Below are 111,651 nucleotides of genomic sequence, written 5' to 3'. Positions count from 1 at the left end.
AAGACTGCCGCCGCAGCGCGCAAGCAGGCGCCGGTGGTAGCCAACAATGTGCTGGTGGCGCTGGGCCGCCTGCCTACGCTGGCCCGATACGACGGCTATGGCTCCTGCCCACTGACTGTCGAGCGCGGCAAGATCGTCCTGGCCGAGTTCACCTATGGCGGCAAGGTTGCGCCGAGCTTCCCCCGCTGGTTGCTCGATGGGCGCCAGCCGACGCGCGTGGCCTGGTTGCTCAAGGCACGGGTGCTGCCGCCGCTGTACTGGCAGGGCATGCTCAAAGGTCGTGAGTGGCTGGCGCGCCCGCAACCGCTGGATGCCGAGGCCGCACAGTGATCGAGCATCAACTGCTGGGCGCTGGCCTCGGCGCGATCATAGGTGCGGTGCTGGCGCTGACCGGCGCCGGTGGAGGCATCCTGGCAGTGCCGCTGCTGGTGTTCGGGCTTGGCCTGTCGATGGTCGAAGCGGCGCCCATCGGCCTGCTCGCCGTGGGGCTTGCGGCGGCGGTGGGCGCGGTGCTCGGTTTGCGCGAAGGGCTGGTGCGTTATCGCGCGGCCCTGTTCATCGCACTGATTGGCATCGCAGCGGCCCCGTTCGGCCTGATGCTGGCGCACCGCTTGCCCAACACACCCCTGGCGCTGGTGTTCGCTGCCGTACTGACCTACGCCTGCCTGCGTATCTGGCGCAAGGCGGCCAAAGCGCTGCGCGGCGAAGGCAGCGAAGCCCATCGCTACATCGAACCCTGCGTGCTGAACCCGTTGCAGGGGCGCTTGCGCTGGACGTTACCCTGCGCACGCGCCTTGGCGTTTACCGGGGCGATGTCAGGCCTGCTCTCCGGCCTGTTGGGGGTGGGCGGCGGCTTTGTGATCATCCCCGCCTTGAACCGCTACACCAACCTGCGCATGAAGAGCATCGTCTCGACATCCCTGGCCGTCATCGCGCTGGTTTCCACGGGGAGCGTGGTCAGCGCCAGCCTGGCCGGCGTGATGCACTGGCGGATCGGCGCACCGTTCGCCATCGGTGCGGTGATCGGCCTGCTGCTGGCCAGGCCATTAGCCACCCGGATCGCCGGCCCACGCCTGCAGCAGCTGTTTGCCGTGGCCGGTTGGCTGGCGGCGCTGCTGCTGGCTGGCAAGGCACTACTCAGCTAGCAGCTCATCCTGTTCCGCCGCGCACAGCGCCAGCAGGTAGTCCCACACCACCCGCAGGCGCACCGACTTGTGCAACTCGCGGCGGGTACAGATCCAGTAGCTGCGCTGGATGGTCTCGCTAGGCAGCACGCGCACCAGTGTCGGGTCATGGCGGGCCATGTAGTTGGGCAGCACGGCGATACCCAGGCCGGCGCGGGCGGCGGTCTGCTGGGCGATCACGCTGGTGCTGCGGAAGGCCACGTTCGGTGCGCGGCAGAAACTGTTGAGAAACAGCAGCTCCTGGCTGAACAGCAGGTCATCGACGTAGCCGATCCAGCTGTGCCGGGCCAGGTCCTCGCGGTTGCGCAGGGGCGGCGCCCGGTCCAGGTAATCCTGGCTGGCATAGAGCGCCAGGCGGTAGTCGGTGAGCTTGCGGGTGATCAGCAGGTCGGCGTTGGGCCGCTCCAGGTGAATGCTGATTTCTGCCTCGCGGTTAAGGATGCTGACGAAGCGCGGTACGGCCACCAGCTCTACCTCCAGACCCGGGTAGCGGGCGAACAGCTCGCTCATGCGCGGGGTGAAGAACATGATGCCGATGCCTTCGGTAACCCCCAGGCGAATCTTGCCCAGTGGGGTGATGGCCTGGGTGATTTCTTCCTGCGCCAGCAGGGCAACGTTCTCCATGGCTTCGGCATGCTTGAGCAGCGCCTGGCCCGATGGGGTCAGTTCATAGCCCTGGGCATGCTGCACGAACAGTGGCGTGCCCAGGCTCTTCTCGATGCTTTCGATGTGCCGGGCCACTGTGCTGTGGGTGGTATTGAGGCGCTTGGCCGCACTGAGCAGGCGGCCACTGCGCTGCAACTCGAGGAAAAACCGCAGATCGTTCCAGTCGAACATGCTGATCCTTGTGGCTGTTCTCACCGGCCTTTTCGCGGGCAAGCCCGCTCCCACAGGGATAGCATTGCCTTCCTTACCTGTGGGAGCGGGCTTGCCCGCGAAAAGGCCGGTACAGACTTACCGCTGTGCTAAAACGCACAGCGGCTGCGTGAAATCTCGTGTTTCCTTGACGAAATTACTCACTAAGATGGATCGGGACAAGAATAATAATCAGGCGCGAGGTTGCACATGCCATCAGCCGATTCTGTCTTCGACTACGTGGTCGTAGGCGCTGGCCCCGCCGGCTGCCTGCTGGCCAATCGTTTGTCCGCCGACCCTTCCTGCCGCGTCCTGCTGCTCGAAGCCGGTGGCCGCGACAACTATCCGTGGATTCACATCCCCGTCGGTTACCTCTACTGCATCGGCAACCCGCGCACCGACTGGTGCTTCAAGACCGAAGCACAGCCCGGTTTGGGCGGCCGTGCGCTGGGCTATCCACGGGGCAAGGTGCTCGGCGGCTGTTCTTCGATCAACGGCATGATCTACATGCGCGGCCAGGCTGCCGATTACGACCACTGGGCCGCACAAGGCAACGAAGGCTGGGCCTGGAACGATGTGCTGCCGTTGTTCAAGGCCAGTGAGAACCACTTTGCCGGTGCCAGCGAGCACCATGGCGCTGCGGGTGAATGGCGGGTCGAGCGCCAGCGCTACAGCTGGCCGATCCTCGACGCGTTCCGCGACGCCGCCGAGCAAAGTGGCATTGGCAAGGTCGATGACTTCAATACCGGCGACAACCAGGGCTGTGGATACTTTCAGGTCAATCAGCGCAGTGGGGTGCGCTGGAACGCTTCCAAAGCCTTTCTGCGGCCGATCAAGGACCGCCCCAACCTCACCGTGCTGACCGGCGTGCAGGTAGACCAGGTGCTGTTGAACAACACCCGTGCCCGTGCGGTTAAAGCCCTGTGGCAAGGCGCCTGGCATGAATTTGCTGCACGCCGCGAGATCATCCTTTGCGCCGGTGCCGTGGGGTCGCCCGGCATTCTCCAGCGTTCCGGCATCGGCCCGCGCAAGCTGCTCGAAAGCCTGGGCATCGGTGTGCGCCACGACATGCCAGGCGTCGGCGGCAACCTGCAGGATCACCTGCAACTGCGGCTGATCTACCAGATCCGCAACACCCGCACCCTCAACCAGATGGCCAACAGCCTGTGGGGCAAGCTGGGCATGGGCCTGCGCTATCTCTACGACCGCAGTGGCCCGCTGGCCATGGCGCCGAGCCAGTTGGGCGCCTTCGTGCGCTCGAGCCCTGAGCAGGCCACACCGAACCTGCAGTATCACGTGCAGCCGTTGTCACTGGAGCGCTTCGGCGAGCCGCTGCATCTGTTTCCGGCCTTCACCGCCTCGGTGTGCAACCTGCGCCCTGCCAGCCGCGGGCGCATCGATATCCGCAGCGCGGACATGAACAGCACGCCGCAGATCGACCCCAATTACTTGAGCGACCCTCAGGACCTGCGCGTCGCCGCAGCCGCCATCCGCCTGACCCGGCGCATCGTCCAGGCCCCTGCCCTCGCCGCTTTCGATCCCAAGGAATATTTGCCAGGCCCGTCCCTGCAAACCGAGGAGGAATTGTTCGAGGCGGCCGGCAAGATCGGCACCACCATCTTCCACCCGGTCGGCACCTGCCGTATGGGTAACGGCGACCTGGATGTTGTCGATAACCAGCTTCGCGTGCATGGCGTCCCCGGCCTGCGTGTGGCCGATGCCTCGATCATGCCGCAGATCACCTCCGGCAATACCTGTTCCCCCACCCTGATGATCGCCGAAAAGGCGGCGCAACTGATCCTCAAAGGAGCCGCAACCCAGACCTACCTGAACGAAGACGCGGTACCGACCCCCTGACCCGGGAGCGCGCAACAGCGGCAGCTCGCGGTCACAAGCTGCCGACAGTGGAACAACAAGAATAATCACTGTGGCCTGCGGGCCGAGGACAGCAACGATGTCGGATTACATCCAAGAGCAGGGTGCCACGGCGAGTACCTCCAGCCGTCGTGAAGAGCGCAAGATCATTTTCGCGTCATCCCTCGGGACGGTGTTCGAGTGGTATGACTTTTTTCTCTATGGGGCCTTGGCCGCTGTCATCAGCAAGCAGTTCTTCGCCGGGGTGAACGACACCACCGCCTTCATCTTCGCCCTCATGGCCTTTGCCGCCGGGTTCCTGGTGCGGCCGTTCGGCGCGCTGGTATTCGGCCGCCTGGGCGACATGATCGGGCGCAAGTACACCTTCCTGGTGACCATCGTGCTGATGGGCCTGTCGACCTTTGCCGTCGGCCTGCTGCCGACCTACGCCAGCATCGGCATCGCGGCACCGATCATCCTGGTGATCCTGCGCATGCTCCAGGGGCTGGCGCTGGGTGGTGAATACGGCGGTGCCGCCACCTACGTGGCCGAGCACGCGCCACCCGGCAAGCGCGGCTTCCACACCGGTTTCATCCAGTCCACCGCTACCCTGGGCCTGCTGCTGTCATTGCTGGTGGTTCTGGGCAGCCGCTACATCAGTGGCGACCAGTTCGAAACCTGGGGCTGGCGCCTGCCGTTCCTGCTGTCGATCTTCCTGCTGGCGATCTCCACCTGGATCCGCATGAGCATGCACGAGTCGCCGGCGTTCGTGAAAATGAAGGCCCAGGGCAAGGTCAGCAAGTCGCCGATCCGCGAGTCGTTCACCTCCTGGCCCAACCTGAAGGTCGTGCTCACGGCGCTGTTCAGCATCAACGCCGGGCAGGCCGTGACGTTCTATACCGCACAGTTCTACGTGCTGTTCTTCATGACCCAGATGCTCAAGATGGACCCTGCCCAGGCCAATACCCTGCTGATCATCAGCGTGGTGATCGGTGCTCCGTTCTTCGTGTTCTTCGGCTGGCTGTCCGACCGCATCGGGCGCAAGCCGATCCTGATGCTCGGCCTGCTGCTGGCCACCGTGCTGTATTTCCCGATGTTCAAGGCCCTGAGCCACTATGCCAACCCGCAGATCGACGCAGCCAGCCGCCAGGCGCCCATCGTGGTCACGGCTGATCCGCAGGGCTGCACCTTCCAGTTCGACCCGGTCGGCAAGGCACGCTTCGACAGCCCGTGCGACAAGGTCAAGACCTTCCTGGTCAAGCAGGGCCTGCCATACAGCTCGGTGAGCGTGGCCGGCAGCGATGTGGTGGTGAACATTGGCGACAAGACCATCAACGGCTTCGACGAAGCGGCCATGCGCACGGCAGTGGAACAAGCGGGCTACCCGGCCAAGGCTGACCCAGGGCAGGTCAATCAGGTGATGGTGGTGGTGCTGATCGTGGCGATGATCCTGATTGCGACCATGACCTACGGCCCGCTGGCAGCGGTGATGGTCGAGCTGTTCCCGACCCGCATCCGCTACACCTCGATGTCGCTGCCCTACCACATCGGCAACGGCTGGTTCGGCGGCTTCCTGCCAACCGTGTCGTTCGCGCTGGTGGTGTATACCGGGGATATCTTCTATGGCTTGTGGTACCCGGTGCTGGTGACCGGCATCAGCCTGGTGGTGGGGATCTTCTGCCTGAAAGAAACCAAGGACGTGGATATCGACAAGGTCTGAAGGATCTGAGCCGGCCCCTTCGCGGGCAAGCCCGCTCCCACAGGGATCGCGGCAGATTCCAGAAAGTGAGCAAGACACTTGCTCCCGCAGGGCTAACCGCTAACTTTGTGGGAGCGGGCATGCCCGCGAAGAGACCAACACCAGTTACCACGGTTCACGCATAAAAAAACCGGCTGTAAAAGCCGGTTTTCTTATGCCCCGAAAAAACTTATGCACGTTTTTCAGAAAAACGTCATACACAGAAATAAACAGCTAATTCATACACTTAGAGTCGATTCCAGGTATTTCAAGAACAAACTGTTCACAAGTTATCCACAGATGGTCAGGCTATCTGTTCCTGCGGTTTTTCATCCACTGGCGGCAGCGAGCCCATGGCCCGCTGGGTCGCTTCGTTCCACGCTGCAGCACGGTCATTGAGCTCGGCAATAGCCCGTGGCCCGGTACCCTCGGCGTACATCGGCTTGCCGATAACCACCTCGATGGTGCCCGAGCGCTTGCCCCAGCCCGTCTTGGGCCAGAACTTGCCAGCGTTGTGGGCAATCGGCAGCACCGGCAACCCGGCATTCACGGCCAGCGCGGTACCGCCTCGGGAGAATTTGCCCACAGTGCCGAACGGCACCCGGGTACCTTCCGGGAAGATCAGCACCCAGGTTTTCTGCTTGAGCAATTCGTCACCCTTGCTGGCCACCTGGCGCAGGGCTTCCTTGGGGTTGTCGCGGTTGATCGCGATCGGCCGCAGCATGGCCATGGCCCAACCAAAGAACGGCACATACAGCAGCTCGCGCTTGAGCACCTGGCTCAGCGGCGAGAAGTACTGGGAAAGGAAGAAGGTTTCCCAGGTGCTCTGGTGGTTGGACAGGATCACGCAGGGTTCGTCCGGCACGTTCTCGGCACCGGTGACCTTGTAGTTGATGCCAAGGATGGTGCGCACCAGGAACAGGGCGCAACGGCACCAGTACACGTTGATGAACGTGTAGCGCTTGGGGAACGACAAGAACGGCGCGACGAAGAAGCTCAGCGAGCACCACAGCAGCGAACTGGTGCCCAGCAGCAGGTAAAAAAGAAAGATTCTGATCGCCTGCAGGATCGACATAGTGGCAAGTACCGTTGCGGGGCGTGCCCGCCTGGGAAAAATGCGCCCGAGGGCGCATTGTTGTTTAAATAATTTCTCTGGCGATAGCTGCCAGATCGTCGAAAATCAGTGTAGTTTCCGGGACGCCTTTTTCCAGGGTCCGCTCGCCCTTGCCGGTTTTCACCAACACGGGTTGTGCACCGACGGCCAGGGCGGCCTCCAGGTCACCTTTGCTGTCGCCAACGAACCAGACGCCTTCAAGGCCTACCTGGTAATGCTCGGCGATCGCCCGCAGCATGCCAGGCTTGGGCTTGCGGCAATCGCAGCCTTCATCCGGCCCGTGCGGGCAATACACGATGTGGCCCACCTCGCCGCCCTGCTCGGCCACCAGCGCGCGCAGGCGCGCGTGCATGGCCTCGAGGGTTGCCAGCGGGTAGTAGCCACGGGCGATGCCGGACTGGTTGGTGGCCACGGCCACCGTCCAGCCCGCCTTGCTCAACTGCGCGATGGCCTCGACCGAGCCAGGGATCGGGATCCACTCTTCCAGCGTCTTGATGTAGGCGTCGGAGTCGTAGTTGATCACCCCGTCACGATCGAGAATCAGCAGTTTCAAGGCTTACCCCAGCAGCGAAATGTCAGCCACACCCAGGAACAGGCCGCGCAGGCGGCTGAGCAGGGCATAACGGTTGGCACGTACCTTGGCGTCTTCGGCGTTGACCATCACCGCCTCGAAGAAGGCATCGACCGGGTCACGCAGGGCCGCCAGGCGGGCCAGCGATTCGCTGTACTGGCGAGCAGCTGCCATCGGTTGCACGGCCTGGTCGGCCTGCTGGATGGCCGAGTACAGGGAGAACTCGTTGGCGTTGTCGAAGTACTTCGGCTCGACCTGTTCGGCGATGGCGCCTTCGGCCTTGCTCAGCAGGTTCGACACACGCTTGTTCACCGCTGCCAGGGCTTCGGCTTCCGGCAGCTTGCGGAAGGCCTGAACAGCTTGTACGCGCTGGTCGAAGTCCAGGGCAGAAGCCGGCTTCAGGGCACGTACCGACAGGTAGGTGGCAACGTCGATGCCTTCGTCTTCGTAGCGTGCACGCAGGCGATCGAAGATGAACTCCAGCACCTGCTCGGCCAGGCCAGCGGCCTTGACCTTGGCACCGAACTGCTTGACCGCGAACTCGACCGCAGCGCTCAGGTCCAGGTCCAGCTGTTTCTCGATCAGGATGCGCAGCACGCCCAGGGCGGCACGGCGCAGGGCGTACGGGTCCTTGCTGCCGGTAGGCAGCATGCCGATGCCGAAGATGCCCACCAGGGTGTCGAGCTTGTCGGCGATGGCCACGGCAGCACCGGTGAGGGTCTGCGGCAGCTCGGCGCCAGCACCGCGCGGCATGTACTGCTCGTTCAGGGCCAGGGCGACGTCTTCCGGCTCACCGTCGTTGAGCGCGTAGTAGTAACCGGCAACACCCTGCATTTCAGGGAACTCGCCGACCATCTCGGTGGCCAGGTCGCACTTCGACAGCAGGCCGGCACGGCCAGCGCGCTGGGCGTCGCCGCCGATCAGCGGGGCGATGAACGCAGCCAGCCTGGAAACGCGCTCGGCCTTGTCGTAGACAGTGCCCAGCTGAGCCTGGAACACCACGTTCTTCAGGCGCTCGTTGAAGGTTTCCAGTGGCTGCTTCTTGTCCTGCTTGAAGAAGAACTCGGCGTCGGTCAGGCGCGGGCGCACGACCTTCTCGTTACCCAGCACGATCTGCTTGGGGTCACGGCTCTCGACGTTGGCCACGGTGATGAAGCGCGGCAGCAGCTTGCCTTCGCTGTCCAGCAGGCAGAAGTACTTCTGGTTGTCCTGCATGGTGGTGATCAGGGCTTCCTGCGGCACTTCGAGGAAACGCTCCTCGAACGAGCACACCAGCGGCACCGGCCACTCGACCAGGGCAGTCACTTCGTCCAGCAGGGCCGGCGGCACGATGGCGCTGCCTTCCTGCTGCATGGCCAGCTCGGCGGTACGCTTGCTGATCAGTTCGCGGCGCTCGGCGAAGTCGGCCAGCACGTAGGCTTTGCGCAGGTCTTCGACGTAGTTGGCCGGGGTGGTGATGACCACGTTTTCCGGGTGGTGGAAGCGGTGGCCACGGGATTCACGGCCGGCCTTCTGCGACAGGATGGTGCAGTCGACCACCTGGTCGCCGAGCAGCATCACCAGCCACTGGGTCGGGCGCACGAACTCTTCACGGCTGGCGGCCCAGCGCATGCGCTTGGGGATCGGCAGGTCGTTGAGCGAATCCTCGACGATGGTCGGCAGCAGGCTGGCAGTGGCCTTGCCCGGGATGTGCTGGGAGAAGCGCAGCTTGGCGCCGCTCTGGTCGATTTCCGACAGCTCCACACCGCATTTCTTGGCAAAGCCCAGGGCAGCCTGGGTCGGCTCGCCGTCTTTGAAAGCAGCCTGCATGGGCGGGCCGTCGATGTTGATGCTGCGGTCAGGCTGCTGCACGTCCAGTTGGCGGATCAGCACGGCCAGGCGACGCGGCGCGGCGTAAACCTGCTTGCCGGTGTAGTTCAGGCCAGCGGCCTGCAGGCCTTTCTCGATGCCGGCCAGGAAGGCGTCGCCGAGACTTGCCAGGGCTTTCGGTGGCAGCTCTTCGGTGCCCAGTTCTACCAGGAAATCTTGAGCACTCATTGTGCAGCCTCCAGCTTCGCCAACACTTCGTCACGCAGTTCAGGGGTGGCCATCGGGAAGCCCAGGCGTGCGCGGGCTTGCAGATAGCTTTGCGCCACGTCCCGGGCCAGGGTACGTACGCGCAGGATGTAACGCTGGCGCTCGGTTACCGAGATGGCGCGGCGGGCGTCCAGCAGGTTGAAGGTGTGCGAGGCCTTCAGGACCATTTCATAGGTCGGCAGCGGCAGCTCCAGCTTGATCAGGCGGTTGGCTTCGCTTTCATAGAAGTCGAACAGTTCGAACAGCTTCTCGACGTTGGCGTGTTCGAAGTTGTAGGTCGACTGCTCCACCTCGTTCTGGTGGAACACGTCGCCGTAGGTGACCTTGCCGAACGGGCCGTCGGCCCACACCAGGTCGTAGACCGAGTCGACGCCCTGGATGTACATGGCCAGGCGCTCCAGGCCGTAGGTGATTTCACCGGTGACCGGGTAGCACTCGATGCCACCTACCTGCTGGAAGTAGGTGAACTGGGTGACTTCCATGCCGTTCAGCCAGATTTCCCAGCCCAGGCCCCAGGCGCCGAGGGTCGGCGATTCCCAGTTGTCTTCGACGAAGCGGATGTCGTGGACCAGCGGGTCCAGGCCAATGGCTTTCAGCGAGCCGAGGTACAGCTCCTGGAAGTTGGCCGGGTTCGGCTTCAGGACCACCTGGAACTGGTAGTAGTGCTGCAGGCGGTTGGGGTTTTCGCCATACCGCCCGTCGGCAGGGCGACGGCTAGGCTGCACATAGGCGGCGTTCCAGGTTTCTGGACCCACGGCGCGCAGGAATGTAGCGGTGTGGAAAGTGCCGGCGCCTACTTCCATATCGTAGGGCTGAAGCACCACACAACCTTGAGCTGCCCAGTAGTTTTGCAGGGCGAGGATCAGGTCTTGGAAGGTACGCACGGCTGGCGTAGGCTGGCTCACGAAATTCACCTGTATCTGGGGATGCGGATGTAAAGAGCGGGAGTATAACCTGATTCGCCTCGCCCTCTACTCATTGGAGCCTTATGCCACGCTGCTTTTGGTGTACCGACGATCCGTTGTACCAGGCCTACCACGACCGGGAATGGGGAACGCCACAGCGTGACCCGGCGTTGCTGTTCGAGATGCTTTTGCTCGAAGGGTTCCAGGCGGGGCTTTCATGGATCACCGTCTTGCGCAAACGCGAGCGTTATCGCGAGGTGATGCACGGCTTCGATCCGGTGAAACTGGCCGCCATGAGTGACGAACGCATCGAAGAACTCATGATGGATGCCGGCATCATCCGCAACCGCCTCAAGCTCAAGGCTGCCCGGCGCAACGCACAGGCCTGGCTGGCTGTGGATAACCCTGCCGAGTGGTTGTGGTCGTTCGTGGGTGGTGAGCCGAAGATCAACCACTTCCAGGCCCGCGGTGACGTGCCAGCGGTCACCGACGAAGCCAAGGCCATGAGCAAGGCCCTGCAGAAAGCCGGTTTCACCTTCGTCGGCCCGACCATCTGCTACGCCTTCATGCAGGCCACCGGCATGGTCATGGACCACACCACCGATTGCGATCGCTACGCCGCCTTGTTGCGCTGAGGGGTTACAATGCGCGCCTTGCTGAAATAAGGAATTGCCTGTGGAAAAGTTCAAGGGCGCCCTGATGGTCGGGGTGCTGCGTCTGTTTGCCAAGCTGCCCTGGGGCGCTGTGCAGCGCGTCGGCGCCGGTATCGGCTGGCTGATGTGGAAAGTCCCCAATGGCTCGCGCAATGTCGTGCGCATCAACCTGGCCAAGTGCTTCCCGGAGATGGATCCGGTCGAGCGTGAGCAACTGGTCGGCCGTGCATTGAAGGATATCGGCAAATCTTTTGTCGAAAGTGCCTGTGCCTGGATCTGGCCACCGCAGCGTTCGCTGGAGCTGGTCAAGGAAGTGCACGGCCTGGAAGTGCTGGAGCAGGCCCTGGCCTCGGGCAAGGGCGTGGTCGGCATCACCAGCCACCTGGGCAACTGGGAAGTGCTCAACCACTTCTACTGCAACCAGTGCAAACCGATCATCTTCTACCGCCCGCCGAAGCTCAAGGCAGTGGATGACCTGCTGCGCGAGCAACGTGTGCAGATGGGCAACCGCGTGGCGCCTTCGACCAAGGAAGGCATCCTCAGCGTGATCAAGGAAGTGCGGCGCGGTGGTCAGGTGGGTATTCCTGCCGACCCGGAGCCGGCGGAGTCGGCAGGTGTCTTCGTGCCATTTCTCGGCACCCAGGCGCTGACCAGCAAGTTCGTGCCGAACATGCTGGCCGGTGGCAAGGCGGTGGGGGTGTTCCTGCATGCGCTGCGGCTGCCGGACGGCTCGGGCTTCAAGGTGTTCCTGGAAGCGGCGCCGGAAGAGATGTACAGCACCGACGTGAACGTGTCGGCGGCGGCCATGAGCAAGGTGGTCGAGCGTTATGTGCGCGAGTACCCGAGCCAGTACATGTGGAGCATGAAGCGCTTCAAGAAGCGCCCGGCCGGCGAGCCGCGCTGGTACTGAGTTATCCACTGCTCTACTGCAGACATGAATACATGTCTGTCAGATTTAGCAGGGGCCCTGTGGGAGCGGGCTTGCCCGCGTAGAAGACACCGCGGTGCATGGCACCGGCTTCGCCGGTGTTCGCGGGCAAGCCCGCTCCCACAGGGGATCGCGTCAACTTGAGGTTTTGTTGAGCTTCTTCAGGAACACGGTCATCTCTTTCTCGGCCTGTTTGTCGCCGTGGGCCTGGGCCGCAACAATCCCGTCCTCCCAGGCCTTGCGCGCTGCCGCCAGGTCACCGACCAGCTGATACGCCTTGCCCAGCAGTTTCCACGCCGCCGAATACTTCGGATCCTGCTCCACACACCGTGCCAGGTGCACAGCCGCCTGCGCACCATTGCCCTCGTCCAGCCAGGCTTTACCCAGGCCAAACCGCAGCAGCGGGTTATCCACACCCTTGGCCAGCATCTTCTCCAGCGATTCGCGCATGCCCTCTTCTCCTAGAAGAAACTCAAGCCGACGTGGAACAGCTTTTCCACGTCGCGAATGTGCTTTTTATCCACAACGAACAGGATCACGTGGTCGCCCGACTCGATCACCGTGTCGTCGTGGGCGATCAGCACCTCCTCGTCGCGGATGATCGCGCCGATGGTGGTGCCCGGTGGCAAGGCAATGTGCTCGATGGCCTTGCCGACCACCTTGCTCGACTTCGAATCGCCGTGCGCCACCGCCTCGATGGCCTCGGCCGCGCCGCGGCGCAGCGAGTGCACGCTGACGATATCGCCGCGCCGCACGTGCGCCAGCAAGGTACCGATGGTGGCCAGCTGCGGGCTGATGGCGATGTCGATGTCGCCGCCCTGCACCAGGTCGACATAGGCCGGGTTGTTGATGATGGTCATGACCTTGCCCGCGCCAAGGCGCTTGGCCAGCAGCGACGACATGATGTTGGCCTCGTCGTCGTTGGTCAGGGCCAGGAAGATGTCGGCGTCCGCGATGTTCTCTTCGAGCATCAGGTCCTTGTCCGAGGCACTGCCCTGCAGCACCACCGTGCTTTCCAGGGTATCGGAAAGGTGCCTGCAGCGTGCCGGGCTCATCTCGATGATCTTCACCTGGTAGCGGCTCTCGATGGCTTCGGCCAGACGCTCGCCGATCTGCCCGCCCCCGGCGATGACAATGCGCTTGTTGGTCTCGTCGATGCGGCGCAGCTCGCCCATCACGGCGCGGATGTCCTTCTTGGCGGCGATGAAGAACACTTCGTCATCGGCTTCGATCACCGTGTCGCCCCGCGGGGTGATAGGCCGGTCGCGACGGAAGATCGCCGCCACGCGGGTATCGACGTTGGGCATGTGCGCGCGTATCTGGCGCAACTGCTGGCCCACCAGCGGGCCGCCGTAATAGGCCTTCACCGCCACCAGCTGGGCCTTGCCCTCGGCGAAGTCGATCACCTGCAGCGAGCCCGGGTGTTCGATCAGGCGCTTGATGTAGTTGGTCACCACCTGCTCGGGGCTGATCAGCACGTCGACCGGGATGTGGTCGTTGTCGAACAGCTCTTCGCGGGTCAGGTAGGCCGACTCGCGCACCCGGGCGATCTTGGTCGGGGTGTGGAACAGCGAATAGGCCACCTGGCAGGCGACCATGTTGGTTTCGTCACTGTTGGTGACCGCCACCAGCATGTCGGCGTCGTCGGCACCGGCCTGGCGCAGCACCGTCGGCAGCGAGCCGCGGCCTTGCACGGTGCGGATGTCCAGGCGGTCGCCGAGGTCGCGCAGGCGGTCGCCATCGGTGTCGACCACGGTGATGTCGTTGGCTTCGCTGGCCAGGTGTTCCGCCAGCGTACCGCCTACCTGCCCTGCGCCGAGGATGATGATCTTCATCCGCTACTCCCTACCCGTTGTGCTTATCCGCGCGAGGCGGCGATCTTGATCAGCTTGGCATAGTAGAACCCGTCGTGGCCGCCTTCCTGGGCCAGCAACTGGCGGCCGTGGGGCTGGCGCAGGCCGGCTTCGGTGGCCAGGTCCAGCTCACGGGCGCCCGGGGTGCGGGCGAGGAAGGCGTCGATCACTTCGGTGTTCTCGGTCGGCAGACTGGAACAGGTGGCGTACAGCAGCATGCCGCCCACTTCCAGGGTCGGCCACAGGGCATCGAGCAGCTCGCCTTGCAGCGTGGCCAGGGCCGGGATGTCCTCGGCCTGACGGGTCAGCTTGATGTCCGGGTGGCGGCGGATCACGCCGGTGGCCGAGCACGGTGCGTCGAGCAGGATGCGCTGGAACGGCTTGCCGTCCCACCAGCTGGCAGTGTCGCGGGCATCGCAGGCGATCAGCTCGGCGTCCAGTTGCAGGCGGTCGAGGTTCTCGCGCACGCGGGTCAGGCGCTTGGCTTCGAGGTCGATGGCCACGACATGGCCCAGGTCGGCTTGCGCTTCGAGCAGGTGGCAGGTCTTGCCGCCCGGGGCGCAGCAGGCGTCGAGCACGCGCTGGCCGGGGGCCAGTTCCAGCAGGTCGGCGGACAGCTGCGCGGCTTCGTCCTGCACGCTTACCCAGCCTTCGGCGAAGCCTGGCAGGCCGCGCACGTCGCAGGCTTCGGCCAGCACGATACCGTCACGGCTGTACGGGCAGGCGCTGGCGGCAACGCCCGCCTCGGCCAGCAGCGCCAGGTAGGCGTCACGGCTATGGTGGCGGCGGTTGACCCGCAAGATCATCGGCGGGTGGGCGTTGTTGGCTGCGCAGATGGCTTCCCACTGCTCTGGCCAGAAGGCTTTCAGCGACTTCTGCAGCCAGCGCGGGTGAGCGGTGCGCACCACCGGGTCGCGCTCCATGCCGGCCAGCAGTTCCTCGCCCTCACGCTGGGCGCGGCGCAACACGGCATTGAGCAGGCCCTTGGCCCAAGGCTTCTTCAGCTTGTCGGCACAGCCAACGGTCTCGCCGATGGCGGCGTGGGCCGGGATGCGGGTGTAGAACAGCTGGTACAGGCCGACCAGCAGCAGGGCCTGCACATCGGCATCGGCGGCCTTGAATGGCTTCTGCAGCAGCTGAGCGGCCAGCAGGTCGAGGCGTGGCTGCCAGCGGGCGGTGCCGAATGCCAGGTCCTGGGTCAGGCCACGGTCGCGTTCTTCGACCTTGTCCAGCTGCGCTGGCAGCGAGCTGTTCAGCGAGGCCTTGCCGCTGAGAACAGCGGCAAGGGCACGGGCGGCGGCGAGGCGTGGGTTCATTGGCCCAGCACCTTGCCGGCGGCGAATTTCTCGCGGCGGCTGTTGAACAGGTCGCTGAAGTTGAGCGCCTTGCCACCGGGCAGCTGCAGGCGGGTCAGGCTCAGGGCCTGGTCACCACAGGCGACTACCAGGCCGTCCTTGCTGGCGGACAGGATTTCGCCCGGCGCGCCTTTGCCTGTGGACAAGTTGGCGGCCAGTACCTTGACGCTCTCCCCGTCTAGCGTGCTGTGGCACACCGGCCAAGGGTTGAAGGCGCGGATCAGGCGTTCCAGCTCGATGGCCGGGCGGCTCCAGTCGATGCGGGCTTCGTCCTTGTTCAGCTTGTGCGCGTAGGTGGCCAGGGCATCGTCCTGAACCTCGCCTTGCAGCGAACCGTCCGCCAGGCCAGCGATGGCCTGGACTACAGCCGGCGGGCCCATTTCGGCGAGGCGGTCGTGCAGGCTGCCGCCAGTGTCGTCGGCGCTGATCGGGGTGACCACCTTGAGCAGCATCGGCCCGGTATCCAGGCCGGCTTCCATGCGCATCACGGTCACGCCGCTCTCGGCATCGCCCGCTTCCACGGCGCGCTGGATCGGCGCCGCACCGCGCCAGCGTGGCAGCAGCGAGGCGTGGCTGTTGATGCAGCCCAGGCGCGGGATGTCGAGCACGACTTGCGGCAGGATCAGGCCGTAGGCGACCACCACCATCAGGTCTGGCTTGAGCGCGGCCAGTTCAGCCTGTGCCTCGGCATTGCGCAGGGTCGGTGGCTGCAACACCGGGATGTCATGGGCCACGGCCAGTGCCTTCACTGCGCTGGGCATGAGCTTCTGGCCACGACCGGCAGGGCGGTCGGGCTGGGTGTAGACGGCCACGATCTCGTACGGGCTGTCGAGCAGGGCCTTGAGGTGTTCGGCGGCAAACTCTGGAGTGCCTGCAAAGACGATGCGCATGGAGTTCTCGCTTCAAAAAAGAAAAAGGCTTGCCGGAGCAAGCCTTCTGGAAGGTGGGGATCAGGCTTGCTGGCGGTGCTGCTTTTCCAGCTTCTTCTTGATCCGGTCGCGCTTGAGCTGCGACAGGTAGTCGACGAACAGCTTGCCGTTGAGGTGATCGAACTCGTGCTGCACGCACACCGCCAGCAGGCCTTCGCATTCCAGCTCGTACGGCTTGCCGTCGCGGTCCTGGGCCTTGACCCGCACGCGCAGCGGGCGGTCGACATTCTCGTAGAAGCCCGGGACCGACAGGCAGCCTTCCTGGTACTGACCCATGTCGTGGGTCAGTTCTTCGACCGTCGGGTTGATGAAGACGCGCGGTTCGCTACGGTCTTCGCTGAGGTCCATGACCACCACCTGCAGGTGCACATTGACCTGGGTGGCGGCCAGGCCGATGCCGGGGGCTTCGTACATGGTTTCAAACATGTCGTCGATCAGCTGACGCAGGGCGTCGTCGAACACCGTCACCGGTTTGGCGATGGTGCGCAGGCGCGGGTCCGGGAATTCGAGAATGTTCAAGATGGCCATAAGGTCAGGCAGTCACTGTGCGGTCGGTTGAAAAGTCGGGTGGGAGCCGGCCATTACTGGCCAGCTCCCCCCTAAGAACCGTACGTGCGCCTTTCAGCGCATACGGCTCAAGCCTTCACCAAGCTTCCAATGGAAGCCGGTTTGCTCACGTGCAGACCACGCGTGTGGAGCTGGTTGTGACAATTAGGATGCAAGAGTACCCGATTGGCCAAAGCGTCACCACCGTCTACGGCCCGGTGGATGATGTGGTGGTCGTGCCACCCTGTTTCCTTGGTGATCGGTTGTTTGCAAAGCAGGCACAGGCCGTTCTGGCTGGCGAATAAATTTCCGATTTGTTTCCGGTACTTCAGCTTATTCAGCATCCGGTCCATCCGGAGTTTCTCGCCCATGGCCTCCATGGCTGGATCGTAGGGGTTATATTCCCCACTCACCTTTCTGTGCCGCTCGATCGGAGTACTCGCAAGCGAGTACAACTCGAACTCCCGTTTCGTCCCATTTTCCTCCAATACTGTGGTCGCGAACACCCATTTCCTGTCCCCTGAGGCCCGAAAATACTTCTTCCTGACCCAGTCGAGGGACTTGTTTGGGTGCCGCCTCTTTGCCCATCGCCAGAGTTTGATAAACACTCTGTTGTCCATACGGCTGTACGCTTGTTTGGCAACTACTGGCTGGTGGTACAGAGCCCACCCTCTCAGCATCGGGTTTAGCATTCGGATCAAGTCGCCCTGCCTCACCGTCTTGTGAGAGTCGATCACCTCTCGAACCTTGCTATAGAACGCCTTAACGTTCTTCTTGCTCGGCTTGATCAGTAACGTTCCTTCGTATTTCCGGAAACTCCAGCCAAGGAAGTCGAAGCCTTCGTCGATGTGAGCAACACGCGTTTTCTTGAGTGACAACCGCAGCCCTCGCGTCGCGAGGAACTGTTCTACCCAAGGTTTTACTTCGTTCTCAAGCACCTCCGAAGAGGTGCCAGTAATCACGAAGTCATCTGCGTATCGCACCACATTCACCTTCAGTTTCTTCGCCCTTGCCACTCCTAGGTATTGCTTGAGGAGTGTTTCCAGACCATCCAGTGCCAGATTTGCCAACACCGGGGAGATAATTCCCCCTTGTGGCGTGCCTGCGTCCGTTGCGTGCAACTGCCCCTTGTGGATGACTCCAGCCTTTAACCACTGCTGAAGCATCCGGGTATCCGTAGGGGCATTCCTTAGCAGCCATTCGTGGTTGATGTTGTCGAAGAACCCTTCGATGTCTGCGTCCAAAACCCAACAGGCGGAAGCCTGTTTGGAAAGACACAGGAAGAGCTGCGCCATCGCATCCGCCGTACAACGTTCGATCCTGAAGCCGTAGCTATTAGGATCGCCATGGGTTTCGGCGATGGGAGACAGGGCCAGCATATACAGCGCTTGCATAGCCCTATCCGTCATGGTCGGTATGCCCAATGGGCGTTCCCGTCCATCCGACTTCGGGATGTAGACTCGCCGTAGTGGCCGAGCCCGGTAACCCCGCGTCTTCAACTGACCAACCGCGTTCCATTTCGCGATGGGTGTGTCCCAGAGTTGCCTATCGACTCCCGCCGTACGGCTTCCCTGATTTTCCGTGACTCTCCGTACAGCCAAGTATCTGGCCGACTTCGAGCGAGTAAGCATTCGTTGCAGGGATTTAACCCTGCGCCATTTGCCTTCCCGACAAGCCTTCGCAATTCGCACCTGCATTTCCCGGACATTCCGTTGAACCCGACGCCAATCGACGTCGTGCCATTGTTGCGGAGTGCCGGAAAGCGCAGGCTCACCTTGCTGGCTGAGCTCTTTCATGCTGCTTTCCTCTCAAAGTGATACCACCCGAGCGGAATGCGCACGTACCCCTGAGGGGCGTATGCACCCCGTCAGGGTTGGAAGATCAAGGGCCAATGAAGCCAGCCCTGAAGTTGATGAGACGGTCTCAGTCAGAGTCATTGCGGCAGAAGACCACGCAGAAGTCTGCCCGGTTTCCCGTGGGGTGATGTTCCAACCCCTATCCAAGCCATTACAACCTGGCGTTCGCTTTCTCTGCGATCCCATACCCGCACCGCCAACAGTGTTCCTTACGGTTCACCTGCCCAAAGGGCAGCGATACGGGCTTACCACGTTCCCTGTCTGTCACACGACTGGGTTAGGACCTACCTTTTTCACCGGTGATCTCGGAAGACGACGTATCCCCAGCTCAGACGGGAATAACCGATCACGTACCTTTTGGTTCAAGCCTGTCAGCAGCTTTGGCTTGGCTATGTTTACGGTGTTTATCAGTAGTTCACATATGTTGCCCATACCAGTCAGCCTAGCGCCTTAACCCGGCACTGCTCCGAGTCTCTGCACCCCTCCTCGCGGAGAGAATGCACCCGAGATGGGGGCTACATTGTCAGACGGGCTTCACACACCACCGTTGCCAGTAGTGCATGCCGTCGTAGGCTACCGTTGGTCGTACAACGAGTCCGCTACTGCTCCGTGCGGGCGGCAGTTGGACAATGACAGACAGAGCTTCCGCTCATGTCTCCTGAGGAAAAGCCGAGCCAAGACGGTAATGACCGTTGGTCGGTTAGTTGTTACCTCCTGCAATGAAAACGAGCAGGAGGTGACCCCTGCGGGGATCTACACTCCCGCGTGGGTTAAGTCTAAGAGGCTCTCCAAAACCGGGAGTACCGGTTCTGCGGTCGTGCTACCGAGAGCTGAACGACCTTGGGGTTTGCCATCCGCCGCAGCGGTAAGCCCTTGAAGGCAGTGGACTTCTGGGTTGGTTTTGTTTCTTGGGGATGGATACCCAAGTATTCGATTTCCTTGCAGAAATCCCATCAAGCTGGCCATACAGCTTGGTGGAGGAGACACGCTACGCGTGTCGCACCTGAGCACACATAATAAAGGGAAACGGGGATTTCGGCACCTGGCAAGCTCGTCTAGGGTGTCTATGGGCTTGATAGCCCCCAAGCAATGGACAGCTTTTCAAAGTATTACTCACAGAGTTATCCACAGGTTGTGCCACGTAGATGGCCCTGTTTCGATCAAGGATGATCCCCATGCCCAGTGACCATTCGTCGTCTTGTCCGCCTGCCGAACTGGAAGCGCGATTACGCCTGCACCGCTTGCCCGAGACGGGACTGCGACGTTTTCGTACCTTGTTGGAGGCCTTTGGCAGTGCTTCTTCCGCGCTCAGTGCGCCGGGCTCGGCCTGGCGTGCGTTGGGTATCGGGCAGGCCAGCATCGATGCCCGGCGCAGCGCCGAAGTGCGCGACGGCGCACTGGCCGCAATGGCCTGGCTAGAGCGCCCGGGCCAGCATTTGCTGATGTGGGACGGCCCTGACTACCCGGCACTGCTGGGGGAAATCGACGATGCTCCACCGTTGCTTTTCGTTGCTGGCAATCCAGCACTGCTGGACCGACCTCAACTGGCGATTGTGGGCAGCAGGCGTGCCACACCTCCGGCACTCGACACGGCCAGGGCATTTTCCCGCTACCTGGCGCAGGCCGGTTTCACCATCACCAGCGGGCTTGCCCTGGGCATCGATGGTGCCGCTCATCGGGCGGCGCTGGAGGTCGGAGGGGGTACGATAGGCGTGCTCGGCACAGGCTTGCAAAAACTTTATCCACAGCGCCACCGCGACCTTGCGCGGATGATGATCGACCGGGGTGGCGCGCTGGTGTCCGAGTATCCGCTCGATGCCGGGCCGCTGCCGGGCAACTTCCCGCGGCGAAATCGCATCATCAGTGGCCTGTCGCTTGGTGTGCTGGTGGTCGAGGCCGGCCTTGCCAGCGGCTCGTTGATTACCGCCCGCCTGGCGGCTGAGCAGGGCCGCGAGGTGTACGCAGTTCCCGGTTCGATCCATCACCCGGCGGCCAAGGGCTGCCATCAGCTGATCCGCGATGGTGCACTGCTGGTGGAAAGCGTCGAGCAGATCCTGGAAAGCCTGCGTGGTTGGCAGAACCTGCCGCCTGCGGTTGTGGAAAAACCAGCGCATCCGCTGCTTGCCCTGCTGCATGCCGCGCCACAGACTAGCGAAAACCTGGCCCACTTCAGCGACCGGCCGCTGGCCGAGGTGCTGGTGCAGCTGACGGAACTGGAGCTGGAAGGCCGGGTCAGCAATGTCGCCGGGCGTTGGTTTGCCCGCGCCGGCTAAGTACACTGCGCGCAGGCAAGGTTAAATGGCGGAGAGACGCAAATGGTGAGCAGTTTTCGTGTGCAACAAGCCGCACGTGAGATCCGGGCGGGCGCAGTGATCGCCTACCCGACGGAAGCGGTCTGGGGCCTGGGCTGCGACCCATGGAACGAGGATGCGGTGTATCGCCTGCTGGCGCTGAAGTCGCGGCCTGTGGATAAAGGCCTGATCCTGGTGGCCGACAACATCCACCAGTTCGACTTTCTGTTCGAGGATTTTCCCGAGGACTGGATCGACCGCATGAGCGCCACCTGGCCGGGCCCCAACACCTGGCTGGTGCCGCACCAGGACCTGCTGCCCGAGTGGGTGACCGGGCAGCATGACACCGTGGCGCTGCGCGTGAGCGATCACCCGCAGGTGCGCGAGCTGTGCGCGCTGGTGGGGCCGCTGATTTCCACCTCGTGCAACCCCGGCGGGCGCCCGGCGGCGAAGACCCGGTTGCGGGTGGAACAGTACTTTCACGGCCAGCTGGACCTGGTGCTCGGTGGGGCGCTGGGGGGGCGGAAGAATCCGAGTGTGATTCGCAATCTGGCGACCGGCGAAGTCGTTCGTCCAGGCTGATGTCGCCGGCCATTGGGCCGCAAAGCGGCCCCAGAACGGTAACGATTTTTCTGAATTTGTCTCGAATGGCTGTCCGGATTGAGGATTGGGAAATATCCTACGACCCGCGTCCCCTGCCATCACCTTCTCAGTGGGAATCTCTGCCTCTAGGCTTCATCCGTCGCCGAATAACTCGGTGATCGGGTGTGGTAGCCCGGATGCATTTTTTCCATGACAGTCGAAGGCCGCGGCATGTTCTGGTCGAACCTGCATGCGATTGAAATGGCTGAGGGTGATTGAGGCGATTCTCGATGGTATCGAGACGACGCCATCATCGGCGAACCGGCCCTCGCAGGGTTAGCGCCCTATTCGAGGCCGATACGGTACCTGTGGGAGCGGGCTTGCCCGCGAACACCGGCGGAGCCGGTGCCATCCATCGCGGTGGCTGCTTCGCGGGCACGCCCGCTCCCACAGGGGGTATCTACTGGCTTGAGAGCGGTGTTAGCTCAAGGCAGCAGAACGGTAGAGCCGACAGTTCTGCGCGCCGACAACTCCGCCTGCGCTTTCGCCGCCTCACTCAATGGATACCGCTGCTGGATATCCACAACCAGCTTGCCACTACCAATCATCGCAAACAGGTCATCGGCCATGGCCTGGGTGTTCTCGGCATTGTTGGCATAGGTCGCAAGGGTTGGCCGGGTCACATACAGCGAGCCCTTTTGCGACAGGATCCCCAGGTTCACCCCGCTCACCGCCCCCGAGGCATTGCCGAAGCTCACCATCAACCCACGCGGGCGCAGACAATCGAGCGAGGTCAGCCAGGTATCGGCACCGACGCCGTCATACACCACCGGGCACTTCTTGCCATCGGTCAGTTCCAGCACCCGCTTGGCCACGTTTTCACGGCTGTAGTCGATGGTCGCCCACGCCCCCAGCGCCTTGGCCCGCTCGGCTTTCTCGGCGGAGCTCACGGTACCGATCAGCTTGGCGCCAAGCGCCTTGGCCCACTGGCACGCCAGGGAACCCACACCACCCGCTGCGGCGTGGAACAGGATCACGTCACCCGGTTTCACCTCATACGTCTGCTTCAGCAGGTACTGCACGGTCAGCCCCTTGAGCATCACCGCTGCCGCCTGCTCGAAACTGATGTTGTCGGGCAGCTTGACCAGGTTGGCTTCCGGCAACGTATGCACCTCGCTGTAGGCGCCCAGGGGGCCGCCGGCATGGGCCACGCGATCGCCGACCTTGAGGCGGGTCACACCCTCGCCCACGGCTTCGACCACACCCGCCGCTTCGGTACCCAGGCCCGAAGGCAGGGACGGCGGCGCATACAGCCCGCTGCGGAAGTAAGTGTCGATGAAGTTCAGGCCGATCGCATGGTTACGCACGCGCACCTGCTGCGGCCCTGGCGGGGCGGGTTCGAATTCCACAAGCTGCAGCACTTCCGGGCCGCCATGCTGGCTGAACTGGATACGCTTGGCCATCTCGCACTCCTGTTGTCGGGATCGGGAAAAGGCCTTCTATCGGACGCCTTTGCTTGATCGCCGTCAACTGCGGCGCGCGCGCCGGCGGTGGTATGCTACGCGGCGAATTCTTCCCTGCCCGTTCCTGGTGACCCGATGACTAGCCGCACCGAGGCCGTGAAAGCCTACCTGCTCGACCTGCAAGACCGCATCTGCTCTGCCCTCGAAGCCGAAGACGGCGGCGCCCGCTTCGTCGAGGACGCCTGGGTGCGCGAAGCCGGTGGCGGGGGCCGCACGCGGGTGATCGGTGATGGCAAGTTGATCGAGAAAGGCGGGGTCAACTTCTCCCACGTGTTCGGCGCCGGCCTGCCACCCTCGGCCAGCGCTCACCGCCCCGAGTTGGCGGGCCGTGGCTTCGAGGCCTTGGGCGTGTCGCTGGTGATCCACCCGCATAACCCGCATGTGCCCACGTCCCACGCCAACGTGCGGTTCTTCATTGCCGAAAAGGAAGGTGAAGAAGCAGTCTGGTGGTTCGGCGGCGGCTTCGACCTGACCCCGTACTACGGCAATGAAGAAGACTGCATCCACTGGCACCGTGTGGCCGAGCAGGCCTGCGCGCCGTTCGGCGCCGACGTGTACCCGCGCTACAAGGCCTGGTGCGACCGCTACTTCCACCTCAAGCACCGCGGTGAGCCGCGTGGCATCGGCGGCCTGTTCTTCGATGACCTGAACGAGTGGAACTTCGACACCTGCTTCGCCTTCCTGCGTGCCATCGGCGATGCCTACGTCGAGGCTTACCTGCCGATCGTCCAGCGCCGCAAGCACACCCCCTTCACCCCGCAGCAGCGTGAGTTCCAGGAATACCGCCGCGGCCGCTACGTGGAGTTCAACCTGGTCTACGACCGTGGCACCCTGTTCGGCCTGCAGTCCGGTGGCCGCACCGAGTCGATCCTCATGTCGCTGCCACCGCAAGTGCGCTGGGGCTACGACTGGAAGGCCGCGCCCGGCAGCGAGGAAGCGCGCCTGACCGAATACTTCCTGCAGGACCGCGATTGGCTTGGCCAGTAAGCCTGTGGATAAACAAGGAATCGTCATGGACCAGTACGTTGTTTTCGGTAACCCCATCGGCCACAGCAAGTCGCCGCTGATCCACCGCCTGTTCGCAGAACAGACCGGCCAGGACCTTGAATACGCCACGCTGCTGGCCCCGCTGGACGAGTTCAGCGACTGTGCGCGCGGCTTCTTCAAGCAAGGCAGCGGCGGCAACGTCACCGTCCCCTTCAAGGAAGAGGCCTATCGCCTGTGCGACAGCCTGACGCCGCGTGCCCAGCGCGCGGGTGCGGTGAATACGCTGAGCAAGCTGGCTGACGGCACGCTGCAGGGCGACAACACCGACGGCGCTGGCCTGGTGCGCGACCTCACGGTGAATGCCGGCGTCGAACTGGCCGGCAAGCGCATTCTCATCCTCGGGGCCGGTGGCGCCGTGCGCGGCGTGCTGGAGCCGATCCTGGCGCACCAGCCGCAGTCGCTGGTGATTGCCAACCGTACCGTGGAGAAGGCTGAACAGCTGGCGCGGGAGTTCGATGAACTGGGGCCAGTAGTGGCCAGCGGGTTCGCCTGGTTGCAGGAGCCGGTGGACGTGATCATCAACGCCACTTCGGCGAGCCTGGCCGGTGAGTTGCCGCCGATTGCCGACAGCCTGGTCGAGGCGGGGCGCACGGTGTGCTACGACATGATGTATGGCAAAGAGCCGACGCCGTTCTGCCAGTGGGCTGAGAAGCTGGGAGCAGCCAAGGTGCTGGACGGGCTGGGGATGCTGGCCGAGCAGGCGGCTGAAGCCTTCTTCATCTGGCGCGGAGTGCGCCCGGATACCGCACCGGTGTTGGCTGAGCTGCGCCGGCAGCTCGCTCGGGGCTGATCTCTTCCGGGATTGCCACAGTACCTGTGGGAGCGGGCTTGCCCGCGAAGAAGCCACCGCGGAGCCTGGCACCGGCTTTGCCGGTGTTCGCGGCGGTTCGACGCCTCGACAAGCCCGCTCCCACAGGGTTTACACAAAGGCGGTCATAGCTTGGCTTTGACGGCCTCCTGGGCATTCCCATCGGCCTTGGTGGTCACTCCGGCCAACCACCCTTCCAACCGCTCGGGATGCTGCTTCACCCACGCCTTGGCCGCTTCGTCGAAGCTGATCTTCTTATCCACAACCTCAGCCATGATGGTGTTTTCCATGTCCAGGGTGAAGCTCAAGTTGCTCAGCAGCTTCGCCGCATTCGGGCAGGCTTGTGGATAACCCTTGCGGGTGAGGGTGAACACTTCGCCCTTGCTGCCGAACCATTTCTCGCCACCTGTCAGATAGTGCATCTTCAGCTTCACGTTCATCGGGTGCGGCGTCCAGCCGAGGAAGGTGATGAACTGCTGTTTCTTCACCGCCCGGTCCACCTGCGCCAGCATTGCCTGCTCGCTGGATTCCACCAGCTTCCATTGGCCCAGGTTGAACTCGTTCTTGTCGATGATTTCCTTCAGCGACAGGTTCGCTGGCGCGCCGGAGCCGATGCCGTACAGTTTCTTGTCGAACTGATCGGCGTGCTTTTGCAGGTCGGCAAAATCTTTCACCCCGGCATTCCACACATAATCCGGTACCGCCAGGGTGAACTCGGTGCCTTCCAGGTTGCGCGACAGCTGCTGCACATCGCCATTGGCGATGAACTTGTCATGAAAACCCTGTTGCGCCGGCATCCAGTTGCCCAGGAAGGCATCGACCCGGCCGTCCTTCAGGCCGCCGTAGATGATCGGCACCGCCAGGCTGTCGATCTTCACCTGGTAGCCCAGGCTCTCCAGCAGCAGCCGGGCCACGGCGTTGGTCGAGGCGATGTCACTCCAGCCGGGGTCGGCCATCTTGACGGTGCTGCATTGTGCGTCGCCGTCGGCGGCATGGGCCGTGGCGGTGGCTAGCGCCAGAGGCAGAGCCAGGGCGAATACGACGGTGGAGAACTTGTGCATGGCGGCCTCTCTTTTCAATCCATGGGGGCTGGCTGTGGATAACGTGCCTTGCGCTCGAGGTCGTCGAGATCGATGTGGTTGCGCATGTACTGTTGGCTGGCGTCCACCAACGGTTGGTGGTCCCAGCTTTTCAGCTTGCCGATGGCCAGCGCCTCGGCCACCAGGCGGCGGCGGCGTTGGCTGGCCAGCACTTGCTGGCGCAGGCCGGGGATGTCCCAGCGCTGGTGTGCTTCATCGACAAATGCCTGCAGCAGCGCCTGATGGTCCGGGCTGCCGGTGAGGTTCTCCCGCTCGTGCGGGTCGCGGCTCAGGTCATAGAGTAGGCAGGGGTCGTCTTCGCTGTACACGAATTTGTACGGCCCCCGGCGGATCATCATCAGCGGGCCGACGGTGCCTTCGGCCATGTATTCGCCGATCACCTCGTCATGGCCGCCCTGCCCTTGCAGATGGCCGAGCAGTGAGCGGCCGTCCAGGTGCAGGTGGTTATCCACAGCGCCACCGGCCAGTTCGACCAGGGTCGGCAGCAAGTCGCAGGTCGATACCGAGGCGCTGATGCGGCTGGCGGCGAAGCGTTGGGGCGCGTGTACCAGCAACGGGACACGAGCCGACATCTCGAACCAGTGCATCTTGTACCAGAGCCCGCGCTCGCCAAGCATGTCGCCGTGGTCACCGGAGAACACGATCAGAGTGTTGTCGGCCAGGTTGCATTCTTCCAGGGTCTGCAGCAGCTGGCCGATGTTGTCATCGATGTAGCTGCAGGCGCCGAAGTAGGCGCGGCGGGCGTCGCGGATCTTGTCCACAGGCAGCGGTTTGTTCCACAGGTCGTAGACCTTGAGCAGGCGTTGCGAGTGGGGGTCGAGTTCGGTCTGGCTGAATTCGGCGCGGGGCATGGGGATATCCACAGCCTCGTAGCGATCCCAGTAGCGCTTGGGGATGGTGTACGGGTCATGCGGGTGAGTCATGGACACGGTCAGGCAGAACGGCCGGCCATCGTTCTCGCGCACGTGGTCGTAGAGGTACTGGCGCGCCTTGAACACCACTTCTTCGTCGAAATCCAGCTGGTTGGTACGCACGCAGGGCCCGGCCTGCAGCACCGAAGACATGTTGTGGTACCAGCTCGGGCGCACATCGGGTTCATCCCAGTTCACCGCCCAGCCGTAATCAGCTGGGTAGATGTCGCTGGTCAAGCGCTCCTCGTAGCCATGCAACTGGTCCGGGCCGCAGAAGTGCATTTTTCCCGACAGCGCAGTGCGGTAGCCCAGGCGGCGCAGGTAGTGTGCATAAGTCGGCACGTCGGCGGGGAAATCGGCCGCGTTGTCGTAGGCGCCGATGCGGCTTGGCAGCTGGCCGCTGACCAGGGTGAAGCGTGAAGGTGCGCAGAGGGGGCTGTTGCAATAGGCCGAGTCGAACACCACCGCCTGTTCGGCGAGGCGGCTCAGGTGTGGCATCTGGATCGGCGAAGGGCCGTAGATCGGCAGCAGGGGCGCGGCCATCTGGTCGGCCATGATGAACAGGATATTCGGGCGCGTCATGGTGGCTTCCATCGTTGAGGATTATGCGAACCGCTTGCCTACCAAGATGCGACTGTGGATAACATGGGTAAAGCCCATGGCGGGCAATGTCTGGGATTAGCTGAGCTTATGTTTGATCACCTTGCCGAGTTGTCGCTGGATGCCTTGCGTGTGTTCGAGGCCGCTGCCCGGCTGCGGGGTTTCACTGCGGCAGCGTTGGAGCTGGGAACCACCCAGCCGGCTGTGAGCCAGCAGGTAAAGCGTTTGGAGGTACAGCTGGGCACCCGCCTGTTCGATCGCATCTACCGCGGCATCGAGCTGACCGAGGCGGGCCAGTTGCTTTTCGAGCAGGTGCATCAGGGTTTGCAGGCCATGAATGACGGCATTGCCCTGGCCAGTGGGCGAGGCCAGCGTGAAGTGCTTCAGGTGGCCACCGATTTTGCCTTCGCGGCGTTCTGGCTGATGCCGCGGCTGCAGCGCTTTCACGAGGCTTATCCCCAGGTGGATGTGAGCCTGGTGACCGGCGAGCGCAGCCAGGGGATGTTGCGCCCGGATATCGATGTGGCGGTACTGTTTGGCGATGGGCGCTTTCACCAGGGCGAGAGCCGCTGGCTGTTCGACGAGGAGGTCTTCCCGGTCTGCAGCCCGCGGCTGACTCATGGCAAACCCTTGTCAGCCGTGGCTTTGCAGCGATTGCCGTTGCTTCACTTGCGAGGTGAGCAGGCCAGCCGCTGGTTTGACTGGGCGGGGGTGTTTCGCGGGTTTGGCGTGGCCAGCCCGCCGCCGCCTGGGCAGTTGCGATTCGATAATTACACCCTGCTGATACAGGCGGCGATTGCTGGCCAAGGGGTGGCGATTGGCTGGGGGCACCTGGTGGATGGACTGGTGGAGCAAGGGTTGTTGTGCCGGCCGCTGCAGGGCAGTTTGCGCTCGGCGCGGGGGTATTATGCGGTGCTGCCACCACGCAAGCGGCGTGGGGCATTGATCGAGCGGTTCGTGGACTGGCTCGAGCAAGAGCGCAGCCTTTAAGATTTTAGGGCCGCTTTGCGGCCCATCGCCGGCAAGCCAGCTCCCACAGGGACCGCGTCGGCCTGAGCGGCATGCGTTGCTATGAGGGGCTTTTCTCCGGCTTATCCACTACAGAAATGCCATAACCTGTCAGGCAGACGCGGACCCTTGTGGGAGCTGGCTTGCCGGCGATGGGCTGCGGAGCAGCCCCGACGATCTAGACCACGAAGTTCAGATGCTCGCCTCGGTGCAAATCCAGTTCCAGCGTATCCACCATTCCCGCCGCGATCCTGGCCAGCCGCCGCAGGGGTTCGCTCAGGCCCGGCTCCAAGGTGCCGTCGATACTGCGAAAATGTTCCATGCCCAACCCAGGGAAGTCATCCGGCGCATTGATCAACGTCCAGCGCAATGCACTGCGCTGCAGCACATCGGCTACCCTATCAGCGCTTTCTCGCTGTGCAGCGCTGTATTTGCCCGGCGCATCCAGCACATCAAAATCGCCCACCAAAAGCAGCCGGCGTATAGTCGTGCGGGCAAGCCCGGCCACCAGTACTTCGCTCATTCGCGCCTGCACTGTCAGATCACCTGGGGCCAGCAGGGCGATCACCGCCGAACCCCCTGCCGCGCTCTGCTCCGCCTGGTCGGCATCGTCCAGCCCGCCTATCTTGAAATGCAGGCCGGGGCGCGGCGCATGGCGGTTGAGGTCGTCGACCACCGCAATGACCTCATGCTGGCGCGCCAGCAGCTCAACCATCAGGGCATTGCCCAGGCTGCTTTCAGCCCCGAACAACACCAGTTTGAACACTGGGGTTTCGGCATTTTTCACCGCATCACTCCCTTTGCAAGTGGGGGTGATGATTGGACCGCAATCAGGAGTTATCGTGCAGAGGATCAAGGGTTACCACGCCCACGTGTACTACGACGCATCCACCCTCGAGCAGGCCCGAGAGCTGTGCGAGGAGGCGGCGCGACTGTTTCCCGTGACCATGGGGCGCATGCACCAGAAACCAGTCGGGCCGCACCCGGACTGGAGCTGCCAGCTGGCCTTCGAGCCGGAATTCGTGGGGGTGGTGTTGCCGTGGTTGGCGCTGTATCGGAAGGGGTTGGTGGTGTTTCTGCATCCGCTGACCGGGGATGAGCTGGCGGATCACCGGGATCATGCGATCTGGATGGGGGCTGTGCGGCCTTTGGATCTGTCGATTTTTCGGGGTTGATTTTTGCGGTAAAGGGCTTGATGCAACTATTGCTCAAGCCCTTTGTTGGCATCACTTTTTGAGTGAAAGACTGATTGCGCCATCCTCATCATCTTGATAACGGCAAACCGGCGGGGTGGCATTGGGCGCTGATGGCGCAGGTTTGAATGCACTCAGGTCAGCTTTTTCCGCATCCGGGGTGAACCCTGTCCATTCACCATCAGCATTGCTTGCCGAGTAGCGGTAGCCTTCGAGTACAACGTCAGTGCCACCTTCGGTTTCCTTTACCGTATCGGTCTTTTGAGTAATCGAAGCCACGTTCGGGCAAGTAGCAGCGAAAGCACCGCTGGACAGCAGTGCAGCCATGGTGAAACCAAGCAAATAGCGCATGAAACCTACTCCTTCAGGTATTGGGAGTGGGTAGGGTGTGGGTTCTTCCCTGATTGCGCTACTGGTAGAAATGATAGGTTCAGAGGGAGTGATTGCGGGCAAGCCCTGCCTGGCTGGCGTTGCCTGTGCTGGCCTATTCGCGGGTGAACCCGCTCCCACAGGGATATCACAGGGCCTGAGGGCGGCGCTGTACCTGTGGGAGCGGGCGTGCCCGCGAAGCAGGCGACGCGGTTCAGCGACGGGCGCCGCGCACTCCTTCAGCCAGTGCCGAGCACAGGCTCAATACGTCGCTCACCGCCTGCTCGCCAGTCTTGGCCTGGGCAATTTTGTCGACCAGCGCCGACCCCACCACCACACCATCGGCCAAGCGGGCGATATTCGCCGCCTGCTCCGGCGTGCGAATACCGAAACCAACGCTGATTGGCAGGTCGGTATGCCGACGCAGGCGGGCAATCGCCTCGGTCACGTGCTCGGTAGTCGCCGAGCCGGCACCGGTCACGCCTGCCACCGACACGTAGTAGACGAACCCGGAACTGCGCTCCAGCACACGCGGCAGGCGCGCATCGTCGGTGGTCGGGGTGGTCAGGCGGATGAAGTCGATGCCGGCGGCCTGGGCCGGAGTGGCCAGTTCGGCGTCGTGCTCCGGTGGCAGGTCGACGATGATCAGGCCATCGACGCCGGCTTGCTTGGCTTCGGTGACGAACTTATCCACACCGAAGCGGTGGATCGGGTTGTAGTAACCCATCAGCACGATCGGCGTGCTGTGGTTGTCCACACGGAATTCGCGAACCATCTGCAGGGTCTTGGCCAGGGTCTGGCCAGCTTCCAGGGCGCGCAGGGTGGCGAGCTGGATGGCCACGCCATCGGCCATCGGGTCGGTGAACGGCATGCCCAGTTCGATCACATCGGCGCCGGCAGCCGGCAGGCCCTTGAGGATCTGCAGCGAAGCGTCATAACCCGGGTCGCCAGCAGTGACGAAGGTGACCAGCGCGGAGCGGCCTTCGGTCTTCAGTTCGGCGAAGCGTTGTTCAAGACGGCTCATGCCTGTTTCTCCTGGGCTGCCATGTGGTTCATCACGGTTTGCATGTCTTTGTCGCCACGGCCGGACAGGCAGATCACCATCAGGTGGTCCTTGGGCAGGTTCGGTGCGCGCTTGATCGCTTCGGCCAGGGCGTGGGAGCTTTCCAGGGCCGGAATGATGCCTTCCAGGCGGCAGGTGGCGTGGAACGCATCCAGCGCTTCGTCGTCGGTGATGCTGACGTACTCGACGCGCTTCACTTCGTGCAGGTAGGCGTGCTCCGGGCCGATGCCCGGGTAGTCGAGGCCGGCGGAAATCGAGTGGGCGTCGGTGATCTGGCCGTCTTCGTCCTGCAGCAGGTAGGTACGGTTGCCGTGCAGCACGCCCGGTACGCCGCCGTTCAGGCTGGCGGCGTGCTTGTCGGTGTGCACGCCGTGGCCGCCAGCTTCGACGCCGATGATCTGTACGCTCGGCTCTTCGAGGAACTCATGGAACAGGCCCATGGCGTTGGAGCCACCGCCAACGCAGGCGATCAGGCTGTCCGGCAGGCGGCCTTCCTTCTCTTGCAGCTGGGCGCGGGTTTCCTTGCCGATGATCGACTGGAAGTCGCGGACCATCGCCGGGTACGGGTGCGGGCCGGCCACGGTGCCGATCAGGTAGAAGGTGTCGTCGACGTTGGTGACCCAGTCGCGCAGCGCCTCGTTCATGGCGTCTTTCAGGGTGCCGGTGCCAGCCGTGACCGGGACGATCTCGGCGCCCAGCAGCTTCATGCGGAACACGTTGGCCTGCTGGCGTTCGATGTCGGTGGCGCCCATGTAGATCACGCAAGGCAGGCCGAAACGCGCAGCGACGGTGGCAGTGGCCACGCCGTGCATGCCGGCGCCGGTTTCGGCGATCAGGCGCTTCTTGCCCATGCGCTTGGCCAGCAACACCTGGCCGATGCAGTTGTTCACCTTGTGCGCGCCGGTGTGGTTGAGTTCTTCACGCTTGAAGAAGATCTTCGCGCCGCCGCAGTGCTCGGTCAGGCGCTCGGCGAAATACAGAGGGTTCGGGCGGCCGATGTAGTCGCGCTGGAAGTAGGCCAGTTCTTCGAGGAACTTGGGGTCGGCCTTGGCCGCTTCGTATTCGCGGGCCAGGTCCAGCACCAGCGGCATCAGGGTTTCGGCCACGTAGCGGCCGCCGAACGAGCCGAACAGGCCGTTGGCGTCGGGGCCGGGACGGTATTGGGACTGGGTCATGGGGCGCTCCAGGGCGTAATGAATGAGTGATGGGCTTTACTCTAACCACGGCAAGCCCGGCTGAAAACCGATAAGATTGCGCAAACTTGTCAGAAAAACTCACAGGTAAAATGGCCCACGACCTCCCTCCCCTCAACGCCCTGCGGGCCTTCGAGGCCACTGCCAGGCTCAACAGCGTCAGCCAGGCGGCCGAAGCGCTGCACGTCACCCATGGCGCCGTCAGCCGGCAGATCAAGGTGCTGGAAGAGCACCTGGGCGTGGCCCTGTTCGTCAAGGACGGGCGCGGCATCAAACTCACAGATGCAGGCCTGCGCCTGCGTGACGCCAGTGGTGAGGCGTTCGACCGCCTGCGCAGCGTGTGCGCCGAGTTGAGCCGGGATGTGAGCGAGGCGCCATTCGTGTTGGGGTGTTCCGGCAGCCTGCTGGCGCGCTGGTTCATCCCCCGCCTGGGGCGGTTGAAGGCTGACCTGCCCGAGCTGCGCCTGCACCTGTCGGCGGGTGAAGGCGACCTCGACCCGCGCCGGCCCGGGCTGGATGCATTGCTGGTGTATGCCGAACCGCCATGGCCTGCGGACATGCAGGTGCACGTGCTGGCGCAGGAACGCATCGGCCCGGTGCTGAGCCCGCACTTCGCCGGCTTCGACCGCTTGCAGGCGGCGCCCGCCAAGGCTCTGCTGGACGAAGCCCTGCTGCACACTACCTCGCGCCCGCAGGCCTGGCCAACCTGGGCGGCAGAACAGGGGCTGGAAGCGGGTTCATTGCAGTATGGCCAGGCCTTCGAGCATCTGTACTACTTGCTGGAGGCGGCGGTTGCCGGCCTGGGGGTGGCGATCGCGCCGCAACCACTGGTTGCCGACGACCTGCGAGCGGGACGATTGAGCGCGCCGTGGGGTTTTTCACCGACCCCCGCCGCACTGGCGCTGTGGGTGCCACGGCGCGCCGCAGATGGGCGCGCCGAGCAACTGGCGCAGTGGCTACGCGCCGAACTGGCCAGGCAAAGCGCTTAGTTGCGCTTGCACAGCAGGTACGCCGCCAGCAGGCCCAGCGCGCCAATGGCTACGCCTGCGGTGGTGTATGGGTGCTCCTGGGCGTAGTCGCGGGTGGCGATGCCAGTCTGGCGAGTGCGCTCTTTGACTTCCTCATAGGCATCGCTGATAAGGCTGCGCGAGTGGCGCAGCGCGCTTTCAGCGTTGCTGCGCATGGCCTTTACTGACTTCTGGGTTTCCTCGGAGGCATCGTGCTTCAGGTTCTCCAGGCTTTTCAGCAGGCTTTCGATCTCCGCTTCCATGCTTTCCAGGGACGTTTTACGCAGCGAGTTGCGGTGCATGTTGACTCTCCTTTGCAGAATGGACTGTAAGGATTGCGACTCTCGGGCTGCGCGAAAGTGCGATCGAACTTTACCGAACGGCAGCGGCTCGCAGGTAAACCAGGCCTGCACTGCTAGGCTAAAACTCACTGTCACCCAAGGAGCGCGCTCATGACCGATCATCACACCTACAAGAAGATCGAGCTGGTAGGTTCGTCCCCCACCAGCATCGAAGAGGCGATCAACAATGCCTTGGCCGAGGCCGGCAAGAGCATCAAGCACCTGGAATGGTTCGAAGTGGTCGATACCCGCGGCCATATCCGTGACAACAAGGCGGCGCACTTCCAGGTCACGCTGAAGGTTGGTTTCCGCATCGCCAACAGCTGAAACATTAGCGGGCTGGAATAGCCCGGCGTGATGGCGTTATAACTCCGGAGGGCGCCTTGGCGGCGCCCTTTTGGTCTTTTCTCATCTGTACAAGGAATGCGATCGATGAAGAAACTGATGCTGGCGGTGGGCTTGATGGTGCTGGCGGGCGGTGCGATGGCGGCCGGCAAACCGTGCGAAGAGCTCAAGGCGGAGATCGCAGCGAAGCTGGATGCCAAGGGTGTGAAGGGCTACAAGCTGGAGGTCGTCAACAAGGGCGAACCGGCTGGCAAGGTGATAGGCAGCTGTGAGGGCGGTAGCAAGGAGATTGTCTACCGCCGCAGTTAAGGTGCAGGCCTATTCGCGGGCAAGCCCGCGAATAGGCTCATTCGGCCTTGAGGGCCTGCGCCATCAGCTCATAGGACCGAATCCGGTCTGCATGTTCATACAAATCGCAGGTAAAGATCAGCTCATCCGCTCCGGTCTGCTCCAGCAGTACCTCCACCTTGGCCCGTACCTTCTGCGGGCTGCCGATCATCGCCAGGCCCAGGAAACTCCCCACGGCATCGCGCTCATGGGGTAGCCACAGCCCATCCATGCTCGGTACAGGTGGTTTCTGCATCAGGCTTTGCCCGCGAATCAACGCCAGGATGCGCTGGTACACTGAGGTGGCCAGGTACTCGGCCTGTTCGTCGGTGTCCGCCACCACCATCGGAATGCCCAGCATCACATAGGGCTTGTCCAGCGTGGTCGACGGCTTGAAATGGTCGCGATAGATGCGGATCGCCTCATGCATGTAGCGCGGCGCGAAGTGCGAGGCGAAGGCGTACGGCATGCCGCGCATGCCGGCCAGTTGGGCGCTGAACAGGCTTGAACCGAGCAGCCACAGGGGCACGTCGGTGTCGTGCCCGGGCACGGCGATCACTTTCTGATCATCGGTACGTGGGCCGAGGTAGCGCGACAGCTCTTCGACATCATCCGGGAAATCGTCGGCGCTGCCGGCGCGGTCGCGGCGCAGGGCGTAGGCGGTCATCTGGTCGGAGCCTGGCGCACGGCCCAGGCCCAGGTCGATACGCCCGGGGTACAGGCTGGCCAACGTGCCGAACTGCTCGGCGATCACCAACGGCGCATGGTTGGGCAGCATGATGCCGCCAGAGCCGACGCGGATGCTCGAAGTGCCGCCTGCCAGGTAGCCGATCAGTACCGACGTGGCCGAGCTGGCGATGCCGTCCATGTTGTGGTGTTCAGCCACCCAGAAGCGGTTGTAGCCAAAGCGCTCGACATGCCGGGCAAGGTCCAGCGAATTGTGCAGCGATTGCGCCGGGCCTTTGTCGGCGCGTACCGGCACCAGGTCGAGGGTGGATATCTTCAGGTCACGCAGCTGCGTCATGGGAGCCTCCGCAAGAGTGGTTGGCCCGGAGGCCTTTTAGACTCTGTATGGGCTCATTCGCCTTATTCAATGCTCACAAGGCGATTACTCTGAACTTGCCGTAGGACGCTGACCTCGAAAATGTAGGTAAGTAACCCTATGACCAGGAGGCATCATGAAAAAGACAGCATCGGCGATCTGGCAAGGTGGCCTGAAGGATGGCAAAGGCCTGCTTTCCACCGAAAGCGGCGCACTCAAGCAGAACCCCTATGGGTTCAACACCCGTTTCGAGGGCTCGCCGGGGACCAACCCGGAAGAGCTGATCGGCGCTGCCCATGCCGGTTGTTTCTCGATGGCGCTGTCGATGATGCTCGGTGAGGCAGGGCTCACCGCAGACCGCATCGATACCATTGCCGAAGTCACCTTGGATAAGCAACCCGACGGTTTTGCCATCACCGCTGTGCACCTGATCCTCAAGGCCAAGGTGCCGGGGGCCAGCGAGGCGCAGTTCCTCGAGATCGCCAACAAGGCCAAGGCCGGTTGCCCGGTGTCGAAGGTGCTCAACGCGAAGATCAGCCTGGACGCCGCCTTGGTGGGCTAAGCGGCGCAACGGCGACGGTTTGCTGTAGTCTAAACAGCGTCGGCAGCGCAGCTGTCATACCAGGAGCCGTTCCATGATTCGCGTAGCAATCGCCGTGCTGGCTTCGCTTGTGGCCACTTCTGCATTGGCGGCGGTAAAACCGTGCGAAGAACTCAAGGCTGAGATCGAAGCCAAGATCCAGGCCCAGGGTGTGACGTCCTACACCCTGGAAATCGTGCCCAACAGTGAGGTCAAGGATCAGAACATGATCGTCGGCACCTGTGATGGCGGGACGAAGAAGATCATCTACCAGAAGAACGACCGTTGAATGGCTGGGGCCGCGTTGCGGCCCCAGTGCTGATTACGGAATGCAGAACACGTCGCTCGGCTCGTTGACCACCACCTTGCGGCTGGCGTCGTACAGCAGCACCTGCGGGTCCATCACTGGCGCCCGCGCCTCCATGCGATAGCGTTCGCCGGCCTTGAAGTCATCGAAGCGCACGGTCAGGTAACAGGTGCGCTCCTTGGGGCTGGTGAGCATGCCGCCGGCATAGATTTCGTAATCGAACCGCACCACCAGTTCATGCTTGCCTGGGGTTATCTGGAAGTAGCGGCCATCGTCCAGGCGCTGGCCATCCAGGCGGTCGGCCATCAGTATGCGGCCGGGGGTGACGGTGTAGAGATCGACCCACGCCTTGCTGGGGTCGACGGGTGGCAAGGGGGTGCTGCAAGCCCCCAGTGCACTGAGGGCGATCAGCATCATGGGCTGGCGCATGGCAAAACTCCCACTTGCGATACACGAGTTACAAGCATAGCGCCGTTTGTGCGGTTCAGGTGCGTTGGCAACCGGCTGGCAGGCCCTGACTGAGCAGTTTCTGCTGCTGGTCGTAGAGCTTGATCCAGGGACGGAAGCCGATGCTGCCGGCTTGCAACTGGTAGCGCTGGCCGGCGCTGAAGTCCTTGAAGGTCAGCTTGACCTGGCAATCACGCCACAGTGGCGCGTCGACCGGGCCGATATTGCTCGGCGTCACCGGAAACTGGTAGCGCACGGTCAACTCGTGGCTGCCGGGCTGCACTTCGAAGTAGCGGCTGTCGGCCCAGTCGCGCTCGTCCACCTGGGTGGCGTCCAGCGATGTATCGCCGTAGGGGGTGAGGTCTACCCAGGCCAGGTTCGGGTCTGGGTCAGGCAGGGTCGAACAGGCAGAAACCAGCAGCAGTGAGCCGGTGACCAACAGTGCACGCATGGCGAAACTCCCCCTTGGCGAGATAGTCTTGGAGCGCATTGGCCGTGAGCGAGATGGATAGCCCCAGATGGATCTCTTTGTTCTTTTCAAGCGCTCAGGCCCTGGGCCACTCGACCGCCTTTTCAGGCCTTTGGTTCCGCTGCTCGGAGCCTTTCTGCTGAACGGTTGCAGCACCCTGGGGTATTACGGCCAGTTGGCCGAGGGGCAATGGCAGCTGTTACGGGCACGCCAGCCTGTGGACAACGTGATCGCCGACCCGGCCAGCAGCCCGCAGTTGCGCGCTCGCCTGGCCCATGCTGAAGCAGCGCGGGTGTTTGCCAGCGAACAACTCAAGCTGCCTGACAATCGCAGCTACCGGCTGTACGCCGACCTGCAACGTCCCTACGTGGTATGGAACGTGTTCGCCACCCCTGAGCTTTCGCTGCAGCCGGTGACACACTGCTTCCCTGTCGCCGGCTGCGTCGCCTACCGTGGCTATTACCGCCAGGGTGCCGCGCGCGGTACGGCAGCGTTGATGCGCCAGCAGGGCCTGGACGTGTACGTGAGCGGTGTTGAAGCCTACTCGACGTTGGGCTGGTTCGATGACCCGATCCTGTCGTCGATGGTCGATTGGGGGGATGAGCGGCTGGCCACGCTGATCTTCCATGAGCTGGCCCATCAGCGCTTCTATGTGCAGGACGACACCGCGTTCAACGAGTCGTTTGCCACTTTCGTCGAGCAGGAAGGTTCGCGGCAATGGCGCACAGCGCGTGGGCTTGCGCCGAACGGGGCGGAGCAGTCAGAGCAGAGCGAGCAGTTCACCCGGTTGGTGCTGGCCAGCCGCGAGCGGTTGCAGGCGATCTATGCCGGGCCGCTGGACGATGCGCACAAGCGGGCGGCCAAGCAGGCGGAGTTCGAGCGTTTGCGGGGTGAGTACAAGCAGGTGCGGGACCGCCAGTGGAACGGGGACAAACGCTATGACGCCTGGATCTATGCGCCGTTGAGCAATGCCAAGCTGTTGCCGTTCGGGCTTTATGACCAGTGGGTGCCGGCGTTTGCGGCCTTGTTCCGGGAGGTGAATGGGGACTGGGTGCGGTTTTATGAGCGGGTCGAGCAGCTTGGCGGATTGCCAGCTGCTGACAGGAAGGCGGCGTTGCAGCGGTTGATGTGAACCTGCGAGATCTTGGGGCTGCAACGCAGCCCCATGGCCCTCAGCCCTGAATAAAGGCTTGATGCATATCGGCCACAGTTGCGAAGTGGAAGGCTGGCGCCTCGGCCTGCAACTCTTCCCGGCTACCAAACCCATACCCCACCGCCACCGCCTGCAACCCATTGCTGCGAGCCCCGATCAGGTCATGCTTGCGGTCGCCGATCATCAGCGTCTGCGCCGGGTCCAGCCCTTCCTCGTCCAGCAGGTGGCGGATCAGCTCGACCTTGTTGGTCCGTGTGCCGTCCAGCTCGCTGCCGTAGATCACCTTGAAGTGGTGATCGAAAGCAAAATGCCGGGCAATTTCCCGGGCGAACTCCCAGGGTTTGGACGTGGCGATGTACAGCGTGCGGCCCTGGCCATTGAGCGCTTCGAGCAGCGCTGGCACCCCTTCGAACACCAGGTTTTCATAAAGGCCGGTGACACGGAAGCGTTCCCGGTAGAAGTTCACCGCTTCCCACGCCTTGGCTTCATCGAAACGGTAGGACTGCATGAACGCCTGCAGCAAAGGCGGGCCGATGAAGTGTTCGAGGCGGGTCAGGTCCGGCTCGTCGATGCCCAGCTTGGCCAGGGCGTACTGGATCGAGCGGGTAATGCCCAGACGCGGGTCGGTCAAGGTGCCGTCGAGGTCGAAGAGGATGTTCTGCTGGTGCATGTTCGTCTCGGTAGTCGGGTTCATTCCGGTTGGTCGTAGCCTTCGGCCAGGTGCTGGTCCTTGAGCTTGACGTAGTTGCCGGCGCTGTATGGGAAGAAGGCGTGCTCCTGCTCGTTGAGCAGCCTGACCTGTTTCACCGGGCTGCCCATGTACAGGTAGCCACTGACCAGGCGTTTGCCGGGCGGTACCAGGCTGCCGGCACCGATGATCACTTCGTCTTCGACAATGGCGCCATCCATGATGGTGCTGCCCATGCCGACCAGGATACGGTTGCCCAGGGTGCAGCCGTGCAGCATCACCTTGTGGCCGATGGCCACCTCGTCGCCGATGATCAGCGGAAAACCGTCGGGGTTGAAGGGGCCTGCGTGGGTGATGTGCAGCACGCTGCCGTCCTGCACGCTGGTGCGCGCGCCGATGCGGATGCGGTGCATGTCGCCGCGAATCACCGTCAACGGCCAGACAGAGCTGTCCTCGCCGATTTCCACATCGCCCAGGACCACCGCCGAACGGTCGACAAACGCCCTGAGTCCCACTTTCGGAGTGTGTTGCTGGAAGCTGCGAATGGCCATGATAGCGTCTCTCATCTGTGCCGATAGGCAGGCTGCCTGCTGCGGTCGGCGTCGATTGTAATTAAGATGGGGCAGTGTTTCTCCTGCCAAGGTATCCGAACCGTGAGTGCGAACAACCCGCTTCTGCAGTCCTACGATCTGCCGCCCTTCTCGCAAATCCGTGCCGAACACGTGTTGCCGGCGATCGAAGCGATCCTGGCCGACAACCGTAAAGCCATTGCCGAGATCCTCGAACAGCAGGGCAGCAACCTTACCTGGGCCGGCCTGGTGCTGGCCATGGACGAACTGAACGACCGCCTGGGCGCCGCCTGGAGCCCGGTCAGCCACCTCAATGCAGTGTGCAACAGCCAGGAACTGCGCGAGGCTTACGAGTCCTGCCTGCCAGCGCTGAGCGCCTACTCTACCGAACTGGGCCAAAACCGTGCGCTGTTCGAAGCCTATCAGGCCTTGGTCAACAGCCCGGAAGCTGCCAGCTTCGACGTGGCGCAGAAGACTATCCTCGACCACGCCCTGCGTGACTTCCGCCTGTCGGGCATCGACCTGCCGGCCGACCAGCAGCAGCGTTATGCCGAAGTGCAGAGCAAGCTGAGCGAACTGGGCAGCCGTTTTTCCAACCAGCTGCTCGACGCCACCCAGGCCTGGACCAAGCACGTCACCGACGAAGCCGCACTGGCCGGCCTGACCGATTCGGCCAAGGCGCAGATGGCCGCCGCCGCCCAGGCCAAAGGCCTCGACGGCTGGCTGATCACCCTGGAATTCCCCAGCTACTACGCGGTGATGACCTACGCCAGCGACCGCGCCCTGCGCGAAGAGCTGTACGCCGCCTACTGCACCCGTGCCTCGGACCAGGGCCCGAATGCCGGCCAGTTCGACAACGGCCCGGTGATGCAGCAGATCCTCGACTTGCGCCAGGAACTGGCCGGGCTGCTGGGCTACAAGAATTACGCCGAGCTGAGCCTGGCGACCAAGATGGCCGAGTCCAGCGACCAGGTGCTGAGCTTCCTGCGTGACCTGGCCAAGCGCTCCAAGCCGTTTGCCGCCCAGGACCTGGAGCAGCTCAAGGCCTACGCCGCCGAGCAGGGCTGCCCGGAGCTGGCCAGCTGGGACGCCGGTTATTTCGGCGAGAAGCTGCGCGAGCAGCGTTACAGCGTGTCGCAGGAAACCCTGCGCGCCTACTTCCCGATCGACAAGGTGCTCAGCGGCCTGTTCAGCATCGTCCAGCGCCTTTACGGCATCGAGATCGCCGAACTCAAGGGCTTCGACAGCTGGCACCCGGACGTGCGCCTGTTCGAGATCAAGGAAAACGGCCAGCACGTCGGCCGCTTCTTCTTCGACCTCTACGCCCGCGCCAACAAGCGTGGCGGTGCCTGGATGGACGGCGCCCGCGACCGTCGCCGCACGGCTGGCGGCGAGCTGCAGAGCCCGGTCGCCAACCTGGTGTGCAACTTCACCCCGGCGGCGCCTGGCAAGCCTGCGCTGCTGACCCACGATGAAGTCACCACGCTGTTCCACGAGTTCGGCCACGGTCTGCACCACATGCTGACCCGCATCGAGCATGCCGGTGTTTCCGGCATCAACGGTGTGGCGTGGGACGCTGTCGAGCTGCCGAGCCAGTTCATGGAAAACTGGTGCTGGGAGCCGGAAGGCCTGGCGCTGATCTCCGGCCACTATGAAACCGGTACGGCCCTGCCCCAGGACCTGCTCGACAAGATGCTGGCGGCGAAGAACTTCCAGTCCGGCATGATGATGGTGCGTCAGCTGGAGTTCTCGCTGTTCGACTTCGAACTGCACGCCAGCCACGGCGATGGCCGCAGCGTGCTGCAGGTGCTCGAAGGCGTGCGTGACGAGGTTTCGGTGATGCGCCCGCCAGCCTACAACCGCTTCCCCAACAGCTTCGCGCACATCTTCGCTGGCGGTTATGCGGCGGGCTACTACAGCTACAAGTGGGCTGAAGTGCTGTCGGCCGATGCTTTCTCGCGCTTCGAGGAAGAAGGCGTGCTGAATGCCGAGACCGGTCGCGCGTTCCGCGAAGCGATCCTGGCCCGCGGCGGTTCGCGTGAACCCATGGAGCTGTTCGTGGACTTCCGTGGGCGTGAGCCTTCCATCGATGCATTGCTGCGCCACAGTGGCCTGACCGAGGACGCTGCGGCATGACCGAGGTAGCTGTGAACAAGACCAAGAAACGCTTCATCGCCGGGGCGGTGTGCCCGGCGTGCAGCGAGCCCGACAAGCTGATGATGTGGAGCGAAGACGACGTGCCGCATCGCGAGTGCGTGGCCTGTGGCTTCACTGACACCCTAAATGAGCAGGGCCTGTCGGTGCCCAAGGAGCTCGGTACGCGGGTCAACCAGCTGGCGCCAAAGGCGGCGCCAGCCAAGGTCCAGACCGTGCAGTTCTTCCCCAACCCGAAGCTGAAGAAACCGGCTGAGTGAAGCCGTCCTGCCTGCCTGGGCCGTGTGCCCGGGCAGGCATGCTCTGGCCGATCGCCGGTAGTAGATACTCAGGCCATTCCCCGCCTGGCAGCCATGCATGCTCGCTTGCTCCTCGACATGAGCAAGGTGAAGTACCGTGGACAATCCTCTTCTGCAAGGCAGCCAGATTCCCGTCGACTATCCCTCGATTACCCTCGAACACATGGTGGGTGCGTTCGACTACGTGCTGGAGGCGCATGAGCAAGGCATTGCGCGGATCATCGAGCAGCAGCAGGCCCTTCCTACCTGGGACGACCTGGTGCTGGCAGTAGATGGTCTGGATGCCCAGCTACTGGCCGTGCTTTATGCGTGTTTGCCACTGGTGGGCAAGGGCGCGGACTGGGGGCAGGCATTCGGCAGCTATTACGCCAAGACCGTGATGCGATTCGACCAGAAGTTCAGCAACAACAGGCTGCTGGCCTTGTATGAGCGCCTGGCGGGCGCGGCCAACGGCGTGAACCTGGATGCCGCCAAGCGTGCCACCCTGCGCTGGCACCTCGACAAGTTCGCTATCAGCGGCGCCTCGCTGGAAGAACAGGACAAAGCCCGCCTTGCCCAGTTGCAGGCGGAAATAGGCGCGCTGCGGGCAACGTTTCTGGGCAATATCAACCGGCCTGGGCTGCTGATCGAAAACGAGGCGCAGTTGCAGGGGCTGTCGCCATGGCTGCGCGAGGAGCTGGCGGTACAGGCTCAAGCGGCTGGGCAACAGGGCTGGCTGATTGCTTGTGAAACCGCAGTCACCGAGGCAGTTCTGAACCAGGCGCAACATCGTCCGCTGCGCGAAAAGGTCTATCGCGCCTTTCACCTGCGCGGTGTACGCAGCGACGCGGAACTGGATAACGGTACCCTCCTGCAACGGGTGGCCGAGCGGCTGGACGAGAAAGCCCGTTTGTTGGGCCACGCCAGTCACCTCGACCTCAGCCTGCTTGCCAAGAGCGCCGGCTCGGCCAGTCAGGTACGCGAATTCCTGTATGCACTGGCAAAGGAGCTGCGCCCTGCGCTGGAGCAATGGCGTGCGGATCTGCAACGACAGGCCGTGGATCAACAACTGACGCACGTCGAGCCCTGGGACATTGGCTATCTGCAGAACCGTGGCGGCGAGGTGCATGCCGGCACCGAGTTCCGCGAGCATTTCCCGCTGAGCGCGGTGGTGGCGGCCCTGACAGACCTGGCGCAGCAACTTTTTGCCCTTGAGCTGCGGCCCGTGGCACTGGCGACGTGGGACGATAGCGTGCAGACCTTCGAAGCCTGGCAGGATCATGCACGTGTTGGCATCTTCTACCTGGATGCCGTTCAGCACGCCGGCAAGCAGGCCGATGCGGTGTTCACCAACTATGTGCGTAACCGGCGGGTGGATGCCGAGGGGCTCTATCAGTCAGCGGTGGTGGTGGTGAACAGTGATGTTCCAGCCGCACTGGCGGGCGCCGAGCCGCTGCTGGACCACCTGGCGCTGCGCAAGCTGTATCACGAGTTCGGCCACGCCTTGCATCACCTGTTGGTACGCACTGGCAACCACGTGATGTCCAACGTGACTGAGCTGGGTACCGACGGCGTGGAGCTTTTCGGCAAGCTGTTCGAACGCTGGGTGTGGGATGCGCGCTACCTGGCCGGCATTGCCGCCCCGCGCCAGGATGGCAGCAGCCTGAGCCGGGCCGAGGCTGAAGGTTACCTGGAGCAATATCGCCAAGCCGACATCGGCGACACCGGCCGTGACCTGAGCCTGGCGCTTTTCGATCTGGACCTGCATGGCTCGCCGCTGGACGGCAGAAGCCTGGCCCAGCGCCTGGCCGATGCACGTGAGCGTTGTGGTTATTGGCCGTTGGCTGATTTCGAGCGGCCCGCCCATGCCTTCGATCACCTGGCCAATGGTTACGATGCAGGTTTTTATGCCTACCTGTGGGCCGATGTTCATGCATTCGACCTGTTTACCCGCTTCGAAGCCGCTGGCCTGCTGGACCGTGCCACGGGCAAGGCATTGCAGGAGGCGCTGTTCGAGCCCGGGGCGTCACGCCCGCTGAGGGAAGGGCTGGAAACCTTCCTCGGTCGCTCGCCGAACCAGCAGGCCTACTTGCGCTGGCATGGTTTGGCCTGACCGGAGGCGCTGGTCATTTCGCAGGGATGCGGATACTGTACATGAATACAGTATCCTGGGTTGGCGATGATACCTCCAACAGTGTTAAAGGGCCGGGGTACGGCTCACAATCCGCATAACCGCTTCGCACCCAGCCACTCGGTGGCGGAGGACGACGGCTGGTATCAGGAGGTGCCCCAGACCCAGGGTACCGAGGTGCGCATCGAGACGGCCAAATCGGTCATCAGCCGCAACACTTCCCCCGACCTCCCCTTTGACCGGTCCATCAATCCCTACCGAGGCTGCGAGCATGGTTGCATCTACTGCTATGCCCGCCCCTCGCATGCCTACTGGGACCTGTCCCCAGGCCTGGATTTCGAGACCAAGCTGATTGCCAAGACCAACGCAGCCGAAGTGCTTGCGCAGCAGTTGAGCAAGCCGGGCTACGTCTGTGCACCCATCAACCTGGGCTCCAACACCGACCCGTACCAGCCGATCGAGCGGGAGCAGCAACTGACAAGGCAGATCCTGGAAGTACTGCTGCGGTTTCGGCACCCGGTGACCATCGTCACCAAGGGCGCGCTGGTATTGCGCGACCTCGACCTGCTGGCCGAAATGGCCCGCCAGCGTCTGGCGCGGGTGATGATCAGCCTCACTACCCTGGACGATGACCTCAAGCGGGTGCTAGAGCCGCGCGCAGCCTCACCCAATGCCAGGCTGCGGGCCATTCGCGTCTTGCGCGAGGCCGGTGTGCCGGTCGGCGTGCTGTGTTCGCCGATGATTCCGATGATCAACGACAGTGAACTGGAGCGTTTGCTGGAGGCTGCCAAGGACGCGGGCGCGCAAAGTGCTGCCTACATGATGCTGCGCCTGCCGCTGGAAGTGGCGCCATTGTTCGAACAGTGGCTGCAGGACCATTACCCGCAGCGGGCCGCCCATGTGCTCAGCCTGATTCGCCAGAGCCGGGGTGGTGAACTGTACGACAGCCGCTTCGGTGCGCGGATGCGCGGTGAGGGGGTATTTGCCGAGTTGCTGGCCCAGCGTTTTGCCAGGGCGATGAAACGGCTGGACTTCGAGGGGCGGGAAGCGCAGGCGCTGGATTGCTCGGCCTTTTGCCCGCCAGGTGGTCAGATGGCGCTGTTCTGAAAGCAGCTGGCGCTTGCAGGCATCCCTAGTGCTACTCATTCAAGCAAATAATCTCGGTAATGGCTCTTGGCAGCTGATGCTTTTTTGCTATTATCCAGTTCCCGCCTTTTTGATCTGGAACGCCTGTTCTAGAGCCTTCGAATTAAGTTTCAGTTAAGTTTTCCCCGCTAGCGTAGGAATCCGGCCAGCGAAGACTGTGATCTATCGCTCTCGCGCGTCATCTAAATCTGCGCATAGCCAGAATCTTTCACCGGTAAAATGGATTTACCTACACACCGTCAAGAGGATGAATCATGCCCGTCAAGGACCCATCCAAGGTCATTCCGCAAGCCCCCGCGGAGAGCGCCGATGCCGCCCTGAAGCACATCGTCGACGGCTTCCTGCGCTTTCACCATGACGTCTTCCCTGAGCAGCAGGAGCTGTTCAAGAAGCTCGCCACCGCGCAAACCCCGCGCGCCATGTTCATCACCTGTGCCGACTCGCGCATCGTCCCCGAGCTGATCACCCAGAGCTCGCCTGGCGACCTGTTCGTGACCCGTAACGTCGGCAACGTGGTACCCCCTTACGGCCAGATGAACGGCGGCGTGTCCAGCGCCATCGAATACGCCGTGTCGGCATTGAAGGTGCACCACATCATCATCTGCGGTCACTCTGACTGCGGCGCCATGCGTGCGGTGCTCAACCCGCAGTCGCTGACCAAGATGCCGACGGTTTCTGCCTGGCTGCGTCATGCGGAAGTGGCTCGCACCGTGGTCGAGAACAACTGTTCCTGCGGCAGCGAGCACGAAACCATGCAAGTGCTGACCAAGGAAAACGTGATCGCCCAGCTGCATCACCTGCGCACGCACCCGTCGGTGGCGTCGCGCCTCGCAGCGGGTGAGCTGTACATCCACGGCTGGGTCTACGACATCGAAACCAGCAAGATCGAAGCCTACGACGCCGCCAGCGACAGCTTCCTGCCCCTGGCCGCTGGCGAGCCGATCCCGAGCGCCACTCCGAGAGGCCGCTACTAAGCGACCCGTCCACAGCTGAACCTTGAATAGCCGGCTGCACCCAACGCGGGTGTGGCGCGGCCTTCGGCTGCCTTGAAAATGCCCTGACTGCCCTGCCGGCAATCCCGCTGGCGGCCCGCGCCTGCGCGCGTGTCAGGGACCACACGTGCCCACGGCCAGAGGAATGGCCGTGCGACAGAGAAAGGAGAACGATGGTGAACATGACACAGTTGAAAGCGGCCCTGCCGCGAGAGTTGCTGGCGTCGGTGGTGGTCTTCCTGGTCGCCCTGCCGTTGTGCATGGGCATTGCGATCGCGTCGGGCATGCCGCCGGCCAAGGGCCTGATCACGGGGATCATTGGCGGTATCGTGGTGGGCTTTCTTGCGGGTTCGCCCTTGCAGGTCAGCGGCCCGGCGGCAGGCCTGGCAGTGCTGGTGTTCGAGCTGGTACGCCAGCACGGCATGGCGATGCTCGGGCCGATCCTGTTGCTCGCCGGCATCCTGCAGCTGCTGGCCGGGCGTTTGCGCCTGGGTTGCTGGTTCCGGGTCACGGCGCCGGCGGTGGTATACGGCATGCTCGCCGGTATCGGAGTGCTGATCGTGCTGTCCCAGGTGCATGTGATGTTCGACACGGCGCCGCAGCCCTCAGGCATGCAGAACCTGTTGGAATTCCCCTCCACCGTGGCCGCGGCCTTGCCGCTTGAAAGTGCAGGCTCTGGCTGGATGGCCGGTGCGCTGGGCTTGGGCACCATTGCCATCATGTGGGGTTGGGAGCGCCTGCGGCCACAGAAGCTGCGCTTCGTGCCGGGCGCCTTGCTGGGCGTGGCGGCGATGACCGCCATCGCCATGTGGCTGGCGTTGCCGGTGAACCGGGTGCAAGTGCCGGCGGACCTCTCCGAAGCGATCGACTGGATCCGCCCGGATGACCTGTTGAAGCTGGCCGACCCGACCCTGCTGGTGGCGGCCTTCGCCCTGGCCTTCATCGCCAGCGCCGAAACGCTGCTGTCGGCGGCCGCCGTCGACCGCATGCACAGTGGCCAGCGCTCGGACTTCGACCGTGAGTTGTCGGCCCAGGGCATCGGCAACATGCTCTGTGGCGTGCTCGGGGCGCTGCCCATGACCGGGGTGATCGTGCGCAGCTCGGCCAACGTCCAGGCCGGCGCGCAAACCCGTGCCTCGGCAATCCTGCATGGCTTGTGGCTACTGGCGTTCGTGGTGGTGCTGAGCAGCGTGCTGCAGCAGATTCCGGTGGCGAGCCTGGCCGGGGTGCTGGTGTTCACCGGCGTGAAACTGGTGGACTTCAAGGCGTTCCGCGGGCTGGGCCGTTACGGTCGGATGCCGATGTTCACCTACGCGGCTACCGCGTTGGCGATCATCTTTACCGACCTGCTGACCGGCGTGCTGTTGGGCTTTGCCCTGACCTTGCTGAAGCTGGCGTTCAAGGCGGCGCGGCTGAAGATCAACCTGGTGAGCCTGGAGAAAGACGGTCACATGGAGCTGCGGCTCAGTGGCGCGGCGACTTTCCTGAAGGTGCCGGCGCTGACCCAGGTGCTCGATACCGTGCCGGCGGGGACGACCTTGCATGTGCCGTTGGGCAACCTGAGCTACATCGACCACTCGTGCCTGGAACTGCTCGAGGACTGGAGCCGCAGCAATGCGGCCAATGGGGCGCGGCTGGTGGTCGAGCAGCGGCGCTTGAAGCGGCGGATCGAGGGGCGGCTGCGCACCACGGCGGGCGTGGGGGCCTGAGCTGAAGGGGTGTGTTGCCCGGCCAGGCCTCTTCGCGGGTGAACCCGCTCCTACAGGAATCGCGTTGTACCTGTGGGGGCGGGTTCACCCGCATAAAGGCCCGGCCAGGAGGAATCAGGCCGGCTGGCCCAGCTCCACACCCAGCTGGCGCGACAGGCACGGCCAGCGCTTCCAGGCCTCGCCTGTCTGGGGGCTGGTGAGGGTTTCGCGATAGGCTTCCACCGACTCTGCGGCGAAGCTTTCGTCGTCCAGCATCTCATCCACCGAATGGTGCACCACTTCATCCAGCTGGTTGGCGAAGGTTTCGCCGATCAGCTGGTGGGCGATCAGGTTGGCCACCGTGGTGTCGACCGGGATCAGCGGTTGCTGGAAGTGGCGGATGTACAGGTCGTTGACCTCCTCCACCAGGCGGTGCGCCAGGTAGGCTTCATCCAGCAGGCAGTCGAGCCCCACATGGCCCTGCATCACGCTCGGCGGCTGCAGGAAGTAGGCCTCGGCAATCTTCAGCACAGGTTTGATCTGCGATTCGATCCCCGCTTCGCGGGCCACCTCGTGGGCGGCTTCCAGCAGCTCCGGAACCTGATCGATGTAAGCGCCGACGAAGCGCGCCAAAGTACCCTGGGCGTCCTGCTCAGGCAGTTGGATCGAGGGGTGCAGGTGGGGCAGTTGCAGCTCGAGACGCTCTTTCAGTTGGCCGGTGCGGCCTTCGTGATCGTGGGCTTGGCTAATCTGCTCGCGTACAGCAGCGATGTTCATGACAACTCCAGGGACAAGACGTTTCAAACGGAAGACACTAAATTAGCTCGGTATACAGCATACCTAAGACGTATTTGTTATAAATCGCGCAAACGTGTGCGCCGTTCGGCATATCGCGGCGCCACTATTTTGCCATAACCCATCAAGCTCGCACCTTTGCGGGCTTTTACCGATTTCGTGAAGTTCATTTCACCGGTGCCGTTGCGTGCCGTTGGTCGCTGTCTATACTCCCGTTGAACGTGATTCGTTGATGAGGCCCGACTGCTTTTGCAGGGGCTCGGTCGTCGAAGCCAGGCAGTCTTGACCGCCGTTCCCTCTTGCCGCAGGCCACGCCTCCGGGACTACAAGAACGAGAAGGGGAACCCGCAATGATGCGACATCCACATGTCTGGATGGGCCTCCTGTTGTGGTCGGTTTTTGGTCAGGCCAACGCCGCCTGGACCGTGAACATGCACCCGGGGGCGACGGAAGTCTCCAACGCCGTGTTCGACCTGCACATGACGATCTTCTGGATCTGCGTGATCATCGGCATCGTGGTATTCGGTGCGATGTTCTGGTCCATGGTCATCCATCGCCGTTCCACCGGCCAGCAGCCAGCGCATTTTCACGAGCACACCTGGGTGGAAATCCTCTGGACCATCGTCCCCTTCCTGATTCTGGTGGCCATGGCCATCCCGGCCACCAAGACCCTGATCGACATCTACGACGCCAGTGAATCGGACATCGACATTCAGGTCACCGGTTACCAGTGGAAATGGCATTACAAATACCTTGGCCAGGATGTGGAGTTCTTCAGCAACCTGGCCACCCCCGCCGAGCAGATCCACAACAAGGCGCCCAAGGACGAGCACTACCTGCTTGAAGTCGACCAGCCGCTGGTGCTGCCGGTGGGTGCCAAGGTGCGCTTCCTGGTGACCGCCGCCGACGTCATCCACTCGTGGTGGGTGCCGGCCTTCGCGGTCAAGCGTGACGCCATCCCCGGCTTCGTCAACGAAGCCTGGACCCGTATCGAGAAACCCGGAATCTACCGCGGCCAGTGCACCGAGCTGTGCGGCAAGGACCACGGCTTCATGCCGGTGGTGGTCGAGGTCAAGTCCAAGGCCGATTACGACACCTGGCTCGGTGAACGCAAGGCCGAGGCGGCCAAGCTCAAGGAACTGACCAGCAAGGAGTGGACCCTCGAAGAGCTGGTCGAGCGTGGCGACAAGGTCTACCACACCACCTGCGTGGCCTGTCACCAGGCCGAAGGCCAGGGCCTGCCACCGATGTTCCCGGCGCTCAAAGGCTCGAAAGTGGCCACCGGGCCGAAGGAAGAACACCTGGGCGTGGTGTTCCACGGTCGCCCGGGCACGGCAATGGCCGCATTCGGCAAACAGCTCTCGGAAGTCGACATCGCCGCCGTGGTCACCTATGAGCGCAACGCCTGGGGCAACAACAAGGGCGACATGGTCACGCCGAAGGACGTGCTGGCGCTCAAGCAGGCAGAAGCCAAGTGAACCGGGTTTTGCGCGGCAATCAGCGGATTGCAGGAGACAGGACATGAGTGCAGTGATCGACGACCACGCCCACGGCCATGACCACGCCCACGGCCCGGCCAAGGGCCTGATGCGCTGGGTGCTGACCACCAACCACAAGGACATCGGCACGATGTACCTGTGGTTCGCCTTCACGATGTTCCTGCTTGGCGGCTCGTTCGCCATGGTGATCCGCGCCGAGCTGTTCCAGCCCGGGCTGCAGATCGTGGAGCCGGCGTTCTTCAACCAGATGACCACCATGCACGGCCTGATCATGGTGTTCGGCGCGGTGATGCCAGCGTTCGTCGGCCTGGCCAACTGGATGATCCCGCTGATGATCGGCGCGCCCGACATGGCCCTGCCGCGGATGAACAACTTCAGCTTCTGGCTGTTGCCGGCGGCCTTCCTGCTGCTGGTTTCCACCCTGTTCAGCCCAGGCGGCGGGCCGAACTTCGGCTGGACCTTCTACGCCCCGCTGTCGACCACCTACGCGCCGGCCAGCGTCACCTTCTTCATCTTCGCCATCCACCTGATGGGCATCAGCTCGATCATGGGTGCGATCAACGTGATCGCCACCATCCTCAACCTGCGCGCCCCGGGCATGACCCTGATGAAGATGCCGCTGTTCGTCTGGACCTGGCTGATCACCGCGTTTCTGCTGATCGCGGTGATGCCGGTGCTGGCCGGGGTGGTGACCATGATGCTGATGGACATCCACTTCGGCACCAGCTTCTTCAGCGCCGCCGGTGGCGGTGACCCGGTGCTGTTCCAGCATGTGTTCTGGTTCTTCGGCCACCCCGAGGTGTACATCATGATCCTGCCGGCCTTTGGCGCGGTCAGCTCGATCATTCCGGCGTTCTCGCGCAAGCCGCTGTTTGGCTACACCTCGATGGTGTACGCCACCGGCGCCATTGCCTTCCTGTCGTTCATCGTCTGGGCCCACCACATGTTCGTGGTCGGCATCCCGGTGGTCGGCGAGCTGTTCTTCATGTACGCCACCATGCTCATCGCCGTGCCCACCGGGGTGAAGGTGTTCAACTGGGTCAGCACCATGTGGGAAGGCTCGCTCAGCTTCGAGACGCCGATGCTGTTCGCCATCGCCTTTGTCATCCTGTTCACCATCGGCGGCTTCTCCGGGCTGATGCTGGCCATCGCCCCGGCGGACTTCCAGTACCACGATACTTACTTCGTGGTGGCGCACTTCCACTATGTGCTGGTGCCCGGGGCGATCTTCGGCATCTTTGCCTCGGCCTACTACTGGCTGCCGAAGTGGACCGGCCACATGTATGACGAAACCCTCGGCAAGCTGCACTTCTGGCTGTCGTTCGTCGGCATGAACATGGCCTTCTTCCCCATGCACTTCGTGGGGCTGGCCGGGATGCCGCGGCGTATTCCCGACTACAACCTGCAGTTTGCGGACTTCAACATGGTGTCGTCGATCGGCGCCTTCCTGTTCGGCACCACGCAGCTGTTCTTCCTGTTCATCGTCATCAAGTGCATCCGGGGCGGCGCACCCGCCCCGGCCAAGCCCTGGGATGGCGCCGAGGGCCTGGAATGGTCGGTGCCCTCGCCTGCGCCCTACCACACCTTCCAGACCCCACCGGAAGTGAAGTAGGAGCGCCGGCATGAAAGGCTCGTCGCTCAAGCGCCTGGTCACCCGCCTGCTGGTGTTGGCGGTGGTCATGTTCGGCTTCGGCTTCGCTTTGGTACCGATGTATGACGTGATGTGCAAGGCGTTCGGCATCAACGGCAAGACCGGCGGGCAATACGAGGGCAGCCAGGTCAGCGACCCGACACGCTCGGTGCGGGTGCAGTTCATGTCGACCAACGCCGCCGACATGGTCTGGGACTTCTACTCCACCGGCGATGAGCTCGAGGTCAACCCGGGAGCGGTGAACCAGATGATCTTCATTGCCCACAACCCGACCGACCGGCCTATGAGTGCGCAAGCGATCCCCAGCATCACCCCGGCCGAGGCCGCGGCGTACTTCCACAAGACCGAGTGCTTCTGCTTTACCCAGCAGGTGCTGCAGCCCGGCGAACGCATCGAGATGCCGGTGCGCTTCATCGTCGACCGCGACCTGCCGGCCAGCGTGAAGCACCTGACACTGGCCTACACCTTGTTCGACATCACTGCGCGTCATCCGCCGGTCGCCCATGCCGCGGTGCAGAACGCCCAGGGCCCCCGCTAAGGGAAGGAGATCGGCAATGGCAAGTCACGAGCACTACTACGTACCGGCGCAGAGCAAGTGGCCGATCATCGCCACCATCGGCATGTTCATAACGGTGTTCGGCCTGGGCACCTGGTTCAACGACATGAAGGCCGGCCACCCGTCCTCGCACGGGCCGCTGATCTTCTTTGTCGGCGCGCTGTTCCTGGCCTACATGCTGTTCGGCTGGTTCGGCGCGGTGGTCAAGGAGAGCCGCGCCGGCTTGTACAGCCCGCAGCTGGACCGTTCGTTCCGTTGGGGCATGAGCTGGTTCATCTTCTCGGAAGTGATGTTCTTCCTGGCCTTCTTCGGCGCGCTGTTCTACGTGCGCGTGCTGGCTGGGCCGTGGCTGGGCGGTGACGGGGCCAAAGGGGTGGCACACATGCTGTGGCCGACCTTCGAGTTCACCTGGCCGCTGCTGCACACGCCGGACCCGAAACTGTTCCCGCCGCCCAAGGAAGTGATCGACCCGTGGCACCTGCCGCTGATCAACACCATTTTGCTGGTCAGCTCCAGCGTGACCATCACCATCGCTCACCACGCCTTGCGCCGTGACCATCGTGGCCCGCTGAAATTCTGGATGGCGCTGACCATCCTCCTGGGTATCAGCTTCATCTCGCTGCAGGCCTACGAGTACCACGAGGCCTACACCAAGCTGGGGCTGACCCTGGGCTCGGGCATCTATGGCGCGACGTTCTTCATGCTCACCGGTTTCCACGGTGCCCACGTGACCTTGGGCACGATCATCCTGATCGTGATGTTCGTGCGCATCCTGCGCGGGCACTTCAACCCCGACAAACACTTCGGTTTCGAGGCGGCGAGCTGGTACTGGCACTTCGTCGATGTGGTGTGGGTGGGGCTGTTCATCTTTGTGTATGTGCTTTGACGATTACCCTGTGGGAGCGGGCTCGCCCGCGAATGCGATGTTGAATGTACCGACGCATTCGCGGGCAAGCCCGCTCCCACAGGGTTGGAGGATCATTTCAAAAAGGGGCGTGGGAGACCAGCTGGCCGCTGATGAAGCCCCAGGCCACCAGGCCGATGGTGAGGGTGGCGAGAGCCACCCGCACAGTCAGCGCTTTTAGCAGGCGGGTCGAGTTTTCATCGTCCTTGACCAGGAACACCAGGCCACTGAACAGGCTGGCAACCGTGGCCAACAGCATCAGGACTATCGCGGCCTTGAGCATGGCGCTTCTCCGGGGGGATGCGGTGATGTGGATAAGTATAGCGAGGCGCCGGTGAGGCCGTTTCGCCCTGGCTGGATACCGACCCTGGTGGTGCTTGCGCTGCTGCCGGGGCTGATCGCGCTTGGCTGCTGGCAGCTCGGCCGGGCCGAAGAAAAGCGCGTGCTGCTGGCGACGTATGCCGAGCGTGAGGTCGATGCCCCGCTGGCTACCACCCAGCTGCTGCAAACGCAGGACGCCGCCTTCCGTCGGGTTCATTTGTACGGACGGTTTGACGCCGAGCACAGCCTGCTGCTGGACAACCGCATGCGGGACGGCCAGGCCGGTGTCGAGCTGTTGCAACCCTTCCATGACCAGGCCAGCGGCCTGTGGCTGCTGGTCAACCGCGGCTGGCTGGCGTGGCCCGACCGCCGCGTGCCGGTGCACTTCGACACGCCCGACCAGGCCCTGGCACTGAACGCGTCGGTGTATGTGGCGCCGGGCAGCACCTTCCAGTTGCACCCCGACCCGGTCGGGGAGCAATGGCCGCACCTGCTCACGGCGGTCGACGCTGCGCAGGTCTGGCAGCAGCTGGATCGCGAAGGCTTTGCCCATGAATTACGCCTGGAGCCCGGCCCGGCGGCTTATCGGCTGGACTGGCCGATCGTCGCCATGGGCCCGGAAAAACACCTCGGTTACGCCGTGCAGTGGTTTGCCCTGGCCACTGCGCTGGTGCTGCTCTACCTGTATTTCGGCTGGCACAACAACAAGGAGAAAAAGCATGGCCACCGCCACTCCACTGGACCTGCCTGAACGTAGCAAGCCCAGAGCCCGCGGGCGTTTGCAGCTGTTGTTGATCTTGCTGGTGGTGCTCGGGCCGATGATCCTGGCCACCTGCATGTACAAACTCCAGTTCTGGGTGCCGGAGGGCCGCAGCTACCACGGCTCGATGATCGGCAACGGCGAGCGCCGCGCCGACATCGGCATCGCTGGCGAGGACCAGCGCTGGCAATTGCTGGTCAGCGCCCCGGCCGCCTGTGCCGAGGAGTGCCAGCGCCTGGTGTACCTGGTGCGGCAGATCCAGGTCGGCCTGGGCCGCGACGCCAGCCGTGCCAGCCACGCCTTGGCCGCCGCCCAGCCGTTGGCCAGCGACTACCAGGCACAGCTTGAGCGTGAATATCCGCAGTTGCAGCGCTACCCGCTGGATGCCCAGCGCTACCTGCAGAAGGTTGGCGAACCCGGCCCGCAACTGTGGATTGTCGACCCGCACGGCAACCTGGTGCTGCGCTACGACGCCAAGGTCAACGGCAAGCACGTGCTCGACGACCTGCGTCACCTGCTCAAGCTGTCCAACATCGGCTAGGAGCCTGCCATGGCCAGACCCGGATTCCGCATCGCTGTGTTCGCCACCCTGCTGGCACTGCTGGTCGTCCTGCTCGGTGCCTACACCCGCCTGACCCACGCCGGGCTCGGCTGCCCCGACTGGCCTGGTTGCTATGGCTTCATCAGCGTGCCCAAGAGCGAAGCGCAGCTGGCCCATGCCGAGCTGCACTTCCCCGACCATCCGGTGGAAGAGGCCAAGGGCTGGGCCGAGATGGTCCACCGCTATTTCGCCGGCACCCTCGCCGTGGTGATCGCCCTGCTCGCCTTGCAGGCGCTGCGCCGGCATGCCCGCGATGGCCAGCCTTATCGGTTGCCCCTGCTGTTGCTGGGCGTGGTGCTGGCACAGGCGGCATTCGGCATGTGGACCGTCACCCTGAAGCTGTGGCCGCAAGTGGTCACAGCACACCTGCTCGGTGGTTTCACCACCCTGAGCCTGCTGTTCCTGCTTTCCCTGCGTCTATCCCGGGCCTTTGCGCCCTTGCCGAAACTGCCGCTCAGCCTGCGGCGGATAGCAGCACTGGCGTTGCTGGTGGTGATCGGCCAGATCGCCCTGGGTGGCTGGGTCAGTGCCAACTATGCGGCGGTCGCCTGCATCGACCTGCCCACTTGCCACGGCCAGTGGTGGCCGGCGGCAGACTTCAGCAACGGCTTCCACCTCACCCAGCATGTCGGCCCCAACTACCTGGGCGGCCAGCTCGACAGCGATGCGCGCACGGCCATCCACATCAGCCATCGCCTGGGTGCGCTGCTGGTGACCTGTGTGCTGCTGATGCTCAGCTGGAAGCTGCACCGCTGTGGCCTCACTGGCTTGTCGCGGCTGGTGTTGCTGGCGCTGGCGGTGCAGCTTGGCCTGGGCATCAGCAATGTGCTGTTCCACCTGCCATTGGCCGTGGCGGTGGCGCATAACGCCGGCGGTGCGCTGCTGCTGCTGAGCATGGTGCTGGTGAACTACCGCATCCGCGTGGTCGACAAGGTGCGTGTCGGGGTTGGCCATGGCTGGCGCCTGCGGCCCGTGGCCGGGGTGAGCATCAGCCATCACATGAGGAACGATTCGTGGCGACGCTTCTGAGCGTACGGCGTGCCGGCTGGCGCGATTACCTGGAGCTGACCAAGCCCAAGGTGGTGGTGCTGATGCTGATCACGTCGCTGGCGGGCATGTTCCTGGCGACCCGTGCCGGGGTCGGCTGGGGTGTGCTGCTGTTCGGCAACCTGGGGATCGCCCTGTGCGCGGGCAGCGCGGCAGTGGTCAACCACGTGGTGGACCGGCGCATCGACGCACTGATGGCGCGTACCCACAAGCGGCCGTTGGCCCAGGGCCGAGTCGAGCCATTGCCGGCGTTGCTGTTCGCCCTGACCCTGGCGTTGCTTGGCATGGCCCTGCTGCTGGTGTTCACCAATGCCCTCACCGCCTGGCTGACCTTGGCCTCCTTGCTAGGCTATGCGGTGCTCTACACCGGCTTTCTCAAGCGTGCCACGCCGCAGAACATCGTCATTGGAGGCCTGGCCGGCGCCGCGCCGCCGTTGCTGGGTTGGGTCGCGGTGAGTGGCCATGTCAGCGCCGAGCCCCTGCTGCTGGTGCTGATCATCTTCGCCTGGACGCCGCCGCACTTCTGGGCGCTGGCCATCCACCGCAAGGAAGAGTACGCCAAAGCCGATATCCCGATGCTGCCGGTCACCCATGGCGAGCGTTACACCAAGCTGCATATCCTGCTGTACAGCCTGATATTGCTGGCGGTGAGCCTGCTGCCGTTTGCCATCCACATGAGCGGCCTGCTGTACCTGGCCTGTGCCCTGGGGCTGGGCCTGCGCTTCCTGCAATGGGCCTGGGTGTTGTACCGTGGCAGCCGGCCGCACGCGGCGATCGGCACCTTCAAGTACTCCATCGGCTACCTGTTCGCGCTGTTCATCGCATTGCTCGTTGACCACTACCTGTTGCTGAATCTATGACCCGAACCCAGAAAACCGTCTTTATCCTCGTCGCCCTGGTCGCGCTGATCCTGGGCCTTACCGTCAACAAGGTGCTCAATGGCCGTGGCCAGCTCAACCCCACCGAGCTGATCGACGCTGGCATCATTCTGTTGCCGCAGAGCCGCACGGTGGCTGACGTGACCATGACCAACCAGGATGGCCAGCCAGTACAGCTGGACGACCTGAAGGGCAAATGGTCGCTGCTGTTCTTCGGCTACACCTACTGCCCGGACATCTGCCCGACCACCTTGGCCCAGTTGCGCCAGGTGAAGAGCGAGCTGCCCAAGGAGGCCGTGGACCGGCTGCAGGTGGTGCTGGTGAGCGTGGACCCGAACCGCGATACGCCGAACCAGCTCAAGCAGTACCTGGGCTATTTCGACAAGGATTTCGTCGGGGTGGCGGGCTCGATCGAAGATACCCAGAAGCTGGCCAATGCCTTGAGCATCCCGTTCATTCCGGCGGATACCAGCAAGCCGGGGTATACCGTGGATCACAGCGGCAACCTGGCGATCGTCGGGCCGGATGGGCGCCAGCGTGGGTTCATTCGTGCGCCGTTCAACAACCAGAAGCTGGTGGCGCAACTGCCCGGGCTGGTTAAACGGGATTGATGGGGTTTTAAAAGCTTCGCGGGCAAGCCCGCTCCCACAGTGATATCGACAAGCCTGAGGCTAGCGGTAATCCTGTGGGAGCGGGCTTGCCCGCGAAGAATCCAGCGCGACGTGACGGCTTAGAAGGCCGGAACCACAGCGCCCTTGTACTTCTCGACGATGAACTGCTTCACCTCAGGCGAGTGCAGGGCAGCCGCCAGTTTCTTCATGTCTTCCGAATCCTTGTTGTCCGGGCGGGCAACCAGGATGTTCACGTACGGCGAGTCGCTGCCTTCGATGGCCAGCGCGTCCTTCTCCGGGTTCAGCTTGGCTTCCAACGCGTAGTTGGTGTTGATCAGGGCGATATCGACCTGGGTCAGCACGCGCGGGATGGTGGCTGCTTCCAGCTCACGGAACTTCACGCTTTTCGGGTTCTCGGCAACGTCCTTCACGGTCGACAGGATGTTGGTGTTGTCCTTGAGCTTGATCACGCCGGCCTTGTCCAGCAGCAGCAGGGCGCGGCCGCCGTTGGTGGCGTCGTTGGGGATGACCACGGTGGCGCCGGAGGACAGCTCGTCGAGCTTCTTGATCTTGGTCGAGTACACGCCCAGCGGCTCGATGTGCACGCCGGCAACGCTGACCAGGTTGGTGCCCTTGGCCTTGTTGAACTCATCCAGGTACGGCTGGTGCTGGAAGAAGTTGGCGTCCAGGCGCTTTTCGGCGACTTGCACGTTCGGCTGGATATAGTCGGTGAACTCCTTCACCTTGAGGTTGACGCCCTCTTTCGCCAGTTGCGGTTTGACGAAGTTGAGGATTTCGGCGTGCGGCACCGGGGTGGCGGCGACGGACAGATCACCGGCGTGGGCCGAGAAGGCCGCAACGGCGGCAGCGACAGCAAGCAGCTTCTTCATGAATCACTCCTTGTGAGGGCCGCGACGGCCCCCGAACGGGTCGGCCGGGCCGACCCCATTGGGGTTACTTACGGGAAAAATGCACGACCAGTTTGTCGCCCACGCTCTGCAGCACTTGAACCAGCACCAGCAACAGCACCACGGTGACGACCATCACATCGGTCTGGAAACGCTGGTAACCGAAGCGGATGGCCAGGTCGCCGAGGCCGCCAGCGCCGACCACACCGGCCATGGCGGTGTACGACACCAGGGTGATGGCGGTGACGGTAATCGCCGCGAAGATGCCCGGGCGGGCCTCCGGCAGCAGCGCGCTGGTGATGATCTGGCGAGTGGTGGCGCCCATCGACTGGGTGGCCTCGATGATGCCGCGGTCCACCTCGCGCAGGGCGGTTTCCACCAGGCGCGCGAAGAACGGCGTGGCACCCACCACCAGCGGCGGGATGGCGCCGGCGACGCCCAGCGAGGTGCCGGTGATCAGCACGGTGAACGGGATCATCACGATCAGCAGGATGATGAACGGCAGCGAGCGCAGGATGTTGACCACCAGCGACAGCAGCGCATACACGCCCTTCTGCTCGAACATCTGCTTCGGCCCGCAGAGGAACAGCAGCACGCCCAGCGGCAGGCCGAGCAGCACGGTGAAGAACAGCGAGCCGAACAGCATGATCATGGTATCGACGGTGGCCAGCCAGATTTCGGCCCAGTCGACGTTGGCGAAGAAATTCAGGGCGTCCATCAACGCAGTACCTCCATATGTACATCAGCTGCCTTGAAGCGGGCGAAGGCCGCTTCCATGTCTCCGCCGATCAGGGCGAGGGTGAGCTGGCCATAGGGGACATCCTTGATGCGGTCGATACGCCCGGCGAGGATGCTGTAGTCCACACCGGTTTCACGGGCCACGGTACCCAGCAGCGGCGCGTAGGTGGCGTCGCCCTGGAAGGTCAGGCGCACGATACGGCCTGGCACGTGGGCGAAGTCGTCGCGCTGTTCGCCTTCGTCGACCTGCTCGTCTTCCTGGACGAAACGCTTGGTGGTCGGGTGCTGCGGGTGCAGGAACACTTCGGCCACCGAGCCTTGCTCGACGATCTGGCCGGCGTCCATCACCGCCACGCGGTCGCAGACACGGCGGATCACGTCCATTTCGTGGGTGATCAGCACGATGGTCAGCTTCAGCTCACGGTTGATCTCGGCCAGCAGTTGCAGCACCGAAGCGGTGGTCTGCGGGTCGAGGGCGCTGGTGGCTTCGTCGCACAGCAGGATCTTCGGGTTGGTCGACAGCGCGCGGGCGATGCCGACGCGCTGCTTTTGCCCGCCGGAGAGCTGGGCCGGGTATTTCTTTGCGTGGTCCTGCAGGCCGACGCGGGCCAGCAGCTCGGTGACACGCTGGTCGATCTCGCTGCGCGACAGCTCGCCGGCCAGGGTCAGCGGCAGGGCGACGTTGTCGGCGACCGTCTTGGATGCCAGCAGGTTGAAGTGCTGGAAGATCATCCCGACCTGCTGGCGGAAGCCGCGCAGCTGGCTGGCGTTGAACGCGGTGACGTCTTCGCCGTCGACGATGATCGTGCCGCCAGAGGGCTCTTCGAGGCGGTTGATCAGGCGCAGCATGGTGCTTTTACCAGCGCCGGAATGGCCGATCAGGCCGAACACCTGGCCATTTTCAATGGTCAGGCTGGTCGGATTCAGTGCGGGGATTTCCCTACCGGCGACGCGGTAGGTCTTGTGTACCTGTTGGAACTCGATCACGTAGCGAACCTTGTGGGGCGCATGGAATTTGGGTCAGCGGTTGGCTGGGGTCGCGCATTTTAGCCTTTTCCCATAGCTGTTCTTAGCATTTATTTCGTAATGCACCAATCCTTCGGGCATATCGCGACAACCGGTAATCCTGATTGAACGCTCGACAAAGCCCTCCAGTCACTACTTGAACAAGCCCGACCAGGGCACTGAAGACTGATAAGGAGAGCCGTGATGCCCAGCAAGAAACCGGATTCGCCGAAACAGAGCCAACTCGCCGGTACCGACACCCCCGATCGGGCCAATTCCAACAGCAAACTGCAGGCCCTGGAAGTGGCTCGCAGCGATGCCACCGGCCAGGCCCTGCGGACCAACCAGGGCGTGCGCATCGCCGACAACCAGAACACGCTCAAGGCTGGCCCGCGCGGACCATCGCTGCTCGAAGACTTCATCATGCGCGAGAAGATCACCCACTTTGACCACGAGCGCATCCCTGAACGTATCGTGCATGCCCGTGGCACCGGCGCGCATGGCTTCTTCCAGAGCTACGGCAATCACGCCGAGCTGACCAAGGCGGGCTTCCTGCAGGACCCCGAGAAGATCACCCCGGTATTCGTGCGGTTTTCCACTGTGCAAGGCCCGCGCGGCTCGGGCGACACGGTGCGCGACGTGCGCGGGTTCGCCGTGAAGTTCTATACGGATGAAGGCAATTTCGACCTGGTGGGTAACAACATGCCAGTCTTCTTCATTCAGGACGCGATCAAATTCCCGGATTTCGTGCACGCAGTGAAACCGGAGCCGCATAACGAAATCCCCACCGGTGGTTCGGCTCACGACACCTTCTGGGACTTTGTCTCGCTGGTGCCGGAATCCGCCCACATGGTCATCTGGGCCATGTCCGACCGCGCCATCCCCCGCAGCCTGCGGATGATGGAAGGCTTCGGCGTGCATACCTTCCGCCTGATCAATGCCCAGGGCGTGGCGAGCTTCGTCAAGTTCCACTGGAAGCCGCGCCAGGGTGTGCACTCGCTTTTGTGGGACGAGGCTCAGAAACTTGCAGGCAAAGACACCGACTTTCAGCGCCGGGACCTGTGGGAAGCCATTGAGACGGGCGATTATCCGGAATGGGAACTGGGCGTGCAGATCGTGCCTGAGGCGGATGAACACAAGTTCGACTTCGACCTGCTCGACCCAACCAAGATCATTCCCGAAGAGCTGGTGCCGGTTACGCCGCTGGGCAAGATGGTGCTCAACCGTAACCCGGACAACTTCTTCGCTGAGGTGGAGCAGGTTGCCTTCTGCCCAGGCCATATCGTGCCGGGAATCGATTTCACCAATGACCCGTTGCTGCAGGGCCGGCTGTTCTCCTACACCGACACCCAGATCAGCCGTCTTGGCGGGCCGAATTTTCACCAGATCCCGATCAACCAGCCCGTTGCGCCAAACCACAACAATCAGCGCGATGCGCTTCATCAGCATGTGGTGCACAAAGGGCGAGCTTCCTATGAGCCTAATTCGATCGACGGCGGCTGGCCGAAAGAAACGCCACCTGCTGCTCAGGATGGGGGCTTCGAGAGCTACCAGGAACGCATCGACGCGCACAAGATTCGCCAGCGCAGCGAGTCGTTCGGGGATCACTTCTCACAGGCGCGACTGTTCTTCCAGAGCATGAGTGCGACCGAGCAGCAGCACATCATCAAGGCCTACAGCTTCGAGTTGGGCAAGGTCGAGCGTGAGCACATTCGAGCGCGCCAGGTGAATGAGATCCTTGCCAACATCGACCTGAAGCTGGCCGCCGCCGTCGCTGCCAACCTTGGCCTGCCAGCTCCCAAGGCCGGTACGGTGCAGGTCAAGGGTAGCCAGCTTGCGAAATCGCCGTCCTTGAGCCAGATGAACCACCCCGGTGTGGTGGGCATCAAGGGTCGCAAGATCGCGGTGCTGGTAGCCGATGGTGTAGACGGCGCAAGCGTCGACAAGCTGGTCAAGGCGCTGGAGGCCGAAAGCGCTCGGCCGAAGCTGTTGGGGCCAACTTCGGCGCCGGTCAAGACGGCGGATGGCAAGCAGCTGCCGGTAGATGCGTCGATGGAGGGGATGCCGTCGATCATGTTCGACGGGATTGTCGTGCCCAACGGGGTGGACAAGGCCTTGGCTTCCAGTGGGCTGGCGAAGCACTTTCTGCTGGAGGGCTACAAGCATCTGAAGGCGATGGTGCTGACCAAGGACTTGCTGAACAGCCTGGGGCTCAAGGAGGACAAGGGTTTGCTGCTTGGGGACGAGCAGAAGGTGATCGATGCCTTTGTCAAAGCGGTTGAAGGGCATCGGGTGTGGGAGCGGGAGGCTGCCGCAGAATCTATTCCTGCCTGACAGGGCCTCTTCGCGGGCAAGCCCGCTCCCACAGGTACTGCGCCGCCCTTGGGCTTGGTGCGATCCGTGTGGGAGCGGGCTTGCCCGCGAAGGCTTTAACGCTGATGCGGGACCAGCACCACCTGGGCCGGCATCGAGCGCTGGATCTCATGCTTCTGCTTCAACTTGAAGCCGCTGTCGAGCTTGTGCACGCGCTTTTCCAGCAGGTTTTTCAGCCACGGTGCATCCTGAGTGCGCGGTACCTGGAACACCACGTCGCACTGATAATTGACCACGTCCTTGGCAATTTCGTCGAGCTGGCGGCGCATCGCGTTGATGTCGGTGGTCTTCAGGGCGATCACGGTGCTCGGCGCAGTCGGATCGATCACTCGCGCCTGGGGTTTGGCCTCGGCAGCCTTAAGGGCCGCTTCTGCCTTCTCCAGCTCGGCCTTGCGTGCCTGGGTCACGGCATCGCCACCGGTCACTGCCGGTGCCTGCGGCATCAGCGCCCGGGCCCGGGCCAGCGCGGTAGCGGCGGCATTGACGTCGCCCTTCTGCAGCACGATCTGGCTGCGTTTCAGGTAGGCCTCTGCCAACTGGCGCTGGTTTTGCTCCAGGCGTGCGTCATCAGGCGACTGCGCCTGCAGGGCAGCCAGCTGGTCTTCGGCGGTGGCCAGCTCGTTGCTGGCGATACTCTGTTGCAGCTGCTGCCAGGCATCGGCTTGGGCAGGTGCATCGGCCTGCTCGACCGGCGCGCTGGAACACGCTGCCAGGAACAGGGAAAACGCGGCAACAAGCAGATAACGGGATGCGAACGGCTTCATTCCTGCGACTCTCTATTTGCGCAAAAAGCGAGCAAGTCTACACCCAGGTGCGCACGCTCGAAAATAAGTCTTACAGACCCTTTACCCGCGAAAAGGTTGCAGGGTGCACCTGTGCGCACCCCGGTTTTCAGCGTTTTGGCAGGGCCAGGCTCAGCAAGAATAGCACCGCCGCGCAGACCACGATCGATGGCCCGGCGGGGGTGTCCTTGAACCAGGACATGGCCAGGCCACCGCACACCGAGGTGATGCCGATCAGCGTGGCGGCCAGCGCCATCTGCTCTGGCGAGCGGGCGTGACGCTGTGCCGCAGCGGCGGGAATGATCAGCAGCGAGGTAATCAGCAGCACGCCGACGATCTTCATGGCCACGGCGATCACCACGGCGATCAGCAGCATCAGCGCCATGCGCAGGCCCGCCACGGGCAGCCCTTCGACCATGGCCAGTTCCTCATGCACAGTGATCGCCAGCAATGGCCGCCACAGCACGGCGAGCAGCAGCAGGACCAGCGCGCTGCCGCCCAGGATCCAGCCAAGGTCGGTGGTGCTGATGGCCAGCAGGTCGCCGAACAGGTAGGCCATCAGGTCGATGCGCACATCGTGCATGAAACTCAGCACCACCAGGCCCAGCGACAGGGTGCTGGGGGCGAGGATGCCGAGCAGGGTGTCGGAGGCCAGCGGCTGGCGTTGCTGCAAGGTCACCAGCAGGATCGCCAGCAGCAGGCAGCCCACGGTCACCGCCAGGGCCGGGCTGACATCCAGCACGAAGCCCATGGCCACGCCCAGCAGCGCGGCGTGGGACAGGGTGTCGCCGAAGTAGGCCATGCGCCGCCACACCACGAACGAGCCGAGCGGGCCCGCCACCACTGCCAGGGAAAGACCCGCAAGCAAGGCGTAAAGAAGAAAATCAGCCATGCTTGCAGTGCTCTCCGTGAACATGGGCGCCAGGGGCGACGACCGAGCCGTGCAGGTCGTGGCTGTGATCGTGATGGTGGTGGTAGACGGCCAGGCTCGGGGCGTTCTGGCCGAACAGCTCGACGAAGGCCGGGTCGTTGCTGACTTGCTCAGGGTGGCCCGAGCAGCACACGTGGCGGTTCAGGCAGACCACCTGGTCGGTGGCGCTCATGACCAGGTGCAGGTCATGGGAGACCATCAGCACACCGCAGCCGTGGCGGTCGCGCAGGCGGGTGATGAGGTTGTACAGCTCGGTCTGGCCGACCACGTCTACCCCTTGCACCGGCTCGTCGAGCACCAGCAGCTGCGGCTCGCGCAGCAGCGCCCGGGCCAGCAGCACGCGCTGCATCTCGCCACCGGAAATGGTCTGGATCGGGCTGTCGATGACCTGCTCGGCGCCCACTTCCTGCAAGGCCGACAAGGCAGCCGCGCGGTCTACGCCGGGCACCAGGCGCAAGAAGCGCAGCACCGACAGCGGCAGCGTGGCGTCCACCTGAATCTTCTGCGGCATGTAGCCGATGCGCAGCTTGGGCTTGCGCCAGACCTTGCCGCGATGGGGCTTGAGCAGCCCCAGCACGGCGCGCACCAGGGTGGTCTTGCCGGCGCCGTTGGGGCCGATCAGGGTGACGATCTGGCCGGGCGCCACCGACAGGTCGATGCTGTCGAGCACGGCCTCGCCGGCGAAGCTGACACCGACCTGCTCGAGGCGGATCAGGGCGTCGCTCATGCTGCGCTCCGGCAATTGGCGCACAGGCCGACGATTTCCACTGTCTGGGTTTCGACGCTGAAGCCCACGCCCTTGGCGCTGTTGATGATGGCGTCGCTGATGCTGTCCTGCTCCAGCTCGATGGCCACATGGCAGACCCGGCAGATCAGGAACTGACCCTGGTGCGCGTGCTCCGGGTGGCTGCAGCCGATGAAGGCGTTGAGCGAGGCGATACGGTGCACCAGGCCGTTTTCCAGGAGGAAGTCCAGGGCGCGGTACACGGTCGGCGGCGCGGCACGGCGGCCATCCTGCTCGCTGAGCACGGCAAGGATGTCGTAGGCGCCCAGCGGCTTGTGGCTTTGCCACACCAGCTCCAGCACACGCCGGCGCAGTGCGGTCAGGCGCAGGCCCTGGCGCGTGCACAGGGCATCGGCTTCGGACAATGCGCTGTGCACGCAATGGGAATGATCGTGGGGACGGTGAGCCAGCGGCGTGATGGACATGGGCAGCGACGGTTCTGGATGGAGACGTTATTATGTTACCTGTTTCTGACGAGTCGAGTATTCATCGTGTCCCGATTCCTTGTGCTTTTTGTCGCTTTCATCGCCTGCTCGGCGCAGGCCGACGTGCGTGTGCTGACCAGCATCAAACCCCTGCAGCAGATTGCCGCCGCCGTACAGGACGGCGTGGGCCAGCCGGACGTGCTGCTGCCGCCGGGCGCTTCGCCGCACCACTACGCCCTGCGCCCCTCCGATGTGCGCAAGGTCGGTGACGCCGACCTGCTGTACTGGATCGGCCCGGACATGGAGAATTTCCTGCCGCGGGTGCTGGGCAGCCGCAGCAAACCGACGGTGGCCGTGCAGTCGCTTTCAGGCATGAAGCTGCGCCACTTTGGTGAGGACAGCCATTCCCATGAGGAGGCGGATGAGGACGACCACGACCACGATCACCGCCCGGGCAGCCTGGATGCGCACCTGTGGTTGTCTTCGATCAACGCCCGGGTGATCGCGGCGAAGATGGCGGCTGACCTGGCGACGGCCGATCCGGCCAACGCTGCGCGTTACCAAAGCAACCTGAAAGCCTTCACCGAGCGCCTGGATGCCCTGGATGCACGGATCAAGGCGCGTGTGGCGGGTATCGCCGGCAAGCCCTATTTCGTGTTCCACGAGGCGTTCGACTACTTCGAGTCGGCCTATGGCCTGCAGCACACTGGCGTGTTCAGTGTGGCGTCCGAGGTGCAGCCGGGTGCGCAGCATGTGGCCGCGATGCGCAAGCGCCTGCAGGAAGTGGGCAAGACCTGTGTGTTCAGCGAACCACCGTTGCGCCCGCGCCTGGCCGAGACACTGACCGCTGGGTTGCCGGTACGTTTGGCGGAGCTGGATGCCCTGGGTGGCACCGATCCGGTGGATGCCAAGGGCTATGAGCGCCTGCTCGAGAAGCTCGGTGGTGACCTCGCAGGCTGCCTGGAGCAGTTGTAAGCCTGTTCCGGCCACTTCGCGGGCAAGCCCGCTCCCACAGGTTGTGCACAAGCCTCAAGGCTGACGCTATCCCTGTGGGAGCGGGCTTGCCCGCGAAAGCAGATGCGGTCTAGAGGGCGAACGGCAGGTGCAATGCCACCTGCTGGCGCTGCGCCAGGCGCACCTCGAACTCGCTCGGGTCATGGATCATCACATCCATCCCGGCAAACGATTCTGCGGCAATCAGGCGCGACAGCCAGAAGCGCACACAGCCTACCCGCAACATCTCCGGCCACAGCTCGGCTTCGGCAGCGGTAAACGGCCGCAGCGCCGCATAGGCCGCCAGCAGCGCCTGGGCGCGCGGCACATCGATCGCACCGTGCTCATCCAGGCACCAGTCGTTCACGGTGATGGCGATGTCATACAGCATCGGCCCGGAACAGGCGTTGTAGAAGTCGATGACGCCAGTCAGATGGGTCCCTTCGAACATCACGTTGTCGCGGAACAGGTCGGCATGCAGGTTGGCCCGTGGCAAGGCCAGGATCTGCGCCTTGTGCGCGGTGATCTCGTCCAGCGCAGGCTGCAACAGTGCCGCCTGCTCGGCGCTCAGGCGCGGCAGCAGTTCGGCACCAGATGCCAGCATCCAGTCCAGGCCTCGGTCGGTGCGGCGCTCGATGATGCGTTCGCGGGTGGCCAGGTGAATGTGCGCCAGCAGCTCGCCAACCTGGGCGCAGTGCTGGGCGTTCGGCGCCTTGATGTGCTTGCCCGACAGCCGCGGCTGCAGCAAGGCCGGCTTGCCGCACAGCTCGCGCAGGGCATTGCCGTCACGGTCCCGCAAGGCATAGGGCACCGGCATGTCGGCGTCGTGCAGCACGTCGAGCAGCTCGATGAAGAACGGCATGTCTTCGACCGGGCCGCGTTCGACCAGCGTCAGGACGAACTCCCCCTGTTCGAGGCTGACGAAGAAGTTGCTGTTCTCGGTACCGGCGGCAATGCCCTGGAAGTCGAGCAGACGGCCCAGCTCGTACGGCGCCAGAAAGGTTTCCAGCTCAGGCCGGGTCACGGGGGTGAAGACTGACATGATGAAAAAAAGCCCATACGGGCACTTCCGCCGGGAAGTGCCGGGTTGATGTGAACGGTGCGCGCGTCAGATTACCACTCGAAGATCTTCCAGGACGGGATCAGCATGTCCGGTTGGTCGGAACGAATGAAATTGGCATCAGTGCCATCGGCGCGGACCAGGAAATACGGCTTGCCGTTTTTCGGCGTGATCTTGATCGCATACAGGAAGCCGTTCTGCCGGTATTCCTGGATGGTTTTATCGCCTTCCGTGCGAATGGTCACCTCGGGATCGGCCGAGGGGGCGTCGTCCGCCGCCAGGGTGACGACCGGCATGGTTGCCATCAGGCCGAGCAGTAACAGGCGATTGAGTGTACGCATGATAACCTAGTCCCTTTGTCGTCATTGATCCGGCTATTCTAGCTCCGGACCCGCCGAAAAGGTTGATTCTGCTCATGAGCCAAGCGCCCCTCGTCCTGGTGGACGGTTCCTCCTACCTCTACCGCGCTTTCCACGCGCTGCCACCGCTGACCACGTCCAAGGGCATGCCGACCGGCGCGGTCAAGGGTGTGCTGAACATGCTCAAGAGCCTGCGCAAGCAATACCCCGACAGCCTGTTCGCCGTGGTCTTCGACGCCAAGGGCGGGACCTTCCGTGATGCCATGTTCGCCGAGTACAAGGCCAACCGCCCGAGCATGCCGGATGACCTGCGCGTGCAGGTCGAGCCATTGCATGCCAGCGTCAAGGCGCTGGGCTACCCGTTGCTGTGCGTCGAAGGCGTCGAGGCCGATGACGTGATCGGCACCTTGGCACGCAGCAGCGCGACTCAGGGCCGCCCGGTGATCATCTCGACCGGCGACAAGGACATGGCGCAGCTGGTGGACGGCCATGTGACGCTGGTCAACACCATGACCGGCAGTGTGCTGGACGTGGCCGGCGTGCACGAAAAGTTCGGCGTTGGCCCGGAACACATCATCGACTTCCTCGCCCTGATGGGCGACAAGGTCGACAACATCCCGGGTGTGCCGGGCGTTGGTGAAAAAACCGCGGTTGGCCTGCTGACCGGCATCGGCGGTGGCCTGAGCGATCTGTACGCCAACCTCGACAAGGTTCCGGCCCTGGCCATCCGTGGCGCCAAGACCCTGCCCGCCAAGCTCGAAGAGCACCGCGACGCGGCGTTCCTGTCCTATGAGCTGGCCACCATCAAGTGCGATGTGCCGCTTGACGTCGAGGTCGAAGCACTGGTTTGTGGCGAACCGGACCGCGAGGCGCTGTTGGCGCTCTACACCGAGATGGAGTTCAAGAGCTGGATCGCCGATGTACAGCGCGACGCGGCCAAGGCTGGCGATGACATCGCCCCCATCGAAGAGCCTGCGGCCAAGGTCGAACCCAAGTATGAAACCATCCTCGACCAGGCCCGCTTCGACGCCTGGCTGGAAAAACTGCGACAGGCGCCGCTGTTCGCCTTCGACACCGAGACCACCAGCCTGGACGCCCAGCAGGCGCAGCTGGTTGGCCTGTCGTTCGCCGTAGAGCCCCATGAAGCGGCTTATGTGCCGCTGGCCCACGACTACGAAGGCGCCCCGGCCCAGCTGGACCGCGAGGCTGTGCTGCTGGCGCTGAAGCCGCTGCTGGAAGACCCGGCCAAGGCCAAGGTCGGGCAGAACGCCAAGTACGACATCAATATCCTCGCCAACACCTCGCCTGCCATCGAGATGCGCGGCGTGGCCTACGACACCATGCTCGAGTCTTACGTGCTCAATTCCACTGCCACCCGTCACGACATGGACAGCCTGGCGCTGAAATACCTCGACCACACCACCATCGCCTTCGAGGACATCGCCGGCAAGGGTGCCAAGCAGCTGACCTTCAACCAGATCAACCTGGACAAGGCCGGCCCTTACGCCGCCGAGGACGCCGACATCACCCTGCGCCTGCACCACGCGCTGCAGGCGCGCCTGGCGCAGACGCCAAGCGTGCAGCCGGTGCTGATGGACATCGAAATGCCGCTGGTGCCGGTACTGGCCAAGATCGAGCGCCAGGGCGCGCTGGTCGATGCCGCGTTGCTGCACGTACAAAGCGGCGAGCTGGGCGTGAAGATGGCCGAACTGGAGCAGCGTGCCTACGCGCTGGCCGGCGAGGAATTCAACCTCGGTTCGCCCAAGCAGCTGGGGGCGATCCTCTATGACAAGCTGGGCATGCCGGTACTGAGCAAGACCGCCAAGGGCCAGCCATCCACCGCCGAAGCGGTGCTCGACGAGCTGGCAGAGCAAGGCTATCCGCTCCCCGAAGTACTGATGCAGTACCGCAGCCTGAGCAAGCTCAAGAGCACCTACACCGACAAGCTGCCAGGGCAGATCAACCCGCGCACCGGGCGTATTCACACCTCCTACCAGCAGGCCGTGGCCGCCACCGGTCGCCTGTCGTCGAGCGACCCTAACCTGCAGAACATCCCGATTCGTACCGCCGAGGGCCGGCGCATTCGCCAGGCCTTCGTTGCCAGCCCCGGCTACAAACTGCTGGCGGCGGACTATTCGCAGATCGAACTGCGCATCATGGCCCACCTGGCCAAGGACGAAGGCCTGCTGCATGCCTTCCGCAATGATCTGGACGTGCACCGCGCGACGGCGGCGGAAGTGTTCAGCGTGGCGCTGGAAGAGGTCACCACCGACCAGCGCCGCAGCGCCAAGGCCATCAACTTCGGCCTGATCTACGGCATGAGCGCGTTCGGCCTGGCCAAGCAGATTGGCGTCGACCGCAAGCAGTCGCAGGATTACATCGACCGCTACTTCGCCCGCTACCCGGGCGTGCTGGCCTACATGGAGCGCACCCGCGCCCAGGCGGCGGAGCAAGGCTTCGTCGAAACCCTGTTCGGCCGTCGCCTGTACCTGCCGGACATCAACGCCAAGAACCCGGCCCTGCGCAAGGGTGCCGAGCGCACGGCGATCAACGCGCCGATGCAGGGCACTGCCGCCGACATCATCAAGCGCGCCATGGTCAACGTCGACAACTGGCTGAGCGCGAGCGGGCTGGACGCGCGCGTGATCCTGCAAGTGCACGACGAACTGGTGCTGGAAGTGCGTGAGGACTTGGTCGCACAGGTAAAAGATGAAATTCGCACGCACATGAGCAACGCCGCACAGCTGGATGTTCCGCTAGTGGTCGAAGCAGGTGTTGGCTCGAATTGGGACGAAGCTCACTGATTGAGCAGGGAAAGGTGTGTAGGATCTGCGGCGTGGTGACGCGGATCCTGGCATGGCTCGATGCCATTAGTTCGAGAGTTTCATGAAACTATCGCAAATAGTTTTGAGGGCTCCGGAACTAAACCGGTGAAGCGGGACTCAGAGTAACTGAATGGCTGGTGAAGCCTTTCGATGCTCCTATGTTGTGTTAAGTGTTGGCAGATACCTGGACCCCGCCCTAGCGGTCCAGACTTGAACCCCGAACTTCCCCCTCCCCATACGAAGTCCGGGGTTTTTTTTGCCCGGAATTTGACTTGCAGCGGGCGAATAACCCTGTGGGAGCGGGCGTGCCCGCGAAAAACCCAGCGCGGTGTCTGGCCTGGGCTTCGCCCAGGTTCGCGGGCTCGCCCGCTCCCACAGGGTCAGTGAACTGCCATCAAACAGCTGGCTTGTCTTCCAGTTCCATCCAGCCCGCCAGCACCCGGTAGGCCTCTTCCAGGCCCAGGCGCTTGGGTGCCGAGAACAGCTGGATGGTCGCCGCGTCACCCCATCCCTTGCGAATTTCCGACTGCACCTTGAGCAGGGTGTTCTTGCCGGCGCCGTGGGTGAGTTTGTCGGCCTTGGTCAGCAGGATATGCATCGGCATGCCGCTGGCCTTGGCCCAGTCGAGCATCATCTTGTCGAAGTCGGTCATCGGGTGGCGCACATCCATCATCAAGATGATGCCCTTCAGGCAATCCCGGCTGCCCAGATAGGCCTCCAGGTGCTTCTGCCAGTGTTGCTTGAGCGGAATCGGGACTTTTGCATATCCGTAGCCCGGCAGGTCGACCAAACGCCGTTCATCGTCCAGACTGAAGAAATTCAACAGCTGGGTGCGCCCCGGGGTTTTCGAGGTACGCGCCAGGCTGGCATGAGTCAGGGTATTGAGGGCGCTGGATTTGCCGGCGTTGGAACGGCCGGCGAAAGCCACCTCGTAACCCTGGTCGTCCGGGCATTGTTCGACCTTGGCAGCGCTGAGGGCGAATTTGGCTTTCTGGCAGAGGCCGAGGATGGGGTTCTTGACTTGCATGGGATATCCGATGTGGGTGTTGCCAAAGCCTAGGCCGGCAAGCGGTGTCGTTTCCGTTTGGATGGCGGAAGTATATAATGCCCCAGTTTTTGTGTGCTCATTCTCCCAGCGAAGGGGAATGCGCATGGGGTGTCGAACAATAGCTCGCGCATCAGAACGCAGCGCGTCCCCCAACCCTGTCAGGTCGTTTCGCATGGCGAAATGGCTGCTAGCTGTCGGTATGTTCCTGCCGTTTTTCAGCGCACAGGCTACACAGGATCCCGAGGTGTTGTACAACCGCACGTGTGCGGCCTGTCACGCCGGGCAGTTGCCACAGGCACCCAAGAAGGGTGACCCGGCAGCTTGGGAGCCAAGGCTGGCGCAAGGCATGGAGCAACTGGTGGTGCATGTTACCCAGGGTTTCAAGGCTATGCCGCCGCGTGGATTGTGCATGGACTGCAGTGCCGAGGACTACCGTTTGGTCATCCTTTGGATGAGCGGCAGTCCCGATACATAACATTTCACCCTTAGCCGTGTTGGATTAGCTGATGAACAAACTAGTCGTGAGTCTGCTGTTGACCCTGGGTGTCGCAGGTGCGGCCACTGCTGCAGAACCCATCAAAGGCGATGCCGCCGCCGGCCAGGCCAAGACTGCCGTCTGTGGTGCCTGCCACAACCCCGACGGCAACAGCCTGGCGCCGAACTTCCCGAAACTGGCCGGCCAGGGCCAGCGCTATCTGGAAAAACAACTGCACGACATCAAGTCGGGCAAACGCACCGTGCTGGAAATGACCGGCATGCTGGCCAACTTCAGTGACCAGGACCTGGCGGACATCGCGGCCTGGTTCTCCAGCCAGAAGGGCAGCGTCGGTGCCGCCGATCCCAAGCTGGTCGAACGCGGCCGCGCGCTGTTCAATGGCGGCAACCTGGAAAAAGGCATGCCGGCCTGTACCGGCTGCCACTCGCCCAACGGCGCCGGTATCGCCCTCGCCGGCTTCCCGCACCTGGGTGGCCAACATTCGCAGTACGTGACCAAGCAGCTCACCGACTTCCGTGAGGGCAACCGCACCAACGACGGCGATGCGATGACCATGCGCACCATCGCCGGCAAGCTGAGCAATCACGAGATCGAAGCACTGGCCAGCTACATCCAGGGCCTGCATTAACATTCGGTTAATGCTGCAACGCTAAAGATGAAAGGGCGGCGCGGGCCGCCCTTTTTTCTGTCCGCAGCCGTTACACTACAGAACTCGGGCCCTTCGCCACCGGTCTCAGCACGGTCGCGTCGAGGCGACCAATGAATGCTCAGGAGTAAAGCATGCGTAAACTGATTCTCAGCGCCGCGCTGGTCGCTGCCAGCGTCTTCGGTATGACTGCCGTACAGGCCGCGGAGCCTGCCACCGCCGGCAAGGAATACATCGAGCTGAGCAACCCTGTTCCGGTGTCCCAGCCAGGCAAGATCGAAGTGGTCGAGCTGTTCTGGTACGGCTGCCCCCACTGCTACCACTTCGAGCCGACCATCAACCCGTGGGTCGACAAGCTGCCCAAGGACGTCAACTTCAAGCGCGTGCCGGCCATGTTCGGCGGCCCATGGGACGCCCACGGCCAGATGTTCCTGACCCTCGAAGCCATGGGCGTCGAGCACAAGGTGCATGCCGCGGTGTTCGACGCCATCCAGAACCAGCACAAGCGCCTGACCGACCCGAACGACATGGCCGACTTCCTCGCCACCCAGGGCGTCGACAAAGACAAGTTCCTCGCCACCTTCAACTCGTTCGCCATCAAGGGCCAGGTCAACCAGGCCAAGGAACTGGCGAAGAAGTACGAAATCACCGGCGTACCGAGCATGGTGGTCAACGGCAAGTACCGCTTCGACCTGGGTACCGCTGGCGGGCCGGAAGGCGTGCTGAACGTCGCCGACCAACTGATCGAGAAGGAGCGCGCCGCTAAGTAAGCGGCGTACCCCATGCGCCGCTTCAGAACCGCGCGTGGCATTGGCCTGCACCAGCCGCAGGTCAACGAGCATCACTTGCAGGCCCCAGGCCTGCCCGAGGATGGTCGTCTGCGGCTGCTCAGCTTCAACATCCAGGTGGGTATCAGTACCGAGCGCTACCGGCATTACCTGACGCGCAGCTGGCAGCACTTGCTGCCGCACACCGGCCGGGCTGGCAACCTGCAGAAAATCGGCCAACTGCTCAGTGATTTCGACCTGGTGGCCCTGCAGGAGGCCGATGGCGGCAGCCTGCGCTCAGGCTACGTCAACCAGGTGGAGCACCTGGCTCAGCTGGGGGCCTTCCCTTACTGGTACCAGCAGCTCAATCGCAACCTCGGGCGTTTCGCCCAGCACAGCAATGGCGTGCTCAGCCGCCTCAAGCCGCAACACCTTGAAGATCACCCACTGCCCGGCCCGGCCGGCCGTGGTGCGATCCTGGTGCGCTTCGGCGAGGGTGAGGACGCGCTGATCGTGGTCATGATGCACCTGGCCCTGGGTGCCAAGACGCGTGCCCTGCAGCTGGCCTACATCCGTGAGCTGATTGGCGGCTACCGCCACCAGGTACTCATGGGGGACATGAACACCCACGCCACCGACCTGCTTGAGCACTCGCCCCTGCGCGATCTGGGCCTGATCGCCCCCCAGGTCGAAGCCACCTTCCCCAGCTGGCGCCCGCAGCGCTGCCTGGATCACATCCTGCTCAGCCCGAGCCTGACCCTGGAGCGGGTCGAGGTGCTGGCACAGCCCATTTCAGATCACCTTCCCGTTGCGGTGGAGATCCGATTGCCTGATGCACTGACTGTGGATACGCTGCCGGTCTTGAGCTAGATCAGCTAAAGCGCGGCAAGCCCTCAAGTGTTCGCGGGGCGCGCCGACAGCGTGTCATTACACAGCCCACAGATGCATTACCCGTCGCGGATCCAGGCATGACCGAAGAAGCCGAGCGCTGGAAAGAAAAATACCTTAAAAGCATCGAACAGCAGGAAAAACTCGAGCGCCGCTGGAATGCGCGCCTCGACCTGCTGCGCCGTGGCCTGGTGCGCAGCACCCTCGCGGCCGAAGGCAGCGACAAGGTCGTCGACCAGTGCATGAAGGAAATGCGCGAGGTCATCCGCAGCGACAACATGGACGCCGGCCTTGCCGGGCTGATTCCGCGCCTTGAAAAAGCGGTGCTGGATTCCGAGCAGCGTCGGGAAACCCGCATGAATCAGGTCAGTGATGCCCTGAACGCACTGGTTACCCAGCTTCAAGGCTTGCCGTTGCCCGGTGAAGTTGCCCGGCCTCTGAAAAAACTGGCGAAAAAGCTCGATGGTGGTGTCGCCCAGTCACGTGAGCTGCCGCCCCTGCTGGGTGAGCTCAGTGGCCTGCAAGGCCGTGCCCTTTCTTCGTTGAGCAAGGCGGATGACGAGGCCAGGCCGGGCTTCCTGCAGCGTCTGTTCGGTAACCGCGATAACGAGCCGCAGGCAGAGGACGCTCAGGTTGTGCAGCTTCAGCCGCAGATCACCCCGGCTGAAACCCAACCGCAGCCGGACGGGCCTGTACTGGTGGACTTGCCGCCGCGTGACGCGGACGAGCTGCAACCTCTGGCTACTGCCGCGCCTGCCCCGGAGCCTGAAGAAGCTGCTCATGCCACCGAGCGGGAGGCGCTTGCTGAGCCACAGGCCGTTGAGCAACCGGTAATGGCCCAGCCAGAAGCTGAGCCGCAGGCCGCCGAGGCTGCCGAATTACAGGAACAGCCCGAGCCGCTGGCGGCCCCGGTGCCGGCGACACTCGAAGAAGTGTTCGGTGAGGACGGCCCTTACTCCCTGCCCGATGCGGTAGAGCCGCCGTACAGCCAGGTCGCGGCGCACATCGAACAGACGCTGATCGGCCTGCTGGACGACCTCAGCCTGCCGGAACGCCACAAGGCCCAGGCCCTTGAGATGCGCGAGCGGGTGGCACGCGGGCTGAACTGGTATGAACTGATCCCGGTGCTCGATGACCTGGCCGTGCTCATGCTGGCGATCACCGACAGCGGGCAGCATGAGTTCGAGACTTACCTGCAGCAGCTCAACGAACGCCTCGACAGCTTCCAGAGCCACTTGCACGAAGCCAGTGCCGGCCATGCCGACAACAGTTCCGCTGCGCGCGAACTGGACAGCCAGCTGCGCGAACAGGTCGATGGCCTGCAAAGCAGTGTGCAGGGCGCAGTGGATGTAGACAGCCTCAAGCACATCCTGGAAAGCCGCCTGGAAGGGCTGCTGGGTACCATGGACGAGCACCAGCTCGAGCGTGATCGCCGCGAGCAGGAGCTTGCCGGGCGCCTGCAGGGCCTGGCCGAGCGGGTCGCCAGCATGGAGCAGGAAGCGCTTGGCTACCGTGAACACCTGGAAGAGCAGCGGCAGAAGGCGCTGATCGATCCACTGACCGGGCTGCCCAATCGCGCGGCCTGGACCGAGCAGGTGGAGCGTGAAATGCTCGACTGGCAGGAAAACGGCGGTCACCTGGCCATGGCCATCCTCGACCTGGACCATTTCAAGCGCATCAATGACAGTTACGGCCACCTGGCCGGCGACAAGGTGCTGAAGATTGTTGCCGACCAGCTGCGCAAACGCCTGCGCGCGCGTGACTTCATCGCCCGGTTCGGCGGCGAAGAGTTCGTGCTGTTGCTGCCGCAGACGTCTCCGGCAGCCGCTGCCCAGGTTGCCGAAGCGCTACGCGCGGCAATCGAGGCCTGCCCGTTCCATTTCAAGGGCGAGCGCGTGGTCATCACCACTTCCATCGGCTTGAGTGCCTTCCGTTCCGGCGAACGGGGTGACCAGGTGCTCAAGCGCGCCGATGCCGCACTTTATCGGGCCAAAGATTCAGGACGAAACCGGGTGGAGCAAGGATAAGTCTGATACTCCAGTATCCGTTATCCTATTGCATTACCCATACTGCCCTGGCTTTTCCCATGAAAGCGTTGTTATCCGCATTGCTGCTGCTGACTCTGGCCGGTTGCTCGACCGGCCTGCGCATCGACCGCAGCCACCCTTCCGCCAACCAGGACAACCGTATCCAGTTCGTCGTCCTGCACTACACCAACGCCTCGCTGGAGCGTTCGCTGGCATTGCTGACCCACGGCGAAGTCAGCGCCCACTACCTGATTGGCGACGGCCCGGCCACGGTCTACCAGCTGGTCGACGAGAACCGCCGCGCCTGGCATGCCGGTGACAGCCAGTGGCAGGGGCGCACCTGGCTGAACTCCAGCTCCATCGGCATCGAGATCGTCAACCCGGGGTTCGACGAAACCGCCAATGGACGCGTCTGGTACCCGTATAGCGAGGCGCAGATCCAGTCGTTGATCGCGTTGCTCAAGGACATCGTCAAGCGCAACAACATCGAGCCGCGGCACATCATCGGCCACAGCGACATTGCCCCATCGCGCAAGCTCGACCCTGGCCCGTTGTTCCCCTGGAAGCGCCTGGCGGATGCAGGCCTCGGCATCTGGCCCGAGCCCAATGCCGTGGCCCGCCAGCAGGCTTACTTCAACGTCAACCCACCGACCATCGGTTGGTACCAGCAGGAGCTGGCGCGCTTTGGCTATGCCATCGAGCAGACCGGGCAGCTCGATGTCACCACGCGGCACGTCATCGCGGCCTTCCAGATGCACTTCCGCCCGCAGCGTTTCGACGGCATGCCGGACGCGCAAACCGCTGCCATGCTGTCGGTGCTGAACCGCATGCGCTAAGGCGAATTGCATTCGGGCGCTAAACGGCAGAGCCGATTCTCATTCCAGTTGCTATACCTTGTTAATCAACTGGATGCTGCCCATGTCTGCCCTGATTTCTGCATTGCGCCAATTTTTTTACCGCCCCTGGATGCTGGCCTCCCTGGCAGCATTGGCCAGCGCCGCAGTATTGCTGACCGCCAGCATCGGTATCGCGCTGCAGCAGATGAAGGAAAGCGAGAGCGCGCAGATGAACGCCCAGGGCGAGCGCTTTCTCGACCGCCTGGAGCAGGTATTCGGCCAACTGCGCGAGGGCGTCGACGAACTGCAGGCGCAGTCGCTGCGCGGCTGCAGCCCGGCGATGATCTCGGTGTTGCAGCAGGTCGGGCTGGGTTCGCGCTTCATCTATGAAGCGGCCTATGTCGATGCCAATGTCGCCTGCTCCAATCGGGGCGGGGCACGGGCCTTCGTGCCGACGCGAGCGCCGGATATCCAGGGCCCGACGTACAGCTACTGGCTCAATACCACCACTGAACCCAACGAAAACCTCGCCGCCCTGATGCTTGCGCGGGGTAATTTCCTGGTCTCCACCTCACGCGGGCACCTGACCGACGTGGTCGACCTGCCACCGGGCGGCAGCTTGCTGGTGGTCCTGGATAACGGCACGCGCGCAATCCCGGTGCTCGGCCCGCCCCAGGCCTGGCCGCCGACCAGTGGCTGGCCGCCACCCAGCCAGAAGTCGCTGTTCGAGCTACGTGATCGGCTGGTCTATCGTATGCCGACCAAGTCGCCGGACTACCAGTTGGTGCTGATCGCGCCGCGGGCCAGTCTGCCGTTGCGCATGAACGGCATGCTCTGGCTGTTGTTCCCGGGCAGTGTGCTGGCCGCGTGCTGCATTGGCTGGCTGGTGCTGCAGTTGATCCTGCAGCGGCGTTCGATGAGTTCCGAACTGCAGAATGCCCTGCGTCGGGGCGAGCTGCAGGTGCTGTATCAGCCGATCATCGAGCTCGACAGCCGCCGCTGTGTCGGTGCCGAGGCCCTGGTGCGCTGGCGCCGCCCCGACGGTTCGCTGACCAGCCCGGACCTGTTCATCCCCCTGGCGGAAAACACCGGGCAGATTCGCCAGATCACCGATTTTGTGCTGCAACGCGTGCTGGAGCAGTTGGGCCAGCTGCTGCGCTCCCATCGCAACCTTTATATCTCGGTGAACCTGGCCGCCTGTGACGTGATGGTGCCGCGCATTGGCCGGGTGGCGGCTCGGTTGCTGGCGCTGCACCGTGTCGCCGCCAGCCAGATTGCCTTTGAAGTCACCGAGCGCGGGCTGATCGATGTGGTGGTGGCGCGGGATAACCTGCAAGCCCTGCGTGCGGTCGGCCACCAGGTGCTGATCGATGACTTCGGCACGGGCTATTGCAGCCTGGCCTACCTGCAGACTTTGCCGGTGGACTGCCTGAAGATCGACAAGGCGTTCATCGATGCCCTGGGGCATGACGCCGCCAGCAGCGGGGTGGCGCCGCACATCATTCGCATGGCCCATGACCTGCATTTGCGGGTGATTGCCGAGGGCATCGAGTGCGAGGCGCAGGCGGTGTTGCTCAACAGCGAGGGGGTCAACTATGGCCAGGGCTGGTTGTTCGCCCACCCGCTCAATGCCCGGCAGTTTGCCGAGCTGGTGACCCGCGGCCGGCAGCCGCGGCGGGCACGGATCGATGATGAGCCCTGAGCGCGGGCAGCGTCAGACTGGCAGGGCCATGTAGAACTGTGTGCCCTGCCCTGGGCGTGAAAACACGCCCATGCGCCCGCCATGCAACTGCACGATTTCCTTGCACAGAGCCAGGCCCAACCCCGCACCGCCTTTCTTGCGCCCCACCTGCACGAACGGTTCGAAGATCCGCCCTTGCTGGCCATAGGCGATGCCTTCACCGTTGTCCTCGACGCTGATGATCACCCGCTCCGCGTGCCGCCGTGCATGCAGGCGGATGCGCCCGCCGCTGGCGGTATGGCGAATGGCGTTGTTCAACAGGTTGTCCAGCACCCGGTCGAGCTGCGCGATGTCCGCCTGGATGCGTGGCAGTGGAGGTTCCAGCGCTTTGATCAGTTCGATCTGTTTGTTGGCAGCCTGGTCGCCGAAGCGTGCTTGCGCCCTGTCGAGCAGTTCGTCGATGGCGCACGGGGCAAGCTCGAGCTTCTGCAGGCCGCTCTGGTAGCGCGAGAAGTTGAGCAGGTCGTTGATCAGCTGGGTCAGGCGCTGCATTTCTTCGCCGATGGTCTCCAGCAGATCGTTCTCGCGCGCCTCGGGCGGGAACTTGAGGCGCTCGCGCAACAGGCCGAACGCCATGTGCATGCCCGTTACCGGGGTGCGCAGTTCATGCGAGGCACGCAGTACGAACTCGCTGCGCACGCGTTCGAAGGCGCGTTGCTCGGTGACATCGTGCAACACCATGACCGCACCCAGAATCGGGCCTTGCGGGTGGCTGACGGGGGTCAGGCTGTAGGTCAGCAGGCGGGATTCTTCATCCACCTCGATGCTCAGGTCCTCCGGTGGGCGATCCAGGCTGCCGCCACGCAGCACCTGGCGCAGCTGTTGTTCCAGTTCCGGGCGCTGCAGCGCTTCGGCCAGGCCTCTGCCGACGCGGCTGTCACTCCAGCCCAGCTGCCGCTGTGCGACCGGGTTGAGGTGCTCGAGGTGCCCCTGGCGGTCGATGATCAGCAAACCATCGTCGATGCTGTCGAGCACGGCCTGCAGGCGCTGCTGGCCAGCCAACAGTTCATCGACATTGGTGGCCTGGTGCTTGCGCAGGGCGTCGGCCATCAGCCCGAAGCGGCGGGTCAGCTGGTTGAGTTCGATGGCTTGGGTGACTGGCAGGGTGATGTCGAAATCACCCTGGCCGAGCTGGTCGGCGGCCTTAGCCAGCGCTTCGATCGGTTGGCCGAAGCGGCGGGCGATGTTGTGCGCGGTGACGAAGCCGAGTACCAGCACCACCAGCCCCATCAGGCCCAGCACGCCGCTGACCAGCAGGGCGCGGTCGCGAGTATGTTCTTCGCTGCGCGTGATGTGATCGAGGGCTTGCTTGTGCGAATCGATCAGGTCGGTGCGTACCTGGTTGAAAGCCGCGCCCAGTGGTTGTTCCGTGCCCATGCTGCGGGCCGGGGCCGGGCTGTCGCGGTAGGCCTGCAAGAATGCCTGGTAGTTGCTGCTGGCCTTGCTGAAGCCTGTGCGTTCACCCCCTTGCGCCAGGCCCTGGTTGAGCAGTTCCTGGAAGTTGTCCTGCAGGGTTCGCAGATTGTCCGGGGCGGTGTCCTCGTCCAGCAGCAGCGTCAGTTGCTCGCCAAGGTTCTGCCGCAGTTTCAAACCCACTTCCAGCGCATGGGTGGTTTCGCGCACCGACTGCTGCTGTACCGTGGCCATCTGCAGCACGCTTACCAATCCCAGCATCAGGCCCAGCAGGGCCACGGTCACCAAAGCCGAGATGCTGAGAAAGAGCCGCGTGCGCAGCTTCATCGGCAGCCTCATAGGTTGTACTGCTTGCGCTTGCGGTAAAGCGTGGAAGCGTCGATGCCGAGGGTCTTGGCGGCCTGGTCGAGGGTATCGCTGGCGGCAAGTACCGCGCCGATGTGCGCGCGTTCCAGTTCATCCAGGCTCATGGCCGCGCCTACCCGGGGCGCATTGCCTGCGGGCTGCTCGCCCATGCCGAGGTGGCTGATTTCGACGCGCTCCTGCGGGCAGATGATGCTGGCACGTTCGATGACGTTGCGCAGTTCGCGGATGTTGCCCGGCCAGCGGTAGTTGAGCAGCGCACTGCGCGCTTCGTCGCTGAAGCCACGGGCCGGGCGGGCGTATTCCTTGACGAAGCGCGCCAGGAAGCGGTCGGCCAGGGTCAGGATGTCCTCGCTGCGCTCGCGCAGCGGCGGCAGGTGCAAGGTAATGACATTGAGGCGGTACAGCAGGTCTTCGCGGAAGCGGTTCTCGCGCACCATGTCGTCCAGGTTGAGGTTGGTCGCCGCGAGAATGCGCACGTCGGCGCGGCGGGTGACCGGGTCGCCTACCCGCTCGTATTCCTTGTCCTGGATGAAACGCAGCAGTTTGGGCTGCAAGGTCAGGGGGAAATCGCCGATCTCATCGAGAAACAGCGTGCCACCGTCCGCCTGGTTCACCCGGCCCAGCGTACTTTCGCTGGCGCCGGTAAACGCCCCGCGGGTATGGCCGAACAGTTCGCTTTCCATCAGTTCGGCATTCAGCGACGGGCAGTTGATGGTCACGCAGGCCTTGCGCGCCCGCTTGCTCCAGCCATGGATGGCGCGGGCCAGTTCGCCTTTGCCGGTACCCGACTCGCCGAGGATGAGGATGTTGGCATCGGTGGTGGCGACCTGTCGGGCGGTTTCCAGCACCGCCATCATCGCCGGGCTGTGCGAGTCGAGGCCGTCCTTGGGCTTGCGCACTTCCCCTTCGAGGGCTTCCAGGCGCGCCGAAAGCTGGCGGACCTCCAGTTGCTTGGCGGTGGCCAGGCGCAGCTGGTCGGGGCTGCAGGGTTTGACCAGGTAATCGGCGGCGCCGGCCTGGATGGCATCGACTGCGGTGTCGATCGCCGAATGCGCGGTGACGATCACTACTCGCATCCACGGTGCCTGAATGCGCATCTGCGCCAGCACATCGAGGCCATTGTCCTCGCCCAGGCGCAGGTCGAGGAAGCACAGGTCGAACACCTGGCGCTGGAGCAAGGCATCAGCCTGCGCGGCGCTGTTGGCCGTGGCCACGCTGTAGCCTTCGTCTTCCAGGCAGTAGCGGAAGGTGCGCAGGATCGCGGACTCGTCATCCACCAGCAGAATGCGGCCTTGGTTGTCCTGGGCTGATTCCATTTCCTGCGCTCCTTCGGGTAGTTCTTCAATTAGTGTGGGAAAAATCGGGCAAGTTGCACGGTCAATTGTGAAGGAATCGGACCTTTGCATGCTAGCCAATGGCCAAATCTCACGCAGACGCCGGATATCTCGATGATTTTCTTAGAGCAACGAGCTGGCACATTGGTTGCGACGATTTTCTGCTTTTGCCAACTAAAGGAGGTACATCCGTGTTTCCTACCATCCGTATGGCCGTGTTGGCGGCCACCCTGCTGACCGTTTGCACACCTGCATCAGCCGACCCGGTACAGGACGCTCGCCTGGAGGGTTCGCTGCAAACCGCGCTGGCCCTCAACCGGATGCTCAACCCGTTCCGCATCAAGGTCGAGGTCGATGACCAGCGGGCCCGCCTTAGCGGTGAAGTCGAGAACGACGTCGAACGCCAGTTGGCCGAGCATGTGGCCCTGGCTACACGGGGCATCGAGCAGGTCGACAACCAGTTGCGGGTCAACGCCGAGCTGGTCGAGCGCCCGCTGGAGCTGCGTGCATACGCCCAGCGGCTGGAGGATGCGACCTTGGCCGCGGTGATCCGGGCGCGCTTGCTGTGGAGCACGGCCACGGAGAACGCCCCGATCGAAGTGCAAAGCAGCGATGGCGTGGTCACCCTGCGCGGCAAGGTCGACAGTGCCGAGGCCAAGGAGCTGGCGGGTGTGGTGGCGCGCACCACCGACGGCGTGCACCTGGTCAACAACCTGGTCAGCCTGGATAGCGCCGCCATGGCCAAGGCCAGGGAGAACCCGGTAGCCGCCGGGAGTGGCACGCAGCCGAGCGACAGCTGGGTGGTCGACAAGATCCAGACCAGCTATCGCTTCAGCCGCAATCTGGACGGCCTGAACATCAAGGTGGCCAGTGAACAGGGCATGGTCCGGCTGACCGGTGAGGTGGTCAGCAGCGAGCAGAAGACCATCGCCGTGGAGATCGCGCGGCAAATCATCGGTGTGCGGGGGGTCGATGCCGACCTGCTCAAAGTGGCGACCAAGGTAGAGGGCTGAATCGTGCAATTCGCACGACGCCTGAAGGGCCATCGTGCAGGATACGTCATCAATGGCAACGTGCGAACTATTTAACTTATTGATTTATAAGGAATTTATTGGATTGGATGGGCTGGCATGCTGGCTGCAATTACCTGTTCAGGTTTGAACAAAAATTACAGCAGGAGAAGCCGGCATGAACCGCCCATCCGTCAACCGCTCGCTGAATGCCGCACTGCCCTTGCACCAGTTCCTGTTGCTCGGCATGGCGTTGCTGCTGACCTTGGCCGCTGGCCTCTTTTACTACAGCTGGCAGACCGCGCGCCTTGCCGATCAGGTCGCAGTGCAAACCGCGCTGCTGACGCAGATTCAGGCGACCCGCGCCAACACCCTGGTAAAAGCCGCCGAACCTGCCGGGCAGCGGCCTGCCGCCAACACTTCGCCGGCCACGGTGGATAACGTCGTTCCCCAGCAGCGCTGGGTGTTCTAAGGCGCTGGCTGGACCGATTTCAAAAAAGAAAGGAGAAGCATCATGCTGAGTTGGGCTATCACTTTCCTCATCATCGCCATTGTCGCCGCAGTGCTTGGCTTCGGTGGTATCGCTGGCGCCGCTACGGGTATCGCGAAGATCCTGTTCATTGTCTTCCTGGTCCTGTTCGTAGCCTCCTTCTTCTTTGGACGTGGCCGAGGTTGACGATGAGCAGGAAGCTATCCACAGCCCTGGCTGCTGCTGCCCTGATGTTGGGCAGCAGTGCAGCGGTGCTGGCGGCCAATGATGGCCAGGTCCGGGTCGAGCAGTTGCTCGGCTCGGACCCTGAATACCGGGAAACCTGGCAAGACACGATCAAAGGCGAGGAACGCTTGCCCGATTGGGTGATCAACCTGAGCGGCAGCGGCCAGGAGCAGATGTCTGCCGTGACTGAAGACGGCGACAAATATCTGGTCGGCCCGCTGTGCGAGTCGCCGCAGAACTGCACCTACAAGCGCCTGATCGTGGCGTTCAGCTGGGACAAGGACGACGCCTACGGGATGCTGGTGGAAGTGCCCGAGGGCTTGCCGAGTGACAAGTCGCCAACCCGCCATGCGCAGTACCGCTGGCTGGGTGATCCGGACGACGGCATGAAGGCGATGTTGCAGGAGCAACTCAAGCGCGATCCGAAGTGGTACTGACCAGCGGTCGCGCGCTGTCATCTAATGGAAGCGGAACCTTTTTATCTTTCTCGCTTCTATGATGCGCCGCCCCGAGGAGGGGTAGCGCATGACCAGGGGGCCGGGCTGTTCTGATTGTTGCAGGATCGGAGTGGCCTAGGGGTACAGGGAGTACCTCCAGCACTGGGCCGGGTCAGGCAAAGGCAGAATCGGAAGCTTCAGGTCAGGCGTGTCGAAAAACACGTGCACCCGGCCTGGCTTCCGAGGCGCCATCCCGCCGTTTTGCTAAATCCTTTCAGGATTTCCCTCTTGAGACACATTTTGTCTTGACCGTACATCAAATTTTTTTCGCTCGATACGGGTGCCGCGCAAGTGTCATTTCGGCCATTCGGATTGTCGAACAAGCCGTTTTTATCCCTGCCAATACACCGCCAAAACTGCCTAAATATGGCGGTTTGGTCTTGTTCGGATTTCCGAACGTTATAAATCAATGACTTACGTGCGTCCTATTTTGACTTCGATGTCTATGCCGTATCGGCATGGGGTATGCGTTTCCGGCATTAGATTTCAGCCTTCCCCGTCGCAATAGTTGCCGCCTTTTTCGCTGGCCCGAGCGCCCTGTCGCTCGCTCGCGGTGTCCTTACATGAGGTCTCCGGACGGAAGCCAAAAGCTCCCCGTGACGTTGCCAACGGCTCTGTTACGCGCTTTTCCGGTCGGTGCCCGTGACCACTAGAACAAAGGGTAAAGACATGAAGAAGGCAAAACTGAGCCTCGCCTGGCAGATCGTCATCGGTCTGCTTCTGGGCGTTGCAGTCGGCGCGCTGCTGAACCACTTCAGCGCGGAAAAGGCCTGGTGGATCAGCAACGTTCTCCAGCCCGCCGGTGACATCTTCATTCGCCTGATCAAGATGATCGTTGTCCCGATCGTGATTTCGTCGCTGATCGTGGGTATCGCCGGGGTTGGCGATGCGAAGAAACTGGGCAGCATCGGCCTGAAGACCATCCTCTACTTCGAGGTGGTGACCACCATCGCCATCGTTGTCGGCCTGGTGTTGGCCAACCTGTTCCACCCGGGCGCCGGCATCGACATGAGCACCCTGGGTACCGTCGACATCTCCAAGTACCAGGCCACCGCGGCTGAAGTGCAGCACGAGCACGCGTTCATCGAGACCCTGCTCAACCTGATCCCGTCGAACATCTTCGCAGCGCTGATGCGTGGCGAAATGCTGCCGATCATCTTCTTCTCGGTCATGTTCGGCCTCGGCCTGTCGAGCCTGCAGGCCGACCTGCGCGAGCCGCTGGTGCGTACCTTCCAGGCCGTGTCGGAGACCATGTTCAAGGTCACCCACATGATCATGAACTACGCCCCGATCGGTGTGTTCGCCCTGATCGCCGTGACCGTTGCCAACTTCGGTTTCAGCTCGCTGCTGCCGCTGGCCAAGCTGGTGCTGCTGGTGTACTTCGCCATCGCCTTCTTCGCCTTCATGGTGCTGGGCCTGGTCGCACGCCTGTTCGGCTTCTCGGTGATCAAGATCATGCGCATCATGAAAGATGAGCTGATCCTCGCCTACTCCACCTCCAGCTCCGAAACCGTGCTGCCGCGCGTGATCGAGAAAATGGAGAAGTACGGTGCACCGAAGTCGATCTGCTCGTTCGTGGTACCGACCGGCTACTCGTTCAACCTCGACGGTTCGACCCTGTACCAGAGCATCGCGGCGATCTTCATCGCCCAGCTGTACGGCATCGACCTGTCCTGGAGCCAGCAGCTGCTGCTGGTGCTGACCCTGATGGTCACCTCCAAAGGTATTGCCGGTGTACCGGGGGTATCCTTCGTGGTGCTGCTGGCGACCCTGGGCAGCGTGGGCATCCCGCTGGAAGGCCTGGCCTTCATCGCCGGTGTCGACCGCATCATGGACATGGCGCGTACCGCCCTTAACGTGATCGGCAACGCACTGGCAGCCCTGGTGATTGCACGTTGGGAAGGCATGTACGACGCCGCCAAGGGCGAGCAGTACTACGCCTCGCTGATGGCGGACAAGCAGGAAGCTGCCATGGTTGGCGAAGCCGCCAAGCGCTGAGCCTGAACGGTTGAACCAGAAAGCCCCGACTTGTCGGGGCTTTTTGTTGCCTGTGGATTTGTCCGATCTGCTGGTCGGTTCGCGATCTCTGTGGGAGCGGGCTTGCCCGCGAACACGGGCGAAGCCTGTGCCATCCACCGCGTTGTCTGCTTCGCGGGCAAGCCCGCTCCCATAGGGTTCAGCGTCAGCCGAGAGTTCTCCAGTCAGAGGCCCCGATACGCTATCATTCGGGCATTTTTCAGGGGGAACACACGGATGCTCAACGGCCTTTGGCTCGGCTTTTTCCTGGTGGCGGCCGTCTCCGCCCTGGCCCAATGGCTGGTCGGTGGCAACGCCGGCATCTTCGCCGCGATGGTCGAGAGCATCTTCGCCATGGCCAAGCTGTCGGTAGAGGTCATGGTCCTGCTGTTCGGCACCCTGACCCTGTGGCTGGGCTTTCTCAAGATCGCCGAAAAGGCCGGCATCGTCGAATGGCTGGCCAAGGTGCTGGGGCCGCTGTTCGCCCGCCTGATGCCAGAGGTGCCACCCGGCCACCCGGCGCTGGGCCTGATCACCATGAACTTCGCCGCCAATGGCCTGGGCCTGGATAACGCCGCGACGCCGATCGGCCTCAAGGCCATGCGCGCGCTGCAGGAGCTCAACCCCAGCAGCACCACGGCCAGCAATGCGCAGATCCTGTTCCTGGTACTGAACGCCTCGTCGTTGACCCTGCTGCCGGTGACCATCTTCATGTACCGCGCCCAGCAAGGCGCCACCGACCCCACCCTGGTGTTCTTGCCAATCCTGCTGGCCACCAGCGCCTCGACCCTGGTCGGCCTGCTATCGGTGGCGGTGATGCAGCGCTTGCGCCTGTGGGACCCGGTGGTGCTCGCCTACCTGATCCCCGGCGCGCTGCTGCTGGGCGGCTTCATGGCCTTCCTGGGCACCTTGTCGGCTGCTGCGCTCGCCAGCCTGTCGTCGATTCTCGGCAACCTGACGCTGTTCGGGGTGATCATCCTGTTCCTGGTGATCGGTGCGTTGAAGCGGGTGCAGGTGTATGAAGCCTTTGTGGAAGGCGCCAAGGAAGGCTTCGACGTGGCCAAGAGCCTGCTGCCGTATCTGGTGGCGATGCTGGTGGCGGTCGGTGTACTGCGCGCCTCTGGGGCGCTGGAACTGGCGCTGGACGGCATTCGCCACGCGGTCAACTGGATGGGCCTGGATACCCGCTTCGTCGAGGGCCTGCCCACCGCGCTGGTGAAGCCGTTCTCTGGCAGTGCCGCGCGGGCCATGCTGATCGAGACCATGCAGACCCACGGTGTCGACAGCTTCCCGGCCCTGGTGGCGGCAACCATCCAGGGCAGCACCGAAACCACCTTCTACGTGCTGGCGGTGTATTTCGGCGCCGTGGGCATCCAGCGGGTGCGCCACGCCGTCGGCTGCGCCCTGCTGGCCGAGCTGTCCGGTGTGATCGCGGCCATCTGCGTCTGCTACTGGTTCTTTGCCTGAGCCTTAGCCTGAGCCTGGCCGCTTTGCGCCACGGTCCAGCCCACCACCAACCCGGCAAGCAGATCGCTGGCCTCGCCGAAGCCGGCGACCACAGTTGACACCCGGGTGTCGGCAAGCGGCTGGCGCACTTCGAAGCGCGTGCTGGTTAGGATGCGTTGGCTGCGGCCTTGCACCAGGCGCGCGACGAAGCGGATCACCACCTCCACCTTGCCATCCGGCTGATACTCGCTCTGGAACGCCAGCAGCTCGCCACTCAGCTCGTAGTCGGCTTGCAGGTTGCTGTCGTCTGCGCTCAGCCGCTGCACCTGGCCATCGCGCTGGAAGCCATCGAGCAGGCGGTTGCGCACCAGCAAAGGCACTGGGTCGCTCCAGCGGGCGCCCTTGTAGCTGCTGATCACATCCCCTTGGGGGATCACGGCGATGCGTGGCCCGGCCAGTGCTTCGCTGGCCAGCGGCTTGTTCAGGCGCAGTGACCAGTCCACCGGGGTATTGCTGTGGCTGGCCTGGTTGACCGGCAGGCGGTAGATATCCACAGGTTCGCTCTGCGGCAGGATCGAGCAGGCGCCGGCCAGGCTCAGGGCGGCCGCCAGGGCCAGCAGGCGCAGCGAAGGGATCATGGCTGGAACTCCTTGTTGTTGTCGCGGCCCAGCAGGTAGCCGCTCGGGTCGGCCTCCAGGCGCCGGGATATGCCCTTGAGCGAGTTGAGGGTTTCGCGCAGTTCGCGGATGGCCGGGGTCAGCTGGTTGAGCCCCTGGGCGCCGTCATCGATGGACTGGCGGTTGTCCTGCAGCAGGTTGTTGATGGTCGCAGCGCTTTGCGCCAGCGACTGCATGGCCTGCTCGGCATTGCCGATGGCCTGTTTACCCTGGGTGCCAAGCAGGCCGTTGGCGTTGCGCATCAGCGCCTGGGTTTCGGCCAGGGTGGCGTTGGCCTGCTTGCCGACCTGGGCCAGTTGCTCGATGGCGTCGCTGATACCGCCCTTCTGGTTGGCGAAGGCGCCAGTGGTCTGCTCCAGGTTGGCCAAGGTGTTGCTCAGGCGGTCGATGTTGCTTTCCGAGAACATCTGGTTGGCGTTGTGCAGCAACAGGTTGATGTTGGTTACCAGGTCGCTGCTGTCGTTGAGCAGGCGGGAGATCGGCGAGGGTGAGGCGACGATCACCGGCAGCTTGCCGTCCTTGCCCCTGAGTTCCGGGCTGTGCGGCGTGCCGCCGCTGAGCTGGATGAACGAGTTGCCGGTGACCCCGGCCAGGGTCAGTTTGGCCTGGGTGTCTTCCTTGACCGGGGTGTCGCCGCTCAGGCGCACCCGGGCCAGCACCCGGCGCGGGTCTTTCGGGTCCAGGCGCAGGCTGGTGACATCGCCGACCTTGATGCCGTTGTACTGCACCGGGCTGCCACGGGACAGGCCCGAGACGGCTTCGTTGAAGATCACTTCGTAGTCCTTGAAGGCGTCGTCGACGCTGGACTTGGTCAGCCACAGGCCGAACAGCATGGCGCCAGCCACCACCAGGACAGTGACCAGGCCAATCAGGACGTGATGAGCTCGGGTTTCCATTGTTCAGCGCTCCTGCCCGGCGTTGGCGGCGGCGTGTTCGGCCGCGCGCCCGCGTGGGCCGTGAAAGTATTCGTGGATCCAGGGGTCGTTGGTCTGTTCGACCTCGGCCAGGGGGCCGGCGACCAGCACCTTCTTCTGTGACAACACGGCGATGCGATCGGTGATGGTGTAGAGGGTGTCGAGATCGTGGGTGATCAGGAACACGCTCAGGCCCAGGGCATCGCGCAGGGTCAGGATCAACTGGTCGAAGGCAGCGGCGCCGATCGGGTCGAGGCCGGCGGTGGGTTCGTCGAGGAACAGGATGTCCGGGTCCAGCGCCAGGGCGCGAGCCAGGGCTGCGCGCTTGATCATGCCGCCGGAGAGCGACGAGGGGTATTTGTCGGCGGCGGAGATCGGCAGGCCGGCCAGGGCCAGCTTGACCCCGGCCAAGTGCTCGGCATCGGCGCGCGACAGGCCGGCATGCTCGATCAACGGCAGGGCGACGTTTTCGGTGACGGTCAGGGATGAAAACAGTGCGCCCTTCTGAAACAGCACGCCAAAGCGGCGCTCCACCCGCGAACGCTGTTCCTCGCGCAAGCCGGCCAGGTCTTCACCGAACACCTTGACCTGCCCCTCGTTGGGGCGCCGCAGGCCGATGATGCTGCGCAAAAGCACCGACTTGCCGCTGCCCGACCCGCCGACCACCGCGAGGATTTCGCCGCGGTACAGGTCCAGGTCGAGGTCCTTGTGCACCACCTGGCTGCCGAAGCGATTGCAGATGCCCCGCGCTTCGATCACCGCTTCCCGGCCATTCACCAGCCCATCTCCATGCAGAACAGCGCTGCCACCGCATCCAGCACGATGACCACGAAAATCGATTGCACCACGCTGGAGGTGGTGTGGGCACCCACCGACTCGGCGCTGCCGCTGACCTTGAAGCCTTCGAGGCAGCCGATGGCGGCGATCAGGAAGGCGAAGACAGGCGCCTTGGCCAGGCCGACGAGGAAGTGCTGCACGCCGATGTCGGTTTGCAGCAGCGACAGGAACATGGCCGGCGAAATGCCCAGTGACAGGGCGCAGACCACGGCACCTCCGACGATGCCGCAGATCATCGCGACGAAGGTCAGCAACGGCAGTGAAATCAGCAGCGCCAGTACCCGTGGCACCACCAGCAGCTCGATCGGGTTGAGGCCCAGGGTACGGATGGCGTCGATCTCTTCATTGGCCTTCATCGAGCCGATCTGCGCGGTGAAGGCACTGGCAGTGCGCCCGGCCATGAGGATGGCGGTCAGCAGCACGGCGAACTCGCGCAGGAACGAAAAGGCAACCAGGTCGACGGTGAACACCGTGGCCCCAAAATCGGCCAGCACCGTGGCCCCGAGGAAGGCCACCACGGCGCCCACCAGAAAGGTCAGCAAGGCGACGATGGGAGCAGCGTCCAGCCCGGTCTGCTCGATGTGCGCGATGACCGGGGTGACGCGCCAGCGGTGTGGCTGCAGCAGGCGGCGCAGCAGGGTCTCGATGATCAGGCCGAGGAAACCCAGCAGCTGCATGGTGTCCTGCCACAGCGTGCCAACCGCGCAGCCGATACGTTCGAGCAGCACCAGCAGCACGTTGCGCTCGGGCTCCTTGACCGGGATGCAGTAGTCCTGCACCGAGCAGTAGACATTCTTGAGCAGGGCGCGGCTGGCTTCGGGCAGGTCGTGGGTGCAGTGCGAGAGGCGCTCGGACCCGAGCAGCTCGGCCAGCAGCGAGGCACCGGCGGTGTCCAGGCGGCCCAGTTGGCTGAGGTCGGCAATGGCCTCGGCGCCATACTGCGTGCGCAGGCGCTCGCTGTCGCGCTTGAGGCTGGCATAGTGGGCCAGGGTCCAGTCACCGGCAATCCGCAGGCAGGCCGGTTGGCAGCTGGTGTCCAGGGTGGCGCTGGGGGTAGTCATAGGCTCCATGCATCCGGCCAGGCTAGAGGCTGATCATAGCGCAGCGGGCATGGAGCGGTTTGTTGAATATGTGCTGTCCTGCGCCAGCATCACTTCGCAGGCGCGTCGTCCACCACCTTGAAGCGCAGCACGCCGATCACCTGGCCATCTTCGGTCAGTACCCGCACCTGCCACTTGCCCACCGGGTTGGGCGGGAAGTTCTGCTTGTGGGTCCAGGCGCGGTAGCCTTCCTTGCGCCCGCCGTGGATGTCCAGGGCAATGCGATCGACCTCCTGGCCGTCCTTCTGCCACACATGGTAGATGCGCTCGTCCAGGCCGCGCGGCGCGTTGATCGCGGTGTAGGCGTACAAACCATTGCTGCGAATGCGGCTGGCGGCGATTTCCTCCAACGACTCGCCGGGTTGGCGATTGAGCACTTCGGTGCTGACCGCCACGTCCGTCATCCACAGCGTTGCCGGTGGCACCCATGAACGCAGCAGCCAGCCGCTCCCGCCTACAGCCAGGGTAACCAATACCAGTGCCACGCCGCGGCGCCAGGTATTGATCGGGAAGCTGCTGAGCAGGCTGGGGAACGACAGCGCCATGGCGGCAATCAACGCCAGCTTGAAGCTTTGCGCGGTGGTCAGGTGCAGGATGATAGGCAGCGCGGTGAGCAGCGCGGCGAACAGCGTCAGGGTGTGCAGCGCGAGGAACAGCCAGCGCCGGGGTGCCAGCCACTTGTAGTAGAGCGGGTCGATGATCGAGATGAGCCCGGCGGCGCCAAGCAGCCCGGTGAACACCAGCTGGCCGCTGTTCCAGGTGGTGGTGATGAAGAAGAACGGCAAGACGAAGAACAGGCTTTCCTGGTGGATCATCTGTGTCGCGTAGCGCAGCAGCGGCTGCGGAATCTCACGCTTGAAGGTGCGCGCGAACAGGCCGGTGAGGGTGTTTTCCAGCATCAGCCAGACCCAGCTGACCAGCATGAGGATGGCGATCCAGCTGGCCAGGCTGGCCTGGCGGTCGACCAGGATGAAGCTGCCGATGCCGGAGAGGAAACCACCGAGTGCGATGACGCCGGGGTAGCGTTTGAGCAGCTCGATGACGCGCTGGACGAAGTGGGGTATTGGGGGCATGGGTCTACAACAGCAGTTTGAGGTGGCTGTGCCGGCCCCTTCGCGGGCAAGCCCGCTGCCACAGGTAGTGCACTGATCATGAATCCTGTGCGGTTCCTGTGGGAGCGGGCTTGCCCGCGAAAGGGCCGGTACTGGCAAAAGGATACCGCCGATTCACCGCTGGCGTGTAGCACCACTGGGTCGTTCCGGCTTGTGCCGCCGCCAGCGCAGCAGCCCCAGCGCCAGTATCAGCCCCAGCAGCAAGGCCACCAGCCCGTAAAGCTCGTCATACCCCAGGAACGGCTTCTCGATCCGCAGGTAACCCTGATCCTTGAGCAACGCCTTCAGCGCCGCATTGGCCTCTTCCAGTGTCACCTGGCGCAACTTGCGCGCCGGGTCGGCAAAGCGGCCGTTGTTGTAATCGTTCAGCGCGCCCCAGTAGTAATCGGCCAGCGCACTGTTGCCCTGGGTGCTCCAGCTTTCCTTGGCCACGGCGGCATCCTTGAGGCGGGCGAAGGTATCCGGGTCGAGGCCTTCCTTGCGCAAATGATCGAACAGCTGCTGCATCACCTTCACGGCCTGGTCGACATCTTCGCGCTCAAGGTCGGCATTGAGGCTGAGCATGCCGCTGTCGCCGAAGCTCTCGCGTTGTACGGACGGCCCGTACGACAGGCCGTTGCGCAGGCGCAGCTGGTCGTACACCGCCCAATCGAGGTAGCGCGACAGCAGGTCAAGGGTCTGCTGATGGTCATTGTCCAGCACCGGCTCGATGAACAGCCAGTGCAACTTGACGCTGTCGCCCAGCAGGCCACGGGTCAGGTCGCGGCGTTGCTCGGCTTGTTGGCTGATGCTTTCGAGGGTGCGCCGCTCTTCCGGCTCGGTGGCGGGCAGTTCACCAAAGGTACGCTCCAGGTAGGCTGGCAACAGGCGATCCAGGCCGCCCACCACGATCAGGGTCATGTTGTTGGCGGCGTACCAGCGATCACGCAGGGTCTTCACTTGTTCCAGGGTCATGTCCGCGACGTTGGAACGCTCGGGGCATTTCAGGCCCAGCTCGGTGGCCAGCTGGTCGCTGGCCGGGTGGCCGATGTCCTGGCGGTCGAGCCAACGCTGCAGGTGGCCATAGTGGCCGCCATCCTCGCGTTCGATGATGTGCTTGGCCGTGGCCAGGGCCTTGGCGTCGATGCGGGTGTCGCGGACGATTGCCAGCAACAGGTCGAGCACCTTGCGCTGGTTGCGTGCCGGCGCCTCGATGACGAAGGTGGTGTCGGCGCTGCTGGTATAGGCGTTCCATTCGCCGCCCAGGCTCTGCAGGCGCTCTTCCAGGCCGCCCTCACCGGTCTCGTCGATGCCTGTGAACAGCAGGTGCTCGAGCAGGTGCGGCAACTCCTTCTGCTCGCAGTCGAAGTCATCCAGGCCGACCCCCACCACCAGGCGGATCGCCACATGGTCGCGTTCGTAACCGGATTTGAGGATCACCTGCAGGCCATTGGGCAACAGGTAGCCCTCGACCCGCGAGCGATCGAGGGCAAATGAGGGCAGGCTGCAGATCAGCAGGCAAACGAACATCAGGCAACGCATGGGCGAGCGACGGTCTCCAGGTGTGCGAGATCAGGACAGGTGGGCGTCTTCCGAGACGCTGTCGAGCAGCAGCCCGCCAGTGTCAGAGCCACCCAGTACCACATAGGCACTGCTGCAGAACAAAGAGTTCAACCGCTTCATGTCGGCGATCAGCTCCAAGTGTAGCGAACTGGTCTCGATACTTTGCACTACCTTACGCTGCAAACGGCTGACATGGGCATGCGCCAGGCGCCGTTCCTGGGCGCGGAAGCGGCGTTTTTCGCGCAGCAGCAGGCGCGCGCTCTCCGGATCGGCGCTCAGGAATACCGACAGGCCCAGGCGCAGGTTGGCCAGCAACTGCTCCTGCAGCCCGGTGAGCTCTTCCAGGCCGACCTGGGAGAACTCCCGGCGCTGGCTGGTTTTCTGCTGCTGCACCTTGCGCAGCATGCGTTCGATCAGGTCGCAGGCCAGCTTCAGGTTGATCGCCAGTTCGATGACCTCTGCCCAGCGCCGGTTGTCCTGATCGCTGAGGTCTTCCCGTGGCATCTGCGCCAGGTACAGCTTGATCGCGCTATACAGCGCTTCGCCATCCTCGGTCAAGGCGCGTACCTGCTGGGGCATGGCAGTGTGGGTGCCGCGCAGGGCGCCGAGCATGGCCTCCAGCAGGCTGTCGACGATGTCACCCAGGCGCAGGGTTTCCCGGGCGGCATTGGCCAGGGCCAGGCTGGGCGTGGTCAACGCCGAGGCATCGAGATGGCGCGGGCGTATCTGACCATTGCTGGCCTCGCGTTCGGGCAACAGCGTGTTGCACAGGCGGCCCATGGGTTTGACCGTCGGCAGCATGATCAGGCAGCGCAAGGTGTTGTAGAGCAGGTGGAAGCCGATCACCAGCTCCTGAGGGCTGAAGCTCAGGCTGTCCATCCACTCCACCAGGGGGTGCAGCACAGGGATGATCAGCACCAGGCCGATCAGCTTGTACAGCAGGCTGCCCAGGGCCACCCGGCGGCCTGCGGCGTTCTGCATGCTGGTGCTGATGAAGGCCAGCAGGCCGCTGCCGATGTTGGCGCCGACGACCAGGCCGATGGCCACCGGCAGGCTGATCACCTCAGCGCCAGCCAGGGTGGCAGTGAGCAGCACGGCAGCCAGGCTGGAATAGGAGACCATGGCGAACAGTGCCCCCACCAGGGCGTCGAGCATGATGTCGCCGGTCAGCGAGGCGAACAGCACCTTCACCCCTTGCGCATGGGTGATCGGCGCCGCTGCCTGCACGATCAGCTCCAGTGCCAGGATGATCAGGCCCAGGCCGATCGCCACGCGGCCCAGCTGGCCCGCGCGGGTCTGCTTGCGTGAGAGGAAGAAGATGACCCCGAGGAACACCAGCAGCGGCGACAGCCACGACAGGTCAAAGGTCAGTACCCGGGCCATCAGCGCAGTACCGACATCGGCGCCGAGCATGATCGCCAGCGCTGGGGTCATGGCCATCAGGCCCTGGCCGACAAAGGAGGTGACCAGCATGGCGGTGGCGTTGCTGCTCTGCACCACGGCGGTGACCACGATGCCGGCAATGAACGCCAGCGGCCGCCGGTTCATGTTCTGGCTGAGCACGCGGCGCAGGTTGGAGCCGAACACCCTGAGGATGCCGGTACGGACGATATGCGTGCCCCACACCAGCAAGGCCACGGCGGAGAGCAGGTTGAGCAGGGTCAGCATGGTCGAGCCCCCCTTTGTAATCGGGCCCCAGTGGCGGAGCCAAAATGGATGAAGCCGTAAGCCTGGCCCGGGGGTGGGTGTCTTGATCCAGTGCTTACTCAAGCTTTAGTTGTTTTGCGGAACTCGCGCCAGCTTGGCACGCTCTGCAAGCATTTGAAATGTTTCTGTCATGAAAGCCCGTACATGAAAAAGGGCCCCGGAGGGCCCTTTTTTGCTGCGCGTCCTGATCTTATTGACCCGGAATGTCCTTGCGCAGTTTCACCGGTTCATGTTCCTTGCCCTGCTTGCGCGCCATGGCGGTACGCATGCGGATGTTGATCGCCTCCACGGCCAGCGAGAAGGCCATGGCGAAGTAGACGTAGCCCTTCGGCACGTGTACGTCGAAAGATTCGGCGATCAGCACGGTACCGACGACGATCAGGAAGGAAAGTGCAAGCATCTTCAGCGAAGGGTGCTTGTCGATGAAGTCGCTGATGGCGCCGGCGCAGGCCATCATCACCAGCACTGCGACGACGATCGCGGCAATCATCACCGGTACGTGCGAGACCATGCCGACCGCAGTGATCACCGAGTCCAGCGAGAACACGATGTCGATGATTGCGATCTGAATGATGGTGTAGAGGAACTTGCCGCCAGCACCCTTGGGCTCGTCGGCGCTCTCCTCCTCGCCTTCCAGGCCGTGGTAGATCTCTTGCGAGCTCTTCCACAGCAGGAACAGGCCGCCGCAGAACAGGATCAGGTCACGCCCGGAAATACCCTGGCCGAACACCACGAACAGGTCGGCGGTCAGGCGCATGACCCAGGTGATCGACAGCAGCAGCATGATGCGGGTGACCATGGCCAGGGCCAGGCCGAAGATCCGGGTGCGCGGCTGCATGTGCTTGGGCATGCGGCTGACCAGGATCGAGATCATGATGATGTTGTCGATCCCGAGGACGATCTCAAGTGCCGTCAGGGTAAAAAAGGCAACCCAGATTTCCGGGCTGGTCAGCCATTCCATGTGTATTCCTTCAAACGATAAAGGCGATGCCCCCCAGCAGGGGGCATCGCGATGGGTGATGCGTGTTAATTAAAGACTACTGAACAGCGGGAAAATGCCCATCAGCAGCGCGGCGAACATTATGCATAGGCACACCAGCACTGCCCACTTGAGTGTGAAGCGCTGGTGATCGCCGAACTCGATACCGGCCAGGGCCACCAGCAGGTAGGTCGAAGGCACCAGCGGGCTGAGCAGGTGCACCGGCTGCCCGACGATCGAGGCGCGGGCCATTTCCACCGGGCTGATGCCGTAATGGCTGGCCGCTTCCGACAGCACCGGCAGCACGCCGTAATAGAAGGCGTCGTTGGACATGAAGAAGGTGAACGGCATGCTGACGATCGCGGTGATCACCGCCAGGTACGGGCCCAATGCTTCAGGGATGACCGCCAGCAGGCTCTTGGACATGGCCTCGACCATGCCGGTACCGGACAGGATGCCGGTGAAGATACCGGCGGCGAAGATCAACCCGGTCACGGCCAGCACGCTGCCGGCGTGGGCGGCGATGCGGTCTTTCTGCTGCTGCAGGCACGGGTAGTTGACGATCATGGCGATACTGAAGGCGATCATGAACAGCACCGGCAGCGGCAGCACGCCGGCGATCAGCGCGACCATCAGGGCGGCAGTCAGGGCGCCGTTGAAGTAGATCAGCTTGGGGCGGCGCGCCTCAGGAAACTGCGACACGCTGATCTCACTGTGGTCGATGTCGTCGGTCGGCAGGTGCAGTTCACCCAGGCGGGCACGCTCGCGCTTGCCGTAGAGGTAGGCGATGGCCAGGATCGCCAGCACACCAAAGACCATGGCCGGGATCATCGGCACGAAGATGTCCGACGGGTCCACATGCAGGGCGCTGGCGGCGCGGGCAGTCGGGCCGCCCCACGGGGTCATGTTCATCACCCCGCCGGCGAGGATGATCAGGCCGGCCATGATCCGCGGGCTCATGCCCAGGCGGCTGTACAGCGGCAGCATGGCAGCGCAGCAGATCATGTAGGTGGTGGCGCCGTCACCGTCGAGCGAGACCACCAGGGCCAGCACGGCGGTGCCGACCGAGACTTTCAGCGGGTCGCCCTTGACCAGTTTGAGGATCTTGCGCACGGCCGGGTCGAACAGGCCGGAGTCGATCATCAGGGCGAAGTAGAGGATGGCGAACATCAGCATCACCCCGGTGGGCGCGAGCTTGCTGATGCCTTCGAGCATCATCGGGCCGATCTTGGCGGAAAAACCGCCGAACAGGGCGAACAGGATCGGTACCAGGATCAGCGCGATCAAGGCCGACAGGCGCTTGGTCATGATCAGGTACATGAAGGTGATGACCATGGCAAAGCCGAGGAAGGTCAGCATGGCAATACTCCAGGTGTGGCGCGGCGAAAGAGAAGTCGACTCGGGCGGATCAGCGCGTTTGGCGCTGCACGGGGAGCATGCGGAGGGGGGGCACGGAAAGGCGGGCGCAGGAATACATCAGAATCACCATTGTTGTTGTTGATGGGCCGGGCGCGGAAATTTCCGGGTGCCCTGGCTGACCGGTCTTGTGCCGGTAGTGGGGGCTATCCTAGGGGGGCAAGCTTTCAGCCAGCTTTCGCCGGGAAAACGGCGACAGGAGGTAGGTGATGCAGGATTCAACCGAGGGTGGCTGCCATTGCGGCGCCCTGCGTTATCGGTTGCAGGGTGACCTGACGGATGTTGCCCATTGCCATTGTTCCATCTGCCGGCGCGTCAGCGGCGGGTTGGTGGTGACCTGGGTCACCCTGCCCCGCTCGGGTTTCCGCTGGTTGGCGGGTCGGCCGCAGTGCTATGTGGCGCCGGCCAGCTGCAAGCGGTATTTCTGTGGGGAGTGCGGGGCGCATGTGGCGCTGGTGACCGAGCATAGCCCGGGAAGCATCGATGTGACGGTGGCGACGCTGGACCATCCGGAGCGGGTGCCAGCCAGGCGGCATATCTGGACTGACAGCCGGTTGCCCTGGCTGCATCTGGATGAGCAGTTGCCTGGGGAGGCGGAGGAACAGTTATAGGCCCTCCTCGCGGGCACACCCGCTCCAACAGGATCACCACAAGCCCGAAACCTGTGGAGTACCTGTGGGAGCGGGCGTGCCCGCGAAGAGGCCGGTACAGGTGCTAAGGCAACTGCAGGCCGCCAGCTGCCTTGTGCAATGCCCGCAAATGCTCGCCAATGTGCTTCACGTTGGCCTCGACCGCAGCAATTTCCTTCGCCCGGGACGGCTCCAGCAGCGCCCTCACCTCTTTGTCCAGGTCGGTACTCAGGCGCAGCAGCTTGGCCTGGCGCTCGGCGCTGACCTGCTCCAGTTGCTTGCGCTCTTCTGGCTGCGGCAACCCATAGCCCTTGGCATCCAGCAACTCGGCCGGGCGGCTGAGGAAGCCGCTGTTGGCGAGCATCTGCTTCAGGGTTTCGTCGGCCTTGTTGATGCTGCCGTCCTTCAGCGCTGCAGCGTTCAGGTAACGCTGCTTCACTTCGTCCTGAGCCAGCAGCAGTTGCCGGCGCAGGCTGGCCTGCTCGAGCAGCAGCAAGGCCGCGCTGGTGCGCAGGTCGGCCTTGTCGAACCAGGGACGTCGTTGCTCCGCATCCTGGGCCAGCCAGTCCTCGACCTCGGTCTGCTTGATCGGCAGCTGCTTCCTCAGCACATCGAACATGGCCTGGTAGCGGTCGCGATAGGAGTCGAAGCGGTAACCCAGGCGCAGGGCTTCGCGCGGGTCGTCGAGCACGCTGGTATCGGCCAGCGCCCTGCCCTTCAGCACCGCCAGCAAGCCATTAGGCATGATGCTGTCGAGGTCGTTGAGGCGTGGGTTGGCAGTGCCGCTGCGCAGCAATTTCAGCGACTCCACGGCACAGTTGTTGGACAGGAACCAATAGTTGCCGTCGTAGCTCCAGTGCATCTCGGCGGCCTGGCGTACCAGGTTTTCGATCTCGTCGCGGTTGAGCTTGAGTGGTACCGAGGCCAGGCTGCGCAGTTCAGTCTTGGTGTATTCGTCGATCACCTGGCCCAGCGGCAGCACGAACAGCCGTGAGGGATAGGTGCCGACCAGGCCGTCCCAGCTGGACAGCTGCACATCGTTGACGAACGCACGGTAAGACAGCACCAGGCTCTGGTCGAGGTCCAGGCGGCAGTCCGGCCCAAGTGGGCGACCGGGTTTGCATATCACCAGGCGCAGCATGCTGTGGCCCCAGCGGCTGACCAGGTTCTGGTTGGCTTCAGCCAGCAGGAAGTCGACCTGATAGACCCGCTCGGGGTCGATCTCGCCCAGCGGCTGACGGGCAAAGTCACTGCCGGCATTGATGAACGGCAGGCCCTTGGCGCAGGTGGCCTGCTGTGGCGCCCAGCCGAAGTGGTCACGCAGGTACCGGTTGAGGGCTGGCCGACGGCAACCGTAGCTCGGGTCGAGGAGGAAATACTCCATGTTGACCGCGATGTATTCCTTGGGGCTGCTCAGTTCATAACTGTCGGGGCTGCGCATGAACTGGGCGTTGTGCTGCTCACGCTCACCACGGCGGCCGACGTATTGCGGCCAGCCGGCCAGGTCGAGCAGGCGCGGGTCGTCGCTGAGGGTAAAGCGGCGTTCGGCTTGACCGCGGCATTCTTCCATCTGGCCGATCTTGCCCAGCGTGCCTTGCTGGCGCGCGCAGCGGGCGATCAGCGAGCGCTCGGCGCTGGGCCACAGGCGGGCGCGATCGTAGAGGTGGGTCAGTTCGTGCAGGACGGTGGCCAGCAGCTCCTCGCGAACGGTGCCATGGGGGCGGTTGGTGCGCTCGGTGGCGGCACTGCCGTCAGTCAGGCCGGGCAGCAGGCGGCGGTTGAGTTCGAGGGTCGATACCAGCGAAGCCTGGCCATAGGCATCGGCTGGCATGTTGTCGCTCCAGCTGACCCGGACGCGCCGGTCAAGCTGTTGCTTGAATCGTGGGGGCAGCTTGCCCATGGCCTCGTCGAGCAGGGCCTGGCTGGCTTGGGTCTGTTGCGGGTCGAGGCCAGCCGCCTGCAGTTCGAGCTGCAGGTCGGCCAGGGCGGGCGTGCCCAGCAGCGTCAACGCGCAGCCGAGCAGCCAGGCACGCACGCGGTTCACAGCGCGAGGATGGCTTCGGCCAGTACTTGGTCGCTGGCGTCGCGCGCTTCAGGTACGCGCTCGCGCAGGGTGCTGAAAGCGGCTTCGAGCTGCGCGCCACGGATATCACCATTGCTGGCGACGAAGCTGGCGGCGTCATCATGGGCTTCGCGCACGACTTTCGCGTCGCGGATCGAAGTGGTGGTGTCCGAGGTGAAATCGATCGAGCGGCCAAAGGCGCGCACGATGATGTTGCTGGTGGCCACCAGGGTCTGTGCATGGGCCAGGTCGGCCAGCAGCAACATGCCGAGGGTAGCGGCAATCAGCGGTTTACGCATGGAGCATCTCCGAAAAATACAGGGAGTCAGGTGTGGTTATTGGACGAGAATTGCTTCTGCCAGTTCAAGGTCGCCGACGGAGTGCCGGGCGCAGTTGTGGCGCAGCGAGTCGAGTGCCGCTTCCAGGCGTGCACCGCGGATCAGGCCATCGCTGGCAACGAATGCCGCAGCATCGTCGCGGGCCTGCCTGACCAGTTTGCGGTCGAAGGGGGCGGCAGTGACCTGGCTGGTGACGTAGCCGGTGATGACCAGGCCTTGGGTGGTGGTGTCCATGGCGTGGGCGCTGGCCATGCCAAGGGCGGTGAGCAGCAACGGCAACAGATAACGCATGAGCATTCTTGATGGCTGGGGAAATGAACGGCAAAGGCTACCTCAGGTGCGAGAGCCGAAGCCAACGCACCTGATTGGCAACCCTTGATCAGATCGCGAGGATGGCCTGAGCCAGCTGCGCATCACTGGCTTGCAGCTGTGGCAGGGTCGAACGGATGTGCAGGAAGGCGCTTTCCAGCCGCGCACCACGAATGGCGCCTTGGGTGCCGACGAAGCTGGCGGCGTCATCACGAGCGGCCTGCACGATCTTGTCATCGCGGAACGACGAAGTCAGGTCGGAAGTGGCGTCGGTGGACGCGGCGAAGGCGCGTACCACGGCATCAGTGGTGACAACGAAACTGCTGGCATGGGCGGTGCCGGCCAGGCCGAGCAGCAGGGCGGCGCCAATCAGGTATTTACGGGACATATTCTTGGACTCCTGGACAGGGTTCTGCTTTGTCGGACGCTTGCACAGCTCGTCGCGGTACGTTTTTGACAGCTGGTTCTACCAGACTGTTTAGCGAAGCGTATCACGCGGTGCTGTTTCTGGATGTTAATGAGCGCCGTAACGGGCAACTGTTATGGTCTTTTTTTCTAGATTAAAAACTGTGCATGTCGCGCGTTGAGCGCTTTTGGGACGCGGCTTGCGGGCAATAAAAAACCCGCTGCAGTCGCCTGCAACGGGTTGGGGAATTCGCGGTGCCGGCCGCAGCCGGCGAACCGGAGCTTAGCGCCAGAACGGCTTGCTCAGCTCTTCGTAACGCTGCGACTCGCTGATACCGGCGTCGGCCAGCAGGCGGGCGTCCAGGCGAGCCAGTTGACGGCGGCTGGCCATGCGGCGCTGCCACAGCAGCAGGGTGGAAATAGCGCGCAGTGGCAGGGAAGCCTGGGACTGCTGGGCGTTGCTTTCAAAAACCAGACCGGAACTGAGGGTACGTTCCATGATGTTTCATCCTTCCGCTTATGGCGGGATTAGGTAGTGATTTAACTGATGCCAATGATCCTCCTCTGCTGTCCATAACAGTAGATACAGTTCATGGGTAAGTCGATGGGCCAGTTAACTGTTTAACCCGACTGTTGCACTCGAAATAGGCGGAACTGTACTGGTCTGCACTGAGGTGGTGCGTTTTTGGTCAGCGTTGGAGATTCATGGGGCGGGAAGGCCTGAAATTAGCAGTACAGTAGTACAGTTTTTTCTGGGGATCGAGCGAAGTGTTCAGGCGGGGGGTGGTTTGACTGTACTGGCCCTGTCGCCGGCGTGGCGACGACAAGGCCCGTACAGATGAAGCGAACGGATCAGCTGGCGAGCATGCGCCCGGTTTCTTCCAGGTTTTCGTGCCAGCTCAGTGCTTCGCGCAGGATGTGCGGGGTGTGGCCGCCACGCTGGCAGGCGCGATCGAAGTAATCGTTCAGCGCTGCGCGATAGTCCGGGTGCACACAGTTGTCGATGATCGCCCGAGCGCGCTCACGCGGAGCCAGGCCACGCAGGTCGGCCAGGCCTTGCTCGGTGACCAGGATGTCGACGTCGTGTTCGGTATGGTCAACGTGGCTGACCATCGGTACCACGCTGGAAATGGCGCCGCCCTTGGCGATCGACTTGGTGACGAACACCGCCAGGTGGGCGTTGCGGGCGAAGTCACCCGAACCGCCGATGCCGTTCATCATCCGGGTGCCGCAGACGTGGGTCGAGTTGACGTTACCGTAGATGTCGAACTCCAGCGCCGTGTTGATGCCGATGATGCCCAGGCGGCGGACCACTTCGGGGTGGTTCGAGATTTCCTGTGGACGCAGGACCAGCTTGTCCTTGTAGCGCTCCAGGTTGCCGAACACGTCGGCATTGCGGCGGGTCGACAAGGTAATTGAACTGCCCGAGGCAAAGCTCAGCTTGCCGGCGTCGATCAGGTCGAAGGTCGAGTCCTGCAGCACTTCGGAGTACATGGTCAGGTCTTCGAACGGCGACTCGATCAGGCCACACATCACCGCGTTGGCGATGCTGCCGATACCTGCCTGCAGCGGGCCCAGCTTGTTGGTCATGCGGCCAGCTTCCACTTCTTTCTTCAGGAAGTTGATCAGGTGGTCGGCGATGCCCTGGGTTTCGTCATCCGGTGGCAGCACGGTGGAAGGCGAATCCGGTTGATCGCTGATGACGATGCCGACGATCTTGGCCGGGTCGATCGGGATCGCGGTGCTGCCGATGCGGTCGTCGACCTTGACCAGCGGGATGGGCGTGCGGGTCGGGCGGTAGGTCGGGATATAGATGTCGTGCAGGCCTTCGAGGTTGGCGTTGTGCGACAGGTTGATCTCGACGATCACTTGCTTGGCGAAGATCGCGAAGCTGGCCGAGTTGCCCACCGAGGTGGTCGGCACGATGTGGCCCTGCTCGGTGATGGCCACGGCTTCGATGACCGCGATATCCGGCAGCTTGAGCTGCTGGTTGCGCAGCTGCTCGACGGTTTCCGACAGGTGCTGGTCGATGAACATCACCTGGCCGTCGTTGATGGCCTTGCGCAGGGTGCTGTCGACCTGGAACGGCATGCGACGGGCCAGCACACCGGCTTCGGTCAGCTGCTTGTCGAGGTCGTTGCCCAGGCTGGCGCCGGTCATCAGGCTGATTTTCAGTGGCGACTGCTTGGCGCGTTCGGCCAGGGCATGCGGGACAGCCTTGGCTTCGCCGGCGCGGGTGAAACCGCTCATGCCGACGGTCATGCCGTCCTCGATCAGGCCAGCGGCATCAGCCGCACTCATTACCTTGCTGTGCAGGGAGGACAAGCGGATACGATCACGGTACATGGATTGTTATCTCGGGCTACTGAAACTACTGCAGCGCAGTCTAGAGATTTCGCCCATTGCCGTCCCACGACCATGGTCGTATGAGAAGCCTTGAAATAGAGCCGTTGATCCGGATCAACAAAAGAAAAGCCCCGGCAGATTCTGACCGGGGCTTCCTTTATATCAGCGGGTTTGCAGCAGCCGCTGTCACTCCACTGCTTTGACCATGTCTTCGATGACCTTCTTCGCGTCACCGAACACCATCATGGTCTTGTCCAGGTAGAACAGTTCGTTGTCCAGGCCGGCATAGCCGCTGGCCATCGAGCGCTTGTTGACGATGATGGTCTTGGCCTTGAACGCCTCGAGGATCGGCATGCCGGCGATCGGCGACTTCGGATCGTTCTTCGCCGCCGGGTTGACCACGTCGTTGGCGCCCAGCACCAGCACCACGTCAGCCTGGCCGAATTCGGCGTTGATGTCTTCCATCTCGAACACCTGGTCGTACGGCACTTCGGCTTCGGCCAGCAGGACGTTCATGTGCCCGGGCATGCGCCCCGCCACCGGGTGGATCGCGTACTTCACGGTCACACCGTTGTGGGTCAGTTTCTCGGTCAACTCCTTGAGCGCGTGCTGGGCACGGGCCACCGCCAGGCCGTAGCCCGGGACGATGATCACGCTGTCAGCGTTGCTCAGCAGGAAGGTAGCGTCGTCGGCCGAGCCGGACTTCACCGGGCGCTGCTCTTTCGAACCTTGCGCCGCGCCGGCATCGGTATCGCCGCCAAAGCCACCGAGGATGACGTTGAAGAACGAACGGTTCATCGCCTTGCACATGATGTACGAGAGGATGGCACCGGACGAACCCACCAGGGAGCCTGCGATGATCAGCATCGAGTTGTTCAGCGAGAAACCGATACCAGCCGCCGCCCAGCCCGAGTAGCTGTTGAGCATCGACACCACCACTGGCATGTCGGCGCCACCGATCGGGATAATGATCAGCACACCCATGATGAAGGCCAGGACCAGCATCAGGGTGAAGGCACTGTAGTGGCCGGTGAAGGTGAACAGCAGGCCCAGGGCGATGGTGGTCAGGCCGAGGATCAGGTTCAACTTGTGCTGGCCGGCAAACTGTACCGGTGCGCCCTGGAACAGGCGGAACTTGTACTTGCCCGACAGCTTGCCGAAGGCGATCACCGAACCGGAGAAGGTGATGGCGCCAATGGCCGCACCCAGGAACAGTTCCAGGCGGTTGCCGGTGGGGATCGGGTCACTGATGGCAGCAACGATGCCCATCGACTGCGGCTCCAGCACGGCAGCGATGGCGATGAACACCGCAGCCAGGCCGATCATGCTGTGCATGAAGGCGACCAGCTCAGGCATCTTGGTCATCTCGACGCGCTTGGCCATGATCGAACCGGCGGTACCGCCGACCAGCAGGCCGACGATCACGTAGCCGATGCCGGCAGTCGCCCCGCCGTTACCAACAGAGAGGGCCCCAAGCTTATAGATGAGGCCAACCGTAGTGAGAATAGCGAGCCCCATGCCGATCATGCCGAACAGGTTGCCGCGCCGCGAAGTGGTCGGGTGCGACAGGCCCTTGAGCGCCTGGATGAAGCACACCGAGGCGACGAGGTAGAGGAGCGTTACCAGATTCATGCTCATGCTTACTTCTGCGCCTCGTTCTTGGTTTTCTTCTTGAACATCTCAAGCATGCGGCGGGTGACCAGGAAGCCACCGAACACGTTGACCGCAGCCAGGGCCACCGCCAGGGTGCCCATCAGCTTGCCAGCCGGGGTGACGGTCAGGGCCGCCGCCAGCATGGCACCGACGATGACGATCGCCGAGATGGCGTTGGTGACCGCCATCAACGGGGTATGCAGCGCCGGGGTGACGTTCCACACCACGTGGTAGCCCACATAGATGGCCAGCACGAAGATGATCAGGTTGTAGATGCCATGGGAAATCAGCATGTCTTCCATTGTCGTGCTCCTTAGCCGTTCTTGCGGACGACCTGGCCATCGCGGCACATCAGGCAGGCCGCGACGATGTCGTCTTCGAGGTTGATGACCAGTGCGCCGTCCTTGTCGAACAGCAGCTTCATGAAGTCCAGCAGGTTGCGCGCATACAGCGCCGAGGCATCAGCGCCCACCTGAGCCGGCAGGTTGGTCGGGCCGACGATGATCACACCGTTTTCCTGTACCACCTGGTCGGCGACAGTCAGCGGGCAGTTGCCGCCCTGGGCTGCCGCCAGGTCGATGACCACCGAGCCGGGTTTCATCTGTGCCACGGTTTCGGCGCTGAGCAGCGTCGGTGCCTTGCGGCCAGGGATCAATGCGGTGGTGATGACGATATCCGCCTGCTTGGCGCGTTCGTGCACTGCCTGGGCCTGGCGCTGCATCCAGCTGGCCGGCATCGGCCGGGCATAGCCGCCAACGCCTTCGGCGCATTCACGTTCCTCATCGGTCTCGTACGGCACGTCGATGAACTTGGCGCCCAGCGACTCGATCTGCTCCTTCACTGCCGGGCGTACGTCGGACGCCTCGATCACCGCACCCAGGCGCTTGGCCGTGGCAATGGCCTGCAGGCCGGCAACGCCCGCCCCGAGGATCAGCACGCGCGCGGCCTTAACGGTACCGGCGGCGGTCATCAGCATGGGCATGAAGCGTGGGTAGTGATGGGCGGCCAGCAGCACGGCCTTGTAACCGGCGATGTTGGCCTGCGACGACAGCACATCCAGGCTTTGTGCCCGAGAGGTGCGAGGCGCGGCCTCCAGGGCGAAAGCGGTAATCCCGCGTTCGGCCATCTTGCCGATCAGTTCGTTGTTGAAGGGGTTGAGCATGCCCACCAGGAGGCTGCCACTGTTGATCAGGGCCAGTTCCTGGTCGTTGGGAGCGACCACCTTGAGTACCAATTGGGCGCCGTAGGCATCGGCTGCGTTCCCCAGGGAAGCGCCCACGGCCTCATAGGCACTGTCCGGAATGCTGGCGTTGAGCCCTGCCCCCCGTTGGACGGTGACCTGATGGCCCTGGCCAATCAGTTTCTTGATGGTTTCCGGGGTCGCAGCGACCCTTGTCTCACCGGTCTGCGTCTCGAGAGGAACACCAATGTGCACGACTATTTCTCCTGCGGTGACCTTTTGTCTTTTATGGAAACCAGCACACTGCGGATGGCGCGCTGGGGCGGCTGTTGAGCGCCGAGCCCGCCGAATCCAGGGCGGGCGAAGCATTTTGCAGACGAACCCAGGGGCCTTCAACCGGTTATGGAGCGAAACGAAGTCAAAACTACAAGTCACCCTGTGACCGTATGTCGCAAGCAATGAGCTGCAGCCCGTCAACCATGGGCTATTGGCAGATTAGGGGAAAATTTGAAATTTTTTGCGATGATTTCGCGGATGGGCTCGTGAATGTCGTAAAACCCTCTGAAAGCCGCGTGTTTAGCGGCTCCGATGGGGTTTTTCGATTCACCTGAACAGTTTTCTGTAATGCGACAAAAACGTATATCTGTAGGTGTTTAAAATAATTGACTACAAGGGTAGGTCAGCGTTTTCGCCTTTGTGCGAGGCGGTGTAGAGGTGCGCCTGGCTCACCAGCCAGTCGCGGAAGGCCCGGAGCGAGGCGGACTCCACCTTGCGTTCGGGAATCATCAGATAGTAGGCCTTGTCGCTGGACAGTGCGTACCTGTTAGCGACCACCAGCCTGCCCTCCTCCAGTTCCCGCTGGATCAGGAACGGCGGGATCAGCGCGATGCCCATCTCGTGCATGGCCGCCTGGGCCAGCATGGAGAATAGTTCATAGCGCGGGCCTGTCATGTCCCCGGCGATGTTCAGGCCCAGGCCATTGAACCACTGGCGCCAGGCGTAGGGCCGGGTGGTCTGCTGCAGCAGCGGCAGGCTGGCGATGCGCTGGGCGTCGAGCATGCCCTGCCCGCCCAGCAAGGCCGGGCTGCACACTGGCATGGGGTTCTCGCCCATCAGGCGGTGGGACTGGGTACCGGACCAGTCGGCATCGCCGAAGTAGATGGCGGCATCGAACGGGGTGTCGGCGAACAGGAACGGGCGGGTGCGGTTAGTCAGGTTGACGGTGACCTCGGGGTGACGCTGCTGGAAGTCCTTGAGCCGTGGCAGCAGCCATTGGGTGCCGAAGGTGGGCACCACGGCCAGTTCGATCACGTTGGCGCCCTGCTGGCGCATCACCGACAACGTGTCGCGCTCCACCGCATCCAGCTGCGCGGCGACCTGCCGACTATAGGAAAGCCCGGCTTCGGTCAGTTTCACGCCACGGCGTGAGCGCCTGAACAGTTCGACATTGAGGAACGCCTCCAGCCCGGCGATCTGGCGACAGACGGCGCCCTGGGTCAGGGCCAGTTCCTGGGCAGCCTTGGTGAAGCTCTCGTGGCGTGCGGCCGCTTCGAAGCAGACCAGTGCGGTGGTGCTGGGGATCTTGCGGCGCATGTACGTCAACCTCACTCGTAGGGCCATGAATATGGCGATTTCAAGTATTTCGGAGTGACAAAATATCACTGATACGTGCGCAATCCTCGTTTGTCGTGGTGCCGGATCAGGCCTAGGATCAATGGCACAAGAAACCGCTCCCCTATTTCGAGGATTTCGCTCATGGCCGGTAAAGCAAGCTTCAACTGGATCGACCCGCTGCTGCTGGATCAACAGCTCACTGAAGAAGAGCGCATGGTGCGTGACAGCGCTTATCAGTTCGCCCAGGACAAGCTGGCCCCGCGCGTGCTGGAGGCCTTCCGCCACGAACAGACCGACCCGGCGATCTTCCGCGAGATGGGTGAAGTGGGCCTGCTCGGTGCGACCATTCCCGAGCAATACGGCGGCAGCGGCCTGAACTATGTGTGCTACGGCCTGATTGCCCGCGAAGTGGAGCGTATCGACTCCGGCTACCGTTCGATGATGAGCGTGCAGTCTTCGCTGGTGATGGTGCCGATCAATGAGTTCGGTACCGAGGCGCAGAAGCAGAAGTACCTGCCCAAGCTGGCCTCCGGCGAGTGGATTGGCTGCTTTGGCCTGACCGAGCCTAACCATGGCTCCGACCCGGGTTCGATGATCACCCGTGCCAGGAAGGTCGATGGCGGCTATCGCCTGAGTGGCAGCAAGATGTGGATCACCAACAGCCCGATCGCCGATGTGTTCGTGGTCTGGGCCAAGGATGATGCCGGCGATATCCGCGGCTTCGTGCTCGAGAAAGGCTGGCAAGGCCTCAGTGCTCCGGCGATCCACGGCAAAGTTGGCCTGCGCGCGTCGATCACCGGTGAAATCGTCATGGACAACGTATTCGTCCCTGAAGAGAACATCTTCCCGGATGTGCGTGGCCTCAAAGGTCCGTTCACCTGCCTGAACTCGGCGCGCTATGGCATTTCCTGGGGTGCGCTGGGCGCTGCCGAAGCCTGCTGGCACACCGCTCGCCAATACACCCTGGACCGTCAGCAATTTGGTCGCCCGTTGGCGGCCAACCAGCTGATCCAGAAGAAACTGGCCGACATGCAGACTGAAATCACCCTGGCCTTGCAAGGCTGCCTGCGCCTGGGGCGCATGAAGGATGAAGGCACTGCCGCGGTGGAAATCACCTCGATCATGAAGCGCAACTCCTGCGGCAAGGCCCTGGACATTGCCCGCATGGCCCGTGACATGCTCGGCGGCAACGGCATCTCCGACGAGTTCGGTGTCGCGCGCCACCTGGTCAACCTTGAGGTGGTCAACACCTATGAGGGGACCCATGACGTGCATGCACTGATCCTCGGGCGTGCCCAGACCGGCATCCAGGCCTTCTACTGATAAGGAGCCAGTCCATGGGCGCGCTATCTCATCTGCGGGTGCTGGACCTCTCCCGTGTGCTGGCGGGACCTTGGTCTGGCCAGATCCTGGCGGACCTCGGTGCTGACGTGATCAAGGTCGAACGCCCGGGCAGTGGCGATGACACACGCGCCTGGGGGCCGCCCTTCCTGAAGGATGCCCAGGGTGAGAACACCAGCGAGGCGGCCTATTACCTTTCGGCAAACCGCAACAAGCGTTCGGTGACCATCGACTTCACTCAGCCCGAAGGCCAGCGCCTGGTGCGCGAGCTGGCGGCCAAGTCGGATATCGTCATCGAAAACTTCAAGGTCGGTGGGCTGGCGGCTTATGGGCTGGATTACCCGAGCCTGAAGGCGATCAATCCCAGGCTCATCTATTGCTCGATCACTGGCTTCGGCCAGACCGGGCCGTACGCGAAGCGCGCGGGTTATGACTTCATGATCCAGGGGCTGGGCGGGCTGATGAGCCTGACCGGTCGCCCGGATGGGGAGGAAGGTGCCGGGCCGGTGAAGGTGGGCGTTGCACTGACCGATATTCTTACCGGGCTGTACTCGACCGTGGCGATTCTGGCTGCCCTCGCCTACCGCGATCAGCATGGCGTTGGTCAGCACATCGACATGGCGCTGCTGGATGTGCAGGTGGCTTGCCTGGCCAACCAGGCAATGAACTACCTGACCACGGGCAACCCGCCGCGGCGGCTGGGCAATGCTCACCCCAATATCGTCCCTTACCAGGACTTCCCGACGGCGGATGGCGATTTCATCCTTACCGTGGGTAACGATGGCCAGTTCCGTAAGTTCGCCGAGGTGGCTGGGCAGCCGCAGTGGGCAGATGACCCGCGCTTCGCTACTAATAAGCAGCGAGTAGCGAACCGGGCCGAGCTGATTCCGCTGATTCGCCAGGCGACGGTATTCAAGACCACTGCCGAATGGGTGAGCCAACTGGAGGCGGCCGGGGTGCCATGCGGGCCGATCAACGATCTGGCGCAGATGTTCCAGGATCCACAGGTGCTGGCTCGGGGGTTGGCGGTAACCGTGCCCCATGTGCTGGCTGGAAGCGTGCCCCAGGTGGCCAGTCCGATTCGGCTGTCCGAAACGCCTGTGGAGTACCGGCGTGCGCCGCCGCTGCTGGGCGAGCATACCGAAGCGGTGCTGGGTGATGTGCTGGGGATGGATGCCGATGCGGTAGGGCGTTTGCGCAGCGCTGGCGTGCTCTGACCCTTTATGGAGCTGCTAAAGAGCGGGGAGGCCGCCAGGCCTCCCCGCTTTGCTTTTCTGCGATATTGAAGTTTGTTGAAATTAAGGGTTGACGCGCTTTCGAATCCCCTTATAATGCGCCCCACTTCCGACGTAGTCGAAACGGAAAACTCCTTGAGATTCAAAGAGTTGGACGATTCAGGTAGTATCGGAAGTGCTTCGATCGAATGATTGACAGCGGTTGAGATGAAGGTTGACAGCGGTTTTAAACGCTGTATTATTCGCCTCCCGCTACGAGAGATCGCGGCGAGTCAAGTGTTTGAAGCTAAACGAGTTTCTCGCAAAAAACTTCAAAATAAACGCTTGACAGCAAATGAGGAAAGCGTAGAATGCGCGCCTCGGTTGAGACGAAAAGCTCTTAACCAAACGCTCTTTAACAAATCGAATCAAGCAATTCGTGTGGGTGCTTGTGA

109 protein-coding genes and 1 pseudogene (1 of these 110 only partly in view) are annotated in these 111,651 nt (G+C 63.2%); 53 read left to right on the top strand and 57 right to left on the bottom strand.

Annotation, left to right across the window (positions count from 1 at the left end):
- Both CAF78_RS17090 and CAF78_RS17085 read left to right on the top strand, forming a co-directional pair.
- Nucleotides 1-330: the 3' end of an FAD/NAD(P)-binding oxidoreductase gene (locus tag CAF78_RS17090; RefSeq protein WP_371856908.1), read on the top strand. It extends 927 nt beyond the left edge of the window; 330 of the gene's 1,257 nt are visible here — the last part of the coding sequence; the start codon falls outside the window, past its left edge; its stop codon occupies nt 328-330.
- The gene (locus CAF78_RS17085) at nt 327-1,145 is read left to right on the top strand and encodes a sulfite exporter TauE/SafE family protein (protein WP_085676565.1); all 819 of its coding nucleotides are present in this window, start codon (nt 327-329) and stop codon (nt 1,143-1,145) included. The genes CAF78_RS17090 and CAF78_RS17085 overlap by 4 nt, the downstream gene beginning before the upstream one ends.
- Here CAF78_RS17085 and CAF78_RS17080 read toward each other — a convergent pair.
- A complete protein-coding gene (locus tag CAF78_RS17080; RefSeq protein WP_085676566.1) occupies nt 1,134-2,021 on the bottom strand; it encodes a LysR family transcriptional regulator in 888 nt (295 codons plus the stop codon). The genes CAF78_RS17085 and CAF78_RS17080 overlap by 12 nt on opposite strands.
- A 228-nt stretch (nt 2,022-2,249) precedes the next feature.
- Between CAF78_RS17080 and CAF78_RS17075 the strand changes: the two genes are divergently transcribed.
- Together CAF78_RS17075 and CAF78_RS17070 are read left to right on the top strand one after the other, a co-directional pair.
- Nucleotides 2,250-3,896, top strand: coding sequence for a GMC family oxidoreductase (locus CAF78_RS17075; RefSeq protein ID WP_085676567.1), 1,647 nt, complete (start codon nt 2,250-2,252; stop codon nt 3,894-3,896).
- 97 nt (nt 3,897-3,993) lie between these two features.
- Nucleotides 3,994-5,613, top strand: coding sequence for an MFS transporter (locus CAF78_RS17070; protein WP_085676568.1), 1,620 nt, complete (start codon nt 3,994-3,996; stop codon nt 5,611-5,613).
- A 322-nt stretch (nt 5,614-5,935) separates the two neighbouring features.
- Here the strand turns inward: CAF78_RS17070 and CAF78_RS17065 are convergent, their stop codons facing one another.
- The 4 genes from CAF78_RS17065 to glyQ form a co-directional block, all read right to left on the bottom strand.
- The gene (locus CAF78_RS17065; RefSeq protein WP_085676569.1) at nt 5,936-6,706 is read right to left on the bottom strand and encodes a 1-acyl-sn-glycerol-3-phosphate acyltransferase; all 771 of its coding nucleotides are present in this window, start codon (nt 6,704-6,706) and stop codon (nt 5,936-5,938) included.
- Nucleotides 6,707-6,770: 64 nt separating this feature from the next.
- Complete coding sequence (gmhB, locus tag CAF78_RS17060) at nt 6,771-7,298, bottom strand: D-glycero-beta-D-manno-heptose 1,7-bisphosphate 7-phosphatase (RefSeq protein WP_085676570.1); 528 nt, start codon at nt 7,296-7,298, stop codon at nt 6,771-6,773.
- Nucleotides 7,299-7,301: 3 nt separating this feature from the next.
- Complete coding sequence (glyS, locus tag CAF78_RS17055) at nt 7,302-9,353, bottom strand: glycine--tRNA ligase subunit beta (protein ID WP_085676571.1); 2,052 nt, start codon at nt 9,351-9,353, stop codon at nt 7,302-7,304.
- Nucleotides 9,350-10,297, bottom strand: coding sequence for a glycine--tRNA ligase subunit alpha (gene glyQ, locus CAF78_RS17050; protein ID WP_027592054.1), 948 nt, complete (start codon nt 10,295-10,297; stop codon nt 9,350-9,352). The genes glyS and glyQ overlap by 4 nt, the downstream gene beginning before the upstream one ends.
- Nucleotides 10,298-10,380: 83 nt before the next feature.
- Between glyQ and CAF78_RS17045 the strand changes: the two genes are divergently transcribed.
- Complete coding sequence (locus CAF78_RS17045) at nt 10,381-10,932, top strand: DNA-3-methyladenine glycosylase I (protein ID WP_085676572.1); 552 nt, start codon at nt 10,381-10,383, stop codon at nt 10,930-10,932.
- 40 nt (nt 10,933-10,972) lie between these two features.
- Nucleotides 10,973-11,860: a lysophospholipid acyltransferase gene (locus CAF78_RS17040; protein ID WP_085676573.1), complete on the top strand. Its 888-nt coding sequence runs from the start codon at nt 10,973-10,975 to the stop codon at nt 11,858-11,860.
- 153 nt (nt 11,861-12,013) lie between these two features.
- Here the strand turns inward: CAF78_RS17040 and CAF78_RS17030 are convergent, their stop codons facing one another.
- The 6 genes from CAF78_RS17030 to ltrA all read right to left on the bottom strand — a co-directional run bounded on the left by CAF78_RS17030 (nt 12,014) and on the right by ltrA (nt 18,357).
- Nucleotides 12,014-12,328, bottom strand: coding sequence for a M48 family metallopeptidase (locus CAF78_RS17030; RefSeq protein ID WP_085676575.1), 315 nt, complete (start codon nt 12,326-12,328; stop codon nt 12,014-12,016).
- Between the two features lie 11 nt (nt 12,329-12,339).
- Nucleotides 12,340-13,713, bottom strand: a complete 1,374-nt coding sequence (gene trkA, locus CAF78_RS17025; protein WP_085676576.1) for a Trk system potassium transporter TrkA — start codon at nt 13,711-13,713, stop codon at nt 12,340-12,342.
- A gap of 23 nt (nt 13,714-13,736) precedes the next feature.
- Nucleotides 13,737-15,047 carry a 16S rRNA (cytosine(967)-C(5))-methyltransferase RsmB gene (gene rsmB, locus CAF78_RS17020; RefSeq protein WP_085676577.1) on the bottom strand — a complete coding sequence of 437 codons (1,311 nt, stop codon included), beginning with the start codon at nt 15,045-15,047 and terminating at the stop codon, nt 13,737-13,739.
- On the bottom strand, nt 15,044-15,976 hold the full coding sequence (gene fmt / locus CAF78_RS17015) for a methionyl-tRNA formyltransferase (RefSeq protein WP_085676578.1): 933 nt from the start codon (nt 15,974-15,976) through the stop codon (nt 15,044-15,046). Before fmt ends, rsmB begins: the two co-directional genes overlap by 4 nt.
- Before the next feature lie 60 nt (nt 15,977-16,036).
- Entirely contained in the window at nt 16,037-16,543 is a 507-nt protein-coding gene (gene def / locus CAF78_RS17010) for a peptide deformylase (RefSeq protein ID WP_016712797.1), read from the bottom strand.
- A gap of 107 nt (nt 16,544-16,650) precedes the next feature.
- Complete coding sequence (gene ltrA, locus CAF78_RS17005) at nt 16,651-18,357, bottom strand: group II intron reverse transcriptase/maturase (RefSeq protein WP_085676579.1); 1,707 nt, start codon at nt 18,355-18,357, stop codon at nt 16,651-16,653.
- 1,235 nt (nt 18,358-19,592) lie between these two features.
- Here ltrA and dprA point away from each other — a divergent pair.
- Together dprA and CAF78_RS16990 are read left to right on the top strand one after the other, a co-directional pair.
- A complete protein-coding gene (gene dprA / locus CAF78_RS16995) occupies nt 19,593-20,690 on the top strand; it encodes a DNA-processing protein DprA (RefSeq protein ID WP_085676580.1) in 1,098 nt (365 codons plus the stop codon).
- A gap of 42 nt (nt 20,691-20,732) precedes the next feature.
- Complete coding sequence (locus tag CAF78_RS16990; protein WP_085676581.1) at nt 20,733-21,290, top strand: L-threonylcarbamoyladenylate synthase; 558 nt, start codon at nt 20,733-20,735, stop codon at nt 21,288-21,290.
- 485 nt (nt 21,291-21,775) lie between these two features.
- On the opposite strand, the gene CAF78_RS16985 is transcribed toward CAF78_RS16990, so the two are convergent.
- The gene (locus tag CAF78_RS16985; protein WP_085676582.1) at nt 21,776-22,753 is read right to left on the bottom strand and encodes an NADPH:quinone reductase; all 978 of its coding nucleotides are present in this window, start codon (nt 22,751-22,753) and stop codon (nt 21,776-21,778) included.
- A gap of 135 nt (nt 22,754-22,888) precedes the next feature.
- Between CAF78_RS16985 and hemF the strand changes: the two genes are divergently transcribed.
- Nucleotides 22,889-23,800 carry an oxygen-dependent coproporphyrinogen oxidase gene (gene hemF / locus CAF78_RS16980; protein WP_085676583.1) on the top strand — a complete coding sequence of 304 codons (912 nt, stop codon included), beginning with the start codon at nt 22,889-22,891 and terminating at the stop codon, nt 23,798-23,800.
- A 25-nt stretch (nt 23,801-23,825) separates the two neighbouring features.
- Nucleotides 23,826-24,650 carry a shikimate dehydrogenase gene (gene aroE, locus CAF78_RS16975; protein WP_085676584.1) on the top strand — a complete coding sequence of 275 codons (825 nt, stop codon included), beginning with the start codon at nt 23,826-23,828 and terminating at the stop codon, nt 24,648-24,650.
- Nucleotides 24,651-24,793: 143 nt separating this feature from the next.
- Here the strand turns inward: aroE and choX are convergent, their stop codons facing one another.
- Nucleotides 24,794-25,729: a choline ABC transporter substrate-binding protein gene (choX, locus tag CAF78_RS16970; protein ID WP_085676585.1), complete on the bottom strand. Its 936-nt coding sequence runs from the start codon at nt 25,727-25,729 to the stop codon at nt 24,794-24,796.
- 14 nt (nt 25,730-25,743) lie between these two features.
- Nucleotides 25,744-27,261 (bottom strand): choline-sulfatase, encoded by a 1,518-nt coding sequence (gene betC / locus CAF78_RS16965; RefSeq protein WP_085676586.1) that lies wholly within the window; start codon nt 27,259-27,261, stop codon nt 25,744-25,746.
- A gap of 108 nt (nt 27,262-27,369) precedes the next feature.
- On the opposite strand from betC, the gene CAF78_RS16960 reads away from it, so the two are divergent.
- A complete protein-coding gene (locus tag CAF78_RS16960) occupies nt 27,370-28,269 on the top strand; it encodes a LysR family transcriptional regulator (protein ID WP_085676587.1) in 900 nt (299 codons plus the stop codon).
- Nucleotides 28,270-28,465: 196 nt separating this feature from the next.
- Here the strand turns inward: CAF78_RS16960 and CAF78_RS16955 are convergent, their stop codons facing one another.
- Nucleotides 28,466-29,074, bottom strand: coding sequence for an NAD(P)-dependent oxidoreductase (locus CAF78_RS16955; protein ID WP_085676588.1), 609 nt, complete (start codon nt 29,072-29,074; stop codon nt 28,466-28,468).
- A 55-nt stretch (nt 29,075-29,129) separates the two neighbouring features.
- On the opposite strand from CAF78_RS16955, the gene CAF78_RS16950 reads away from it, so the two are divergent.
- Nucleotides 29,130-29,462 carry a DOPA 4,5-dioxygenase family protein gene (locus CAF78_RS16950; protein WP_085676589.1) on the top strand — a complete coding sequence of 111 codons (333 nt, stop codon included), beginning with the start codon at nt 29,130-29,132 and terminating at the stop codon, nt 29,460-29,462.
- Nucleotides 29,463-29,513: 51 nt separating this feature from the next.
- On the opposite strand, the gene CAF78_RS16945 is transcribed toward CAF78_RS16950, so the two are convergent.
- The 3 genes from CAF78_RS16945 to trpB all read right to left on the bottom strand — a co-directional run bounded on the left by CAF78_RS16945 (nt 29,514) and on the right by trpB (nt 32,087).
- Nucleotides 29,514-29,831 carry a hypothetical protein gene (locus CAF78_RS16945; protein WP_085676590.1) on the bottom strand — a complete coding sequence of 106 codons (318 nt, stop codon included), beginning with the start codon at nt 29,829-29,831 and terminating at the stop codon, nt 29,514-29,516.
- A gap of 232 nt (nt 29,832-30,063) precedes the next feature.
- Complete coding sequence (trpA, locus tag CAF78_RS16940; protein WP_085676591.1) at nt 30,064-30,873, bottom strand: tryptophan synthase subunit alpha; 810 nt, start codon at nt 30,871-30,873, stop codon at nt 30,064-30,066.
- Nucleotides 30,870-32,087, bottom strand: coding sequence for a tryptophan synthase subunit beta (trpB, locus tag CAF78_RS16935; protein ID WP_085676592.1), 1,218 nt, complete (start codon nt 32,085-32,087; stop codon nt 30,870-30,872). Before trpB ends, trpA begins: the two co-directional genes overlap by 4 nt.
- 110 nt (nt 32,088-32,197) lie before the next feature.
- On the opposite strand from trpB, the gene CAF78_RS16930 reads away from it, so the two are divergent.
- The gene (locus CAF78_RS16930) at nt 32,198-33,094 is read left to right on the top strand and encodes a LysR family transcriptional regulator (protein WP_085676593.1); all 897 of its coding nucleotides are present in this window, start codon (nt 32,198-32,200) and stop codon (nt 33,092-33,094) included.
- Here CAF78_RS16930 and CAF78_RS16925 read toward each other — a convergent pair.
- Nucleotides 33,091-33,414 carry a YqjD family protein gene (locus CAF78_RS16925; RefSeq protein ID WP_027917148.1) on the bottom strand — a complete coding sequence of 108 codons (324 nt, stop codon included), beginning with the start codon at nt 33,412-33,414 and terminating at the stop codon, nt 33,091-33,093. The genes CAF78_RS16930 and CAF78_RS16925 overlap by 4 nt on opposite strands.
- Before the next feature lie 150 nt (nt 33,415-33,564).
- Here CAF78_RS16925 and CAF78_RS16920 point away from each other — a divergent pair, with 150 nt between their 5' ends.
- Nucleotides 33,565-33,780: a dodecin gene (locus CAF78_RS16920; protein WP_003253076.1), complete on the top strand. Its 216-nt coding sequence runs from the start codon at nt 33,565-33,567 to the stop codon at nt 33,778-33,780.
- Between the two features lie 105 nt (nt 33,781-33,885).
- Complete coding sequence (locus tag CAF78_RS16915) at nt 33,886-34,107, top strand: DUF1161 domain-containing protein (RefSeq protein ID WP_085676594.1); 222 nt, start codon at nt 33,886-33,888, stop codon at nt 34,105-34,107.
- A 37-nt stretch (nt 34,108-34,144) separates the two neighbouring features.
- Here CAF78_RS16915 and CAF78_RS16910 read toward each other — a convergent pair whose 3' ends face one another.
- On the bottom strand, nt 34,145-35,149 hold the full coding sequence (locus CAF78_RS16910) for an LLM class flavin-dependent oxidoreductase (protein ID WP_085676595.1): 1,005 nt from the start codon (nt 35,147-35,149) through the stop codon (nt 34,145-34,147).
- A gap of 154 nt (nt 35,150-35,303) precedes the next feature.
- Here CAF78_RS16910 and CAF78_RS16905 point away from each other — a divergent pair, with 154 nt between their 5' ends.
- Both CAF78_RS16905 and CAF78_RS16900 read left to right on the top strand, forming a co-directional pair.
- The gene (locus CAF78_RS16905; RefSeq protein ID WP_060507803.1) at nt 35,304-35,729 is read left to right on the top strand and encodes an OsmC family protein; all 426 of its coding nucleotides are present in this window, start codon (nt 35,304-35,306) and stop codon (nt 35,727-35,729) included.
- 73 nt (nt 35,730-35,802) lie between these two features.
- Nucleotides 35,803-36,036 carry a DUF1161 domain-containing protein gene (locus tag CAF78_RS16900; protein ID WP_027917153.1) on the top strand — a complete coding sequence of 78 codons (234 nt, stop codon included), beginning with the start codon at nt 35,803-35,805 and terminating at the stop codon, nt 36,034-36,036.
- A gap of 33 nt (nt 36,037-36,069) precedes the next feature.
- On the opposite strand, the gene CAF78_RS16895 is transcribed toward CAF78_RS16900, so the two are convergent.
- Nucleotides 36,070-36,483: a hypothetical protein gene (locus tag CAF78_RS16895; RefSeq protein WP_085676596.1), complete on the bottom strand. Its 414-nt coding sequence runs from the start codon at nt 36,481-36,483 to the stop codon at nt 36,070-36,072.
- A gap of 55 nt (nt 36,484-36,538) precedes the next feature.
- A complete protein-coding gene (locus CAF78_RS16890; RefSeq protein ID WP_085676597.1) occupies nt 36,539-36,952 on the bottom strand; it encodes a hypothetical protein in 414 nt (137 codons plus the stop codon).
- Between the two features lie 67 nt (nt 36,953-37,019).
- Here CAF78_RS16890 and CAF78_RS16885 point away from each other — a divergent pair, with 67 nt between their 5' ends.
- A complete protein-coding gene (locus CAF78_RS16885) occupies nt 37,020-38,102 on the top strand; it encodes an aminopeptidase (protein ID WP_085676598.1) in 1,083 nt (360 codons plus the stop codon).
- Between the two features lie 40 nt (nt 38,103-38,142).
- On the opposite strand, the gene CAF78_RS16880 is transcribed toward CAF78_RS16885, so the two are convergent.
- Together CAF78_RS16880 and CAF78_RS16875 are read right to left on the bottom strand one after the other, a co-directional pair.
- Complete coding sequence (locus tag CAF78_RS16880) at nt 38,143-38,793, bottom strand: HAD family hydrolase (protein WP_085676658.1); 651 nt, start codon at nt 38,791-38,793, stop codon at nt 38,143-38,145.
- A 20-nt stretch (nt 38,794-38,813) separates the two neighbouring features.
- Nucleotides 38,814-39,362, bottom strand: coding sequence for a gamma carbonic anhydrase family protein (locus tag CAF78_RS16875; protein ID WP_085676599.1), 549 nt, complete (start codon nt 39,360-39,362; stop codon nt 38,814-38,816).
- Between the two features lie 102 nt (nt 39,363-39,464).
- Here CAF78_RS16875 and prlC point away from each other — a divergent pair, with 102 nt between their 5' ends.
- From prlC to CAF78_RS16845, 6 genes are all read left to right on the top strand, one after another.
- A complete protein-coding gene (gene prlC / locus CAF78_RS16870; protein ID WP_256574466.1) occupies nt 39,465-41,516 on the top strand; it encodes an oligopeptidase A in 2,052 nt (683 codons plus the stop codon).
- The gene (locus CAF78_RS16865; protein ID WP_085676601.1) at nt 41,513-41,794 is read left to right on the top strand and encodes a YheV family putative zinc ribbon protein; all 282 of its coding nucleotides are present in this window, start codon (nt 41,513-41,515) and stop codon (nt 41,792-41,794) included. The genes prlC and CAF78_RS16865 overlap by 4 nt, the downstream gene beginning before the upstream one ends.
- Nucleotides 41,795-41,930: 136 nt before the next feature.
- Nucleotides 41,931-43,925, top strand: a complete 1,995-nt coding sequence (locus CAF78_RS16860) for a M3 family metallopeptidase (protein WP_085676602.1) — start codon at nt 41,931-41,933, stop codon at nt 43,923-43,925.
- A gap of 66 nt (nt 43,926-43,991) precedes the next feature.
- Nucleotides 43,992-45,050 (top strand): PA0069 family radical SAM protein, encoded by a 1,059-nt coding sequence (locus CAF78_RS16855; protein WP_085676603.1) that lies wholly within the window; start codon nt 43,992-43,994, stop codon nt 45,048-45,050.
- Between the two features lie 293 nt (nt 45,051-45,343).
- The gene (locus CAF78_RS16850; RefSeq protein WP_085676604.1) at nt 45,344-46,063 is read left to right on the top strand and encodes a carbonic anhydrase; all 720 of its coding nucleotides are present in this window, start codon (nt 45,344-45,346) and stop codon (nt 46,061-46,063) included.
- A 191-nt stretch (nt 46,064-46,254) separates the two neighbouring features.
- The gene (locus tag CAF78_RS16845) at nt 46,255-47,790 is read left to right on the top strand and encodes a SulP family inorganic anion transporter (RefSeq protein WP_176247321.1); all 1,536 of its coding nucleotides are present in this window, start codon (nt 46,255-46,257) and stop codon (nt 47,788-47,790) included.
- A gap of 114 nt (nt 47,791-47,904) precedes the next feature.
- Here the strand turns inward: CAF78_RS16845 and CAF78_RS16840 are convergent, their stop codons facing one another.
- On the bottom strand, nt 47,905-48,546 hold the full coding sequence (locus CAF78_RS16840) for a hypothetical protein (protein ID WP_085676605.1): 642 nt from the start codon (nt 48,544-48,546) through the stop codon (nt 47,905-47,907).
- A gap of 368 nt (nt 48,547-48,914) precedes the next feature.
- On the opposite strand from CAF78_RS16840, the gene coxB reads away from it, so the two are divergent.
- The 4 genes from coxB to CAF78_RS16820 are packed head-to-tail and all read left to right on the top strand — an operon-like array spanning nt 48,915 to nt 53,156.
- Nucleotides 48,915-50,042 (top strand): cytochrome c oxidase subunit II, encoded by a 1,128-nt coding sequence (coxB, locus tag CAF78_RS16835; protein WP_085676606.1) that lies wholly within the window; start codon nt 48,915-48,917, stop codon nt 50,040-50,042.
- A gap of 43 nt (nt 50,043-50,085) precedes the next feature.
- Entirely contained in the window at nt 50,086-51,675 is a 1,590-nt protein-coding gene (gene ctaD / locus CAF78_RS16830; RefSeq protein WP_085676607.1) for a cytochrome c oxidase subunit I, read from the top strand.
- 10 nt (nt 51,676-51,685) lie between these two features.
- Nucleotides 51,686-52,252 carry a cytochrome c oxidase assembly protein gene (locus CAF78_RS16825; protein WP_085676608.1) on the top strand — a complete coding sequence of 189 codons (567 nt, stop codon included), beginning with the start codon at nt 51,686-51,688 and terminating at the stop codon, nt 52,250-52,252.
- Between the two features lie 16 nt (nt 52,253-52,268).
- Nucleotides 52,269-53,156 carry a cytochrome c oxidase subunit 3 gene (locus CAF78_RS16820; RefSeq protein ID WP_085676609.1) on the top strand — a complete coding sequence of 296 codons (888 nt, stop codon included), beginning with the start codon at nt 52,269-52,271 and terminating at the stop codon, nt 53,154-53,156.
- A 97-nt stretch (nt 53,157-53,253) separates the two neighbouring features.
- On the opposite strand, the gene CAF78_RS16815 is transcribed toward CAF78_RS16820, so the two are convergent.
- Entirely contained in the window at nt 53,254-53,457 is a 204-nt protein-coding gene (locus CAF78_RS16815; RefSeq protein ID WP_060507818.1) for a twin transmembrane helix small protein, read from the bottom strand.
- 51 nt (nt 53,458-53,508) lie between these two features.
- On the opposite strand from CAF78_RS16815, the gene CAF78_RS16810 reads away from it, so the two are divergent.
- Genes CAF78_RS16810 through CAF78_RS16790 form a run of 5 tightly spaced genes read left to right on the top strand, consistent with a single transcriptional unit; the run spans nt 53,509 to nt 57,392 of the window.
- Nucleotides 53,509-54,246, top strand: a complete 738-nt coding sequence (locus CAF78_RS16810; RefSeq protein ID WP_085676660.1) for an SURF1 family protein — start codon at nt 53,509-53,511, stop codon at nt 54,244-54,246.
- Nucleotides 54,215-54,796 (top strand): hypothetical protein, encoded by a 582-nt coding sequence (locus tag CAF78_RS16805; RefSeq protein ID WP_085676610.1) that lies wholly within the window; start codon nt 54,215-54,217, stop codon nt 54,794-54,796. Before CAF78_RS16810 ends, CAF78_RS16805 begins: the two co-directional genes overlap by 32 nt.
- 9 nt (nt 54,797-54,805) lie before the next feature.
- On the top strand, nt 54,806-55,885 hold the full coding sequence (locus tag CAF78_RS16800; RefSeq protein ID WP_085676611.1) for a heme A synthase: 1,080 nt from the start codon (nt 54,806-54,808) through the stop codon (nt 55,883-55,885).
- Complete coding sequence (cyoE, locus tag CAF78_RS16795) at nt 55,870-56,763, top strand: heme o synthase (RefSeq protein ID WP_085676612.1); 894 nt, start codon at nt 55,870-55,872, stop codon at nt 56,761-56,763. Before CAF78_RS16800 ends, cyoE begins: the two co-directional genes overlap by 16 nt.
- Nucleotides 56,760-57,392: an SCO family protein gene (locus CAF78_RS16790; RefSeq protein ID WP_085676613.1), complete on the top strand. Its 633-nt coding sequence runs from the start codon at nt 56,760-56,762 to the stop codon at nt 57,390-57,392. The genes cyoE and CAF78_RS16790 overlap by 4 nt, the downstream gene beginning before the upstream one ends.
- Before the next feature lie 119 nt (nt 57,393-57,511).
- Here the strand turns inward: CAF78_RS16790 and CAF78_RS16785 are convergent, their stop codons facing one another.
- The 3 genes from CAF78_RS16785 to CAF78_RS16775 form a co-directional block, all read right to left on the bottom strand.
- A complete protein-coding gene (locus CAF78_RS16785; RefSeq protein ID WP_085676614.1) occupies nt 57,512-58,282 on the bottom strand; it encodes a MetQ/NlpA family ABC transporter substrate-binding protein in 771 nt (256 codons plus the stop codon).
- Nucleotides 58,283-58,346: 64 nt separating this feature from the next.
- Entirely contained in the window at nt 58,347-59,018 is a 672-nt protein-coding gene (locus tag CAF78_RS16780; RefSeq protein ID WP_010951513.1) for a methionine ABC transporter permease, read from the bottom strand.
- Nucleotides 59,018-60,025, bottom strand: a complete 1,008-nt coding sequence (locus tag CAF78_RS16775; RefSeq protein ID WP_085676615.1) for a methionine ABC transporter ATP-binding protein — start codon at nt 60,023-60,025, stop codon at nt 59,018-59,020. Before CAF78_RS16775 ends, CAF78_RS16780 begins: the two co-directional genes overlap by 1 nt.
- A gap of 222 nt (nt 60,026-60,247) precedes the next feature.
- On the opposite strand from CAF78_RS16775, the gene katE reads away from it, so the two are divergent.
- Nucleotides 60,248-62,377 (top strand): catalase HPII, encoded by a 2,130-nt coding sequence (gene katE / locus CAF78_RS16770; RefSeq protein WP_085676616.1) that lies wholly within the window; start codon nt 60,248-60,250, stop codon nt 62,375-62,377.
- Between the two features lie 95 nt (nt 62,378-62,472).
- Here the strand turns inward: katE and CAF78_RS16765 are convergent, their stop codons facing one another.
- The 4 genes from CAF78_RS16765 to zur all read right to left on the bottom strand — a co-directional run bounded on the left by CAF78_RS16765 (nt 62,473) and on the right by zur (nt 65,338).
- The gene (locus tag CAF78_RS16765; RefSeq protein ID WP_085676617.1) at nt 62,473-63,180 is read right to left on the bottom strand and encodes a PA5502 family lipoprotein; all 708 of its coding nucleotides are present in this window, start codon (nt 63,178-63,180) and stop codon (nt 62,473-62,475) included.
- A gap of 127 nt (nt 63,181-63,307) precedes the next feature.
- Complete coding sequence (gene znuB / locus CAF78_RS16760) at nt 63,308-64,090, bottom strand: zinc ABC transporter permease subunit ZnuB (protein WP_085676618.1); 783 nt, start codon at nt 64,088-64,090, stop codon at nt 63,308-63,310.
- Nucleotides 64,083-64,856 (bottom strand): zinc ABC transporter ATP-binding protein ZnuC, encoded by a 774-nt coding sequence (gene znuC, locus CAF78_RS16755; RefSeq protein ID WP_085676619.1) that lies wholly within the window; start codon nt 64,854-64,856, stop codon nt 64,083-64,085. The genes znuB and znuC overlap by 8 nt, the downstream gene beginning before the upstream one ends.
- Nucleotides 64,853-65,338: a zinc uptake transcriptional repressor Zur gene (gene zur / locus CAF78_RS16750; protein ID WP_027917183.1), complete on the bottom strand. Its 486-nt coding sequence runs from the start codon at nt 65,336-65,338 to the stop codon at nt 64,853-64,855. The genes znuC and zur overlap by 4 nt, the downstream gene beginning before the upstream one ends.
- An 18-nt stretch (nt 65,339-65,356) precedes the next feature.
- Between zur and CAF78_RS16745 the strand changes: the two genes are divergently transcribed.
- Nucleotides 65,357-66,313 carry a zinc ABC transporter substrate-binding protein gene (locus CAF78_RS16745; RefSeq protein ID WP_085676620.1) on the top strand — a complete coding sequence of 319 codons (957 nt, stop codon included), beginning with the start codon at nt 65,357-65,359 and terminating at the stop codon, nt 66,311-66,313.
- Nucleotides 66,314-66,422: 109 nt separating this feature from the next.
- Here the strand turns inward: CAF78_RS16745 and CAF78_RS16740 are convergent, their stop codons facing one another.
- Both CAF78_RS16740 and CAF78_RS16735 read right to left on the bottom strand, forming a co-directional pair.
- Entirely contained in the window at nt 66,423-67,373 is a 951-nt protein-coding gene (locus CAF78_RS16740) for a homoserine kinase (protein ID WP_085676621.1), read from the bottom strand.
- A gap of 71 nt (nt 67,374-67,444) precedes the next feature.
- Nucleotides 67,445-67,732: a DUF2782 domain-containing protein gene (locus tag CAF78_RS16735; RefSeq protein ID WP_085676622.1), complete on the bottom strand. Its 288-nt coding sequence runs from the start codon at nt 67,730-67,732 to the stop codon at nt 67,445-67,447.
- 74 nt (nt 67,733-67,806) lie between these two features.
- On the opposite strand from CAF78_RS16735, the gene polA reads away from it, so the two are divergent.
- Nucleotides 67,807-70,554 carry a DNA polymerase I gene (gene polA, locus CAF78_RS16730; protein WP_085676623.1) on the top strand — a complete coding sequence of 916 codons (2,748 nt, stop codon included), beginning with the start codon at nt 67,807-67,809 and terminating at the stop codon, nt 70,552-70,554.
- Nucleotides 70,555-70,969: 415 nt separating this feature from the next.
- Here the strand turns inward: polA and yihA are convergent, their stop codons facing one another.
- On the bottom strand, nt 70,970-71,602 hold the full coding sequence (gene yihA, locus CAF78_RS16725) for a ribosome biogenesis GTP-binding protein YihA/YsxC (RefSeq protein ID WP_085676624.1): 633 nt from the start codon (nt 71,600-71,602) through the stop codon (nt 70,970-70,972).
- A 193-nt stretch (nt 71,603-71,795) separates the two neighbouring features.
- Here yihA and CAF78_RS16720 point away from each other — a divergent pair, with 193 nt between their 5' ends.
- The 7 genes and pseudogenes from CAF78_RS16720 to CAF78_RS16690 all read left to right on the top strand — a co-directional run bounded on the left by CAF78_RS16720 (nt 71,796) and on the right by CAF78_RS16690 (nt 78,985).
- Nucleotides 71,796-72,098, top strand: coding sequence for a cytochrome c5 family protein (locus tag CAF78_RS16720; protein WP_085676625.1), 303 nt, complete (start codon nt 71,796-71,798; stop codon nt 72,096-72,098).
- A gap of 31 nt (nt 72,099-72,129) precedes the next feature.
- Nucleotides 72,130-72,747, top strand: coding sequence for a cytochrome c (locus CAF78_RS16715; RefSeq protein ID WP_079230207.1), 618 nt, complete (start codon nt 72,130-72,132; stop codon nt 72,745-72,747).
- A 152-nt stretch (nt 72,748-72,899) separates the two neighbouring features.
- Complete coding sequence (gene dsbA / locus CAF78_RS16710; RefSeq protein ID WP_085676626.1) at nt 72,900-73,535, top strand: thiol:disulfide interchange protein DsbA; 636 nt, start codon at nt 72,900-72,902, stop codon at nt 73,533-73,535.
- A gap of 34 nt (nt 73,536-73,569) precedes the next feature.
- Nucleotides 73,570-74,402, top strand: a pseudogene (locus CAF78_RS16705) (endonuclease/exonuclease/phosphatase family protein).
- 98 nt (nt 74,403-74,500) lie between these two features.
- On the top strand, nt 74,501-76,447 hold the full coding sequence (locus CAF78_RS16700; RefSeq protein WP_085676628.1) for a GGDEF domain-containing protein: 1,947 nt from the start codon (nt 74,501-74,503) through the stop codon (nt 76,445-76,447).
- Between the two features lie 59 nt (nt 76,448-76,506).
- The gene (locus CAF78_RS16695) at nt 76,507-77,283 is read left to right on the top strand and encodes an N-acetylmuramoyl-L-alanine amidase (RefSeq protein ID WP_085676629.1); all 777 of its coding nucleotides are present in this window, start codon (nt 76,507-76,509) and stop codon (nt 77,281-77,283) included.
- Nucleotides 77,284-77,365: 82 nt separating this feature from the next.
- A complete protein-coding gene (locus CAF78_RS16690; protein ID WP_027917195.1) occupies nt 77,366-78,985 on the top strand; it encodes an EAL domain-containing protein in 1,620 nt (539 codons plus the stop codon).
- A gap of 12 nt (nt 78,986-78,997) precedes the next feature.
- Here the strand turns inward: CAF78_RS16690 and CAF78_RS16685 are convergent, their stop codons facing one another.
- Complete coding sequence (locus CAF78_RS16685) at nt 78,998-80,776, bottom strand: KinB sensor domain-containing domain (protein WP_085676630.1); 1,779 nt, start codon at nt 80,774-80,776, stop codon at nt 78,998-79,000.
- Nucleotides 80,773-82,119: a sigma-54-dependent response regulator transcription factor AlgB gene (algB, locus tag CAF78_RS16680; protein WP_085676631.1), complete on the bottom strand. Its 1,347-nt coding sequence runs from the start codon at nt 82,117-82,119 to the stop codon at nt 80,773-80,775. The genes CAF78_RS16685 and algB overlap by 4 nt, the downstream gene beginning before the upstream one ends.
- Nucleotides 82,120-82,346: 227 nt before the next feature.
- Between algB and CAF78_RS16675 the strand changes: the two genes are divergently transcribed.
- The 6 genes from CAF78_RS16675 (at nt 82,347) to CAF78_RS16650 (ending at nt 87,842) form a co-directional block, all read left to right on the top strand.
- Entirely contained in the window at nt 82,347-83,150 is an 804-nt protein-coding gene (locus CAF78_RS16675) for a BON domain-containing protein (protein ID WP_085676632.1), read from the top strand.
- 175 nt (nt 83,151-83,325) lie between these two features.
- A complete protein-coding gene (locus CAF78_RS16670) occupies nt 83,326-83,619 on the top strand; it encodes a hypothetical protein (RefSeq protein WP_085676633.1) in 294 nt (97 codons plus the stop codon).
- A 42-nt stretch (nt 83,620-83,661) separates the two neighbouring features.
- Complete coding sequence (locus CAF78_RS16665; RefSeq protein ID WP_003252966.1) at nt 83,662-83,823, top strand: DUF1328 domain-containing protein; 162 nt, start codon at nt 83,662-83,664, stop codon at nt 83,821-83,823.
- Between the two features lie 2 nt (nt 83,824-83,825).
- On the top strand, nt 83,826-84,299 hold the full coding sequence (locus CAF78_RS16660) for an inhibitor of vertebrate lysozyme family protein (RefSeq protein ID WP_085676634.1): 474 nt from the start codon (nt 83,826-83,828) through the stop codon (nt 84,297-84,299).
- A gap of 729 nt (nt 84,300-85,028) precedes the next feature.
- Nucleotides 85,029-86,357: a glutamate/aspartate:proton symporter GltP gene (gene gltP / locus CAF78_RS16655; RefSeq protein ID WP_085676635.1), complete on the top strand. Its 1,329-nt coding sequence runs from the start codon at nt 85,029-85,031 to the stop codon at nt 86,355-86,357.
- 255 nt (nt 86,358-86,612) lie between these two features.
- Entirely contained in the window at nt 86,613-87,842 is a 1,230-nt protein-coding gene (locus CAF78_RS16650) for a nucleoside recognition domain-containing protein (RefSeq protein WP_085676636.1), read from the top strand.
- Here the strand turns inward: CAF78_RS16650 and CAF78_RS16645 are convergent.
- From CAF78_RS16645 to CAF78_RS16605, 9 genes are all read right to left on the bottom strand, one after another.
- On the bottom strand, nt 87,824-88,459 hold the full coding sequence (locus CAF78_RS16645; protein ID WP_085676637.1) for an ABC-type transport auxiliary lipoprotein family protein: 636 nt from the start codon (nt 88,457-88,459) through the stop codon (nt 87,824-87,826). The genes CAF78_RS16650 and CAF78_RS16645 overlap by 19 nt on opposite strands.
- Entirely contained in the window at nt 88,456-89,394 is a 939-nt protein-coding gene (locus tag CAF78_RS16640) for an MlaD family protein (protein ID WP_085676638.1), read from the bottom strand. Before CAF78_RS16640 ends, CAF78_RS16645 begins: the two co-directional genes overlap by 4 nt.
- A 3-nt stretch (nt 89,395-89,397) precedes the next feature.
- Nucleotides 89,398-90,189, bottom strand: a complete 792-nt coding sequence (locus CAF78_RS16635) for an ABC transporter ATP-binding protein (protein ID WP_085676639.1) — start codon at nt 90,187-90,189, stop codon at nt 89,398-89,400.
- Nucleotides 90,186-91,319 carry an ABC transporter permease gene (locus tag CAF78_RS16630; protein ID WP_085676640.1) on the bottom strand — a complete coding sequence of 378 codons (1,134 nt, stop codon included), beginning with the start codon at nt 91,317-91,319 and terminating at the stop codon, nt 90,186-90,188. The genes CAF78_RS16635 and CAF78_RS16630 overlap by 4 nt, the downstream gene beginning before the upstream one ends.
- An 80-nt stretch (nt 91,320-91,399) precedes the next feature.
- Nucleotides 91,400-92,422, bottom strand: coding sequence for a DUF5924 family protein (locus tag CAF78_RS16625; protein WP_085676641.1), 1,023 nt, complete (start codon nt 92,420-92,422; stop codon nt 91,400-91,402).
- Nucleotides 92,423-92,575: 153 nt separating this feature from the next.
- Entirely contained in the window at nt 92,576-93,982 is a 1,407-nt protein-coding gene (locus tag CAF78_RS16620; RefSeq protein ID WP_085676642.1) for a pitrilysin family protein, read from the bottom strand.
- A 30-nt stretch (nt 93,983-94,012) separates the two neighbouring features.
- Nucleotides 94,013-95,671: a Na/Pi cotransporter family protein gene (locus CAF78_RS16615; protein ID WP_085676643.1), complete on the bottom strand. Its 1,659-nt coding sequence runs from the start codon at nt 95,669-95,671 to the stop codon at nt 94,013-94,015.
- Nucleotides 95,672-95,900: 229 nt separating this feature from the next.
- Entirely contained in the window at nt 95,901-96,671 is a 771-nt protein-coding gene (locus CAF78_RS16610) for a TerC family protein (protein ID WP_085676644.1), read from the bottom strand.
- 69 nt (nt 96,672-96,740) lie between these two features.
- Nucleotides 96,741-98,048 carry a CitMHS family transporter gene (locus CAF78_RS16605; RefSeq protein WP_085676645.1) on the bottom strand — a complete coding sequence of 436 codons (1,308 nt, stop codon included), beginning with the start codon at nt 98,046-98,048 and terminating at the stop codon, nt 96,741-96,743.
- 266 nt (nt 98,049-98,314) lie between these two features.
- Between CAF78_RS16605 and CAF78_RS16600 the strand changes: the two genes are divergently transcribed.
- Entirely contained in the window at nt 98,315-98,716 is a 402-nt protein-coding gene (locus CAF78_RS16600; protein ID WP_085676646.1) for a GFA family protein, read from the top strand.
- A gap of 103 nt (nt 98,717-98,819) precedes the next feature.
- On the opposite strand, the gene CAF78_RS16595 is transcribed toward CAF78_RS16600, so the two are convergent.
- From CAF78_RS16595 to CAF78_RS16550, 10 genes are all read right to left on the bottom strand, one after another.
- Nucleotides 98,820-100,778, bottom strand: a complete 1,959-nt coding sequence (locus tag CAF78_RS16595; protein ID WP_085676647.1) for a DUF4105 domain-containing protein — start codon at nt 100,776-100,778, stop codon at nt 98,820-98,822.
- On the bottom strand, nt 100,775-101,095 hold the full coding sequence (locus tag CAF78_RS16590) for a DUF2388 domain-containing protein (RefSeq protein ID WP_085676648.1): 321 nt from the start codon (nt 101,093-101,095) through the stop codon (nt 100,775-100,777). The genes CAF78_RS16595 and CAF78_RS16590 overlap by 4 nt, the downstream gene beginning before the upstream one ends.
- A 36-nt stretch (nt 101,096-101,131) precedes the next feature.
- A complete protein-coding gene (locus CAF78_RS16585) occupies nt 101,132-101,425 on the bottom strand; it encodes a DUF2388 domain-containing protein (RefSeq protein ID WP_085676649.1) in 294 nt (97 codons plus the stop codon).
- An 88-nt stretch (nt 101,426-101,513) separates the two neighbouring features.
- On the bottom strand, nt 101,514-101,831 hold the full coding sequence (locus CAF78_RS16580; protein ID WP_085676650.1) for a DUF2388 domain-containing protein: 318 nt from the start codon (nt 101,829-101,831) through the stop codon (nt 101,514-101,516).
- A 300-nt stretch (nt 101,832-102,131) separates the two neighbouring features.
- A complete protein-coding gene (locus CAF78_RS16575; protein ID WP_054884336.1) occupies nt 102,132-102,347 on the bottom strand; it encodes a DUF1127 domain-containing protein in 216 nt (71 codons plus the stop codon).
- Nucleotides 102,348-102,700: 353 nt separating this feature from the next.
- Nucleotides 102,701-104,194 carry an acetyl-CoA hydrolase/transferase family protein gene (locus CAF78_RS16570; protein WP_085676651.1) on the bottom strand — a complete coding sequence of 498 codons (1,494 nt, stop codon included), beginning with the start codon at nt 104,192-104,194 and terminating at the stop codon, nt 102,701-102,703.
- 186 nt (nt 104,195-104,380) lie between these two features.
- On the bottom strand, nt 104,381-105,832 hold the full coding sequence (locus tag CAF78_RS16565; RefSeq protein ID WP_085676652.1) for an NAD(P)(+) transhydrogenase (Re/Si-specific) subunit beta: 1,452 nt from the start codon (nt 105,830-105,832) through the stop codon (nt 104,381-104,383).
- Nucleotides 105,833-105,834: 2 nt separating this feature from the next.
- Nucleotides 105,835-106,149 carry an NAD(P) transhydrogenase subunit alpha gene (locus CAF78_RS16560; protein WP_003256966.1) on the bottom strand — a complete coding sequence of 105 codons (315 nt, stop codon included), beginning with the start codon at nt 106,147-106,149 and terminating at the stop codon, nt 105,835-105,837.
- 11 nt (nt 106,150-106,160) lie between these two features.
- A complete protein-coding gene (locus CAF78_RS16555) occupies nt 106,161-107,282 on the bottom strand; it encodes a Re/Si-specific NAD(P)(+) transhydrogenase subunit alpha (RefSeq protein ID WP_085676653.1) in 1,122 nt (373 codons plus the stop codon).
- 411 nt (nt 107,283-107,693) lie between these two features.
- Nucleotides 107,694-108,620 carry a LysR family transcriptional regulator gene (locus CAF78_RS16550; RefSeq protein WP_085676654.1) on the bottom strand — a complete coding sequence of 309 codons (927 nt, stop codon included), beginning with the start codon at nt 108,618-108,620 and terminating at the stop codon, nt 107,694-107,696.
- Nucleotides 108,621-108,782: 162 nt separating this feature from the next.
- On the opposite strand from CAF78_RS16550, the gene CAF78_RS16545 reads away from it, so the two are divergent.
- From CAF78_RS16545 to CAF78_RS28655, 3 genes are all read left to right on the top strand, one after another.
- On the top strand, nt 108,783-109,964 hold the full coding sequence (locus tag CAF78_RS16545) for an acyl-CoA dehydrogenase (protein ID WP_085676655.1): 1,182 nt from the start codon (nt 108,783-108,785) through the stop codon (nt 109,962-109,964).
- 14 nt (nt 109,965-109,978) lie between these two features.
- A complete protein-coding gene (locus CAF78_RS16540; protein ID WP_085676656.1) occupies nt 109,979-111,199 on the top strand; it encodes a CaiB/BaiF CoA-transferase family protein in 1,221 nt (406 codons plus the stop codon).
- Between the two features lie 225 nt (nt 111,200-111,424).
- Nucleotides 111,425-111,651, top strand: a 227-nt coding sequence (locus tag CAF78_RS28655; protein WP_218189784.1) for a hypothetical protein, incomplete at its 3' end; no start/stop codon positions are given.

The sequence above is a fragment of the Pseudomonas sp. R28(2017) genome, from assembly GCF_002112505.1.
Taxonomy (GTDB): Bacteria; Pseudomonadota; Gammaproteobacteria; order Pseudomonadales; family Pseudomonadaceae; genus Aquipseudomonas.
This window is presented reverse-complemented; position numbering and strand designations above follow the sequence as displayed.

What these genes read in the sequence shown, in the direction of transcription:
- CAF78_RS16960 (WP_085676587.1), top strand. Translation starts at nt 27,370, where the DNA reads ATGTTTGATCACCTTGCCGAGTTGTCGCTGGATGCCTTGCGTGTGTTC.
- CAF78_RS16615 (WP_085676643.1), bottom strand. Translation starts at nt 95,671, where the DNA reads ATGCTGACCCTGCTCAACCTGCTCTCCGCCGTGGCCTTGCTGGTGTGG.
- CAF78_RS16895 (WP_085676596.1), bottom strand. Translation starts at nt 36,483, where the DNA reads ATGCGCCAGCCCATGATGCTGATCGCCCTCAGTGCACTGGGGGCTTGC.
- choX (WP_085676585.1), bottom strand. Translation starts at nt 25,729, where the DNA reads ATGCACAAGTTCTCCACCGTCGTATTCGCCCTGGCTCTGCCTCTGGCG.
- CAF78_RS16630 (WP_085676640.1), bottom strand. Translation starts at nt 91,319, where the DNA reads ATGGAGCCTATGACTACCCCCAGCGCCACCCTGGACACCAGCTGCCAA.
- hemF (WP_085676583.1), top strand. Translation starts at nt 22,889, where the DNA reads ATGACTAGCCGCACCGAGGCCGTGAAAGCCTACCTGCTCGACCTGCAA.
- CAF78_RS16790 (WP_085676613.1), top strand. Translation starts at nt 56,760, where the DNA reads ATGACCCGAACCCAGAAAACCGTCTTTATCCTCGTCGCCCTGGTCGCG.
- aroE (WP_085676584.1), top strand. Translation starts at nt 23,826, where the DNA reads ATGGACCAGTACGTTGTTTTCGGTAACCCCATCGGCCACAGCAAGTCG.
- CAF78_RS16715 (WP_079230207.1), top strand. Translation starts at nt 72,130, where the DNA reads ATGAACAAACTAGTCGTGAGTCTGCTGTTGACCCTGGGTGTCGCAGGT.
- CAF78_RS17070 (WP_085676568.1), top strand. Translation starts at nt 3,994, where the DNA reads ATGTCGGATTACATCCAAGAGCAGGGTGCCACGGCGAGTACCTCCAGC.
- polA (WP_085676623.1), top strand. Translation starts at nt 67,807, where the DNA reads ATGAGCCAAGCGCCCCTCGTCCTGGTGGACGGTTCCTCCTACCTCTAC.
- dprA (WP_085676580.1), top strand. Translation starts at nt 19,593, where the DNA reads ATGCCCAGTGACCATTCGTCGTCTTGTCCGCCTGCCGAACTGGAAGCG.
- CAF78_RS16945 (WP_085676590.1), bottom strand. Translation starts at nt 29,831, where the DNA reads ATGCGCTATTTGCTTGGTTTCACCATGGCTGCACTGCTGTCCAGCGGT.
- CAF78_RS17045 (WP_085676572.1), top strand. Translation starts at nt 10,381, where the DNA reads ATGCCACGCTGCTTTTGGTGTACCGACGATCCGTTGTACCAGGCCTAC.
- trpA (WP_085676591.1), bottom strand. Translation starts at nt 30,873, where the DNA reads ATGAGCCGTCTTGAACAACGCTTCGCCGAACTGAAGACCGAAGGCCGC.
- CAF78_RS16645 (WP_085676637.1), bottom strand. Translation starts at nt 88,459, where the DNA reads ATGATCCCTTCGCTGCGCCTGCTGGCCCTGGCGGCCGCCCTGAGCCTG.
- katE (WP_085676616.1), top strand. Translation starts at nt 60,248, where the DNA reads ATGCCCAGCAAGAAACCGGATTCGCCGAAACAGAGCCAACTCGCCGGT.
- CAF78_RS16720 (WP_085676625.1), top strand. Translation starts at nt 71,796, where the DNA reads ATGGCGAAATGGCTGCTAGCTGTCGGTATGTTCCTGCCGTTTTTCAGC.
- CAF78_RS16570 (WP_085676651.1), bottom strand. Translation starts at nt 104,194, where the DNA reads ATGTACCGTGATCGTATCCGCTTGTCCTCCCTGCACAGCAAGGTAATG.
- CAF78_RS16575 (WP_054884336.1), bottom strand. Translation starts at nt 102,347, where the DNA reads ATGGAACGTACCCTCAGTTCCGGTCTGGTTTTTGAAAGCAACGCCCAG.
- yihA (WP_085676624.1), bottom strand. Translation starts at nt 71,602, where the DNA reads ATGCAAGTCAAGAACCCCATCCTCGGCCTCTGCCAGAAAGCCAAATTC.
- CAF78_RS16735 (WP_085676622.1), bottom strand. Translation starts at nt 67,732, where the DNA reads ATGCGTACACTCAATCGCCTGTTACTGCTCGGCCTGATGGCAACCATG.
- CAF78_RS16675 (WP_085676632.1), top strand. Translation starts at nt 82,347, where the DNA reads ATGGCCGTGTTGGCGGCCACCCTGCTGACCGTTTGCACACCTGCATCA.
- CAF78_RS16840 (WP_085676605.1), bottom strand. Translation starts at nt 48,546, where the DNA reads ATGAACATCGCTGCTGTACGCGAGCAGATTAGCCAAGCCCACGATCAC.
- CAF78_RS16540 (WP_085676656.1), top strand. Translation starts at nt 109,979, where the DNA reads ATGGGCGCGCTATCTCATCTGCGGGTGCTGGACCTCTCCCGTGTGCTG.
- CAF78_RS16590 (WP_085676648.1), bottom strand. Translation starts at nt 101,095, where the DNA reads ATGCGTAAACCGCTGATTGCCGCTACCCTCGGCATGTTGCTGCTGGCC.
- CAF78_RS16915 (WP_085676594.1), top strand. Translation starts at nt 33,886, where the DNA reads ATGAAGAAACTGATGCTGGCGGTGGGCTTGATGGTGCTGGCGGGCGGT.
- zur (WP_027917183.1), bottom strand. Translation starts at nt 65,338, where the DNA reads ATGTCCATCACGCCGCTGGCTCACCGTCCCCACGATCATTCCCATTGC.
- def (WP_016712797.1), bottom strand. Translation starts at nt 16,543, where the DNA reads ATGGCCATCTTGAACATTCTCGAATTCCCGGACCCGCGCCTGCGCACC.
- CAF78_RS17075 (WP_085676567.1), top strand. Translation starts at nt 2,250, where the DNA reads ATGCCATCAGCCGATTCTGTCTTCGACTACGTGGTCGTAGGCGCTGGC.
- CAF78_RS16565 (WP_085676652.1), bottom strand. Translation starts at nt 105,832, where the DNA reads ATGAGCATGAATCTGGTAACGCTCCTCTACCTCGTCGCCTCGGTGTGC.
- CAF78_RS16650 (WP_085676636.1), top strand. Translation starts at nt 86,613, where the DNA reads ATGCTCAACGGCCTTTGGCTCGGCTTTTTCCTGGTGGCGGCCGTCTCC.
- CAF78_RS16850 (WP_085676604.1), top strand. Translation starts at nt 45,344, where the DNA reads ATGCCCGTCAAGGACCCATCCAAGGTCATTCCGCAAGCCCCCGCGGAG.
- CAF78_RS16600 (WP_085676646.1), top strand. Translation starts at nt 98,315, where the DNA reads ATGCAGGATTCAACCGAGGGTGGCTGCCATTGCGGCGCCCTGCGTTAT.
- CAF78_RS16545 (WP_085676655.1), top strand. Translation starts at nt 108,783, where the DNA reads ATGGCCGGTAAAGCAAGCTTCAACTGGATCGACCCGCTGCTGCTGGAT.
- CAF78_RS16920 (WP_003253076.1), top strand. Translation starts at nt 33,565, where the DNA reads ATGACCGATCATCACACCTACAAGAAGATCGAGCTGGTAGGTTCGTCC.
- znuB (WP_085676618.1), bottom strand. Translation starts at nt 64,090, where the DNA reads ATGGCTGATTTTCTTCTTTACGCCTTGCTTGCGGGTCTTTCCCTGGCA.
- CAF78_RS17080 (WP_085676566.1), bottom strand. Translation starts at nt 2,021, where the DNA reads ATGTTCGACTGGAACGATCTGCGGTTTTTCCTCGAGTTGCAGCGCAGT.
- ltrA (WP_085676579.1), bottom strand. Translation starts at nt 18,357, where the DNA reads ATGAAAGAGCTCAGCCAGCAAGGTGAGCCTGCGCTTTCCGGCACTCCG.
- coxB (WP_085676606.1), top strand. Translation starts at nt 48,915, where the DNA reads ATGATGCGACATCCACATGTCTGGATGGGCCTCCTGTTGTGGTCGGTT.
- CAF78_RS16765 (WP_085676617.1), bottom strand. Translation starts at nt 63,180, where the DNA reads ATGAAGCCGTTCGCATCCCGTTATCTGCTTGTTGCCGCGTTTTCCCTG.
- CAF78_RS16880 (WP_085676658.1), bottom strand. Translation starts at nt 38,793, where the DNA reads ATGCACCAGCAGAACATCCTCTTCGACCTCGACGGCACCTTGACCGAC.
- CAF78_RS16815 (WP_060507818.1), bottom strand. Translation starts at nt 53,457, where the DNA reads ATGCTCAAGGCCGCGATAGTCCTGATGCTGTTGGCCACGGTTGCCAGC.
- glyS (WP_085676571.1), bottom strand. Translation starts at nt 9,353, where the DNA reads ATGAGTGCTCAAGATTTCCTGGTAGAACTGGGCACCGAAGAGCTGCCA.
- CAF78_RS16910 (WP_085676595.1), bottom strand. Translation starts at nt 35,149, where the DNA reads ATGACGCAGCTGCGTGACCTGAAGATATCCACCCTCGACCTGGTGCCG.
- trkA (WP_085676576.1), bottom strand. Translation starts at nt 13,713, where the DNA reads ATGAAGATCATCATCCTCGGCGCAGGGCAGGTAGGCGGTACGCTGGCG.
- CAF78_RS16550 (WP_085676654.1), bottom strand. Translation starts at nt 108,620, where the DNA reads ATGCGCCGCAAGATCCCCAGCACCACCGCACTGGTCTGCTTCGAAGCG.
- CAF78_RS16580 (WP_085676650.1), bottom strand. Translation starts at nt 101,831, where the DNA reads ATGTCCCGTAAATACCTGATTGGCGCCGCCCTGCTGCTCGGCCTGGCC.
- CAF78_RS16875 (WP_085676599.1), bottom strand. Translation starts at nt 39,362, where the DNA reads ATGGCCATTCGCAGCTTCCAGCAACACACTCCGAAAGTGGGACTCAGG.
- CAF78_RS17065 (WP_085676569.1), bottom strand. Translation starts at nt 6,706, where the DNA reads ATGTCGATCCTGCAGGCGATCAGAATCTTTCTTTTTTACCTGCTGCTG.
- CAF78_RS16885 (WP_085676598.1), top strand. Translation starts at nt 37,020, where the DNA reads ATGGATCTCTTTGTTCTTTTCAAGCGCTCAGGCCCTGGGCCACTCGAC.
- CAF78_RS16930 (WP_085676593.1), top strand. Translation starts at nt 32,198, where the DNA reads ATGGCCCACGACCTCCCTCCCCTCAACGCCCTGCGGGCCTTCGAGGCC.
- dsbA (WP_085676626.1), top strand. Translation starts at nt 72,900, where the DNA reads ATGCGTAAACTGATTCTCAGCGCCGCGCTGGTCGCTGCCAGCGTCTTC.
- trpB (WP_085676592.1), bottom strand. Translation starts at nt 32,087, where the DNA reads ATGACCCAGTCCCAATACCGTCCCGGCCCCGACGCCAACGGCCTGTTC.
- CAF78_RS16805 (WP_085676610.1), top strand. Translation starts at nt 54,215, where the DNA reads ATGGCCACCGCCACTCCACTGGACCTGCCTGAACGTAGCAAGCCCAGA.
- CAF78_RS16610 (WP_085676644.1), bottom strand. Translation starts at nt 96,671, where the DNA reads ATGGAATGGCTGACCAGCCCGGAAATCTGGGTTGCCTTTTTTACCCTG.
- CAF78_RS16620 (WP_085676642.1), bottom strand. Translation starts at nt 93,982, where the DNA reads ATGCGTTGCCTGATGTTCGTTTGCCTGCTGATCTGCAGCCTGCCCTCA.
- CAF78_RS16640 (WP_085676638.1), bottom strand. Translation starts at nt 89,394, where the DNA reads ATGGAAACCCGAGCTCATCACGTCCTGATTGGCCTGGTCACTGTCCTG.
- CAF78_RS16695 (WP_085676629.1), top strand. Translation starts at nt 76,507, where the DNA reads ATGAAAGCGTTGTTATCCGCATTGCTGCTGCTGACTCTGGCCGGTTGC.
- CAF78_RS16745 (WP_085676620.1), top strand. Translation starts at nt 65,357, where the DNA reads ATGGAGACGTTATTATGTTACCTGTTTCTGACGAGTCGAGTATTCATC.
- CAF78_RS16605 (WP_085676645.1), bottom strand. Translation starts at nt 98,048, where the DNA reads ATGCTGACCTTCCTCGGCTTTGCCATGGTCATCACCTTCATGTACCTG.
- CAF78_RS16785 (WP_085676614.1), bottom strand. Translation starts at nt 58,282, where the DNA reads ATGAAGAAGCTGCTTGCTGTCGCTGCCGCCGTTGCGGCCTTCTCGGCC.
- CAF78_RS16845 (WP_176247321.1), top strand. Translation starts at nt 46,255, where the DNA reads ATGGTGAACATGACACAGTTGAAAGCGGCCCTGCCGCGAGAGTTGCTG.
- CAF78_RS16625 (WP_085676641.1), bottom strand. Translation starts at nt 92,422, where the DNA reads ATGCCCCCAATACCCCACTTCGTCCAGCGCGTCATCGAGCTGCTCAAA.
- CAF78_RS16690 (WP_027917195.1), top strand. Translation starts at nt 77,366, where the DNA reads ATGTCTGCCCTGATTTCTGCATTGCGCCAATTTTTTTACCGCCCCTGG.
- fmt (WP_085676578.1), bottom strand. Translation starts at nt 15,976, where the DNA reads ATGCGCATCGTCTTTGCAGGCACTCCAGAGTTTGCCGCCGAACACCTC.
- CAF78_RS16800 (WP_085676611.1), top strand. Translation starts at nt 54,806, where the DNA reads ATGGCCAGACCCGGATTCCGCATCGCTGTGTTCGCCACCCTGCTGGCA.
- CAF78_RS16780 (WP_010951513.1), bottom strand. Translation starts at nt 59,018, where the DNA reads ATGGACGCCCTGAATTTCTTCGCCAACGTCGACTGGGCCGAAATCTGG.
- CAF78_RS16585 (WP_085676649.1), bottom strand. Translation starts at nt 101,425, where the DNA reads ATGCGTTATCTGTTGCCGTTGCTGCTCACCGCCCTTGGCATGGCCAGC.
- CAF78_RS16900 (WP_027917153.1), top strand. Translation starts at nt 35,803, where the DNA reads ATGATTCGCGTAGCAATCGCCGTGCTGGCTTCGCTTGTGGCCACTTCT.
- CAF78_RS16700 (WP_085676628.1), top strand. Translation starts at nt 74,501, where the DNA reads ATGACCGAAGAAGCCGAGCGCTGGAAAGAAAAATACCTTAAAAGCATC.
- CAF78_RS16985 (WP_085676582.1), bottom strand. Translation starts at nt 22,753, where the DNA reads ATGGCCAAGCGTATCCAGTTCAGCCAGCATGGCGGCCCGGAAGTGCTG.
- CAF78_RS16670 (WP_085676633.1), top strand. Translation starts at nt 83,326, where the DNA reads ATGAACCGCCCATCCGTCAACCGCTCGCTGAATGCCGCACTGCCCTTG.
- CAF78_RS16740 (WP_085676621.1), bottom strand. Translation starts at nt 67,373, where the DNA reads ATGTCAGTCTTCACCCCCGTGACCCGGCCTGAGCTGGAAACCTTTCTG.
- rsmB (WP_085676577.1), bottom strand. Translation starts at nt 15,047, where the DNA reads ATGAACCCACGCCTCGCCGCCGCCCGTGCCCTTGCCGCTGTTCTCAGC.
- CAF78_RS16990 (WP_085676581.1), top strand. Translation starts at nt 20,733, where the DNA reads ATGGTGAGCAGTTTTCGTGTGCAACAAGCCGCACGTGAGATCCGGGCG.
- CAF78_RS16665 (WP_003252966.1), top strand. Translation starts at nt 83,662, where the DNA reads ATGCTGAGTTGGGCTATCACTTTCCTCATCATCGCCATTGTCGCCGCA.
- CAF78_RS16560 (WP_003256966.1), bottom strand. Translation starts at nt 106,149, where the DNA reads ATGGAAGACATGCTGATTTCCCATGGCATCTACAACCTGATCATCTTC.
- CAF78_RS16925 (WP_027917148.1), bottom strand. Translation starts at nt 33,414, where the DNA reads ATGCACCGCAACTCGCTGCGTAAAACGTCCCTGGAAAGCATGGAAGCG.
- CAF78_RS16865 (WP_085676601.1), top strand. Translation starts at nt 41,513, where the DNA reads ATGACCGAGGTAGCTGTGAACAAGACCAAGAAACGCTTCATCGCCGGG.
- CAF78_RS16855 (WP_085676603.1), top strand. Translation starts at nt 43,992, where the DNA reads ATGATACCTCCAACAGTGTTAAAGGGCCGGGGTACGGCTCACAATCCG.
- CAF78_RS16820 (WP_085676609.1), top strand. Translation starts at nt 52,269, where the DNA reads ATGGCAAGTCACGAGCACTACTACGTACCGGCGCAGAGCAAGTGGCCG.
- algB (WP_085676631.1), bottom strand. Translation starts at nt 82,119, where the DNA reads ATGGAATCAGCCCAGGACAACCAAGGCCGCATTCTGCTGGTGGATGAC.
- znuC (WP_085676619.1), bottom strand. Translation starts at nt 64,856, where the DNA reads ATGAGCGACGCCCTGATCCGCCTCGAGCAGGTCGGTGTCAGCTTCGCC.
- gltP (WP_085676635.1), top strand. Translation starts at nt 85,029, where the DNA reads ATGAAGAAGGCAAAACTGAGCCTCGCCTGGCAGATCGTCATCGGTCTG.
- CAF78_RS17030 (WP_085676575.1), bottom strand. Translation starts at nt 12,328, where the DNA reads ATGCGCGAATCGCTGGAGAAGATGCTGGCCAAGGGTGTGGATAACCCG.
- CAF78_RS16890 (WP_085676597.1), bottom strand. Translation starts at nt 36,952, where the DNA reads ATGCGTGCACTGTTGGTCACCGGCTCACTGCTGCTGGTTTCTGCCTGT.
- CAF78_RS16660 (WP_085676634.1), top strand. Translation starts at nt 83,826, where the DNA reads ATGAGCAGGAAGCTATCCACAGCCCTGGCTGCTGCTGCCCTGATGTTG.
- CAF78_RS16825 (WP_085676608.1), top strand. Translation starts at nt 51,686, where the DNA reads ATGAAAGGCTCGTCGCTCAAGCGCCTGGTCACCCGCCTGCTGGTGTTG.
- ctaD (WP_085676607.1), top strand. Translation starts at nt 50,086, where the DNA reads ATGAGTGCAGTGATCGACGACCACGCCCACGGCCATGACCACGCCCAC.
- betC (WP_085676586.1), bottom strand. Translation starts at nt 27,261, where the DNA reads ATGACGCGCCCGAATATCCTGTTCATCATGGCCGACCAGATGGCCGCG.
- CAF78_RS16905 (WP_060507803.1), top strand. Translation starts at nt 35,304, where the DNA reads ATGAAAAAGACAGCATCGGCGATCTGGCAAGGTGGCCTGAAGGATGGC.
- CAF78_RS16685 (WP_085676630.1), bottom strand. Translation starts at nt 80,776, where the DNA reads ATGAGGCTGCCGATGAAGCTGCGCACGCGGCTCTTTCTCAGCATCTCG.